The sequence below is a fragment of the Nonomuraea sp. SYSU D8015 genome, from assembly GCF_008065375.1.
Lineage (GTDB): Bacteria > Actinomycetota > Actinomycetes > Streptosporangiales > Streptosporangiaceae > Nonomuraea.
Genome location: NZ_VJYI01000030.1, coordinates 1 through 115343, shown reverse-complemented (window position 1 = coordinate 115343; position 115343 = coordinate 1). Strand labels below are relative to the sequence as shown.

Annotated in this window: 96 protein-coding genes and 8 pseudogenes; 52 read left to right on the top strand and 52 right to left on the bottom strand. The window is 70.5% G+C overall.

Annotation, left to right across the window (positions count from 1 at the left end; all coding sequences use genetic code 11):
- Window positions 1-107: 107 nt before the first annotated feature.
- The gene (locus ID574_RS52490) at window positions 108-395 is read right to left on the bottom strand and encodes a DUF4287 domain-containing protein (protein WP_188196602.1); all 288 of its coding nucleotides are present in this window, start codon (window positions 393-395) and stop codon (window positions 108-110) included.
- 91 nt (window positions 396-486) lie between these two features.
- Between ID574_RS52490 and ID574_RS52485 the strand changes: the two genes are divergently transcribed.
- Complete coding sequence (locus tag ID574_RS52485) at window positions 487-1134, top strand: winged helix-turn-helix transcriptional regulator (RefSeq protein WP_188196601.1); 648 nt, start codon at window positions 487-489, stop codon at window positions 1132-1134.
- Here ID574_RS52485 and ID574_RS52480 read toward each other — a convergent pair.
- A complete protein-coding gene (locus ID574_RS52480) occupies window positions 1112-1540 on the bottom strand; it encodes a hypothetical protein (RefSeq protein ID WP_188196600.1) in 429 nt (142 codons plus the stop codon). The two genes, ID574_RS52485 and ID574_RS52480, sit on opposite strands and share 23 nt — an antisense overlap.
- Before the next feature lie 582 nt (window positions 1541-2122).
- Window positions 2123-2329, bottom strand: a complete 207-nt coding sequence (locus tag ID574_RS52475) for a cold-shock protein (protein WP_188196599.1) — start codon at window positions 2327-2329, stop codon at window positions 2123-2125.
- A gap of 327 nt (window positions 2330-2656) precedes the next feature.
- Here ID574_RS52475 and ID574_RS52470 point away from each other — a divergent pair, with 327 nt between their 5' ends.
- Complete coding sequence (locus ID574_RS52470) at window positions 2657-3175, top strand: GNAT family N-acetyltransferase (RefSeq protein WP_223167992.1); 519 nt, start codon at window positions 2657-2659, stop codon at window positions 3173-3175.
- A gap of 473 nt (window positions 3176-3648) precedes the next feature.
- Complete coding sequence (gene speB, locus ID574_RS52465) at window positions 3649-4650, top strand: agmatinase (RefSeq protein WP_188196598.1); 1002 nt, start codon at window positions 3649-3651, stop codon at window positions 4648-4650.
- Between the two features lie 14 nt (window positions 4651-4664).
- Here speB and ID574_RS52460 read toward each other — a convergent pair whose 3' ends face one another.
- Complete coding sequence (locus ID574_RS52460) at window positions 4665-5297, bottom strand: hypothetical protein (protein WP_188196597.1); 633 nt, start codon at window positions 5295-5297, stop codon at window positions 4665-4667.
- A gap of 57 nt (window positions 5298-5354) precedes the next feature.
- On the bottom strand, window positions 5355-5693 hold the full coding sequence (locus ID574_RS52455; protein WP_188196596.1) for an STAS domain-containing protein: 339 nt from the start codon (window positions 5691-5693) through the stop codon (window positions 5355-5357).
- Window positions 5694-5919: 226 nt separating this feature from the next.
- On the opposite strand from ID574_RS52455, the gene ID574_RS52450 reads away from it, so the two are divergent.
- The 4 genes from ID574_RS52450 (at window position 5920) to ID574_RS52435 (ending at window position 11422) form a co-directional block, all read left to right on the top strand.
- On the top strand, window positions 5920-6357 hold the full coding sequence (locus ID574_RS52450; protein ID WP_223167991.1) for a J domain-containing protein: 438 nt from the start codon (window positions 5920-5922) through the stop codon (window positions 6355-6357).
- 53 nt (window positions 6358-6410) lie between these two features.
- Window positions 6411-8327, top strand: coding sequence for a molecular chaperone DnaK (dnaK, locus tag ID574_RS52445; RefSeq protein ID WP_188196595.1), 1917 nt, complete (start codon window positions 6411-6413; stop codon window positions 8325-8327).
- Window positions 8324-8905: a nucleotide exchange factor GrpE gene (grpE, locus tag ID574_RS52440; RefSeq protein ID WP_188196594.1), complete on the top strand. Its 582-nt coding sequence runs from the start codon at window positions 8324-8326 to the stop codon at window positions 8903-8905. Before dnaK ends, grpE begins: the two co-directional genes overlap by 4 nt.
- 255 nt (window positions 8906-9160) lie before the next feature.
- Window positions 9161-11422 carry an esterase-like activity of phytase family protein gene (locus ID574_RS52435; protein ID WP_223167990.1) on the top strand — a complete coding sequence of 754 codons (2262 nt, stop codon included), beginning with the start codon at window positions 9161-9163 and terminating at the stop codon, window positions 11420-11422.
- A 114-nt stretch (window positions 11423-11536) separates the two neighbouring features.
- On the opposite strand, the gene ID574_RS52430 is transcribed toward ID574_RS52435, so the two are convergent.
- The 4 genes from ID574_RS52430 to ID574_RS52415 form a co-directional block, all read right to left on the bottom strand.
- Window positions 11537-12310, bottom strand: a complete 774-nt coding sequence (locus tag ID574_RS52430) for an RAD23 family protein (protein WP_188196593.1) — start codon at window positions 12308-12310, stop codon at window positions 11537-11539.
- Window positions 12311-12749: 439 nt separating this feature from the next.
- Complete coding sequence (gene crcB, locus ID574_RS52425; RefSeq protein WP_188196592.1) at window positions 12750-13112, bottom strand: fluoride efflux transporter CrcB; 363 nt, start codon at window positions 13110-13112, stop codon at window positions 12750-12752.
- The gene (locus tag ID574_RS52420) at window positions 13109-13465 is read right to left on the bottom strand and encodes a DUF190 domain-containing protein (RefSeq protein ID WP_188196591.1); all 357 of its coding nucleotides are present in this window, start codon (window positions 13463-13465) and stop codon (window positions 13109-13111) included. The genes crcB and ID574_RS52420 overlap by 4 nt, the downstream gene beginning before the upstream one ends.
- Complete coding sequence (locus tag ID574_RS52415; RefSeq protein WP_188196590.1) at window positions 13462-13956, bottom strand: fluoride efflux transporter FluC; 495 nt, start codon at window positions 13954-13956, stop codon at window positions 13462-13464. Before ID574_RS52415 ends, ID574_RS52420 begins: the two co-directional genes overlap by 4 nt.
- Before the next feature lie 202 nt (window positions 13957-14158).
- On the opposite strand from ID574_RS52415, the gene ID574_RS52410 reads away from it, so the two are divergent.
- Complete coding sequence (locus tag ID574_RS52410) at window positions 14159-14983, top strand: LLM class flavin-dependent oxidoreductase (protein ID WP_188196589.1); 825 nt, start codon at window positions 14159-14161, stop codon at window positions 14981-14983.
- A gap of 22 nt (window positions 14984-15005) precedes the next feature.
- Here ID574_RS52410 and ID574_RS52405 read toward each other — a convergent pair whose 3' ends face one another.
- Window positions 15006-16037: a LacI family DNA-binding transcriptional regulator gene (locus ID574_RS52405; RefSeq protein WP_188196588.1), complete on the bottom strand. Its 1032-nt coding sequence runs from the start codon at window positions 16035-16037 to the stop codon at window positions 15006-15008.
- Between the two features lie 169 nt (window positions 16038-16206).
- Here ID574_RS52405 and ID574_RS52400 point away from each other — a divergent pair, with 169 nt between their 5' ends.
- The 7 genes from ID574_RS52400 to ID574_RS52370 all read left to right on the top strand — a co-directional run bounded on the left by ID574_RS52400 (window position 16207) and on the right by ID574_RS52370 (window position 23433).
- Entirely contained in the window at window positions 16207-17400 is a 1194-nt protein-coding gene (locus ID574_RS52400; protein ID WP_188196587.1) for a Gfo/Idh/MocA family protein, read from the top strand.
- A gap of 17 nt (window positions 17401-17417) precedes the next feature.
- Window positions 17418-18410 (top strand): sugar phosphate isomerase/epimerase family protein, encoded by a 993-nt coding sequence (locus tag ID574_RS52395; RefSeq protein WP_188196586.1) that lies wholly within the window; start codon window positions 17418-17420, stop codon window positions 18408-18410.
- A 256-nt stretch (window positions 18411-18666) separates the two neighbouring features.
- Window positions 18667-19740, top strand: coding sequence for a substrate-binding domain-containing protein (locus tag ID574_RS52390; RefSeq protein ID WP_188196585.1), 1074 nt, complete (start codon window positions 18667-18669; stop codon window positions 19738-19740).
- A gap of 94 nt (window positions 19741-19834) precedes the next feature.
- Complete coding sequence (locus ID574_RS52385) at window positions 19835-20887, top strand: ABC transporter permease (RefSeq protein ID WP_188196584.1); 1053 nt, start codon at window positions 19835-19837, stop codon at window positions 20885-20887.
- 2 nt (window positions 20888-20889) lie between these two features.
- Window positions 20890-21681, top strand: a complete 792-nt coding sequence (locus ID574_RS52380) for an ATP-binding cassette domain-containing protein (RefSeq protein WP_188196583.1) — start codon at window positions 20890-20892, stop codon at window positions 21679-21681.
- Window positions 21678-22544: a sugar phosphate isomerase/epimerase family protein gene (locus ID574_RS52375; RefSeq protein ID WP_188196582.1), complete on the top strand. Its 867-nt coding sequence runs from the start codon at window positions 21678-21680 to the stop codon at window positions 22542-22544. Before ID574_RS52380 ends, ID574_RS52375 begins: the two co-directional genes overlap by 4 nt.
- Before the next feature lie 100 nt (window positions 22545-22644).
- Window positions 22645-23433, top strand: coding sequence for a sulfite exporter TauE/SafE family protein (locus ID574_RS52370; RefSeq protein WP_223167989.1), 789 nt, complete (start codon window positions 22645-22647; stop codon window positions 23431-23433).
- 2 nt (window positions 23434-23435) lie between these two features.
- Here ID574_RS52370 and ID574_RS52365 read toward each other — a convergent pair whose 3' ends face one another.
- The 3 genes from ID574_RS52365 to ID574_RS52355 form a co-directional block, all read right to left on the bottom strand.
- Complete coding sequence (locus ID574_RS52365) at window positions 23436-25067, bottom strand: ABC transporter permease (protein WP_188196581.1); 1632 nt, start codon at window positions 25065-25067, stop codon at window positions 23436-23438.
- Window positions 25064-25957: an ABC transporter ATP-binding protein gene (locus ID574_RS52360; RefSeq protein ID WP_188196580.1), complete on the bottom strand. Its 894-nt coding sequence runs from the start codon at window positions 25955-25957 to the stop codon at window positions 25064-25066. The genes ID574_RS52365 and ID574_RS52360 overlap by 4 nt, the downstream gene beginning before the upstream one ends.
- A gap of 117 nt (window positions 25958-26074) precedes the next feature.
- Entirely contained in the window at window positions 26075-26899 is an 825-nt protein-coding gene (locus tag ID574_RS52355; protein WP_188196579.1) for an oxidoreductase, read from the bottom strand.
- Between the two features lie 238 nt (window positions 26900-27137).
- Between ID574_RS52355 and ID574_RS52350 the strand changes: the two genes are divergently transcribed.
- Window positions 27138-27848: a GbsR/MarR family transcriptional regulator gene (locus ID574_RS52350; RefSeq protein WP_188196578.1), complete on the top strand. Its 711-nt coding sequence runs from the start codon at window positions 27138-27140 to the stop codon at window positions 27846-27848.
- 27 nt (window positions 27849-27875) lie between these two features.
- Here ID574_RS52350 and ID574_RS52345 read toward each other — a convergent pair whose 3' ends face one another.
- Both ID574_RS52345 and ID574_RS52340 read right to left on the bottom strand, forming a co-directional pair.
- Window positions 27876-28409: a cysteine hydrolase family protein gene (locus ID574_RS52345; protein ID WP_223167996.1), complete on the bottom strand. Its 534-nt coding sequence runs from the start codon at window positions 28407-28409 to the stop codon at window positions 27876-27878.
- Window positions 28410-28694: 285 nt separating this feature from the next.
- On the bottom strand, window positions 28695-29621 hold the full coding sequence (locus tag ID574_RS52340) for an aminoglycoside phosphotransferase family protein (protein ID WP_188196576.1): 927 nt from the start codon (window positions 29619-29621) through the stop codon (window positions 28695-28697).
- Between the two features lie 469 nt (window positions 29622-30090).
- Here ID574_RS52340 and ID574_RS52335 point away from each other — a divergent pair, with 469 nt between their 5' ends.
- The 3 genes from ID574_RS52335 to ID574_RS52325 all read left to right on the top strand — a co-directional run bounded on the left by ID574_RS52335 (window position 30091) and on the right by ID574_RS52325 (window position 32973).
- Window positions 30091-31350: a cytochrome P450 gene (locus ID574_RS52335; protein ID WP_188196575.1), complete on the top strand. Its 1260-nt coding sequence runs from the start codon at window positions 30091-30093 to the stop codon at window positions 31348-31350.
- Between the two features lie 9 nt (window positions 31351-31359).
- Window positions 31360-31977 carry a TetR/AcrR family transcriptional regulator gene (locus ID574_RS52330; protein WP_188196574.1) on the top strand — a complete coding sequence of 206 codons (618 nt, stop codon included), beginning with the start codon at window positions 31360-31362 and terminating at the stop codon, window positions 31975-31977.
- 180 nt (window positions 31978-32157) lie between these two features.
- Entirely contained in the window at window positions 32158-32973 is an 816-nt protein-coding gene (locus ID574_RS52325) for an SAM-dependent methyltransferase (RefSeq protein ID WP_188196573.1), read from the top strand.
- Window positions 32974-32997: 24 nt separating this feature from the next.
- Here ID574_RS52325 and ID574_RS52320 read toward each other — a convergent pair whose 3' ends face one another.
- Both ID574_RS52320 and ID574_RS52315 read right to left on the bottom strand, forming a co-directional pair.
- Window positions 32998-33756 carry an SAM-dependent methyltransferase gene (locus ID574_RS52320; protein ID WP_188196572.1) on the bottom strand — a complete coding sequence of 253 codons (759 nt, stop codon included), beginning with the start codon at window positions 33754-33756 and terminating at the stop codon, window positions 32998-33000.
- Between the two features lie 197 nt (window positions 33757-33953).
- Window positions 33954-34595, bottom strand: coding sequence for a hypothetical protein (locus tag ID574_RS52315; RefSeq protein WP_188196571.1), 642 nt, complete (start codon window positions 34593-34595; stop codon window positions 33954-33956).
- A 100-nt stretch (window positions 34596-34695) separates the two neighbouring features.
- Between ID574_RS52315 and ID574_RS52310 the strand changes: the two genes are divergently transcribed.
- Window positions 34696-35280 (top strand): TetR/AcrR family transcriptional regulator, encoded by a 585-nt coding sequence (locus tag ID574_RS52310; RefSeq protein ID WP_188196570.1) that lies wholly within the window; start codon window positions 34696-34698, stop codon window positions 35278-35280.
- A gap of 1 nt (window position 35281) precedes the next feature.
- Here the strand turns inward: ID574_RS52310 and ID574_RS52305 are convergent, their stop codons facing one another.
- The 3 genes from ID574_RS52305 to ID574_RS52295 all read right to left on the bottom strand — a co-directional run bounded on the left by ID574_RS52305 (window position 35282) and on the right by ID574_RS52295 (window position 37461).
- On the bottom strand, window positions 35282-36082 hold the full coding sequence (locus ID574_RS52305) for an alpha/beta fold hydrolase (protein ID WP_188196569.1): 801 nt from the start codon (window positions 36080-36082) through the stop codon (window positions 35282-35284).
- A gap of 38 nt (window positions 36083-36120) precedes the next feature.
- Window positions 36121-36798 carry a DUF4386 domain-containing protein gene (locus ID574_RS52300; protein ID WP_188196568.1) on the bottom strand — a complete coding sequence of 226 codons (678 nt, stop codon included), beginning with the start codon at window positions 36796-36798 and terminating at the stop codon, window positions 36121-36123.
- Between the two features lie 117 nt (window positions 36799-36915).
- Window positions 36916-37461 (bottom strand): TetR/AcrR family transcriptional regulator, encoded by a 546-nt coding sequence (locus tag ID574_RS52295; protein WP_188196567.1) that lies wholly within the window; start codon window positions 37459-37461, stop codon window positions 36916-36918.
- Between the two features lie 120 nt (window positions 37462-37581).
- Here ID574_RS52295 and ID574_RS52290 point away from each other — a divergent pair, with 120 nt between their 5' ends.
- The 5 genes from ID574_RS52290 (at window position 37582) to ID574_RS52270 (ending at window position 47267) form a co-directional block, all read left to right on the top strand.
- Complete coding sequence (locus ID574_RS52290; RefSeq protein WP_188196566.1) at window positions 37582-39297, top strand: ABC transporter ATP-binding protein; 1716 nt, start codon at window positions 37582-37584, stop codon at window positions 39295-39297.
- A complete protein-coding gene (locus ID574_RS52285) occupies window positions 39294-41021 on the top strand; it encodes an ABC transporter ATP-binding protein (protein ID WP_188196565.1) in 1728 nt (575 codons plus the stop codon). Before ID574_RS52290 ends, ID574_RS52285 begins: the two co-directional genes overlap by 4 nt.
- Window positions 41018-42250: an MFS transporter gene (locus ID574_RS52280; RefSeq protein WP_188196564.1), complete on the top strand. Its 1233-nt coding sequence runs from the start codon at window positions 41018-41020 to the stop codon at window positions 42248-42250. The genes ID574_RS52285 and ID574_RS52280 overlap by 4 nt, the downstream gene beginning before the upstream one ends.
- Entirely contained in the window at window positions 42247-43695 is a 1449-nt protein-coding gene (locus ID574_RS52275; protein WP_188196563.1) for a DHA2 family efflux MFS transporter permease subunit, read from the top strand. The genes ID574_RS52280 and ID574_RS52275 overlap by 4 nt, the downstream gene beginning before the upstream one ends.
- 233 nt (window positions 43696-43928) lie before the next feature.
- Window positions 43929-47267, top strand: a complete 3339-nt coding sequence (locus ID574_RS52270; protein ID WP_223167988.1) for a S8 family serine peptidase — start codon at window positions 43929-43931, stop codon at window positions 47265-47267.
- Window positions 47268-47345: 78 nt separating this feature from the next.
- Here the strand turns inward: ID574_RS52270 and ID574_RS52265 are convergent, their stop codons facing one another.
- The 7 genes from ID574_RS52265 to ID574_RS52235 form a co-directional block, all read right to left on the bottom strand.
- Window positions 47346-50015 (bottom strand): endo-beta-N-acetylglucosaminidase, encoded by a 2670-nt coding sequence (locus ID574_RS52265; RefSeq protein WP_188196562.1) that lies wholly within the window; start codon window positions 50013-50015, stop codon window positions 47346-47348.
- Window positions 50016-50024: 9 nt separating this feature from the next.
- On the bottom strand, window positions 50025-52271 hold the full coding sequence (locus ID574_RS52260; protein ID WP_188196561.1) for a glycoside hydrolase family 3 protein: 2247 nt from the start codon (window positions 52269-52271) through the stop codon (window positions 50025-50027).
- Window positions 52258-53559 (bottom strand): glycoside hydrolase 5 family protein, encoded by a 1302-nt coding sequence (locus tag ID574_RS52255; RefSeq protein ID WP_223167987.1) that lies wholly within the window; start codon window positions 53557-53559, stop codon window positions 52258-52260. The genes ID574_RS52260 and ID574_RS52255 overlap by 14 nt, the downstream gene beginning before the upstream one ends.
- A 1-nt stretch (window position 53560) precedes the next feature.
- The gene (locus tag ID574_RS52250) at window positions 53561-54409 is read right to left on the bottom strand and encodes a carbohydrate ABC transporter permease (protein WP_188196560.1); all 849 of its coding nucleotides are present in this window, start codon (window positions 54407-54409) and stop codon (window positions 53561-53563) included.
- The gene (locus ID574_RS52245; RefSeq protein ID WP_188196559.1) at window positions 54409-55365 is read right to left on the bottom strand and encodes a carbohydrate ABC transporter permease; all 957 of its coding nucleotides are present in this window, start codon (window positions 55363-55365) and stop codon (window positions 54409-54411) included. The genes ID574_RS52250 and ID574_RS52245 overlap by 1 nt, the downstream gene beginning before the upstream one ends.
- Entirely contained in the window at window positions 55362-56654 is a 1293-nt protein-coding gene (locus tag ID574_RS52240) for an ABC transporter substrate-binding protein (protein ID WP_188196558.1), read from the bottom strand. The genes ID574_RS52245 and ID574_RS52240 overlap by 4 nt, the downstream gene beginning before the upstream one ends.
- Window positions 56655-56718: 64 nt before the next feature.
- The gene (locus tag ID574_RS52235) at window positions 56719-59871 is read right to left on the bottom strand and encodes an alpha-mannosidase (RefSeq protein WP_188196557.1); all 3153 of its coding nucleotides are present in this window, start codon (window positions 59869-59871) and stop codon (window positions 56719-56721) included.
- Window positions 59872-60033: 162 nt separating this feature from the next.
- Here ID574_RS52235 and ID574_RS52230 point away from each other — a divergent pair, with 162 nt between their 5' ends.
- Complete coding sequence (locus tag ID574_RS52230; RefSeq protein ID WP_188196556.1) at window positions 60034-61146, top strand: LacI family DNA-binding transcriptional regulator; 1113 nt, start codon at window positions 60034-60036, stop codon at window positions 61144-61146.
- Window positions 61143-63125, top strand: a complete 1983-nt coding sequence (locus tag ID574_RS52225) for a glycoside hydrolase family 84 protein (RefSeq protein ID WP_188196555.1) — start codon at window positions 61143-61145, stop codon at window positions 63123-63125. Before ID574_RS52230 ends, ID574_RS52225 begins: the two co-directional genes overlap by 4 nt.
- On the opposite strand, the gene ID574_RS52220 is transcribed toward ID574_RS52225, so the two are convergent.
- The gene (locus ID574_RS52220) at window positions 63118-64962 is read right to left on the bottom strand and encodes a glycoside hydrolase family 35 protein (protein ID WP_223167986.1); all 1845 of its coding nucleotides are present in this window, start codon (window positions 64960-64962) and stop codon (window positions 63118-63120) included. The two genes, ID574_RS52225 and ID574_RS52220, sit on opposite strands and share 8 nt — an antisense overlap.
- A gap of 77 nt (window positions 64963-65039) precedes the next feature.
- Between ID574_RS52220 and ID574_RS52215 the strand changes: the two genes are divergently transcribed.
- The 8 genes from ID574_RS52215 to ID574_RS52180 all read left to right on the top strand — a co-directional run bounded on the left by ID574_RS52215 (window position 65040) and on the right by ID574_RS52180 (window position 74368).
- Window positions 65040-66056, top strand: coding sequence for a LacI family DNA-binding transcriptional regulator (locus tag ID574_RS52215; RefSeq protein ID WP_188196554.1), 1017 nt, complete (start codon window positions 65040-65042; stop codon window positions 66054-66056).
- A gap of 134 nt (window positions 66057-66190) precedes the next feature.
- Window positions 66191-67519, top strand: coding sequence for a carbohydrate ABC transporter substrate-binding protein (locus ID574_RS52210; protein ID WP_188196553.1), 1329 nt, complete (start codon window positions 66191-66193; stop codon window positions 67517-67519).
- Window positions 67512-68504, top strand: a complete 993-nt coding sequence (locus ID574_RS52205; protein ID WP_223167985.1) for a carbohydrate ABC transporter permease — start codon at window positions 67512-67514, stop codon at window positions 68502-68504. The genes ID574_RS52210 and ID574_RS52205 overlap by 8 nt, the downstream gene beginning before the upstream one ends.
- 11 nt (window positions 68505-68515) lie before the next feature.
- The gene (locus ID574_RS52200) at window positions 68516-69379 is read left to right on the top strand and encodes a carbohydrate ABC transporter permease (protein ID WP_188196552.1); all 864 of its coding nucleotides are present in this window, start codon (window positions 68516-68518) and stop codon (window positions 69377-69379) included.
- Between the two features lie 12 nt (window positions 69380-69391).
- Window positions 69392-69571, top strand: a complete 180-nt coding sequence (locus ID574_RS52195) for a DUF6903 family protein (RefSeq protein WP_188196551.1) — start codon at window positions 69392-69394, stop codon at window positions 69569-69571.
- Complete coding sequence (locus ID574_RS52190; protein WP_223167984.1) at window positions 69568-71028, top strand: alpha-L-fucosidase; 1461 nt, start codon at window positions 69568-69570, stop codon at window positions 71026-71028. Before ID574_RS52195 ends, ID574_RS52190 begins: the two co-directional genes overlap by 4 nt.
- Window positions 71025-72017, top strand: a complete 993-nt coding sequence (locus ID574_RS52185; protein ID WP_188196550.1) for a peptidylprolyl isomerase — start codon at window positions 71025-71027, stop codon at window positions 72015-72017. The genes ID574_RS52190 and ID574_RS52185 overlap by 4 nt, the downstream gene beginning before the upstream one ends.
- A complete protein-coding gene (locus tag ID574_RS52180) occupies window positions 72014-74368 on the top strand; it encodes a discoidin domain-containing protein (RefSeq protein WP_188196549.1) in 2355 nt (784 codons plus the stop codon). Before ID574_RS52185 ends, ID574_RS52180 begins: the two co-directional genes overlap by 4 nt.
- A gap of 196 nt (window positions 74369-74564) precedes the next feature.
- On the opposite strand, the gene ID574_RS52175 is transcribed toward ID574_RS52180, so the two are convergent.
- Complete coding sequence (locus ID574_RS52175; RefSeq protein WP_223167983.1) at window positions 74565-76313, bottom strand: ABC transporter ATP-binding protein; 1749 nt, start codon at window positions 76311-76313, stop codon at window positions 74565-74567.
- A 229-nt stretch (window positions 76314-76542) separates the two neighbouring features.
- Here ID574_RS52175 and ID574_RS52170 point away from each other — a divergent pair, with 229 nt between their 5' ends.
- Window positions 76543-78441 (top strand): cellulase family glycosylhydrolase, encoded by a 1899-nt coding sequence (locus tag ID574_RS52170; RefSeq protein ID WP_188196547.1) that lies wholly within the window; start codon window positions 76543-76545, stop codon window positions 78439-78441.
- A 10-nt stretch (window positions 78442-78451) separates the two neighbouring features.
- Here ID574_RS52170 and ID574_RS52165 read toward each other — a convergent pair whose 3' ends face one another.
- The gene (locus ID574_RS52165) at window positions 78452-78604 is read right to left on the bottom strand and encodes a hypothetical protein (RefSeq protein WP_188196546.1); all 153 of its coding nucleotides are present in this window, start codon (window positions 78602-78604) and stop codon (window positions 78452-78454) included.
- A 128-nt stretch (window positions 78605-78732) separates the two neighbouring features.
- A complete protein-coding gene (locus tag ID574_RS52160; RefSeq protein ID WP_188196545.1) occupies window positions 78733-81951 on the bottom strand; it encodes a penicillin acylase family protein in 3219 nt (1072 codons plus the stop codon).
- A gap of 272 nt (window positions 81952-82223) precedes the next feature.
- Between ID574_RS52160 and ID574_RS52155 the strand changes: the two genes are divergently transcribed.
- Complete coding sequence (locus ID574_RS52155) at window positions 82224-83519, top strand: YncE family protein (protein WP_223167982.1); 1296 nt, start codon at window positions 82224-82226, stop codon at window positions 83517-83519.
- A 10-nt stretch (window positions 83520-83529) separates the two neighbouring features.
- The gene (locus tag ID574_RS52150; protein ID WP_188196544.1) at window positions 83530-84891 is read left to right on the top strand and encodes a jacalin-like lectin; all 1362 of its coding nucleotides are present in this window, start codon (window positions 83530-83532) and stop codon (window positions 84889-84891) included.
- 25 nt (window positions 84892-84916) lie between these two features.
- On the opposite strand, the gene ID574_RS52145 is transcribed toward ID574_RS52150, so the two are convergent.
- Window positions 84917-85549 carry a response regulator gene (locus ID574_RS52145; RefSeq protein WP_188196543.1) on the bottom strand — a complete coding sequence of 211 codons (633 nt, stop codon included), beginning with the start codon at window positions 85547-85549 and terminating at the stop codon, window positions 84917-84919.
- The gene (locus ID574_RS52140; RefSeq protein WP_223167981.1) at window positions 85546-86628 is read right to left on the bottom strand and encodes a sensor histidine kinase; all 1083 of its coding nucleotides are present in this window, start codon (window positions 86626-86628) and stop codon (window positions 85546-85548) included. The genes ID574_RS52145 and ID574_RS52140 overlap by 4 nt, the downstream gene beginning before the upstream one ends.
- Before the next feature lie 124 nt (window positions 86629-86752).
- On the opposite strand from ID574_RS52140, the gene ID574_RS52135 reads away from it, so the two are divergent.
- Window positions 86753-87535 carry a CPBP family intramembrane glutamic endopeptidase gene (locus ID574_RS52135; RefSeq protein ID WP_188196541.1) on the top strand — a complete coding sequence of 261 codons (783 nt, stop codon included), beginning with the start codon at window positions 86753-86755 and terminating at the stop codon, window positions 87533-87535.
- Window positions 87536-87539: 4 nt separating this feature from the next.
- A complete protein-coding gene (locus tag ID574_RS52130) occupies window positions 87540-88328 on the top strand; it encodes an SDR family oxidoreductase (RefSeq protein WP_188196540.1) in 789 nt (262 codons plus the stop codon).
- 14 nt (window positions 88329-88342) lie between these two features.
- Here the strand turns inward: ID574_RS52130 and qcrB are convergent, their stop codons facing one another.
- On the bottom strand, window positions 88343-89977 hold the full coding sequence (gene qcrB, locus ID574_RS52125) for a cytochrome bc1 complex cytochrome b subunit (RefSeq protein WP_188196539.1): 1635 nt from the start codon (window positions 89975-89977) through the stop codon (window positions 88343-88345).
- Window positions 89978-90276: 299 nt separating this feature from the next.
- On the opposite strand from qcrB, the gene ctaD reads away from it, so the two are divergent.
- A complete protein-coding gene (ctaD, locus tag ID574_RS52120; protein WP_188196538.1) occupies window positions 90277-91980 on the top strand; it encodes an aa3-type cytochrome oxidase subunit I in 1704 nt (567 codons plus the stop codon).
- A gap of 70 nt (window positions 91981-92050) precedes the next feature.
- Window positions 92051-92284, top strand: coding sequence for a DUF3040 domain-containing protein (locus ID574_RS52115; protein WP_188196537.1), 234 nt, complete (start codon window positions 92051-92053; stop codon window positions 92282-92284).
- Between the two features lie 18 nt (window positions 92285-92302).
- Here the strand turns inward: ID574_RS52115 and ID574_RS52110 are convergent, their stop codons facing one another.
- The 3 genes from ID574_RS52110 to ID574_RS52100 all read right to left on the bottom strand — a co-directional run bounded on the left by ID574_RS52110 (window position 92303) and on the right by ID574_RS52100 (window position 95075).
- Window positions 92303-93733, bottom strand: a complete 1431-nt coding sequence (locus ID574_RS52110) for a phytoene desaturase family protein (RefSeq protein ID WP_188196536.1) — start codon at window positions 93731-93733, stop codon at window positions 92303-92305.
- Between the two features lie 39 nt (window positions 93734-93772).
- A complete protein-coding gene (locus tag ID574_RS52105; RefSeq protein WP_223167980.1) occupies window positions 93773-94588 on the bottom strand; it encodes a YqjF family protein in 816 nt (271 codons plus the stop codon).
- 76 nt (window positions 94589-94664) lie between these two features.
- A complete protein-coding gene (locus ID574_RS52100; protein WP_188196535.1) occupies window positions 94665-95075 on the bottom strand; it encodes a nuclear transport factor 2 family protein in 411 nt (136 codons plus the stop codon).
- 89 nt (window positions 95076-95164) lie between these two features.
- On the opposite strand from ID574_RS52100, the gene ID574_RS52095 reads away from it, so the two are divergent.
- The 3 genes and pseudogenes from ID574_RS52095 to ID574_RS63230 form a co-directional block, all read left to right on the top strand.
- On the top strand, window positions 95165-95779 hold the full coding sequence (locus ID574_RS52095) for a TetR/AcrR family transcriptional regulator (RefSeq protein ID WP_188196534.1): 615 nt from the start codon (window positions 95165-95167) through the stop codon (window positions 95777-95779).
- Window positions 95780-95782: 3 nt separating this feature from the next.
- Window positions 95783-95929 (top strand): annotated as a pseudogene (locus ID574_RS63235) (response regulator); the annotation flags it as partial.
- Window positions 95930-96111: 182 nt separating this feature from the next.
- Window positions 96112-96168 (top strand): annotated as a pseudogene (locus ID574_RS63230) (hypothetical protein); the annotation flags it as partial.
- Between the two features lie 51 nt (window positions 96169-96219).
- On the opposite strand, the pseudogene ID574_RS52085 reads toward ID574_RS63230, so the two are convergent.
- From ID574_RS52085 to ID574_RS52060, 6 genes and pseudogenes are all read right to left on the bottom strand, one after another.
- Window positions 96220-96468: pseudogene (locus tag ID574_RS52085) on the bottom strand (cation transporter); the annotation flags it as partial.
- A gap of 96 nt (window positions 96469-96564) precedes the next feature.
- On the bottom strand, window positions 96565-96945 hold the full coding sequence (locus tag ID574_RS52080; protein WP_223167979.1) for a hypothetical protein: 381 nt from the start codon (window positions 96943-96945) through the stop codon (window positions 96565-96567).
- A 117-nt stretch (window positions 96946-97062) separates the two neighbouring features.
- On the bottom strand, window positions 97063-97275 hold the full coding sequence (locus ID574_RS52075) for a heavy-metal-associated domain-containing protein (protein WP_188195916.1): 213 nt from the start codon (window positions 97273-97275) through the stop codon (window positions 97063-97065).
- Between the two features lie 28 nt (window positions 97276-97303).
- Window positions 97304-97486, bottom strand: a pseudogene (locus tag ID574_RS52070) (metal-sensing transcriptional repressor); the annotation flags it as partial.
- A 5-nt stretch (window positions 97487-97491) separates the two neighbouring features.
- Entirely contained in the window at window positions 97492-98478 is a 987-nt protein-coding gene (locus ID574_RS52065; protein ID WP_188196533.1) for a saccharopine dehydrogenase family protein, read from the bottom strand.
- A complete protein-coding gene (locus tag ID574_RS52060; protein ID WP_223167978.1) occupies window positions 98475-99899 on the bottom strand; it encodes an MFS transporter in 1425 nt (474 codons plus the stop codon). Before ID574_RS52060 ends, ID574_RS52065 begins: the two co-directional genes overlap by 4 nt.
- A gap of 40 nt (window positions 99900-99939) precedes the next feature.
- Here ID574_RS52060 and ID574_RS52055 point away from each other — a divergent pair, with 40 nt between their 5' ends.
- Entirely contained in the window at window positions 99940-100590 is a 651-nt protein-coding gene (locus ID574_RS52055) for a TetR/AcrR family transcriptional regulator (protein ID WP_188196532.1), read from the top strand.
- A 280-nt stretch (window positions 100591-100870) separates the two neighbouring features.
- A complete protein-coding gene (locus ID574_RS52050; protein ID WP_223167977.1) occupies window positions 100871-101851 on the top strand; it encodes a glycoside hydrolase family protein in 981 nt (326 codons plus the stop codon).
- Window positions 101852-102233: 382 nt separating this feature from the next.
- On the opposite strand, the gene ID574_RS61115 is transcribed toward ID574_RS52050, so the two are convergent.
- The 3 genes and pseudogenes from ID574_RS61115 to ID574_RS52040 all read right to left on the bottom strand — a co-directional run bounded on the left by ID574_RS61115 (window position 102234) and on the right by ID574_RS52040 (window position 104630).
- On the bottom strand, window positions 102234-102905 hold the full coding sequence (locus ID574_RS61115) for an enolase C-terminal domain-like protein (RefSeq protein WP_262496165.1): 672 nt from the start codon (window positions 102903-102905) through the stop codon (window positions 102234-102236).
- 238 nt (window positions 102906-103143) lie between these two features.
- A pseudogene (locus ID574_RS62560) lies at window positions 103144-103374 on the bottom strand (galactonate dehydratase); the annotation flags it as partial.
- A gap of 26 nt (window positions 103375-103400) precedes the next feature.
- Window positions 103401-104630, bottom strand: coding sequence for an ROK family transcriptional regulator (locus ID574_RS52040; protein ID WP_188196531.1), 1230 nt, complete (start codon window positions 104628-104630; stop codon window positions 103401-103403).
- A gap of 287 nt (window positions 104631-104917) precedes the next feature.
- On the opposite strand from ID574_RS52040, the pseudogene ID574_RS63225 reads away from it, so the two are divergent.
- A pseudogene (locus ID574_RS63225) lies at window positions 104918-105094 on the top strand (NAD-dependent epimerase/dehydratase family protein); the annotation flags it as partial.
- 378 nt (window positions 105095-105472) lie between these two features.
- On the opposite strand, the gene ID574_RS52030 reads toward ID574_RS63225, so the two are convergent.
- Window positions 105473-107275, bottom strand: coding sequence for an asparagine synthase-related protein (locus ID574_RS52030; RefSeq protein WP_188196530.1), 1803 nt, complete (start codon window positions 107273-107275; stop codon window positions 105473-105475).
- Between ID574_RS52030 and ID574_RS52025 the strand changes: the two genes are divergently transcribed.
- Entirely contained in the window at window positions 107256-108449 is a 1194-nt protein-coding gene (locus ID574_RS52025) for a cupin domain-containing protein (RefSeq protein WP_336245638.1), read from the top strand. The two genes, ID574_RS52030 and ID574_RS52025, sit on opposite strands and share 20 nt — an antisense overlap.
- A 395-nt stretch (window positions 108450-108844) precedes the next feature.
- On the top strand, window positions 108845-110275 hold the full coding sequence (locus ID574_RS52020) for a serine hydrolase domain-containing protein (RefSeq protein WP_188196528.1): 1431 nt from the start codon (window positions 108845-108847) through the stop codon (window positions 110273-110275).
- A gap of 31 nt (window positions 110276-110306) precedes the next feature.
- Here ID574_RS52020 and ID574_RS52015 read toward each other — a convergent pair.
- Window positions 110307-111328, bottom strand: a pseudogene (locus ID574_RS52015) (IS630 family transposase); the annotation flags it as partial.
- Window positions 111325-111444 (bottom strand): helix-turn-helix domain-containing protein, encoded by a 120-nt coding sequence (locus ID574_RS63220; protein WP_442939444.1) that lies wholly within the window; start codon window positions 111442-111444, stop codon window positions 111325-111327. The gene ID574_RS63220 and the pseudogene ID574_RS52015, both read right to left, overlap by 4 nt.
- A gap of 209 nt (window positions 111445-111653) precedes the next feature.
- Here ID574_RS63220 and ID574_RS52005 point away from each other — a divergent pair.
- Window positions 111654-112082: pseudogene (locus ID574_RS52005) on the top strand (recombinase family protein); the annotation flags it as partial.
- Between the two features lie 26 nt (window positions 112083-112108).
- Here ID574_RS52005 and ID574_RS52000 read toward each other — a convergent pair.
- The gene (locus ID574_RS52000; RefSeq protein WP_188196525.1) at window positions 112109-112714 is read right to left on the bottom strand and encodes an HD domain-containing protein; all 606 of its coding nucleotides are present in this window, start codon (window positions 112712-112714) and stop codon (window positions 112109-112111) included.
- Window positions 112715-112968: 254 nt separating this feature from the next.
- Here ID574_RS52000 and ID574_RS51995 point away from each other — a divergent pair, with 254 nt between their 5' ends.
- On the top strand, window positions 112969-113922 hold the full coding sequence (locus tag ID574_RS51995; protein WP_188196524.1) for a GlxA family transcriptional regulator: 954 nt from the start codon (window positions 112969-112971) through the stop codon (window positions 113920-113922).
- A gap of 229 nt (window positions 113923-114151) precedes the next feature.
- On the opposite strand, the gene ID574_RS51990 is transcribed toward ID574_RS51995, so the two are convergent.
- Window positions 114152-114730 (bottom strand): sugar O-acetyltransferase, encoded by a 579-nt coding sequence (locus ID574_RS51990; RefSeq protein WP_223167975.1) that lies wholly within the window; start codon window positions 114728-114730, stop codon window positions 114152-114154.
- A 430-nt stretch (window positions 114731-115160) separates the two neighbouring features.
- On the bottom strand, window positions 115161-115343 hold a 183-nt coding region (locus tag ID574_RS61095; protein ID WP_223167974.1), incomplete at its 5' end, for a hypothetical protein.

The window sequence follows — 115343 nt, the reverse complement described above, 5'->3', positions numbered from 1 at the left end:
AGCGTCGTGGGCACCTTGACGGTGTCGATCCGGTCCATCGGGCCGGCGTGCGGGAGGTCGTGGCGGACCGCCCATTTGCAGAATGAACGGGTGGCCGGCTCAGCTCGTCAAGGCCGGTTGTTCTTGCCGTCCAGCCATAGCGTGTCGGACTCGTCGCGGTGAGAACCCGAGCTGCCGACGTGTCTGGCGTCGATCTTCGGCCCCTTCTTGATCACGTGGACCAACGCCATCGCGTGTCCACGTCCGAGGTCGTAGTCCTGCTTCAGCCAGTCGATGATCACTCCGGCCTTGACGGACGGGTCGTCAAAGCCGCGCTCCTTCGCCAGAGCGACGAATTCACGTGGTGTCAGTCCGGTCTTGTCCTCGATGTTGTCGAGGTATGCCTGGAACGACATGCGTTTCTCCATTCCGGGGGGCCCTGCGAGCAGAAAGCTTGTCTTTTGCAAGTGTGATTTGTCAACTGAAGCATGAGATAAGATCTGCATCATGGCGTCTCGGGAGTACGGACAGTTCTGCGGCCTGGCCCGCGCGATGGAGATGGTCGGCGAACGGTGGAGCATGCTGATCATCCGCAACCTGTTCGCCGGACCTCAGCGCTTCACAGACCTGCGCAAGGGCTTGCCCGCCATCCCGACCAACATCCTGTCGGCTCGTCTCAAACAGCTCGAAGAGACGGGAGTGGCCACGCGCCGCGCGCTGCCGCACCCCGAACGGGCAGTCGTCTACGAGCTCACCGACTACGGACGCGATCTCGAACCGGCGTTGATCGCGCTGGGCCGCTGGGGCGCCCGGACGCTGGCCGAGCCCCGCCCCGGCGAAGTCGTCACCGCCGAGTCGATCGCCATGTCCTTCCGCACCACCTACCGCCCCGAAGCAGCCCAGAACGTCACCGTCGGTTACGAGGTCCGCATGGGCGACTTCACGCTTCGCCTCCACATCGCCGACGGAGAGCTGACGATAGGCATCGGCCCGCACACCGCCCCCGACCTCGTCGTCGAACGGCTGACCGGTCAGCCGATCCGCGAACTGATGACCGGCAGCAAGACCGCGGACGAAGTACTCCACGACGGCAGCGTGCGCGTGGAAGGCGATCCCGCGCTTCTGGGCCGGTTCACCGAGATGTTCCGCTTCTGATCAACAGCCAGGCCGTGTCATTCGACTGCGCCCCTTGCCAAGGCTTCAGGATCACGTTCTGCTCCTGACATTCGGTGTCGCAGCCAGCCGGCCAAGACGCTGAACGGGCCTGGCACAGATCCACGCTCTCGACGGTGACCACGACCAAGCGATCATCACCTCCGAACGCGCCATCGCGATCGCCGCCGAGCTCGGCTCCCAAGACGAGGTCTCCACCCGGCTCGCCCTCCCCACCGCACGCATGCGCGGCGGCGACCTGACCGGCGCCCGGCACGACATCGACACCGCCGAACGAGCGGCCTGGGAGCGCGGCCAGCCCATGCTCGAGATCGACGCTCTCGGCTGTCTGGCCGAGTTGCATCGCCGCTCCGGCGACACCGAACGCTCCGAGCAAGAACTCGACCACATGGAGGCGATCGCCGCGACACATAGTCGCGGGTCAGTGCGAGACTTACCGAAAGTCCGCAGAAAGCCATCGGCCTTCAGGCCGTGAATGAATGCGGTCCCCGAAAGGGGATGGCCCGGCGGAGCCGGAACAGCCCGGAGCGCGAAGCGCGGACCTGGGATCTCAGCGAATCAATGGCGGCACGGCCGGAGAGGCGCTAAAGCGGGAATCGATCGAACGGTCGTGCGACAACCAATCCGTCGAGTGAGATCAATATGGCGCTACAGGCGGCCGGGCCGGTCGTCTCATGGCGTGGAGACTTCGGGATTGCCCGGTCCGTGAAGCGCCAAGCACCAGGGCCGCGCAGGCGGCTCCGGAATCCTCGCCTCTTTAGGGCGAGGAGCAGGTCAATGGTCAGCAGGCCGGTAAACCCAGACGATGATGAGCGCGCGGCCCCAGCCCCGGATCCAGCGGCTGCGCTCCGCCGGACCTTCAAGGGAAGGGTGACCGACCTCCGAGACCTATGCGTCTACGGTACGCGGGCAGAAAGCGGCCGGGCCCGCACCCCTCGAAGGGTGCGGGCCCGGCTCGTGGGGCTGCGCGTCAGGCGGGAACGATGTTCTCCGCCTGCGGGCCCTTCTGGCCCTGGACCACGTCGAAGGCCACCTTCTGGCCTTCGAAGAGCTCGCGGTAGCCGCCGTTCGCGACGATGTTGGAGTAGTGCGCGAAGACGTCGGCGCCGCCGCCGTCCTGCGCGATGAAGCCGAAGCCCTTTTCCGAGTTGAACCACTTCACGGTTCCGGTCGCCATATCGATCTCCCTTTGATAAAGGCTGGGACGGAATCCGCACCGCGCGGATCCCATGTCGCTGGCATGAGCCCATCCGGAGATGACCGGGAAAAAAGAAGCGCACCTGACGTTACATTCGGTCAGGTGCGCACAAGTCTTTATGGGTACCACAACTGCAACGCTTTGATCCTATCCCACGCACTTCACATCGTGCAAATCCCCTGGCGACGCCGGGCTTCAGCCCGTGAGCGCGGCCAGGCGCCTGGGCGCGGACGGCGGGCGCCGCCGTACTCAGCCGTATGAACCGGTACGACACCAGTCGTCCTGTCGCCTCCTAAGCTTGCCCGGGTGGAGATCCGTGACAGAACCCCCGAGGATCTGGCCGCCTGCGTCGAGGCCCTCGCCGAGGTCCAGGCCGTCGACCGCTACCCCGTGGACTGGCCAGACGACCCCGCCGGCTGGTTGACGCCGGACGGCCTGGTCAGGGCCTGGGTGGCGGCCGAGGCGGGGATCGTGCTCGGTCACGTGGCGCTCACCGGGGACCTGGAGATCACCCGCCTGTTCGTCACCCCGGCGGCCCGGGGACGCGGCGTGGCCGCCCTGCTCCTCCACACGGTCCGCGCCGCCGCCCGCACGCCGCTCAAGCTCCAGGTCTCCTCCGAGGGGACGGCCGCCATCAGGTTCTACGAACGCTCCGGTTGGCGCAGGGTCGGCAGCTCCCGGGCCACGTGGCTCAACGCGGCCGGTGAGCCGGCCCTGGTGCACCACTACGTGAGCCCGCCGCCCGGCGGTGCGGCCGCGGGCTCACCGCCGGTGCACGGCCGCCCCTCCCACTACGGTCAGGGCGACCTGCGCGTCGAGCAGTGACTCCACCCCCTCGGTGAGCGGAATGCGGCCTCCAGGGGAAGGGCGAAGCGCGGCACGTTGGGCGGCAGACCGCGCTCGACGCGTTCGTCGCCCAGCATCGCCCGCCCGTTGTCCTGGATGGCCAGGTCGGCGGGACGGGCTGGACGCCGCTACGCGGGCTGGCCCGCTTCACCCCCGGGTGAAGGACTCCGTTGCCCGATCACATGGATCATGCGGTCGACTCCAGGCCGCAGCGCGAAAGCGATGTTCGGGTGGTTCGCAGGCGTGCTCCGCGAGCCAGGCGTCCAGCCGGATGAGGTCTATTCGCGGTCGCGGCGAGTGCGTGGCCGAGGTGGGTCTTGTTCGAGCCGAGGCATCGGGTCCCTCAGGACGCAGATGCCGACGACCTGAGTCGCCGCACCACTATTTGACTTCTGTTTTCGTTTGCAGAATTCTTGCCCGCAACTGATTCCGCAATCGTCGAGGGGCGTTCCATGACCCGGTACGGATCACAGTTCGGGCCCGACATCACCTTCCTCGGCGTCGAGCGCTGTGACCTGGACGAGCCCGAGTCGTACGCCGGCGCCGACGTGGTGATCCTCGGCGCGCCCTTCGACGGCGGCACCTCCCACCGCCCCGGCACGCGGTTCGGGCCGATGGCCATCCGCCAGGCCTGCTATCTGCCGCACGACGGCTCCCGCCCGCACCTCGCGCTGCGCGTGGACGCGCTGCGGGACATCCGGGTGGTGGACGCGGGCGACGTGGAGATGTTCTCCGGCGACGTCGAAGGCGCGATCGGGGCGCTGGAGGATGCCGTTTTCCGGGTGGCCTCGTCCGGCGCCGTACCCCTCGTCCTGGGCGGCGACCACACGATCGCGCTGCCGGACGCGACGGGGGTGGCGCGGCACCTCGGCTTCGGCAACGTGTCGATGCTGCACTTCGACGCGCACGCCGACACCGGCGACATCGAGTTCGGCTCGCTCTACGGGCACGGGCAGCCGATGCGCCGGCTCATCGAGTCCGGCGCGCTCCGCGGGGACCGGTTCCTGCAGCTCGGCCTGCGCGGCTACTGGCCGGGGCCGGAGACGCTGGCGTGGATGGCCGCGCAGGACATGCGGTCGTTCGAGATGACCGAGATCGTCAAGCGCGGGCTGGACGACTGCCTGGACGAGGCGTTCGCGATCGCCACCGACGGGTGCGCGGGCGTGTTCCTGTCCGTCGACGTCGACGTCTGCGACCCCGGCCACGCTCCCGGCACCGGCACTCCGGAGCCCGGCGGCCTGTCCGCGCGCCAGCTCCTGGACTCCGTACGGCGGATCTGCCTGGAGCTGCCGGTCGTGGGCATCGACATCGTGGAGGTCGCCCCGCCCTACGACCACGCCGAGATCACCGCCTACCTCGCCAACCGCGTCGTGCTCGAGGCGCTGTCGGCGATCGCCGCCCGCAAGAAGGGCCTCCGCCACGACCCTGCGGGCCCTCTCCTCGAAGCCCGCTGACCCGCCTCGCCGGTTCACCGCCCAGGCGGGAGGAGGCCGAGCCGGAGCCGCAGCCCGGTGGTGCGCCTGTGCAGGGAGGCGCGCAGATCACGCAGCCATGCCGGAAGCTCGGCGGCGGCCTCCACGTCGAGCGCCTCCCGCAGCACGACGAGGTCGTCCGCGGCGCGGACCCGGTCGAGCAGCGACAGCAGGGCGAGTGTCGCTTGCGGCCACGTCATGTACGTCATCCACACCGCCCGCGCCGGCGACGACACGCCGGGCAACACGGTCGTCACGCGGGGCAGGCCGGGCACCGAGGAGGGCACGTCCGCGAGCTCGCCGGCGCGCAGGCGCAGACCGGCCAGGGCGGCGCCCCACAGCCGGGCCTGGGCCGGGGTCGGCTCCGCGGGCGTGATGCTCTCGCCGGGCGCGCCCTCCACCAGCATCACGTGGTAGTCGCCCAGGCAGCCGGTGCGTACGCTCTCCAGCGACCGGCCGCATCGGGACGGCACCGGCACGGCGACGCCCGCGCCGCCCTCCCGAGCTCGGCCGCGAGCCGGGCACGGACTCCACCGCCGCGAGATCGCGGTGCCAGGCGGCACGGCACGCAGGAAACGGGCCTGGTCGAAGGTCTTGCTGACGGCGTAGATCTCACTCAGCGGCGTCATCGGCGCCATTGGGAGCACCGCGATCATCCGGAGCACGCCGTTTTCGCCGGGCGGTCGCTAGGGTGGCCTCGTCCGGCGGCGCCACGGCGCGTCGAGCCGGCGGTCGAGGCCGGCGAGTTCCAGCAGCCGATCGACCCGGGACGAGCAGGCGACGATCGTGAGGCTCCCGCCCTGGCGGCGGAAACGTCGTTTGGCTCTGAGCAACTCGCGAATCCCGGAGCAGTCCATGAACGACACCTGTCCGAGATCGATCTCGACCTGGCGGCAGCCGTCGGAGCGCCGGAGGTTGTCCAGGACGCTCCCGAGCAGGCCGGCGGTCGCCATGTCGATCTCGCCGCGGGCCCGCACCACGGTGCGCCCGTTCGCGATCTCCACGTTGACGTCCAGCCGATCCATAGCCATCTCCAGACGGATCGAGCGTTATAGTTGAAATGCGGCTACCACGACGTCAGCACACCTCCGGGGGCTCCGTCTTCCATACCGGCGTAAATTCTGGGCCCAATCTTCCGCATGTCGAGTGTTGCCCTGAGTTGCTATACATTCGGAGATAAGGTTTCCGTTCATACCTGCAGGTCACAGCGCGTCCGATCAGCGACGCTCTCTGGTGCAGGAGGTGATTGCGGTGCCCGTGCGGCGCGACGGCGAGCGGCCCCGGCGGGACCACTACACGGTGCTCGGTGTGGAACCGTCGGCGTCCCCGGCACAGATCACCTCGGCCTACCGCCGGTTGCTACGCGTCCTGCATCCGGACGCCCGCCCCGCCGAGCCGGCGGCACACGAGCGGTTCGCCGAAGTGCTCGACGCCTATGCCACCTTGCGGGACCCCGCCCGGCGCGCGGCCTACGACGCCGGGCGCGCGAAGGCCGCTCCCGGCCCTTCCCGTGACCGGAGCGCATTCGCCGGCGCGGCCGGTCCCGAGGTGACCATCGTGGCGCCGCCGGATCCGGTACTGCTGCGGGTGGCCCCGGCCCGGTTCTCCCCGGGTCGCCGCCCCCCGCGTGACGTGCCCCTCATCGGCTACGACGACCCGTGGACGGGCGTACGCGTCTGGTGTGTGTGAAAGGCGGGTGCGCCGGGCTCGTGGCCAGGGGGGAGTGAGGAAGGAGGCCGTCGATGACCCGACCCGTCGGTATCGATCTGGGCACCACGAACTCGGTCGTCTGCGTGCTGGAAGGCGGTGAGCCGACCGTCGTCACCAACACCGAGGGATCGCGGACGACGCCTTCGGTGGTCGCCTTCGCCAAGACCGGCGAGGTGCTGGTCGGCGAGTTCGCCAAACGGCAGGCGGTGACCAACGTGGAGCGCACCGCGCGCTCGGTGAAACGCCACATGGGCGACGCGTCGTGGCGCTTCCCCGAAACGGGGAGCGTGGACGGCAAGAAGTACACGGCGCAGGAGATCTCCGCCCGGGTGCTGCAGAAGCTGAAGCGCGACGCCGAGGCCTACCTCGGCGAACGTGTCACGGAGGCCGTCATCACGGTGCCGGCGTACTTCGACGACGCACAGCGCACCGCGACCAAGGAGGCGGGCGAGATCGCCGGTCTCAAGGTGCTGCGGATCATCAACGAGCCCACGGCGGCCGCGCTCGCGTACGGCCTGGACAAGGAGAACGACCAGACCATCCTCGTCTTCGACCTGGGCGGCGGCACGTTCGACGTGTCGCTGCTGTCCATCGGCGAGGGCGTGGTCGAGGTGAAGGCCACCGCCGGCGACACCCACCTCGGCGGCGACGACTGGGACCAGCGGATCGTCGATCACCTGGTCACCCAGTTCAAGAACGGCTACGGGGTGGACCTGTCCAGGGACAAGATGGCGATGCAGCGGATGCGCGAGGCGTCCGAGCGGGCCAAGATCGAGCTGTCGTCCGTCACGGAGACCAACATCAACCTGCCCTACATCACCGCCTCCGCCGAGGGCCCACTGCACATGGACGAGAAGCTGACCCGGGTGCAGTTCCAGCGGCTCACCCACGACCTGCTGGAGCGCTGCAGGGGGCCCTTCCGCCAGGCGATCGGCGACGCCGGGCTGAAGGCCTCCGACATCGACCACGTCATCCTCGTCGGCGGCGCGACGCGCATGCCGGCCGTGGTCGACCTGGTACGGGAGCTGACCGGCGGCAAGGAGCCGCACAAGGGCGTCAACCCGGACGAGGTGGTGGCCGTCGGCGCCGCCCTGCAGGCGGGGGTGCTCAAGGGCGAGGTCAAGGACGTCCTGCTGCTGGACGTCACCCCGCTGTCCCTGGGCATCGAGACCAAGGGCGGCATCATGACAAAGCTGATCGAGCGCAACACCACGATCCCGACCAGACGCTCGGAGGTGTTCACCACGGCCGAGGACAACCAGCCGTCCGTGGCCATCCAGGTGTACCAGGGCGAGCGTGAGATCGCCGCGTACAACAAGAGGCTCGGCATGTTCGAGCTGACCGGTCTGCCGCCCGCGCCGCGAGGGGTCCCGCAGATCGAGGTCGCCTTCGACATCGACGCCAACGGCATCATGAACGTCTCCGCGAAGGATCTCGGCACGGGCCGGGAGCAGTCGATCGTGATCACCGGCGGCTCGGGACTGCCGAAGGACGACATCGACCGGATGGTGCGCGAGGCCGAGCGGCACGCCGACGAGGACCGCCGCAGGCGCGAGGCCGCCGAGACCCGCAACAACGCCGAGACGCTCGTCTACTCCACGGAGCGGCTGCTGCGGGACCACCCGGACAAGGTGCCGGCGGACGTCAGGTCCGAGATCGAGGCCGCGATCGCCGACCTGAAGGAGCAGCTGAAGGGCGAGGACGTCAACGCGATCCGACAGGCCACCGAGAAGGTGTCCGCCGCCGCCCAGAAGGCAGGCCAGGCGATCTACGCGCAGGCGCAGGGCGCCGGTGCGCAGGGCGCGGGAGCGCCGGGCGCGGGAGCGCCGGGCGCGGGAGCGCCGGGCGCGGGGGCGGGCGGTGCCGGTGATCAGCAGAGGGCCGGGGAAGAGGAGGTCGTGGACGCGGAGATCGTCGACGAGGACAAGCCTCCGGAGGGCGGCCGATGAGCCACCGCTCCGATGCCGCACTCGAAGGCGCCGTACGCGAAAGCGCCGTACGCGAAAGCGCCGTAGGGCAAAGCGCCGTACGCGAAGGCGCGCGGCGCGAACGTACCGGGCGCGAGGGTGCCGCGGGCGAAGGTCTTCCGCGGTCGCGGACGGCGCGGCTGCGGGCCGAGCTCGCCGAGCGCACCGCCGACCTGCAGCGCGTCAAGGCGGAGTACGACAACTACCGCAAGCGGGTCCGCCGCGACCAGGCGGCCATGCGCGACCTCGCCGTGGCGGACGCGCTCCGCGGCCTGCTGCCCGTCCTCGACGCCATCACGCGGGCCCGCGAGCTCGGCGACGTCTACGGCGGCTTCCAGCTGGTCGCCGAGGCGCTGGAGGCCGAGCTCGCGGCGCTCGGCCTGCAGGCCTTCGGCGAGTACGGCGAGCCCTTCGACCCCAACCGCCACGAGGCGGTGAGTCATGTGAGCTCCGCCGAGGTCGACCGGGCGACCTGCACGGAGATCGTGGCCCGCGGCTACCGGCTCGGCGACCATCTCCTGCGCCCGGCCAAGGTGACGGTCACCGAGCCGCCCTCGTAGGCGTCCGGCCAAGGTGACGGTCACCCAGCCGCCCTCGTAGGCGTCCGGCCAAGGTGACGGTCACCCAGCCGCCCTCGTAGGCGTCCGGGCGGGGCCGCGCCGGGTCCGCGGGCCCCTGGGACAGCGCCCGCGCGTGGGATACGCCGTCTGTTCACGAGGTGTTCCACGTCCGGTTATGCGGCGGCGGGCTGCGGGCACTTCGATCATCCCGAAGTGGGGCTTTCGCCCCGCACCATCACTTTCCCGGAGGTACTTGTGCGCAGCACACGGCGGCCCGCGCAGGCCATCGCGGCTGTGGCGGCCATCGCCATGCTCGGCGTGGCCGCCCCAGCGGCCGGCGCGGCGACGTCAGGCCGTTCCGCCCCCGAACCCGGCGCCCGCTGTTCGGCCGATGTGTCCCTGCTCGGCTTCACCGACGCCCTGGACAAGACCACGTTCGAGGGCACGGCCGTCGCGGGCCTGTCCGCCCTCGCGCCGGCCCGCCGGTCGCGGCTGCTGGCGCTCAGCGACAACATCGGCACCACCCCCGCCCGCCTCTACGACCTCGCCCTCACCAGCGGACGGGGGAAGGCGCTCTCGGCCGAGGTACGCGGCATGACCACGCTGCGGCGGCCGGACGGCGCCCCGTACACCGGCGCGGACTTCGACGGCGAGGGCCTCGTCGCCGAGCACGGCGGCAGGACCGTGCTGGCAAGTTCGGAGACCGAGCCGTCCATCCGCCGGTTCCGGCTCTCCGACGGCCGGCAGGTCGCCGCCCTCGACGTGCCGGCCAGGTTCCGGGTGTCCCCGGCCGGCCAGGCGGCGGTCAACCAGACCTTCGAGGCGCTGGCCGCCACGCCCGACGGCCGCGTGCTGTACGCCGGGATGGAAGGGCCGCTGTCCGCCGACGGCCGCGACACCGCGGGCCGGGGCCTGCAGCGGATCCTGCGGTACGACGGCGGTCCCGGCGCCACCTACTCCCCCGCCGCGCAGTACGCCTACCGCACCGACCCCGGCCTCGGGCTCGTCGAACTGGTGGCGCTCGGCGACGGCCAATTGCTGGCCCTCGAACGCGGTTTCACCGCCGGGGTGGGCAACACCGTGCGGGTGTACCGCGTCTCCGCCACCGGCGTGCCGGACGTCTCCGGCGTCGAGTCGCTCGCCACCCTGACCGACCCGCGGGCCTGGCTCGGCAAGCAACTCCTGGCCGACCTCGTCGACTGCCCGCCGTCGGGGGCGACCGCGAAGCAGCCGCAGCCGAACCCGCTGCTGGACAACATCGAGGGCATGGCGCTGGGCGGGCGGCTCCCCGGTGACCGCCGGACGCTCTACCTCGTCTCCGACGACAACAACAACGCCGTGCAGACCACCCGCCTGTACGCGCTGAGCGTGCGGCTGCCGGACGAGGCGCGGCTGACCGGCCGCGCGCTGCTGTCCGCGACCGCCTACCGGCCCGGGCCCGTGTCGGGGACGCGGCTGGCGCCGACCCCCGTCAACGGGGTCACCCCGCCGTTCCCGGGCCAGCCGATCCCGGGCTTCTCCGCGGTGATCCCGGCCGTTCCCGGCTCCCGGTCCGCCGACCGCCTGCTCGCGATGCCGGACAACGGGTTCGGGTCGAAGGACAACTCACCGGACTTCCTGCTGCGGGCGTACGTCATCGAGCCGGACTACCGCAGCGGTGAGATAGGCGTGCGCCGCCACATCGGCTTCCGCGACCCGGACCGCAAGGTTCCGTTCCGGATCGTCAACCAGGACACGGCCGACCGGCTGCTGACCGGGGCCGACTTCGACATCGAGTCGCTGGCCTGGGACGCGCGCGGCGACCTGTGGATCGGCGAGGAGTTCGGGCCGTACCTGATCCGCACCGACCGCACCGGCAAGGTGCTGCAGGCGCCGATCCCGCTGCCGGACGGCACGAAGTCTCCCCAGTCGCCCGACCTGAAGCCCGGCGAAAGCCCCACCCTGCCCGCCAGCCGGGGGTTCGAGGCCATGGCCGCGAGCGAGGACGGCTGGACGCTGTACCCGATCCTGGAGGGCGCCAAGGTCGGTGACTCCGACCAGCGGCGGCGCGTGATCTACGAGTTCGACGTGCGGGCCGGCGCCTACACCGGCCGGACCTGGTCGTTCCGGGTCGACGACCCGGGCCTGGTCGTCGGCGACGCGGCGGTGCTCGACGACCGGCGGCTGCTGCTGATCGAGCGGGACAACGAGATGGGGCCGAGCGCGCGGATCAAGCGGCTGGTCGTCACGGACCTCGACGCCGCGGCGCCGGACGGCCTGCTGCCCCGCCGGACCGCCGTGGACCTGCTGCGCGTCGCCGACCCGAAGGGCGTCTCCACGCCGGCCCGACCGGGCGAGTACGGGGTCGGGCCGCTGTTCTCGTTCCCGCTGCAGTCGGTCGAGTCGGTGCTGCCGCTGGGCGGAGACCGGGTCGTGGTGGCCAACGACAACAATTTCCCCGGGAACGACGGCCGCATCCCGGGGCGGGCCGACGACACCGAGGTGATCGTCCTCGACGTGCCGGGCCTGCGCGACTGACCAGCGGCGACGCGGCTCGCGGGAGGCTTCCCCCGCGAGCCGCGCAGCGGTCCCCGATCGTGGACCGGTCGTGCGGCCCCGCACCACACCGTCCACGCGGACGCCGCGTACGGGCTAGCTGGTGAAGGTCCTGTCGCGCAGGAAGAAGTAGCTGAGGGAGTCGGCCTGCAGGGCCACCTGGAACTTGGTGGCCTTGGCCTTGGCCGAATTGTCCGCGGTGACGATGGTGGCGACCACGTAGTTCTTGGCCACGTTCGTCAGGATCTTCCCGTAGGCGAAGGTGTCCAGGGTCATGTCCCTGCGGATGTTCACGGCGTTCGAGGTGAGTTTCGCCAGTCGCGTGGCGGTGGCCTTGGCGGCCTTGTCCGTCGGGAACGCCATGATGACCTGCACCGCCTTGAGGTGCCCGCGGTACGCCGAGTAGGCGACCTGGACGGCGCGCTCGCAGTTGTTCTTGGCCAGCACGCCCTCGCCGTCGACCGGGTCGCACGTGTCGTACGTCCAGCCGCCGACCTTGTTGGCCTCGAACTTGACCCCGCTCAGGTCGAACTTCCAGTCGTCGAACTCGGTGTGCGCGATCGGCGAGCCCGGCGTGGCCCGTCTCGAGGCGGGCGGGCTGCCGGTGGGCTCTGCGGTCGGTTCGGTGGCCGGCTCGGTCGGCTCGTCCGATGGCGCGGCCGACGGGGACTCCGACGGCCAGGGCGCCGTGGTGGGCGCCGACGTCGCCGTGCTCGGCAGGGCGGCCGCGGGCTTGGAGGCGTTGACGTAGGAGACCGCGGTGACCGTGCCGCCACCCAGGAGGAGCACGCCGAGGCCGATGGCCAGCCCGATGAACAGGGTGTTGTTGCGCTTGGGAGGCAGCCCGTAGTCGTACTGGCCCAAGGTCATGCCGTACGGGTCGCCCTGGCGGCCGTACTGGTCCGGCGGAGCGCCGTACTGCTCCGGTGGAGCGTACGGGTCCTGGGGGACGTATCGGCCGGGGTGCTCGCCGAAGCCGGGCGGCGGGCCCCCTTGACGGGGCTGTGGACCGTGCGCCTGCCGGCCGGAGCCGTGGAGCGGGCCTTGGCCGGCGCCTCGCGGCCCGTAGCCGGGCGGCGGGCTCGATTGACCGGACGACGGCCGGCCGTATAAGGGCCGGCCGGGTCCCTGCGGTTCTCCCTGTGCCTGCGAACCCCACGGTTCTTGGGGGTGAGGATGTGGAGGGTAAGCCATTGCCCCATTGTGGGATGGCCTATCGCCGTTACTCCGCGTACACCGCCAAACGGCATGAGTGTGAACCCGGCGTTCGCGGTCGTACGTACAAGACAAGGCCCCGCCGGCAGGCAGGTCAGCCGGTGAGGGCCTCGGCCACCAGCAGCCCCGCCATTCCGGCGCCGAGCCCGGCCACGACGCTCGCGATGACGTTGGCCAGCGCGTAGAAGCGCGAGCCGTCGCGGGTCAGGCGCAGCGTCTCGTAGCTGAAGGTGGAGTAGGTGGTCAGCGCGCCGCAGAACCCCGTGCCGAGCACCGCCGACCAGGCCGCGTCGGCGGGCAGGCCTGCGAGCAGGCCCAGAACGAACGACCCGGTCACGTTGACGGCCAGGGTGCCCCAGGGGAACACCGAGTCGTGCCGGGACTGCACCAGGCGGTCGGTCAGGTAGCGCAGCGGAGCTCCGATCGCGGCGCCGAGAGCCACGAGCAGGACCGTCATCGGCCGCCCGCCTGACCGGCCGGGCGGCCCACGTAGCGGATCACCTCGACCTCGTCCAGGATGACCAGCCCCTCGCCGATCAGCTCGTCCAGCTGGGGCAGGAAGCCGCGGATCTTCTCGGCGGCGTCGACGATGACGACGGTCACCGGCAGGTCCTCCGACAGCGACAGGATCCGCGTGGTGTGGATGTGGTTGGAGGCGCCGTAGCCCTCGATCCCGCGCAGCACCGAGGCGCCGGCCAGGCCGGCCGCATGCGCCCGGCGCACGATCTCGTGATAGAGCGGCCGGTGATGCCACTGGTCGCTCTCACCGATGAACACGCTCAGCCGCAGCGCGGGTCCCTGCAGTTTCACCGCCGCCTCCTTCGTTCCCGCCGGCGCCGGGCCGACTCCAGCGCCTGGCCGGTGGCCACCGTACCCACCCAGACCGCCAGCAGGGCGGCGACGAGCGTGGCGGCCAGGTAGGCCAGGGCCACGCCGGGCGCGCCTGCCCGCATCGCCTGGTGGATGTCGATGATGTACGTCGAGAAGGTGGTGTAGCCGCCCAGCACCCCCACCCCCCAGAACGGGCGCAGCAGCCGCCGTCCCGTCCACACCTGGTCGATCAGCGTCATGAACACGCCGATCAGCAGGCAGCCGGAGACGTTGATCAGGAACGTCGACCACGGGAAGCCGGTCGGGGCGTGCGGCAGCGCGGCGGCGATCCCGTAACGCGCCAGCGCGCCCAGCACGCCGCCGGCGGAGACGGCGGCCAGCACCGGCCACGCCCGGGGACTCAGCTCCGCACGCATGGCCGAGACGTGGACGTCGACGTCGGAGTCGACGGGTGCGACAGGCTCCTGCATGCGATCCTCCCTACCAGAACATGGCTCACTTCCTCTGGTAGGGACCGTTGGCGGCGTAGAGCCGCGGTTTTCCGTCGGGCGGGCGCGGCGGGCCCCACCGCCGCAGACCTCCCTTTCCGGGCAGGTCTTGGCGCTCACTGTACCGGTAGCGCCAGGCCGTCGGTGACTCCGGACTGTCGGTGCCGCGTGCTTGGCTGGGTTCATGCGGTACGGCATCGACATCGCGATCCTCGGCGACCTCGCCGAGCCCTCACGCTTCGTCTCCCTGGCGCGGGAGGCCGAGTCGGCCGGGTGGGACGCCGTGGTGGTGTGGGATCATCTCGCCTTCGCCTGGGGGGCTCCGTCGGCCGACCCGTGGGTGGTGCTGGCCGCCGCGGCCCAGGAAACCTCGCGGATCTTGCTGGGCACGGCGGTGACGGCCGTGGCCCGGCACCGTCCGGAGGTGCTGGCTCAGACCGTGGCCACGTTCGACCGGTTGAGCGGCGGCAGGGCGATCCTGGGCGCCGGGCTGGGCGGGGTGACCGCCGAGTTCACCGCCTTCGGCTCGCCTCGCCCCGGCGGGAGCGTGCTCGACGAGGCGCTGGAGGTCATCTCCTCGCTGTGGTCCGGCGACGAGGTGCGTCACCGGGGCGCCCACTACACGGTCGACGGCGTGCGGCTGTCGCCCCTGCCCCTCCAGCGGCCCCGGGTTCCGGTGTGGGTGGGCGGCACGGCTCCGGCCGCTCTTCGCCGTGCCGCCCGCTGGGACGGCTGGATCGTCGCCGGCGACGACCAGGAGTGCCGCATGACGCTGTCACCCGGCTCCCTCGCCGCCCAGATCGGCGAGGTGCGCCGGCACCGCACGCCGGGCGCGGATTTCGAGGTGACGCTCATCGGGGTGAGCGAGCCCAGCTCCTCGGTGAGCGCCTACGCCGATGCGGGCGCCACCTGGTGGCTGGAGCACCTTCACGGCTACCGGGGCTCCTTCGAACAGCTCGTGGAGCGCGTCGCGGCCGGTCCCCCGCGTGAGGCCGAAGGCCCCGGATAGATCCGGTCACACGTCAGGCGGCTCACGGGGAGACGGGGGCGGCGCCCGTGCTGCCCCGGATCACGAGACGCGTGGGCAGCACGATCTCGCGGCGTTCCCCGTCGTCGCCGCTCAGCCGGTCGATGGCCGCCTGGACGGCGAGCCGGGCCTGTTCGATCGGCGACTGGTTGACGGTGGTGAGCGCCATGCGAGGGTGCCGGGCCATGAGGCTGTCGTCGAAGCCGGCCACGGACATGCCGGCCGGCACGTTCACGCCCCGGCTTTCCAGCGCCTCGATCAGACCCACCGCCGTGCGGTCGTTGTAGGCGACGATGGCCGTGACACCCGCGTCGGCTCGCAGGCGCTTGAGGGCCGCCGCGCCCTGGTGCTCGGTCAAGCCTCCGGAGAGCACGGTGGCATCGAGCCCGTGCCGCCGCATGGCGGCCCGGTAGGCGCGCCGCCGGACGGCGGCGATGTGTCCCGTTCCCCCGTCGACGTGCACGATGCCCCGGTGGCCGAGCGCGACCAGATGGTCGACCACGTCGGCGATGCCCTGCTTGTCGTCGGCCCGGACGACGTCCACGCCCGGCAGGTTGAGCGGGCGTCCCACGCAGACGGTCGGGATGCCCTCGACGAGCGGGGCCAGCTCGGCTTCGGGCATCGTCGGTCCCAGCAGCAGGAGCGCCTCGCATCGGAAGTCGATGAGCGTCTCGATGGCACGTCGTTCGTCGTGGGTGGCGGTCATGGCACCCAGGACGGTCTCGTACCCCGCGGTGTCGACCATGGACTGGATCTCCTCGGCGAGTTCCCCGTGATACAGGTTGCTGGGAATGATCGTCACGCCGATGAGCCGCGTTCTCCTCTGGGCGAGAAGCGTGGCCGTCCTGTCCTTGCGGTACCCCATGCGCTCGGCGACGGCCAGCACGCGCTGGGTCGTGGCCGCGCTCGGTCCCGCCGACCCGTTGAGCACCTTGGAGACCAGCCCCTTGGACACGCCGGCAGCGGCCGCGACGTCGAGGATCGTCGGGCGCCGGCGTCCTTGCCGGGGCGACGCCGGAGGGGTGTGGTCGGGCATGCGCTCACGATAGGGCCGGAGGGTTTGTCAGCACAAACCCTTGACATATGCCCGTAACACGACGCATGCTCGGCGCAACCTTTTAAACCGGTTTCCAAACCGAATGTGAAGGCGGTCCGCGCAATGCGGACGCCGCTATCCAGTAATGCCTGGAATTGAAGGAGCCCGCATGTCCGACGACCACATCGGCGTCGCCGTCATCGGCGCCGGGATGGCCGGCAGGTCGCACGCCGCCAGCTATCGCAGCGCCACGACGACGTACGGCTCAGGCCTGCCTGACGTGCGGCTCGTCGCGATCGCCGACGTCAACGAGCACTTCGCGCAGGAGGCCGCGCGCCGGTTCGGGTACGCCCGGGCGGAGACGTCCTGGCAGGCCGTCGCACAGGCCTCTGACATCGACGTGGTGAGCGTCGTGGTCGCCAACCATCTGCACCGGGAAATCGTCGAGGGGCTCCTGGAGGCCGGCAAGCACGTCCTGTGCGAGAAGCCATTTGCGCCGACCATTCCGGAAGCGGAGGCGATGGTCGCCGCGGCGCGCGCCCGGCCCGATCTGCAGGCGGGAGTCGGCTTCACCTTCCGTCGTTCGCCCGCGGTCGCGGCGGTGAAGCGGCTCGTCGACGACGGGTCGATGGGGCGGCCCATCCATTTCAACGGCCACTACTGGTGCGACTACGGCGTCGACGCCTCGGGGCCGATGAGCTGGCGGTACAAGGGCGGCCCTGGATCGGGCGCGCTGGCCGACATCGGCAGCCATCTGGTGGACCTCGCCGAGTTCCTGTGCGGTCCGATCCGATGCGTACGCGGCTCGACCCTGTCGACGTTCATCACCGAGCGCGCGTTGCCCCTCGGCGCTGCCGTCGGACACGCCGCGGCGGCGCTGAGCGACGAGCGCGAGCCGGTCGAGAACGAGGACCTGGTCACCTTCACCGCGACCTTCGAATCCGGTGCCACGGCGACCATGTCCGCCTCCCGCGTGGCGCTCGGCCTGGCCAACTCCCTCGGCTTCGAGCTGTTCGCCGAGAACGCCGCGGCGACCTTCGACCTGGTTCGGGCGGGCGAGTTCGGCTACATGGACCGTGCGGTGGACGGGACCACGAAGGGCTACCGGCAGGTGGTCGTCGGCCCGGACCACCCGTACCTCACCGGCGGCCTGGCCATGGACTTCCCGGGCGTCGGATACGGCCAGAACGACCTGTTCGTCTTCCAGGCCCGCGCGTTCCTGGAGCAGGTGGCCGGTCTCGACCGGCTGCCCCGGGTGCCTTCGTTCGAGCATGGGCTGCGCAACCTGCGACTGCTCGCCGCCATCACCGAGTCGGCGCTCAACGGCGGCGCCGAGGTCAAGGTCCCCTCGCACACTCCCTGATCAGAAAGCCACCCCCCATGAAACTCGGCGCCTACACCGCCTGCCTGCACGACAAGCCGCTGTCCGAGGCCTTGGCCATTCTCAAGGGAATGGGCCTGGAAAGCGCAGAGATCAACTCCGGTGGATTCATCCCGGAGCCGCACCTGCCGGTCGACGACATTCTCGCGAGCGAGCAGGCTCGCCAGGACTACCTCGGGCTCTTCGACGAGCACGGGATCACGCTCACCGCGCTCAACTGCAACGGCAACCCTCTGCACCCGAACCCCGCGGTGCGGGAGAAGCACGCGGGCGACGTCCTGCGGTCGCTGGAGCTGGCCGCGCTCCTGGGCGTCAAGCGCGTCGTCACGATGTCGGGCACGCCGGCCGCGAGCGCCACCGGCACCAATCCGGCGTGGAACGTCCTGCCCTGGGACAGCGCCTACCTCGACGTCCAGGACTACCAGTGGAACGACGTCGCGATCCCGTTCTGGAAGACGGTCCAGGAACGCGCGGCCCACTTCGACGTCAAGGTGGCGATCGAGATGCACCCGCACAACGTCGTCTACAACCCGGCGACGCTGGAGCGACTCGTCGAGAAGATCGACGCGACGCACGTCGGCGCCGAGATGGACCCCAGTCACCTGTTCTGGCAGGGCATCGACCCCGTGGCGGCGGTCGGTCACCTCGGCTCCCTGGTGTACAACGCGGCGGCCAAGGACACCCGGATCAATGCCGCGGCGCTGGTGAACGGCGTCCTCGACGACCGTTTCTGCCGGGTTCACCCGGACGCGCCCGGGGCCGTGGGTCTCGGCGGGCCGTACACCTTGTCCCGCTGGCCGGAAAACTCCTCCTGGGACTTCGTCGCGGTCGGCCGTGGCCATGACGTGGCCTGGTGGGCCGCCTTCCTGCAGGCGCTGGAGCAGGTGGACCCGGACATGCCTGTGAACATCGAGCACGAAGACCAGGAGCTCGACCAGCTCGAAGGACTGGCCGCCGCGGCCAAGACCCTTCTCGAGGCCGCCGGTCGATGAAAGCCCGGGCTCTCGTGGAATGCTTCGAGCGCCTCTGCCTCGCTCCGTCGCATTCAGGGCCATGAGAGCCCGTCCAACCGCTTCGCGTGAATCGGCGCCAATCCGCTGTGAGCGCGAGCGCGCACCCAGGCTCGCCCTCGGCCCCGTTGACCGACCGGCCGGGGCGGCCGCCGCAACACCCCCCACCCGATCCACCGCGCGCTCCGACCGAGTCATCTGTGGCGCCGGCGCATCACACGAAGGAGTACCGAGAAAAATGCAAGGCACACGAATCAGGCGGCGTCCACTCGGCCTGGCGGCGATCAGCCTCCTCGCCGCCGTCGCCCTGACCGCCTGCGCCAGCGGCAAGGCCACCAGCGGCACCGCGACCGGCGACGCGAGCCAGCCCGCCGGCGCCGCCTCCAGCGCGCCCGCGAACACCGGCAGCGAGAAGGTCTCCATCTTCGTCATCGGCGGCAAGGCCGACGACCCGTTCTGGTCCGCGGTCAAGCGTGGCGCAGACGACGCCGCCAAGGTCGTCGAGGCGGGCGGCGGCAAGGTGACGTGGCTCGGCCCGCAGAACTACGACAACCTCGGCCCGGACGCCGCCAAACTCATCCTGAGCGCGAAGAGCCAGGGCGCCACCGCCATCATCGGCGCCGACTGGGTGCCCGAGGCGCAGAACGACGCCTTCAAGACCGCCTCCAGCGGCGGCGTGCCGGTCTTCCTGTTCAACTCCGGTGGCCCCGAGCAGGCCAAGAACGTCGGCGCGCTCTCCTACACCGGCTCCGAAGAGCAGACAGCCGGCAAGGCCGGCGGCGAGTTCTTCGCCAAGAACGGCGCGAAGAACGTCCTGTGCGTCAACACCCTTCCCGGCGCCGTGAACACCGAGGCCCGGTGCAAAGGGGTCGCCGAGGGCATGAGCAGCGGCGGCGGCAAGTCCACCCAGCTGCCGCTGCCCTCGTCCAACTTCGGCAACCCCACGGCGGTGACCCAGGCGATCAAGGCGGCCCTGCTCAAGGACGGCACCATCGACGGCCTGATCACCATCAGCACCCAGGACGCCGACAGCGCGGCCGCCGCCATCGACCAGGCCAACGCCGCGGGCAAGGTCAAGCTCGGCACGTTCGACATGAACGAGGCCCAGCTCGAGCGCATCAAGGCCGGCAAGCAGCTGTTCTGCATCGACCAGCAGCCCTACCTGCAGGGCTACCTCGCCGTGTCCCAGGCCTACGCCTACAACGCCTACGGGCTCCGCATCGCGCAGGACGCGGTGATGACCGGGCCCGCCATCGTCGAGGCCGGCAACGTGGACGCCGCGATCGCCGGTGTCAAGGCAGGCGTCCGCTGATTCCGCCGGGAGGCGCCGGGTCCCGGCCGCAGCGCGGCGGACCCGGCGACGACCTTCACCCCTCCGGACGACTCCACTTGAGGTGATACGAGCAATGACCGTCCAGATCTCCGGCGCGGCCCGCCCCGCGGCGGCCGGGACGTCCCCGGCGCGTTCCCTGCGCAATCTGACCTACCGCCCCGAGGCCGGCGCTCTCATCGGGACCTTGGGCGTCTTCGTCTTCTTCGCCGTCTTCGGCGGCGCCAACTTCGTCGCGGCCTCCGGCACCGCGGCCTGGCTGAACGTCGCCGCGGAACTCGGCATCATCGCCGTTCCCGTCGGCCTCCTCATGATCGCCGGCGAGCTCGACCTGTCCGTCGGCTCCGTGCTGGCGGCGAGCTCGATGACCCTGGCCATCGTGTCGGGCTATTGGGGCGGCCCGGTGATCCTCGGCATCGTGCTCGCCCTCGGCGTCGGCGTGGCGGTAGGGCTGCTCAACGGTCTCATCGTGACACGGACCAACGTGCCGTCGTTCGTCGTCACTTTGGCGACCCTCTTCGGGACGGCCGGCCTGACCCTGGGCCTGTCGCGAGTGATCACCGGCACCACCAGTGTCGCCATCAAGCCCGACCCGGCTTCCAAGGCGGTCTTCGGCACGCTCGTCGCCGGGCAGTTCGAGGTGGCGATCTTCTGGTGGCTCGCGGTCGCGCTGGTCGTCGGCTGGATGCTCACGATGACGAAGTACGGCAACTGGATCCTGGCCGTGGGCGGCGACAAGGAGAGCGCCCGCGCCGCCGGCATCCCGACCGACCGGCTCAAGATCGCGCTGTACATCGGGAGCGGGTTCGGCGCCGCCCTGGTCGGCGTGATCCAGACCATCCTTTACAACGGCGCCCAAGTCGCCAACGGGCAGTCGTTCGTCTTCAACTCCATCATCGCGGTCGTCGTCGGGGGCGTCCTGCTGACCGGCGGCTACGGATCCGTCGTCGGGGTCGTCCTCGGCACCCTCACCTTCGCGATCGTCAACCAGGGCATCTACTACACGGGCTGGAACTCCGACTGGGCGAGTTTCATCCTCGGTGTCCTCATCCTCGCCGCCGTCCTCATGAACAACACGTTCCGCCGGCTGGCGCTGTCGTACGCGCCCCGCACCGGGAAGAAGGCCTGATCATGACCGAGCCGATCCTTCGTCTCAACGACGTGAGCAAGTCGTTCGTCGGCACGAACGCGCTGCAGGACATCTCCCTGGAGGTGCATCCGGGAAAGGTGCTGTGCCTGCTAGGCGACAACGGCGCCGGCAAGTCCACGCTGATCAAGATCCTTTCCGGTTTCCACGCCCCCACGGGCGGCACCATCGAGGTGAAGGGGCGGCCCGTCGTCTTCAGGAGCCCGCGGGACGCGTCCGCGTACGGAATCGCCACCGTTCACCAGTTCGGCGGCACCTTCCCGCTGATGAGCGTCGGCCGGTCCTTCTTCGTCGGGGTCGAGCCGACCAAGGGCTGGGGTCCGTTCAAGCGCTTCGACAAGCGCCTGGCCGGTGAGATCGCGGTACGGGAGATGCAGTCGCTCGGCATCACCCGGGTGACCGACGGCAAGCGGCTGGTCGGCAGCCTGTCCGGCGGCGAGCGGCAGGCCCTGGCCATCGCCCGCGCCGTCTACTTCGGCGCCAACGTGCTCATCCTCGACGAGCCGACCGCCGCGCTCGGCGTCAAGGAGGCCTCGCACGTCCTGCGGATCATCATGCAGGCGCGGGCCAAGGGCGTCGCGGTCATCTTCGTCACCCACAACGTCCTGCACGCCATGATGGTCGGCGATCACTTCGCCGTGCTGATCCACGGCCGCAAGGCCGACGACTTCCGCAAGGGCGAGCGGACCCGCGAGCAGATCACGGACCTGATGGCGGGCGGCGAGGCCATGGCGGACCTCGAGGCGGAGCTCGCGGAATTGGAGGCGTCGGCGTGAAGATCGCCCTCGACCCGTACATGCTGCGGTCCATCCCGCTGCTGGAGCTGCCGGGCGTCGTCGCCGAGCTCGGTTACGAGTACATCGAGTTGTCACCGCGCGAGGACTTCATGCCGTTCTTCCTGCACCCGCGGGCGGACGACGCGAAGGTCAGGGCCTTCAAGCGGGCCCTCGACGGGGCCGGCGTGAAGATCTCCTCGGTGCTGCCGCTCTACCGGTGGTCCGGTCCGGACGAGGAGGAGCGCGAGGCCGCCGTCCGCTACTGGAAGCGCGCCATCCAGATCACCGTCGACCTCGGCTGCACCGTCATGAACAGCGAGTTCAACGGCCGCCCCGAGCAGGCGAGCCGGTCGGAGGCGAAGTTCTGGAAGTCCATGGAGGAGTTGCTGCCGGTCTTCGAGCGCGAGGGCGTGCGGCTGCGCCTCGAACCGCACCCGGACGACTTCGTCGAGGACGGCAAGGTCGCCGTGGACATGGTGCGCGGGATCAACTCCCCACTCGTGTCGTTCCTGTACTGCGCCCCGCACACCTTCCACATGGGCGGCGACATGGTCGGCATCATGGAGTACGCCGGGCCGCTGATGACCCACCTGCACCTGGCCGACGCCTTCGACCACACCGCCTCCTCAGGGCTGCGTTACATCGTCAACCCGCCGGGCTCCACGGCCCGGGTGCACCAGCACCTGGACATCGGGCAGGGAGAGGTGGACTGGGAGACCTTCTTCGCCACCCTGAACCGGCTCGGGTTCGGCGACGGCGCGGATGACATCATGACCTCGTGCGCGTTCGCCTGGGAGGAGCGCGCGCGTGAGTCCGCGGTCTTCATGCGCGAGACCATCGGCACATACGTCGGCTCCTGGTGACACCCGCCTGCGGCGCCTCGACGGGCCTGCAGTACGTTCTGCCTCATGAGCTACAAGGCCGGACCACGGTGATCCGCCCGCTGCGGACCTGCCAGGGCGCGTGTTGACCGTTCTCGACTGGATCCTGCTCGCCGTCGCGGCCTCCCTGATCGGCTTCGCGAAGACCGCCGTCGGCGGGGTGGCCGGCCTCGCGATCGCGGTCTTCGCCGTCGTCCTCCCCGCTCGCGAGTCGACCGGGGCCGTGCTGACGCTACTGCTGGTGGGCGACCTCATCGCGGTCCGGCTCTACCGGCACCATGCCGACTGGTCGATGCTGCTCCGGCTCCTTCCGTCCGTGCTCCCGGGGTTGGCGCTCGGGGCCTGGTTCGTGGCCGTGGCGGACCAGTCGCTCATGCGGGGCGGCATCGGCGCGGCGCTGCTGGCGATGGCGCTGCTGCAGCTGTGGTCACGCCGGCGCGCCCGCGTGCGGGACCGGCAGGAACCGCGGGAACCGCAGGGACCGCGGGAACGGCCGCGGGGCCGGATCCGCGCCCTGGCGGGGACGGCCGCCCCGTTCTCCGTGGGCGTCATCGCGGGGTTCGCGACGATGACGGCCAACGCCGCGGGCCCGGTGATGACGATGTACCTGCTGATGGCGGGCATGCCGGTCCTCGGGCTGCTGGGCACGGGCGCATGGTTCTTCTTCCTGGTGAATCTGGCCAAGGTGCCGTTCAGCGCGGGACTGCAGCTGATCGACGGCGCCACGCTGCTGCTCGATCTCGCGCTCGTGCCGCCGCTGCTCGCCGGCGCCGTGGTCGGCGCCCGTGTGGCGAGCAGGATCCCGCGGCGGAGATTCGAGGACATCACCCTGGTGCTGACCGCGCTGGCCGCCGGGGCGCTCCTGGTCTGAGGCTAGCCGGAGGCGAGATCGCGGCGGCGCAGGCCGTACAGGCCGAGGATGGCCAGCGCCGCCGCCAGTGCGGTCAGCACCACGGTGGCCACCGGGGCGAAGGCTCCCAGCGGACGCCAGGGGAGGTGGGACAGCACCGACGTGTTCTGCAGCCATCCCGGCACGCCCGCGTAGGGCCCCAGGACCTGCACGAACCCGCCGTAGACGAGCACGGCCCAGCCCACGCCGACGGCGGCGCGCGGGGCGAGGCCGAGCAACGCGGCGGGGACGGCGAGCAGGACCAGCCCCTCGGGGATACGGAGCAGGCTCGCCCCGATGACCTCTCCGACCAGGCCGCGATCGCCGGTGGACGCGGCGGCGCCGACGCCGAGCGCGGCGCCGTACACCGTGAGCAGCGCGATCACGGCGAGCGCGGAGACCAGCAGGGACGACCCGAGCCACGCCGACCTGCCGGTCGGCCCGGCCAGCACGGGACCGACGCGCCCGCGCACCTCCTCCGCCCTGAGCCGGAGGACCGACAGGACCGCGAAGACGCCCGTGTAGAGGGAGCCGGTGAACACCATGAGGCTGATCCAGGCCCGCCCGAGGTCCGCCCCGGGGAAGATGGGGAGATCGGTGGTCGCCATGCCACCGGTCATGCCGCCCAGGGTGAGGCCGACGGCGAGGAAGGCGGCCGCCCACCAGCCGATGGCCGCCTGCTGGAGCCGCAGCGCCAGCGTGAACGGCGAGCGCAGCCAGGCAGGCGCCCCGGCCCTGCCGGGACGAGGGGCCACCACGGCGGCGCCGAGATCCCTGCGGCTCGCCAGCGTGTAGGCGCCCGCGAACAGGAGCCCGGCGAGGAGGGCCGAAAGGGCGAGCGGCCACCAGCGCTCACCGGCCAGCACCCGGGTCTGCTGCGACCAGCCGATCGGGGACAGCCAGAACACCGGACCGCCCTCCAGGCTCTGCATCGCCCCCACGCCCCGGAGGAGCCATGCCACGACGAGGGCCACGCCCGCGAACCCGCCGGCGCCCCTGGGATGCTCGGTGAGCTGGACGGTGACCGCGGCGACCGCGGCGAACACCAGCCCGGCGGCGGCGAGTGAGGCGCCGAACAGCAGCGCGCTGGCGGCGGGGAACCCGATGCCGATCGCCGCGGCGGCCACGAGGACCGCGAGCACGGCGTTGCCGATCAAGGAGACGATCAGCGCCGCGGTGAGCTGGGCGTGCCGCCCCACCACGGCCGCCCGGATGAGCTCGGCCCGGCCGGTCTGCTCTTCGGCCCGGGTGTGCCGGGTGATGAGCAGGATGTTCATCAGCGCGGCGGCCAGCAGGAACTCGACCCAGTACGCGGCCAGGAAGTATTGCTGCGAGGTGACGGCTCCGTCGCCGAAGACCGGCCCGGCGAGCACCCTCATGAACGAACCCCGGATCAGCTGCGCGGCTTCGGCCCTGGCCTCCGGCGTCGGGGCCACGACGGTCGAGGCCGCGGAATAGAAGCGTGGGACCAGGACCGCGATGGCGATCACCCAGAGAGGGAGCCTGATCCGGTCGCGGCGCAGCGCCAGCCGCACCATGGCGCCGGTGCCGGTGAAAGCGCTGCCCGCGGCCCTGGATCCGGTACGGATGTCCGCCGGGGAGAGCGTGGCGGTCATGCCGCCTCCTTGATCCCGTAGTGCCGGAGCATGAGCTCCTCGAGCGTCGGCGGGTGGCTGACCAGCGAGCGGACGCCGAAGCCCGCGAGGTGCCTGACGGCGGCGTCGAGGTGTTCGGTGTCCACGCTGAACCGCACGCCGCCGTCGTCGATCGTCGCGTCGTGGATGCCGGGCAGCCGGTCGAGGCCGGTGACGGGGGCGGCGGTGGCGGCGGCGATCGTCGTCCGGGTCAGGTGCCGCATCTGCGCGAGCGTGCCCGACTCCACGGCCTTCCCCTCCCGGATGATGGTGATCCGGTCGGCGAGGTTCTCGACCTGGGCGAGGATGTGGCTGGACAGCAGGACGGTGCGGCCGGCGGCCTTGTCTTCGGCGACGACCTGCTGGAAGACGGCCTCCATCAGCGGGTCCAGGCCGCTCGTGGGCTCGTCCAGGATCAGGAGTTCCACGTCGGCGGCGAAGGCGGAGACGAGGGCGACCTTCTGGCGGTTGCCCTTGGAATAGGTGCGCGCCTTCTTCGCCGGATCGAGCTCGAACCGCTCGATCAGCTCCTTGCGGCGCGTCGGGTCGAGCCCGCCGCGCAGGCGGCCGAGCACGTCGATGGCCTCGCCTCCGGTGAGGTTGGGCCACAGCTCGACCTCGCCCGGCACGTACGCCAGCCGCCGGTGCAACGCGACGGCGTCGGCCCAGGGGTCGCCGCCCAACAGCCTGGCGCTGCCGGAGGTGGCCCGGATCAGGCCCAGCAGGATGCGGATCGTGGTGCTCTTCCCGGCTCCGTTCGGGCCGAGGAAGCCGTGCACCTCTCCGGCGCCCACGGTGAGGTCGAGCCCGTCGAGGGCGCGGACCTTCCCGTAGGCCTTGACGAGCCCGGAGACGGCGATGGCAGGAATCATGGGTTTCTCCGATGGCGGGTCTCATGAAGTGGGGCGAGGAGGCGACCCTCGATCTCCTCGCCGGCGAAGGGGCCGGAGCGAGTCAGGACGTGGACGGCGATCGCGGGAGGGAGCCGATCATTTGAGCGGGACGGTCACCGCGGCGTCGAATTCCCGGTCGGAGAGTGACCTGTTGAGGTTGAGGAGCGCCTCGGCCTGCCAGCCCACGACGTAGCGGGTCTCCGGGCGGGCCGCCTCGACGGCCTGCCGGATCGTGGTCGCGACCTCTCCGGGGTCGGAGGCCGGGTTGTCCCCGCCCAGCTGCGTCTCGGCCGCGCGTGCCATGGCCTCAGCCATCTGCCGGTAGGCGCCGTTCCCGGAGATCTCCCGCAGCTGCCGCGCGGTCCCGGCCTCGAAGTCGGTCCTGATGACGCCGGGCTGGATGACGACGACGTCGACGCCGAAGGGGCCGGCCTCCATGCGCAGGGTGTCGGAGAAGGCCTCCAGGGCGTGCTTGGAGGCGTAGTACCAGGCGCCGAGCGGCAGGGCGATCTCGCCGCCGACCGAGGACACGTTGACGATCGTGCCCGAGCCCCGTGCCCGCATGTGCGGCAGGACGAGCTGGGTCAGCCGGGCCGGCGCGAACACGTTGACCTCGAACTCGGCTCGCGCCATCTCCAGTGGCGTGTCCTCGACCGCGCCGTGGACGACGGCGCCCGCGTTGTTCACCAGGACGTCGATCCGCCCGTGTGCGTCCAGGATCGCGCGGACGGCTCGCTGGAGGTCTTCTTCCTTGGTCACGTCCATCGGCAGGGCGTGACCTCCCGCTTCGCTGATCGCCTCCATCCTGTGCACCCGCCGCGCCGCGCCGTAGACGACGTGGCCGCCGCGCAGGAGCTCGAGCGCGGTCGCGTGGCCGATGCCGGAGGAGGCGCCGGTGACGAGGCATGTCTTGGCAGCCATTTCAGGCCTCTCGTGGAGATTCCCTCGGATGTGAACGGCCATCGTTCACACCCGCGGAAGCTACGGGTGCGTTTGCGGATTCGCCAAGTCGTGAACCTCGTCATCCCAGCTCAGCTGGGGGGTGATTGGCGAAACGACGTGTCGGCGAATGCAACAACCGCCGTGCGGCGGCTCGCCATCGCGTGCGTACGAGGGGCATACTCGCGGCATCCGCGACGAGGACGTGCCGGGAGGGCGCATGCCGGGAGGCCACCTGACGTACGAGGACCGCCGCAAGATCGCCGAAGGGCTGGCGGAAGGGCTCACCTATGCGGAGATCGCCCGCCGCTTGGGACGGCCGAGGTCGACCATCGGCCGCGAGATCGCACGCAACGGGGGCCCGCACAGGTACCACGCGGCCCGGGCGCAGCAGGCGACCCGCTGGCGCGCCCGGCGTCAGCCGAACCCGCCACCGGATCCACCGGCCACCGTGGACGCCGAGCGGCGCGACCCCGAGGCGGTGCGGCAGTTCGAGCAGACGCTCACGACGCGGCTGGGCGGGATGCCGACGATGGCGTCCAGGGTGCTGGCCTGCCTGTTCACGAGCGACACCGGCGACATGACCGTCGCCGACCTCACCAAGCGGCTGCGGGTCAGCCCGGCCTCGATCTCCAAGGGCGTCCGCTATCTCGAGGAAATCGGGCTGGTCAAACGCGAGCGTGACAACCGGCGCGAGCGGTACGTCATTGACGACGAGGTCTGGTACCACGCCTGGTCGGTGGGCACCCGCTCGATGAGGCTGTGGGCCGAGACGATCCGGCAGGGTGTCGACGTCCTGGGCGCCGACACCCCGGCCGGCATCCGGCTCCAGACCGCGAGCCGGTTCTTCCAGCTCCTCAGCTCCGACATGGCCGCGGCGGCCGAACACTACCGGCAAACCTTCTCCGGCGCCGGGGAGGCCGCCCGTTGAGCGTGTCCATCGCAGTCCGGGGCGGTTTCACAGCAGTTCGAGTGCGTCGTCGAGGTCCACGACCCGCCCGAAGTAGCGGTTGACGTCCTCGAGGCTCGCCTCGGCGAGGTGCGGATAATTGGAATTCGTCGCCTGCCGGGGCAGGACGACCTCATATCCCGCGGCGAATGCGTCCTGAATGGACGCGCGCACGCACACGTTCGTTTTGACCCCCGCCACCACGAGCCTCTCGACGTCCTGTTCACGCAGCAGCAGATCCAGGTCGGTGGCGTAGAACGCGGAGTACCTGCGCTTACCGATCTCCACCTCGTGGTGCGCGCCCGACGGGCCGAATCCCGCGGCGTATTCGGCGTCGGAGGACCCCGTCGCACAGTGCCGGGGCAGTTTCTTGTATTCGAAGTCGGCCAGCCCGGGGCGATGGCGCTCCACCGCGTGGACGATGAGCCGCTGACGCTCCCGAGCGGTCCGCAGGAGCCGGCGGAGGGGATCGAGCACGTCGGCCGAACGGGGATAGTAATGAGGCTCATCCGGCGAGAAAAAGGAATTGATCACGTCAATCATGAGCAGCGCCGTATTACTCATTCATCCTCGTTTCACCCGCCGGCCCCCTGAGGAAAAGGTAGCCCGCCGCCGTGGTCGTCGGTGCCGTCGGCGGCCAACGCCGCCGACGGCACCGACGGCACGCGGGTGACCGGCGGCAACGAGTGGTCTCAGACCGACGGGACCCGCGTGACCACCGTCAACAGCGGAACCCTCACATGAGCGACCCCATCACGGGGTTGAGAGCACGGCCGTAGCGGTGCGGGGCCGTTCGCACGGTCCCGCACCGCGGGCCTCTCCTCGTGATCAGGACGGCTGGCGCAGCAGCGCCTGGGCGATGGCGACCTGTGCGGGCTCCAGTGTGGCCTTGCCGTCTTCGATGTCCCACAGCGCGTTCTGCAGCACGCGGCCGAGCGTCCAGCCGACCGCGCGCTCCCGGTCCAGGCCGACGGCCTCGGTCAGCAGGTCGAAGCGGCGCAGCACCACGCGCGCGGCGTCGCCGGTGGCCGCCACCTCGTCCCACCGGTTGTCCATCGCCGGCAGCAGCTCGAACCCCGGGTCGCCGGCCAGCGGTTCGGGGTCGATGGCCAGCCAGGGTTCCCGTTCTCCGGCCAGGACGTTGTCATAGTGCAGGTCCCAGTGCAGCAGGCGGTCGCCGGCCTCGCCGATCAGCTCGGCCACGGCGGAGGCGCAGGTGCGCACGAGCCGCTGTTCTTCTGGGACGCGCAGCGCCGGCACGGCCCGCGGGACCTGCTCCAGCATGGCCCCCGCTATATCGGACAGGCGCCGCAGACCGTCAGGGGCGGGCACCGCGGTCAGGCGGGCCATCAGGCCGGCCAAAATCCGCATGGCCGCGTCGTCGTCGGCCACCGCGGACAGGGGCCGGCTCGCGTCCAGGCGTTCCAGCAGCTGGGTGCCGCTTTCCTCGTCGTGGTCCAGCAGGAGGACGATGCCCTCGCCTTTCCACGCCCGCAGTCCGGTGGCGGCGCCGGCGGTCTCCTCCCGGAGCTGCTGGAGCTTGAGCACGGCGGGTGTGCCGTCGGCCCGGAGCACGGGCAGGACCAGCGAGGCCATACCGTGCGCGGGCGGGCCGTCGGGCCGCAGTCCCCAGCGCTCCAGGAGGTCACCGCCCAGCCGGGGCAGGTCGGCGATCCAGGCGCGCTCTTCGGGGCCGTGGGCGCCATAGGACACGGCGAACGAGTGGGGTACGTCGATGGATGTCGACGTGTTCATGGAAACATCCCCTTCGAGGTCGAAAGCCGGAGTGCGACGAACGAAGGAGATCTCGGAGGTGCCCGGCTGCCGGGCAGGCGTCAAAGCATGCCCCCACCCTAGCCGGACGCCAACGCGTCCGCGTGATCAAAGCGCGCCCGCGGTCCCGCTGGTCAGTGGTCCCCAGCGTCGGCGTGGCCGGGTCGGATCAGGAGCAGCACCTGCTCCCGGTCCCCTGAGCGGTCCATGACGCGGCACACCGGCCAGCCCTCACTCCCTCAACTCGGGTTCGGGCAGGGAGCGGGCCGGCTCGATCGCCCACGTGAGATCGCCGTCCCGGGCATGGGGACACCTTGGGCGAACAGCTGATCGAGCGCCCGATGGAGGGGCTTCAGAAGCGCCGCACCACTCCCCCACCTCACGGTTGACATATTGACCTCAGGTCAATATTAATGACCTAAGGTCAATAGCGTCGCCCCAAGGAGTGCAGATGACTCAGGCAATCGACAGCGAGACGTCCGGTCTCCACCTGATCGGCAAGCTTCTCGACCCGGCCTCGAGACCCGACCCGTACCCGATCTACGCCGAGCTCCGCGCCCTCGGCCCAGTGTGGCTCGAGGAGATGTCCTCGTTAGTGGTGACGGGTTACCGCGACTGCGAGACGCTGCTGCGCGACCCGCGGCTCAGCGCCGAGCGGGACCGGTTCTTCAACGCCGACGGATCAGCCGACCCGTATCCCCCGGACGCCCCCTCCTCCGTCCGGCAGCCATGGTTCCTCTCCCTTGACCCTCCGGACCACACCCGGCTGCGGCGCCTGGTCAGCAGCGCGTTCACCGCCCGCGCCGTCGCCCGGATGGAGGGCTCTGTCGTGCGCCTGGTCGACGAATACCTCGACCGCGCGGCCGAGCAGGGGACGTTCGACGTGCTCTCCGGACTCGCCTACCCGCTGCCGGTGACGGTCATCTGCCACATGCTCGGCGTCCCACGGGCCGACGAGCGGCTCTTCCACCGGTGGTCCGCCCAGCTCACCCGGAGGCTCGACGGCTTCTCCAACCACTACGACGGAAACGGCGAGACCCCCGAGTGGGTGCATGGCGAGGTCGAGTTGCACCGGTACGTCAACGACCTCGTCGCCCAGCGGCGCAGGAGCCCGCGACGAGACGACCTGCTCTCCGAGCTGCTCGCCGCGGAGGACGGCGGCAACGCGCTCAGCCATGACGAGCTGGTCTCCACGATCGTGCTGCTGCTGGTGGCCGGGCACGAGACGACGGTCAACCTGATCGCCAACGGCGTGCTCGCCCTGCTGCGGCACCCCGACCACCTTGCCGCCCTGCGCGCCGACCCGGGCACGGCGTCCGCGGTCGTCGAGGAGACCCTGCGCTACGACCCGCCCGTGCAGCTCACCGTCCGGGTCGCCACCCAGGACGTGCGCGTCGGGAAGGCGGAGGCGCCCGCGGGCAACCTGGTCATCCTGCTGCTGGCCGCGGCTCACCGGGACCCGGCGGGGAACCCGGACCCGGACCGGTTCGACCCGGCCCGCGCGCAGGTGCAGCATCTGGGCTTCGGTTTCGGCGCACACTTCTGCCTGGGCGCGCCGCTGGCCAGGCTCCAAGGCCGGCTGGCGCTGGCCGCGTTCGCCCGGCGCGTCCGGGAGCCCGAGCTCGTCGCCGACCCGCCGCCGTACCGGGAGCACATCAACCTCCGCGGCGTCAGCGAGCTCCTCGTCTCCCACGCAGGGCTGGTCGGCTAGCCTGATGCGGTGGTCACCTCCAGGAGCCGCCGGCGTCTCTCCCCCGAGGCCAGGCGCAGTGAACTGATCGACGCCGCCATCCGGCTCCTGGAGTCCGGGCAGGACGTGACCAACTGGGTTCAAGCCGTCACCGCCGAGGCCGACGCCGCCAAAGGCACGTTCTACGTCTACTTCTCCTCCTGGGAGGAGATGCTCACCGCGGTACGGGAACGCGTGCTGCGGGACTACGTGGACCGCTTCCACCGACTGGCCGAAACCACCGAGCCGATCGACTGGTGGGCCACCCTCGACGCCGAATGCGCAGCGGCCATCGAGGCCATCGCCCGGCCCGGAGGGCTCCACGCCGCGGTCTTCCACTCCCACTCCGCGCTCGCGCCCGCGGGCGAAGGGCCGCAGGACACCATCGCCGCCATCGCCAAGGCGCTGCGCCGCGGCATGGACGAGGGCGCGTTCCGGCCGGTCGACCCGCATGTCGCCGCCACGATCCTGTTCACCGTCATCCACGGCGCCGCAGACGCGATCGCCGCCGGCGATCAATCGCAACGCTGGCTGGAGGCGGTCCGCGACCTCACCCGCCACTGGCTCGCACCACCACCCGGGGAGCGTGGAAACCGTTCAGTCGTCTAGGGCGGCGTGGATCAGGTCGCGGAGATCGTCGTCGGTGATGCCGGCGGCGTCGGGATACGCCTCCACGAATCGTCCATCTCCCCATCATGTCCCTTCGACGAAGATCATCCCCCTTGACCGCCGCTGATCGTCTAGGTTTGAGTCCTGGCCGTAGGTCATGGACGCCGATGCGGAGGCTTGATGCGTGAGGAACCCCTGGAGATCGACAGGGCGGCGATGACAGGGCGGATCGACACCTCGATCCCGCACCCCGCCCGGGTGTGGGACTACTGGTTGGGCGGCAAGGACAATTTCGCCCCCGACCGTGCGGTCGGGGACGAGATCGTGAAGGTCATGCCGGACCTGCCGGTCAACGCGCGCGCCGAGCGCGAGTTCATCGGCCGCGTCGTTCGCCACCTGGCCGGCGAGTGCGGCGTCGACCAGTTCCTGGACGTCGGCACCGGCATCCCGACGGCGGACAACACGCACGAGGTGGCTCAGCGGGTCAACCCCAAGGCGCGGATCGTGTACGTCGACAACGACCCGATCGTGCTGATCCACGCCCGGGCCCTGCTGGTCGGCACCGCGGAGGGGGCCACCGACTACCTCGACGCCGACCTGCGTGAGCCCGCGTCCATCCTGCGCCAAGCGGCGCGCACACTGGACTTCTCCCGCCCGATCGCGTTGATGCTGATGGGAGTGCTGGAGTTCCTCCCCGACGCCGACCAGGCGCATGCTTCGGTGAGCACGCTGGTGGACGCGCTGCCGTCAGGCAGCTATCTGGCGATCGCGCACAGCGTCAACAGCCCTTCGATGGACGAGGCCGCCGCCCAGTGGAACGCCAGCGGCGCCACCCGCCTCACGCTGCGCACCGCGGATCAGTTGAAGGCCTTCTTCGAAGGCCTGGACCTGGTGGAGCCGGGCATGGTGTCGCTACCGCAGTGGCGGCCCGAAGCTGACACCAGCTACCGCGACCGCGAGGTCTTCCAGTACGGCGGCCTGGGTCGCAAGCCGTAGTGCCATCATGCCCGGCTCCGGTGCTCACGCCTTCCGGCCGACCCCGCCGTAGGCGTCGAGCTCGCGGCCGTTCGCACGCCAGTGGTTGACCGTCACCACGCCCGGCTCGACCAGCTCCAGGCCGTCGAAGAAACGGGCGATCTCCTCGGGGGTGCGCTGGATGTACGCCATCGCGCCGCTCTGGTTGTACTGCTCCTGCGCCTCCGCCCCGGCGGCGCTGTGGACGTTGGTGCCGTCGTTGAGCGCGAGGTAGCTGCCCGGCGCCAGGGCGCCCATCAGCCGGGCGACGATCGACAGCGCCTCGTCCAGGTCGGCGATGTGGCCCATGATGCCGCTGAGGTTGAGCGCCACGGGCTTGCTGAAGTCGAGCGTCTTCGCGGCGGCCGCCACGATGGTCTCGGTGTCGCGCACGTCCGCGTCGATGTAGTCGGTGGCGCCCTCCGGCGTGCCGGCCAGCAGCGCTCGGGCGTGGACGAGCACCAGCGGGTCGTTGTCGACGTAGACGATCCGCGACTCGGGGGCGATCCGCTGGGCGATCTCGTGGGTGTTGTCCACCGTGGGCAGGCCCGTGCCGACGTCCAGGAATTGCCTGATGCCCGCATCCTGGGCCAGGTACGTGATGGTGCGGGCGAGGAACGCCCTGGAGGCGCGGGCCAGCTCGACGACCTCGGGAAAGATCTTCTTGTACTCGTCCCCGGCGATGCGGTCGACCTCGTAGTTGTCCTTGCCGCCCAGCCAGTAGTTCCAGATGCGGGCCGAATGCGGCACGGTGGTGTCGATCATGGAGTTCTCCTTCCGGGGAGAGCTGCCGTCCAGGCATCGTCGATCGTGCCCCGGGCCCGGCTCGCCGCCCTGTTCCTCAGATCTGCGATCCGCTCAGATTCTCGCTCGGAACCATCCGCTCAAGGAATCGGTGCGCCTCTTCGAGACGAGATGGAGACGGCACGGTGATCACGCGCGGACGCGGAGGGCGGTGACGCCTATTCGCTCGGCGTGGAATCCGGCCAGTACGGAACGGAGCGCTGGGCGGCGGCCGCGATGGCCGATCCGTCGAGTTCGACGATGCTCAACCCGACGCCGCCCGCGGGCCACTCCACGGCGAGTTCGAAGGTCTCCGGAGGCGGCAACGGCCACAGCCACAGCCCCACGACGGTGACACCGGCGTCCTCGTCACCGCTGCGCATCGACATGCCGCCGAACAGCCAGGAAAGCCGAGGACCCGACGGCGGATCCTGCGGGATCTGTGGCCTGTCGAGCCGCTGTCCGACGGTGGTGGCCTTGGTGCCGTCGGCGAAGCGCACGCCGAACCGCAGCAGGTTGTCCGGTAATCCGCCGGCGCGCACCCCGGCGACCATGTGCGGGTACACCGACAGTGAGAGGGCCTGGAAGTCATCGGGTGACATGGTCAGCCGCCTCATGACGATCTCCACGTCCATCAGGCAGCCGGTCTTGAACGCCCGGATCGTCGGGACGGTGATGACGACGTTCGGGACACGGGCCAGCACCAGACCGCTGACCATCAGCGCGCCCATCTCTTCCGCCGGCGGAGCGGACCAAGCCGGCAGCCCCGGCTTCGGCGGGCTCGCCGCTTCTTCGTGTGGTGGCGGGGGCTCGAAGAACATACTCCCACCGTACGGAAATCCCCCGCCCTGCGCGGTTCCGAACGGCGGCCTGGATATCCTCGCCACCTATCCAAAGGGTCTGGTTGTGAGGGCAGGTCGCATGGCTCGTGCGGGGATCACCGTCGAACGGCTGGTGCAGACGGCAGCCGACATGGCTGACGAGATCGGCTTCGACAACGTGACGATGTCGGCGCTGGCACGCAGCTTCGGGGTGAAGGACGCCAGCCTCTACTCGCACGTCAAGAACCTCACCGAGCTGCGGGCCCGCGTCGCGTTGCTGGCGGCGCGCGAGCAGGCCGACCGGGTCGTGACGGCCGTGGCGGGACGGGCGGGCAAGGATGCCCTGGTGGCCTTCGCCGACGCCTACCGGCAGTACGCGCACGAGCATCCCGGACGGTATGCCGCGACCCAGATCCAGGTCGATCCCGCGCTCGCCGCAGAGGCGCCCGGGAGTACACGTGGCGGCGAGCTGGTCTACGCGATGTTGCAGGGCTACGGGCTGTCGGAGCCGGACGTGACCGACGCGGTCCGGCTGCTCCGGAGCACGTTCCACGGCTTCATCCTGCTGGAGTCCGGTGGCGGCTTCGGGCATCCGCGCAGCGTCCAGGCCTCCTGGGAGCGCGCCGTGGAAGCACTCCACATCCTCCTGCGGAACTGGCCGCCGGAGCGCGGCCACGGCGCCTGAGTCAGCGGGCGATCACCTTCTCCAGCGCGGCCGCGAACTCCGCCGGATGGGTGGTCGATCCGGTGTGCCCGCCGGGCAGCTCGGCGAGCTCCACCCCCAGCCGCGCGGCCAGCAGTTCGGCGGGACGGGCGAGCGCCTGCCCGCGCGACTCGCGTCCGACGGCCGGGACCGCCTTGTCGGCGGGGATCGCGGAGACGCCCGGGATGTGGCCGGTGAACTGGCGAAGTTCGTGTTCGAGGAAGAACGGCATGTTCCGGAGGGTCCGCTCGAACCGGGCGGCGAGCGGGCCCGGCAGTTCGTCCAGGGGCGGGGGCGGGGTGCCGCCGGACATCACCGTGATCGCGGCGACCACACCCTCGCGGTGGAAGGCGTCCACGACGGAGGCGAAGAACGCGTGGTGCGGCTCCGGGTCGGGCAACAGCCCGACCAGCGGCGGCTCGTGGGCGATCACCCGGGTGACCTGCTCGGGGTGGCGGGTGGCCAGGTCGAGGCCGACGATGGCGCCCGCGCTGGAGCCGAAGACGTACGCCGGCTCGCCCGGCCGGGCCACGTGGTCCAGCAACCGGTGCGCGTCCTCGCGCTGCACCTCCACCCGCTGGCCGACCGCCGGGCCGTCCAGGCGGCTGCGGGACTTGCCGCGAGGGTCGTAGACGACCGCGGTGAACCGGCCGCCGAGAGCGTCGATCACCGCGTCGAACGCGCTCCCGTCCGCACCGCCGCCGGGGATGAACAGCAGCACGGGACCGTCGCCCTCGCGCACCTCGTAGTACAGCGTCGCACCGGGGACCTTCAACTCGAACATGGCGCCTCCTAGGGATATTAGGCTTTTACCTAGGGAGCCTAGCCGATGGTCTTGCCCAGGGCGATCCCCCTGCCCTTGACGAGGAGCCAGATCATGAGCGCGACCTCGCCGACGAAGGTGAACATCGCGACTTCCAGCGAGTAGCCCGAGAAGGCGAAGGCGCCGAAGTGGTCCACGAGATAGCCGAGCCCCGCGATGGCGAGCAGGACACCCAGGAGCTTGGGCGCATAGTCCGACGCGTAGGCCAGATATCCGAGCAGCAGCAGGTGGAGCCCGAAGAGCGTGAGACCGGCGTCCCAGATGTCATGGAAGGTGTCGATCTTGAGGAGCGCCTCGGCGGATGACCCCTGGGCGGCGAGGGACGGCGCTCCCGCGAGCTGGGCGATGGCGACGACGAACACGCCCGCGTACACCGCCCTCAGCCAGGCCGCGAGCGTCGCGACACCTTCGCGCGCCGGCTTGAAGACGACCATGAGCGCCCACGCCACGACCACGTCGAGTACGGCCGCCAGGAGCAGACCGGCCACGCCGTAGCGGAACAAGGCCTCGGAGTCGCGTATGGCCTGCGCCGTCTTCTCCGCGTCGCCTGCGGTGACAAGGTTCTCGACGACCCCGAAATTGGCCAGACCCGCGAGGACGGCCAGCGCTAGCAACGCGATCCCGGCGACTAAGGCGGCCCTGCGAACAGGCTGATGAGCTGCTTCCGAAACGACCACGATTCCTCCTGATGTACAGAATCTTTGACATGAGCAATGTAACGAATGCTTGACCCCATGTCTAGAATCTTTTACATCACCGGGCATGCGGCGGCCCTGAGAGCGAAGGAGTGGCGGTCAGCCGCCGATCAGCGCGCGGCAGAGGCGGGCGACCTCGTCCAGCAAGCGCCGGCGGTCTTCCGGCACGTGCAGGATGTGGTCGGCGCTTCCGTGCATGGCGTGATAAAGCACGATGGCGGTCGCCTCCGGGTCGGGGACGGTCGTCTCGTCCTCCAGGAGTCGCTTCAACGCGTCCACGGCCAGATTGGGGCCGGGCTTGTGCGACGTCCGGGATCCGTGCCGGAACAGGACGTCGTGCAGCCGGGTGTCGGACAGATAGGCGGTGATGCCGGCCAGCAGCCACGCCTCCACCCGGGCGAGGCCGGCCTTGGCGTCGGCGGCCTGGCGCTGGTGGGCGACGAACCGTTCGACATAGCGGTCGCGCAGCGCCGCGATCAGGTCGTCCTTGCTGGCGAAGTGCAGGTAGAAGGTCCCTTTGGCGACGCCGGCGCCGACGACCACGTCATCGATCTTGAGCGTGTCGACGCCGTCGGCCAGAACCAGCCGCTCGGCGGCGTCGAGCAGGTCACCGCGCCGCTGCTCGCTGGATTTCGTCCGGGCCACCACGCCTCCCCCTGACTTGTCGCCGAAGACGACCCTAGTGGATGGCCGACGATCCCCTCTTGCGACCGATAATCATTTCTCCTATGTTCTGACTGACCGTCAGTCAGTTTGGAGGGACGTATGAGCATGATCGATGAGGTCGCACGGGCCGTGCGCGTGCCGCTGATGGGCAGCGTCGCGCTGGGAAGCGGCGTCGTGGTCAGCCGCCTGGTGCAGGCATGGGCGCTCGCCGCCCTGGTCGCGGCGCCGCTGGCCGGGAGCCCCTGGGATTCCGCGGTGTGGGCGGCGGCGGTGGCGGCCGCCATGGTGGTGGTCCGCTCGCTCCTGCTGTGGGCGAGTGAGTCGCTCGCGGAGTCCATCGGGCACCGGGTCGCGGTGACGGCGCGCCGCCGCCTGCTCGACCACCTGCTGACCCTCGGTCCCGCGTACACGGCGACGCGGCGGACCGGCGATGTGGCGGCCACGCTCGTGGAGAGCGCCGCGGCGATCGAGACGCTGATGGCCAGGGCCCGGCCCGCCCGGCTGTTGTCCTGGATCGGACCGCTGCTCGCCGCGGCCGCCGTGGCGGTCGTCGACCCGCTCGGCGGGGTCCTGATCGCGATGGCTCTGGTGGTCATGCAGGTCGCGGGGCCGATCTGGAACGCGATCGGCCGCAAGGGCCACGAACGGGTGTTCACGGACCTGCATGCCATGGACGCGGGCTTCGTCGAGGCCGTCCAGGGGATGGCCACGGCCAAGTCCTTCGCCGCCGCGCCGACGCTGCGGCGACGTCTGGCGGAGCAGGCGGAGACCGTGCGCGTCGCGAGCATGCGGACCCTCGCCGTCCTGTTCACGCAGATCCTGGCCGGCCGCTGGGCGAGCGCCGGCGCGGGAGCGGTGGCGGTGGTGCGTGCCGGATACCTCGCCGCGGACGGGCGCATCTCCGGGCAGGCGGCGCTGGCCGTGCTGCTCGTCGTGCTGGTCGCGTTCGTGCCGGTCGAGGAGGCCGGCGCGTACCTGCACGCGACGTTCGCCGCCCGGGCGGCGGTGGCCAAGCTGGACGCCTTCCTCGCCGAAGAGCCGGCGGTCCGCGACGGCGATCGCCGGCCGGTTCCCCTCGGCCCGGCGCCCGTGGTGGCACTGGAGGACGTCTCCTTCCGCTACCCGGGCCGCGACGAGGACGCCGTCTCCGGTGTCGGGCTCGTGCTCGAGCCGGGGCGGACGGTCGCGCTCGTCGGGCCGTCCGGCTCCGGCAAGAGCACGGTGGTCTCACTGCTGGCCAGGCTGGTCGACCCGACCGCGGGACGGGTGACCGTCGACGGGCGGGACCTGCGCGAGCTGCCGCTGGAGCAGTGGTGGCGCACCATCGCCGTCGTCAGCCAGGACACGCACCTGTTCCCCGGCACCATCCGCGAGAACATCGCCCTGGCCCGCCCCGACGCCACGCGGGAACAGATCGAGTCCGCCGCCGAGGCCGCCGGGCTGGCCGCCGACCTCGCCGCCATGCCCGACGGTTACGACACCGAGGTGTCCGAGCGCGGCGCCCGCCTCTCCGGAGGCCAGCGGCAACGCGTGGCGATCGCGCGGGCCCTGCTGCAGGACGCACCGGTCCTGATCCTCGACGAGGCCACCGCGGCGCTCGACGGACGGACCGAGACAGCCGTGCACGCCGCCGTCGAGCGGCTCTGCAGGGACCGGGCCGTCCTGATCGTGGCCCATCGCCTGGCCACCGTGCGTGACGCCGACGAGATCGTCGTCCTGGAGCAGGGGCGGGTCGTCGAACGCGGGTCGCACGAGCGGCTGCTCGGCCGTACCGGCACCTACCACCGTCTCGTCGAGGCAGGAGCCGCGCTGTGACGACACCTCCGACGTCCGTCGACCGGCCTCTGTGGCGCCTGCTGCCCACCATGGCCTCCCGCCCGCTCGTCTTCGCCCTGGTCATCGCGTCCGGGCTGGTCAGCTACGGCATGGTGGTGCTGGTGCCCGCCCTGACCGCGTACCAGCTCGGCGGGCTGCTCACCGGCCGGGCAGAGTCCCTGACCCTCCAGATCGCCGTCGCGGTCCTGGTCGCGGGGGTCGCCGCCTGGTGGCAGACGCACATCGGACATGACTGGGCCTACCGGCTGCTCAAGGTGCTGCGGCTGCGCCTGTTCGACGGCCTCGAACGGGCCACCCCCGGCAGGCTGCTCGGCCGCAGGACCGGGGAGCTGGCCGACATCGCCAAGAACGACGTGTCGGCCACCGAGACGTTCTTCGCCCACACGGCCGGCGACTACGTGGGCGCCGTCGCGGTCTCGCTGGCCTCGGTCGCCGTGGTCGCGTCGGTCGACGTGGCCGCCGCGGCCGTGATCGCGGCCGTGATGCTGCTCATCGCCGTGGTGCCGGCCGCGCTGTCGCGGCGCGCGGGCGAGCAGGGGCGTGCCGTGCGCGCCGCGGCCGGAGCCGTCGCCGGTGAGACCGTCGAGGTCATCCAGGGGCTGCGGGAGCTGGCGCTCGCGCGCCGCGGACACGACGTCGTCGCGCGGGTCCTCGCCCGTACCGAGGAGCTGCGCGCGCACCACCGTGCGTACGCCCGGCGCGCCGGCCTCGAGCTGGTCGCCACCGAGCTGCTGCTGGGGCTGGGACTGCTCGCGCTCGCCCTCCGGGCGGTCGCGGGGGCTGTGGAGCCGCGCTGGATCCCCGTCCTGATCGTCCTCGGCGTGTCCGCGCCTGCGCCCATCGCGACCGTCTCCGCCACCGCCCGAACGCTCGGCGACGTCCGCGCCGCCGCGGGCCGGGTCCTGGCCGTCATCGGCTACCCGCCCCACGTGCGGGAGCCGGATGAGCCCGAGCCGGTACGGGACGCGCTCCCGGGCGTGGCGTTCGGCCACGTCCGCTTCGGCTACCCGGGGAGTGATCAGGAGGTGCTCCGCGGCGTCTCGTTCCAGATCCGCGCCGGTGAGACCGTGGCGCTGGCCGGCCCCTCGGGCGCGGGCAAGACGACCCTCGCCAATATGCTGCTCCGCTTCTGGGACGTCTCCGCGGGAGCCGTCACCATCGGCGGCGTCGATGTGCGCCGCCTGTCCACGGGCGAGCTGCGCAGGACCGTCAGCGTCGTCCCCCAGGACGTCTACCTCTTCCACGACACGATTGCGGGCAACATCAGACTGGGCCGCCCGGGCGCCACGGACGCCGAGGTCGAGCAGGCCGCCCGCCTCGCCGGCGCCCATGACTTCATCACCGCGCTGCCGGACGGCTACCGGACGCTCTGCGGCGAGCGGGGAGCGTCCCTGTCCGGCGGGCAGCGTCAGCGCATCGCCATCGCCCGGGCCCTCCTGACGGGCGCCCCCGTCCTCGTCCTGGACGAGGCGGTCTCCGGCCTCGACACCGAGGCCGAGCGCGCGCTGCACGACGGCCTGTCGGCCGCCCGCGGAACCCGTACCACGCTCATCATCGCCCATCGGATCTCGACCCTCCGGCGTGCCGACCGCGTCGTCCTGCTCGACGGGGGCGTCGTCGTGGCCAGTGGCACCCACGACGAGCTGGTCGCGGGCTCGGCGGCCTACCGCCGGCTCACGGCCGGCCGCCTGGACGCATCATGATCGTCGAAGGCGTCCCCCTGCGGCGCCGGCTCACGGTGATCGGCTCGCTGTTCCTGGTGTCCGACATCGGCTACTCCTTCTTCTTCGCCGCACTCGGCACGATCCTGCTCGGCAAGGGGGTGTCCCTGCAGGACGTCGCGCTGATCAACCTGCTCGGCGTGATCTACTTCGGGCGTTTCCTCGTCGGGCCCGTCGTGGATCGCTACGGGGTCGCCGGGTGGGGTCACTACCGGAGCTGGCTGATCGGCACGCAGCTCGCCCTGATCGTCTGCCTGCTCGCCCTGGCCACGCTGGACCCGGTGGCGGATCTGCCCGCCGTCCTGAGCGTGACCGCGGCGGTGCTGGTCGTCTCCGCGTTCCACGACACCGCCGTCAACGGGCTGTCGGTCCGTCTGCTGTCGGCTGCCGAGCGCGGCGTCGCGAACGGGATCCAGGTCGGCGCGGCCAGTCTGTCCATCCTCATCGGCTCGGGCGGCGCCCTGCTGCTGTACGCGTCCGCGGGCTGGGCCGTGACACTGGCCGCGATGGCCGCGCTGTTCGGCGTCCCTCTGGCCGTGCTCGCCCGCTTCACCGAACCGCCGTCACACCGTGCGCCCGTCTCCTGGCGCGCGCTGGCCGGGCCGTTCCGGTCACGCCGGACGACGGCATGGATCCTGCTGGTCCTCCCCTTCCTGGCCCTCGGCCTGTATCTGGCCACCGCGGTGCAGCCGGCGATGCTCCTGGCGGCCGGATGGGGGATGGAGGACATCGCCCTCGTCCAGTACACGCTGGCCCCGCTCGCCGGGATCGCCGCCGGCCTCGCGACCGGGACGCTGATCACCCGGTGGGGCCGGCGCCGTCCCGTGATCGTCATCGGGGGCTGGTCCGCGCTCTCGCTGGCGGGCCTGCTGCCGCTCTCCACCGGAACCGGGCATCCGGCGCCGGCCGGCACGGTCGTCGTGGCGGTCGCGATCGCCTACTCGGCGATGGCCACGTGGATCTCCACGATCGCGATGGACCTGGCCCGTCCCGCGAGCGCCGCCACCGACGTCACCGTGCAGATCTCCGTTCTCGGCGTCCTGCGCATGCTGGCCAGTGCCGGCGGACTCACGCTCGCCGGAATCGCCGGATACCCACCGCTCATCGGCGTCTCGGTGCTCCTCTCGCTCGCCGGGACCGCCGTCGCCGCGGCCTGGGCCAGGCGGCACTCCCCCGCCGCACCTCCGAACCTCGCCACGCAGAAGGGATGACCGTGACCGCCTCGGCCCGACGGCGGGGAGCGCTGACCGCCGCGTTCTCCGCCACCTTCATCGCCCTGCTCGACCTCACCATCGTCGCCGTGGCCCTTCCCGCCATGCAGGCGGATCTCGGCACGACCATCACCGGCAGCCAATGGGTCGTGGACGCCTTCTCCATCTGCCTGGCGGCGTGCATGCTCTCCGGCGGCTCGCTGGGAGACCGCTACGGCAGGAAACGCTGGTTCCTCATCGGCATGGCGCTCTTCCTGACCGGATCCCTCATCTGCGCGGCGGCGCCGACGCTCGCCGTCCTGATCGCGGGGCGCGGTGCGCAAGGAGTGGCCGCCGCCCTCCTCGTGCCGGGCGCGCTGTCGATCATCGGACAGGCCGAGCCCGACCCCGCCCGGCGGGCCCGCCTGCTCGGCTACTGGGGCATGTGCGCCAGCGCCGCCGTCCTGACCGGGCCGATCATCGGCGGCCTCCTGGTGGACGGCTTCGGCTGGCCGGCGATCTTCTTGATCAACCTGCCCATCGGAGCGGCCGCCATCCTGCTCGGCGGCCGGACGATCACCGAGAGCGCCGACCCCGGGCATGCCTCGCTGGATCCGGCGGGTCAGGTGCTGGGCATCGTCACCCTGGCGACCCTTGTCTACGCCATCATCGAGACCCGCACGAACGGCTGGGGCTCGCCGGTGACGATCACCTTGCTGGGCGCGGCCGCACTCTCGGGCGTCGCCTTCGCAGTGGTCGAATGGCGGCAGGCCAAGCCGATGCTGCCGGTCAGGCTCTTCGCCGACGTCCGCTTCGCGACGGTGAACGCCGCCTCCGTCCTGCTGGGCTTCGGCGCCAACGGCGCCTTCATCCTGCTGTCGCTCTACCTCCAGCAGGCGCAGGGGCACACCGCGCTGGTCACAGGGCTCCTGCTGGCCCCCATGACCATCGCCATCATGCCGGCCTCCGCCCTGGCCGGACGCCTGACGGCCGCCCGCGGCCCGCTCCCGCCCATGCTGATCGGGTACGCCCTCACCGGAGCGAGCCTGCTGGCACTGGCCACCGTCGGCGGCGATGCTCCGTACCTCCTGACGGCGGCCCTCTTCTTGATCAACGGGGTGGGCCAGGGGCTTGCGATCACCCCGGCCGTCGCCGCCGCTCTCCACCTGGTGCCACGCCAGAGGTCCGGCGTCGCCTCCGCCACGGTGAACACGGCACGCCAAGCGGGCAGCGCCCTGGGCATAGCCGTGCTCGGCACGATCCTCTCCCAGCACCTCGCCGGCGCGGAGGGCGCGGCCTTCCTGGCGTCGTACGGAACGGGCATGCGCGACGTGATGGTCACCGCGGGCGCCGCCGTCCTGGTCGGGGCGCTGCTGCTGGCCCTCCAGACGGCACGGCGTCCCGGCGGCCGGCGTCCGCGCCTCCCGGCCGCCGAGGAGCAGAATCAGCTCAGGCCCACGCCTTGATCGCCGGCATCTCGGAGACCAAGGTCGATGAAGATTGAATTGGCGGCTTCTCGGCCGCGTTCTCGCTGGTTACACTCCAGTCCGGAGCCCAGCCGTCCTATCGGACGGCCGTTCACGTTCGTCACCCGCCGGGGAGGGTCAGCGCTCTTTCCGGCGTGCCTGCGGACAGGGTGACCGATGCCTCCCGGGCGGCCTGGCGACGTCCACGCAGCCCCTCGACGAGGAGGTTCTTCGTGTCATCCAGCGCCCTCTTATCCCACGCCCGGCGGCTGGCCGCGGTCGCCGCGAGCCTGAGCGTCGTCGTGGCCCTGAGCCCGGCGGCCTCCGCCAGCCCGACCCCGTCCCCGCCGCCGTCGAAGTGGAAGGCCATCCCCCTCACCGGCGCCGAGATCGTCGACGGCGCCAAGTCCCCGACGGGCAAACTCGCCAAGAGCGACCAGGCCGTGCTGCGCAACAGGTCATCGGCGCCGGTCAACGTCATGGTCAAGCTCGACTACGACTCGCTCGCCGCCTACCAGGGCGGCCTGCCGGGACTGCCCGGCACCAGCCCCACCGTCACCGGCCGGCCCCTCGACACCAGGACCGCCGAGGCCAGGAAGTACACCGGCCACATCGAGGACGTCGAGAACGCCTTCCTGGCCGAGCTGGCCGAGAAGGTCCCCGGGGCCGTGGTCGGCCAGAAGATCCGGACCGTGTACGGCGGTATCGCGCTGCGGATTCCCGGTGACAAGGCGGCCGAGGTGCTGAAGCTGCCCGGCGCGGTCGCCGTCCAGGAGGACAAGCCGCAGCAACTGCTCACCGATTCCAGCCCCGAGTTCATCGGCGCCCCCACCATTTACAACAAACTGGGCGGCAGCGACACGGCCGGCAAGGGCGTGATCGTGGGCGTGCTGGACAGCGGCGCCTGGCCCGAGCATCCGTCCTTCGCCGGCCGCCCGGGCCTGCCCGACCCGGGCCCGACCAAGGACGGCACGCCCCGGGCGTGCAACTTCGGCGACAACCCGCTGACTCCCGCCAACGACCCGTTCACCTGCAACAACAAGCTGGTCGGCGGGCAGCCGTTCCTGGAGACCTACAACGCGGTCATCGGCGGCGATGTCTATCCGGAAAGCGCCCGCGACTCGAACGGGCACGGCACCCACACCGCCAGCACGTCGGCCGGCAACCCGGTGGCCGACGCGAACCCGCTCGGCATCAGCCGCGGGCCGATCAAGGGCATCGCGCCCGGCGCGGCGGTCTCGGTCTACAAGGTCTGCGGCGCGGAGGGCTGCTTCCAGTCCGACTCGGCGGCGGCGGTGGCCAGGGCCATCCTGGACGGCGTCCGGGTCATCAACTTCTCGATCTCCGGTGGCGACGACCCGTACAGCGACCCGGTCGAGCTGGCGTTCCTGGACGCGTACGCGGCCGGCGTGCTGGTCTCGGCGTCAGCGGGCAACTCCGGCCCGGACGCGAACACCACCGACCACCGGAGCCCATGGGTGACCACGGTGGCGGCATCCACGCAGACCAGGACGTTCCAGTCGACGATCACGCTGACCGGCGGCGGCGCGACGGCGACGATCAAGGGCGCCTCGATCACCAAGGGGATCTCCTCGCCGCTGCCCGTGGTGCTCGCGTCGGCGCCGCCGTACTCGCGGCCGCTGTGTGACGCCCCGGCGCCCGCCGGGCTGTTCACCGGGAAGATCGTGGCCTGCGAGCGCGGCCCGAACCGGGTGCTGAAGAGCTACAACGTCATGCAGGGCGGCGCGGCCGGGATGATCCTGTACAACAGCTTCCCGTTCGACGTCTTCACCGACGCCCACTGGATCCCGTCGGTGCACCTCATGAAGGCCGAGTCGGACACGCTGCTGAGCTTCCTGTCGGCGCACCCGGACGCCGCCGCGTCGTACACGCAGGGCGAGAAGGCCGCGTGGCAGGGCGACCGGATGACGTTCTTCTCCTCGCGCGGCCCCGGCGGGGACTTCCTCAAGCCGGACGTCACCGCGCCCGGCAACCACATCCTGGCGGGCATGACCCCGACGCCCGAATCGCCGCTGGAGGGGCCGCCCGGCAACTACTACCAGGTCATCTCGGGCACCTCGATGTCGGCGCCGCACGTGGCGGGCGCGGCCGCGCTGGTGTTCGCGCTGCACCCGGACTGGACGCCGGGACAGGTGAAGTCGGCGCTGGAGACCACCGGCAAGACCTCGGTGTTCAAGCAGGACGGCACCACTCCCGCGGACCCGTTCGACATGGGCGGCGGGCGCATCGACCTGACCAAGGCCGGCGACCCCGGCCTGACGCTGGACGAGACCGCCGCGAACTTCGTCGCCTCGGCCGCCGACCCGCTCAACCGCATCGACCTCAACCTGCCGTCGGTGAACGCCCCGACCATGCCGGGCGTCGTCACCGCCAAGCGTACGGTCAAGAACGTGACAAACCGGACGCTCACCTTCACCGCCTCCGGCAAGACGGTCGACGGCGCCGCCATCACCGTGCTGCCGCCGCGCTTCTCCGTCGCGCCCGGCAAGACCGCGAAGCTGAGTGTGGTGGTCACCGCGCCCGAACTGCCCGACGGGCAGTACTTCGGGCAGGTGGAGCTCAAGCAGGCGGGCGGCTCGCGGGCGCTGCGCCTGCCGGTGGCGTTCTTCCGCCAGGAGGGCATCGTGCCGGTCGAGCAGACCTGCGCGCCGGCCACCATCCCGAGGAACACCGGCGAGTCGACCTGCACGGTCACCGTGCAGAACAACAGCCTGCAGAGTGCCGAGGTCACCGCGCTCAGCACGCTCGACGCCCGGCTGCGGCTGAACAGCGTGACGGGCGCCACCAAGGTCGGCACCCAGATCGCCACGACGAAGACGACGCTGGCCGCCAGGCAGCCCGACCGGCCGACGATCGCGCCCGGCGCGGGGCCCGCCGGATACCTGCCGCTGGACGCGTTCGGGGTCACGCCGGTGGCGGTGGGCGACGAGCAGGCGGTCAACTTCACCGTGCCGGCGTACACGTTCGCCGGGAAGACCTACACCAGGCTGGGCGTGACCTCCAACGGCTACAGCGTGGCGGGCGGCACCAGCGGGGGCGACGACATCGCGTTCCAGCCGCAGTCGCTGCCGGACCCGGCGCGGCCCAACGGAGTGCTCGCCTCCTACTGGACCGACCTCGACGGCACCGGCGCCCCCGGCGTCTACGCCACCGTGCTGACCGACGGAGTCAACGACTGGATCGTGGTCGAGTGGCGGCTGAACATCTTCGGCACCACCGACACCAAGGTGTTCCAGCAGTGGATCGGGGTCAACGGCGTCGAGGACATCAGCTACGCCTACGACCCGGACAACCTGCCCGGATCGCCTCCCGCGAGTGCGGGGCTGACCGTGGGCGCCGAGAACGACGAGGGCACAGCGGGCGACCAGATCTCCGGGCCGCCCACCCAGGACCTCGTCGTGAAGAGCACTCCCGGCGCTCCCGGGGGGAGCCTGACCTACTCGATGAAGGTCAAGGGCGTCAGCCCGGGCGCCGGGAGGGTGACGACCGCCACCTCGACACCGCAGGTGAAGGGCATCACCGTCGAAGTGGACAGGATAACCGTCCAGTGAGCACGTAGCTGCGCGGTCACGATCGCGCCGGACGGGGCGCCGCGGCACGGCTGCCGCGGCGCCCCCGCGCGTTCGCGGTCAGTCGCCTCGCAGCACGGTCGTGGCCTTGTTGCCGGCGTAGTCCTCCAGGACGGCGACCACCTCGCTGGTGGCGCTGGACATGGTCACCGTTTCGGCTGCACGTGTGGTGCGGCCACGGATGATGTACGGCTTGGTGCCGTAGTTGTAGGTCACCGCGAACGACTTCGGCCGGCCGTCCTCGAGGATGGTCAAGGTGTGCCAGTCAGGAAGCGTCGGGCGGGAGAACGTGAACGTGTTGCCGTCGATCTTCACCGCCGCGGCCGGGTAGGGGCTGATCTCGGTGTCGGCGAACGTCCCGCGTATCCCGGTGGTCGTGCCCTCGCCTGCCCGAACGGTGAGCAGGTAGGCGTCGCCGTTGACGGGCACGCCGGTCACCGTGGTGCCCGTGCTCGTTGCGGGAAGCCGGACCTCCTTGGTGTACGGGCGGGCGGTGTCGAGGCTTTGGACCTTCAGCGTGACGGGCCCGCCGCCCGCCGGTGGCGTCCAGCTCGCCGTCAGCGTGCCGTCCGGCTTCGCCGCCGCCTTCACCTGGCCCGGCGCCGTGGCGAGGTCGAACGACGTGGTGGCCGCCGGGCTTTCCGACCCGTCGTGGCCGACCGCCACCAGCTTGATCGTCCCCGACGTGGCCGTGAAGCGCTTGACGTAGTAGACGTCGTCGTAGATGCCGCCGAGATAGGTGTCGTCCAGGTAGACGTCGTAGCGGCGTACCTGGCTGTAGGGGGCCCGCTTCCACGACAGGAACAGCTCGCCGGTGGCGGGGAGCAGCTGGGTGACGCGCAGGTCCTTCGGCGCGGGAGGGGTGTGATCCTTGCCGTCGCGCAGCACCAGGGCGCCCAGGTTTACCTGGTATCCGGAAATGGGCCGGGCGCCGGCGGCGACGACCAGGCCGAGCGCGGCGACGCGCTGACCGGCGTACGCCGACAGGTCGGCCGTCCGGGTCGTCCAGCCCGTGGTGCGCTCGCCCGAGCCGGCCAGCGGCACCTGGATCACCTTGCCGGGGTCGGAGGCCAGGACGAGGCCGAGCCGGAGTTCGGAGTCGTCGCTGGCCGAGGGCTTGTTGTAGGTGAGGTCGATGGTCGAGCGCTTGGTGAGCTTCAGGTCCGTCTTGTAGAGCCGCACGGTGTTGTCGCTGTCGAGGGTGCCGCTGAGGACGAGCGAGCTGCCGCCGTTGTACGCGCCGATCTTCTGGTACGAGAACCGGCTCGCCGGCGTGTACGCGGGGCCGTAGTCGAAGTCGGCGCTGAGGGGTGTCCCGGCCGCGTCGACCCACCACTGCCAGGTCACCGGTGTGTCCTGGAGGTTGATGTTGCCCCACTCCTTCGGGTTGGACAGCCGGCCCTTGGTCCAGGTGGACAGGCCGTGGCCGGTGTTGAAGGAGGTGGCGAACGTGGTGCCGCTGATCACCGAGCGTTCGGCGATGTACTTGGAGATGCCCTTCCAGGTGCCCTCCGGTGTGGTTCCGCCGGTCGAGGAGCCGGTCCACCAGCGGCGTTCCCGGTCGAAGACGTCGCGCTGGGCGGCGTCGTTCGTCTTGTCGGCGTAGTCGGAGGAGACGAAGTCGGCGCCGAGCGTGGCGAGGGCGTTCATCGGCGCACCGCTCGCGTCGAGGTTGTCCTCGAGGTCGTACGGCTGGTTGAACTGATCTTTCCCGGCCTCCACGCCGGCGAAGACGCTCTTGCGGGAGTCGAGGCCGAGGCTCGCGGCGTAGCTCTTGGAGTCGGTGAGCTTCGTCCTGTTCCACCAGTAGTTGAGGAAGATGGAGTCGGACACGTCGCCGAGCTGCGGGTCGCGCACGAACGGGCCGTTCACCGCGTTGAACTCGTTCTGGTACGAGATCGCGCCGGTCGAGTTGTGAATGGAGTCGTACCACTGCACGTAGAGGCCGCCCTCGCGCAGTGCCCGCAGGAATTGCTTGTAGACCGGGATGTCCGCCGGCGCGACCCGCGACTCCTGGTTGATGAAGTAGCCGTCGAAGCCGTAGAACTTGGCGATCTGGATGAGTTTGTCCGCCACGGGGAAGCCGCCGTCGGCGTCGCGGACCAGGAGTTCGGTGTAGGTCTGGTCACCGCGGTCGTGGTCGGAGAAGAAGATGCAGCCCAGCGAGCGCACCCCGTTCGCGTGGGCCGCGTTGGTGTAGCCGGGGTTGGGCAGGTTGAGCATCCCGAACTCGAACCACTTCTCCCGCCAGTCCTTGGTCGGGTCGTAGTAGCTCACGGGCACGCCTTCGGTCGGCTGGCCGTGCCAGGAGGCGTAGAAGTCGGCGTACTGCCAGAAGGTGAAGAGGTACTGGCTGAACTCGTTGGTGTAGGAGTGGCTCTCGAAGAAGGCGTTGCCGTAGTCGCCGGCCAGGGTCAGCAGCTGGGTGTCGGCGGGCAGGGCCGGATTGCGCTGCGTGGCGGCGTTGGCGGCGTTGCGCTTCTGGAGCGGCACCTTGGCGCGTAAGAACTCGGCGTGGGTGTCGTCGGCGGGGTTCCAGCGCAGCAGGTCGGTGGCGGAGTAACCGTGCTGGTAGGGCTGGTTGGCGCCGACCGCGCTCTCGCCCGTCCAGGGCAGCGTGTCGCTGGCCGCGGCGCCGCCGGCGGCGAGCACGACGGTGAGCATCGCGGCGACGGCGGCGGTGCCCGCGCGGATCGCCGCCCGTCTTCCGGTGCGATGTGATCGGGCCATCACAACTCCTCACTGTGGGGCACGACTGATGGGTTCGTGCAGGTCTTCGACGTAAAGGTCGGTGAGTGCCCGGTCCGTCGCGCCTTCGGCGAAGCAGCGCGCGGCGGGCAGGTTCCAGACGACGGTGGTGCGGGCGCCCGGCGGGACGGTGATCCTGCGGAAGGCGAGCAGCTCGCGCAGGCGGGGCAGCACGACACCTCCGGTACGGCGCCCGAACAGCGGCACGATGACCTCGGCGCCGGTGCCGCCGGGGTTGACCACGTCGACGCTCACCCGGACCGTGTCCGCCTCCGCCTCCGCGGTCAGGCGTTCGTACAGAACGGGCCGGTAGCGCAGGCCGGAGCCGAAGGGGAAGAGCACCGGGTCCGGCGCGTCCTGGTAGACGTCGGCGGCCGGGTGCCGGTCGTTGTAGCGGACGGGCACGGCGCCCGGGTGGCGTGGGGCGGTGAACGGCAGGCGGCCGACCGGCTCGTGGGCGCCGAGCAGCGCGTCGACGATCACGCGGGCTCCGTGCGGGCCGGGGTAGCCCGCCCACAGCAGCGCGTCGGTGCAGGCGAGCACGCGGGTGAGCACATGCGGGCGGCCGGCGATGACGACGGCCGCCACGGGGCAGGTCGCCTGCGCGCGGACGGCGGCCACCAGGTCGTCCTGAGCGCCGGGCAGGGAGACGTCGGCCAGGTCGACGCCTTCCCCGGCGGTCGCGACGGCCGCCGGGCCGGTGATCGCCCCGTTGGCGGCGAAGTCCTCGGCGTAGGTGCGGTGGCTCGTCCCCCCGAGCGCCAGGATCACGACGTCGGCGCCCTGCAGGTCGGCCGCCGTGGGCGTGCCGGGCGGGCACACGACCTCGGCGTCCGGCAGGGCCCGGCGCAGGGCGAGGTCCAGGCCGGCGGCCGACTGTGCGGGCAGGGGCGGTACGTAGTCCCCCAGCAGGGCCGTGACGTCGCGGGCGTTGGGGCCGGCGAGGACGATCTTGGTCAGCGCCTTCGGTTCGAGGGGCAGGAGCCCGCCGGTGTTGTGCAGCAGGACCAGGGACTGGTGAGCGAGGCGATGCGAAAGACGGCCGGTGGCCCGGGTGGCGGCCTCGAGCCTCTCGTCATCGGCGGACGCGACCTGCCGTGGCACGCTGCTCGCCCCAGCGTGCGCGCCCCGCCCGAGCGGGCTCTCCGCGAGCAGGCCGGCGCGCTGCTTCAGCGTGAGCACCCGGCGGCAGGCGGCGTCGACCAGTTCCGCCACCCGCGGGTCCGCCGCGGCGGCCTGCTCCAGGAGGGCGAAGGACTCGTCCCACAGGGACAGGTCCACGCCGGCCTCGAGCGCGGTCACGGCGGCGGCCGTCGCGTCGCCCGTCATCGCGGTGAGCCGGTCCACGGCCAGGCCGTCGGCCATGACGATGCCGTCGAAGCCGCATTCGGCCCGCAGGAAGCCGGTCAGGAGGTCGCGGTTGGCACAGCAGGGCACCCCGTCGACGTCGTTGTAGGCCGCCATGAATCCCCGGGCCCCGGCCTCCACCGCGGCCCGTACGGCAGGGAGGTGCAGCTCGCGCAGGTCGCGGGGGCCGATGACGGCGGACTGGCCATTGCGCCCGCCGACGGCCTCCCCCTGCGCGGCCAGATGCTTGAGCACGATCGCGACGCCGTCGCGGCCCACCGCGCCGTGGTCGCCGCCCTGCATGCCGATCACCAGCGCCCTGGTGAGCTCGGCAGCGAGCAGCGGATCTTCTCCGAAGCACTCCTCCGCCCGGCCCCAGCGCGGGTCCCGCAGCAGGTCGAGCGCCGACACCAGGGCCAGGTGGACCCCGCTCGCCGCGAGCTCGGCCGCGACGGCGGCCGCGGCCTCGGCCAGCAGCGCCGGATCCCAGCCCGCGGCCACCGCGAGGTTGGTCGGCAGCGGCGTCCCGCCGAGCGCCTGGTGCCCGTGCGGCGCCTCTTCGGACAGCAGCACCCCGATGCCGTGCCGTCCGGCCCGCGACACCTCGTCCTGGACGAGGGCGGCGACCTCGGCGCGTTCCTCCGGCCGGATCCCGTCGGCCCAGGAGCGGCCCGACCAGGCGTCGGCGCGGAAGACCCCGTACAGCGCGCCGAGCCCGCCCCACCGGTCGAGCTCGGCGCGGGCGAGGCCGGTGAGCCGGAAGCCGCCCCGGGGAGCCCGCTCGACGGCCTGCCAGCCGAAGAGGCGCTGGTTGAGCTGGCCGACCTTCTCCCTCAGGGAGAGCTCGGCCAGCAGGCGCTCCACGACCGGCTCGTGCTCAGCGTTCGGCATGCGCGGCCATCCGCTCGAGTACTTCCGCGTCGGCGACCGAGCTGTAGAAGGTGCGGCCCGTCGGCTCGGCGTGGACGAGGTGTTCGACGCCGCGGGCGCGCAGCGCCGCCGGGTCCCCCGCGGTCGTGGAGGTGACCAGGGCGGGGCGGGCGCCGGCGCGCGAGCGGCTCATCCAGGTCTCGAAGACGCCGCCGCCGGGAGACAGCTCCGCCCGGGACACGGGAAGGTCTTCGGAGTCGACCGGGACGACGACGGCCTCCCGCCGCGGGGAGGGGCGCGGCCGGTCCCGCAGCTCCACGGCCAGCTCGGCGAATCGCCGGCCGATCGCCTTGACCGCGCCGTCGGCTCCGATCAGGCCGAGGCTGTGCTCCAGGTCCGGGAAGTCGGCCAGCCTGCGCTCCACGTCGTGCGAGCACCACCACGTGATGCCCCACAGGGCGTCGCTGTCGGCCGCCGCCCGCACGGTTCCCTCGCAGAAGCCGGGCGCCTGCTCCTCGGTGAGGTGGTTGAGGGGCGCGCCGACCTCCTGCAGCCACACCGGGCGTGCCGGGTCGAGCGCGAAGGCCCGTGACAGCTCGATGAGGTAGAGGGCGTGGCTGACGCTTTCGTGCGACATCGGACCGTACCCCTGCGCCGTGCCGTTGAAGATCCACGAGTGGATCACGCTCATGTCGCCGTGCCGGGAGGAGTGCGCGGGGGTGAAGGGGTGGCCGTCGGCGTACCAGACGGCGTCGTACTCGGCGTTGAGCCGGAAGTGGCGCCGGTCGCGCGGGCCTTCGCCGTGCAAGGCGCGGAGCCAGGACGTCACCTGCTCGGCCGTGGCCGCCATCGGGGCCGGATGGAGGTCGGAGGTGAACTGGTTGAGCTCGTTGCCCAGGGTCAGCCCGAGGAAGTTGGGCAGGTCGTGCAGGTGCTCGTCGAGCGACTCCACCAGAGCGGCCTGCGCGGCGACCGCGTCGGGGTCGGTGAACATGCTGCGCCGGTGCCAGTCCGTCAGCCAGCTCGGCACGAAGTCGAAGCCCGACAGGTGCCCCTGCAGGACGTCGACGCAGGCGTCGAGGCCGGCCTCGCCGGCGATCTCGACGACGTGACGCACGTCGTCGAGGGCGCGGCGGCGGATCAGCGTCCGGTTCGGCTGCAGGACCGGCCACAGCGGCATGACGCGGACGTGATCCAGGCCGAGCCCGGCCAGGGCCTTCATGTCGCGCCGGGTGACCGCCCAGTCCGGGTCCAGCCAGGAGTAGAACCAGTCGCGGGAAGGCGTGTAGTTGACCCCGAATCTCAGCATTTCACCCTTTCAAGCCTCCCGCTTCGAGGCCGCGGAAGAAGTAGCGCTGCAAGATGGCGAAGAACGTGACGATGGGAATCAAGGCGATGATCGTGCCGGCCGCGATGAGGCGCGGGTCGTCGTAGAAGGTGCCGTGCAGGCGGTTGAGCCCGATGGTGAGGGTGTAGTTGTCCTCGTCGGACAGCACGATGAGGGGCCACAGGAAGTCGTTCCACGAGCCGACGAACGCGAAGATCGCCACGACGGTGATGACGCCCTTGACCTGGGGGACGGAGACGCGGATGAACCGCTGCCAGGCGTTGGCGCCGTCGACGATGGCCGCCTCCTCGAACTCGGCGGGCAGGTTGCGGAACGCGTTGCGCATGAGCAGCACGTTCAGCGCGGCCACGATCGTCGGCAGGACGACGCCCAGCAGCGTGTTGGCCAGACCTGCCGCCCTGACCAGCAGGAACTGCGAGATCAGCACGGTCTCGGCCGGGACGAGCAGGGCCGCGACGCAGATCCCCGCCGCCACCCCGCGACCGCGGAAACGCAGCTTGCCCAGCGCGTAGCCGGCGCAGGTGGCGCCCACCACGTTGCCGGTGACGGCCATGGCGGCCACGATCAGGGAGTTGAGCAGGTAGTCGGGCACGGGAACGCGCTCGAGCACCGTGGCGAAGTTGCCCAGCGTGGGATGACCGGGGATCAGCTCGGGAGGGCGCGTGTACAACGGGTCGCCGGCGCCCTTGAGCGACAGCGAGACCTGCCACAGCAGGGGGCCCGCGAGCAGCACCGCCATCAGCAGCAGGACGAGGTAGCGCACGACGAGGCCGGACGAGAAGCCTCGGCGGCGGGTCCGTGCCCGGGACATCAGGACGTCCTCTGCTTGCGTTGCAGGACGAGCTGCGCGATCAGCAGCCCCCCGAGGATGACGAACATGACCAGGCTGATCGCGCCCGCGTATCCGGTACGCGCCTGCAGGCCGGTGCCCTCGCGCTGAATGAGCATGGTCATCGTGATATCGCCGCCGCCCACGCCTCCCGTGCCGTTCGTGAGCACGTAGATCTCACCGAACACCCGGAAGGCCGCCACCGAGGAAAGGACGCCGATGAGCCCCATCGTCGAGCGCACCCCGGGGACGGTGACGTTGAGGAAGGTCCGCACGGGGCCGGCGCCGTCCATCGCCGCCGCGTCGTACAGGCTCGGGTCGATGTTCGCCAGCGCGGCCAGGTAGATGACCATGTAGTAGCCCAGGCCCATCCACACGGTGACGAACATGGCGCTGAACAGCAGCAGCCAGCGGTCGGTGAGGAAGGGGACGGGCTCGGCGACCGCTTTCAGCGTGGCGAGCAGTTCGTTCACCAGGCCCCGCTTGTCGAGCATGTTCGTCCAGATCAGCCCGACGACGACCGGCGACATGATCACCGGCAGGTACATCGTGGTGCGGAAGAGCCCCATCAGCCGCCCCGTGCCGGCCAGCAGCGAGGCGAGCACGAGCGGCAGCGCCACCATGAGCGGCACCACGCACACGGTGTAGAGGGTGGAGTTGAGCAGCGCGGTGCCGAACCGCTCGTCGGCGAACATCCGCCGGAAGTTCTCCCACCCGGTGAACTCCCCGCTCCTCAGCAGGGTGGAGTCCGTGAAGGCCAGCCGCAGCGTGTTGAGGAACGGCAGGAGGACCAGGACCACGATGACGACCAGCGCCGGCAGCAGGAACAGCCACGGGGTCACGCGCCAGCGATGGGTGGCCGGCGCCGCTTCCTCCTCCCGGTGGAGCCGGCGCCGGCCCCACCGCAAGGAGATCTTGTGCTGGGCGGAGACCGTCATCCGTGCTGGGCCAGCCGCTCGTTGGAGTACTTGACCGACTCGTCCAGCGCCTGCTGCACCGTTTTCTTGCCCAGCAGCGCCTGGGCGATCTGCTCGCGCAGCGTCTCGGCGTCGGCCGAGCCGGAGAACGCCGGCGGCCACCACACGATCGCCTTCTTGACCTGGGCGGCGCTTTCCAGCCGCACCTTCGTGGCGGGGTCGCCGTCGTCCTTGGTGAAGTACTCGTCGTCCATCGACCCGGCCGACGAGGGGAACACGGAGGCCTTCTTGGCGAAGGCGAGCTGGTTGGCGGCGTTGGTCACGTACTTGGCGAAGGCCATGGCCAGCGGCTGGTTCTCGCTGGTGGCGTTCACGACGAGCGACTCGATGTACATGTTGGGAGCGGCCGTGCTGATGCGCGGCCCGATGCCCAGCGACTTGTAGATGTCGGGCGCGGTCTCCTTCAGGTCGTTCAGTGTGTAGGAGCTGCCCGACAGGTAGGCCAGCCGGCCGGCCTTGAACTCCTCCACCTCCTTGGTCTGGAGGTTGTTCAGCGCCTCTTCGGTCAGGCCCTTGCTGGCGTAGAGCTTCTTGAAGCGCTCGACGAACTCCACGCCCTTGGGGTCGTTGTAGGTGAACTTCTTGCCGGCGGCGTCCATGAGGGGCACGCCGTACTCACCGAAGTTCTCGATGGCGGGCATCCGGGCGATCATGTACGCGTCCGAGCAGTTCTTGGCCATGGTCTCGGCCTGGTCGAAGAGCTCGTCGTAGGTGGCGGGCAGCTTGTCCGGGTCCAGGCCGCACTTCTCGAACAGCGCCTTGTTGAAGAACGAGGGCCCGGTGTTCAGGTACCACGGGTAGCCGTACGTCCCGCCGCCGAGGCCGCTGAACGTCATCGCCTGCCACGCCTTGTCCAGGTAGAGGCCCTTGGCCTGGGGGTCGGCCTTGGCGACGTCGAGCAGGACCCCCGCCTGGGCCAGGGTGTAGGCGGCCTCGGGCCCCATGTCCACGACGTCGGGGAGCGCCCCGGCGGCGGCGTCGGCCGACAGCTTGTCCTGGTAGCCCTCGGCGGGCTGGTCCACCCAGGTGATCTTGGTGCCCGGGTTCTCCTTCTCGAAGGCCGCGATCAGCTCGTTGAAGTAGGGCGTGAACTTCTCGTTCTTCAGGTTCCACGTCTGGAACTTGATCGTTCCCGACAGCGATCCGCCCGCGGCCTGCGGCGTCGTGTCGCCACCGCACCCGGACAACAGCAGCGATCCCAGGGCCAGGCCCGCTATCAGGGCCCGGCCTCTCCTTCCGGCAGTGGTCATCGGATGTCCTCCTTGATGCGTTGGGCCTTGATGCGTTGGGCCTTGATGCGTTGGGCAGGGCAGGTCACGGGGCGATCCGCAGCGTCGCCACCTGGAAGGGGCCGAGCTCCAGACGGGCCTCGCCCACGGGCCGGCGCGCGCCCGCCGGCCGCACGGCCGCGGGCAGGTCGTCGTCGCCGCCGATCTCCAGTTCGAGCAGGTCGGTCTCCCACAGGACGGCTCCCGCGCCGAGTTCCCCGCGGCAGTGCAGCCGTGCGCTCGCCCGTCCGCCTTGCGTCTCGTACACCCGTACGACGAGGTCCCCGGAGCCGTCGTCGGCCAGCTTCACCCAGTCGACGAGCGCGTGCCCGGTCAGGACCTCCAGCCGCACCAGCGGCGCGACCCGCGGGAGGCCGGCGAGGCCGGGGGTGTTGAACGCGTAGGCCGCCTCGGCCGCGGCGGGCACGTCAGCGCCGGGCAGCACCGCCCAGCGGAAGACGTGCTCGCCCGCGTCGGCGCGGGGATCGGGGAAGCGCGCGCCGCGGAGCAGGGACAGCCGGACGACGGTGGAGTCGCCGTCGGCGCGGGCGTCGGCCCCGTACATCGTGTCGTTGACGATCGCGAGGCCGAAATCGCCGTCGGCCACCTGCACGTAGCGGTGCATCGCGGCTTCGAACATGGCCTCCTCGGCCGCGGTGTTCGCGAGCAGCGGCCGTTCGACGTAGCCGTACTGGGTCTCGAACCGCGCCGTGCGCGCCATGATCCGCACCGGGAGGGCGGCCTTCAGCAGGCGTTCGCGTTCCCGCCAGTCGACGGCGCACTCGGTCTCGAACCGGCCGGTGCCGGCTCGCAGCCACATCGTCAGCGTGATCGTGGACGCGCCGGCCCGCCGGACCACCTCGACGCCGGCGTCGGGGCCGTCGCGGACCGCCCTCCGGCTCGTGAGGTCGTCGATCGCCTGGGGGTGGCGGAGCACGTGCCGGTCCACGTCCCAGGCGTCCCAGCGCACGGGCTCGTCGCGGAAGAGCTGGAGCTCGTTGAGCCGCCTGCCGGGCGGGACGACCTCCCGGCCGCTTCGCAGGTCGAGGAGCGAGGTGACGTGGCCGTCGGCGCCGATCACGACGCGGAGCAGGCCGTCGTCCAGTACCGTGCCGCCGTCCTCGCCGTCGGCGGCCTCGACGACGGCCGCCGCGGCGGTCCGCCCGCTCGCGAACGGCGGCAGCAGGCCCGCGGGCTCGGCCGGCTCGGCGCCCAGCGCCGCGCCGGCCCTTTTGATCAGTTCGTGCAGCCTTTCCTCGACGGCCCGATAGGTGTCGCGGGCCTCGCGGTGCACCCAGGCGATCGAGGTTCCGGGAAGGATGTCGTGGAACTGGTGCAGCAGCACGGTGCGCCAGATCTCGTCGAGCTCGTCGTGCGGGTAGGGCGCGCCGTGCAACGTGCTCGCCGCCGCGCAGAGGTATTCCGCCGCCCGCAGCAGCGACTCGCAGCGCCGGTTGTGCCGCTTCATGGCCGCCTGTGAAGTCAGCGTGCCCCGGTGCAGCTCCAGGTAGAGCTCGCCGCGGTGGACCGGTTGCAGGGGTCCGGCCTCCCGCAGTTCGGCCTCGGCCTCGCGGAAGAACTCCGCCGGTGGCCTGGAGGTCACGCGGGGCGCGCCTTCCAGGTCGGCGAAGCGGCGCAGCCGCTCGGCCATCTCCCTGGTGGGCCCGCCGCCTCCGTCGCCGTACCCGTAGGGCAGCAGCGAATGGGACGCGATCGCCTTGTCCTTGAAGGTGACGACGGCATGACGGAGTTCGCGGGCGGTCACCTCGGCGGCGTACGTCTCCGCGGGCGGGAAGTGGGTGAAGATCCGCGTGCCGTCGATGCCCTCCCACCAGAAGGAGTGGTGCGGGAAGACCGTGGTGTCGTTCCAGGAGATCTTCTGCGTCAGGAACCAGCGGGACCCCGCCCGGCGGGCCAGCTGCGGCAGGGCGCCCGAGTAGCCGAAGGAGTCGGGCAGCCACATCTCGCGCGGTTCCCGGCCGAAGCGGCTGATGAAGTACCTCTTGCCGTAGGTCAGCTGGCGCACCATCGACTCGCCGGTGGGGATGACGCCGTCCGCCTCGACCCACATGCCGCCGACCGGTATGAACCGGCCCTGCTCGACGTGGCGCCGCACCCGGGCGAACAGCTCCGGATAGTGCTCTTCGAGCCAGCTGAAGTGCTGGGCCGACGACATCGTGTACACCAGTTCGGGGTCGGCGTCGAGCAGGACGAGCGCGTTGGAGACCGTGCGGGCGAGCTTGCGCACCGTCTCGCGCAGCGGCCACAGCCAGGCCGTGTCCATGTGCGCGTGCCCGACGGCGGTGATCCGGTGCGCGCTGGCGTGCGCGGGCGCGGCCAGGAGGGGGGCGAGGATCGCACGTGCCCGCCGGGCGGTGGCCTCGGCGTCCGCCTCGTCGTAGACGTCCAGCGCCTCCTCGATCGCGCGCAGCAGCCGCCAGTGACGCGGCTCGTCCGCGCTCAGCTCGGCGGCCAGCCCGCCGAGGACGTCAAGGTCGCAGCACAGGGCGTGGAGCTCCGGCGAGAACGCGGCGATCTCCGCGCGGCGCAGCCTGAACTGCTCGAACGGCTCCTCCGCCCCCTTCTCACCGTGCTCGGTGACGACGAACGGCGGCAACCCGAGCAGCAGCGGGTTCGCCGCGGCCTCGACGTGGAGCACGAAAGCGCCGTCGGCGTCGAGCAGGCCGGGGACGGCGCCGTCGCCCCGTAACCGGACGTCGGACTGGCGGGGATGCAGGCCCTTGACGATCGTGCCGTCCTGGGTGAAGACCAGGCCCTCGCAGTGACCGCCCACGGAGTGGTCGAACCAGCCCAGGTCGAGCACCAGGTCGACCGGGCCGGCCTGCTGTGGGGCGACCGTGCCGCGGATCCTGAACCAGGTCGTGGACCAGGCCTCCCCCCAGGTGGCGCCCAGGGGGAAGGGCCGGTAGGCGGGAGGCGTGCGGCCGGGGTCGCGGGCGAGCCCGAGGGCGTGGCGGGGGCTCACCGGCTCCCCGTCGTCCACGACCGTGCCGAATGTCGCCGAGTCCGCGACCGTGCCGAATGTCGCCGAGTCCGCGACCGTGCCGAATGTCGCCGAGTCCGCGACCGTCCAGGCCTCGACCTCGACGTCTCCCAGCCGGGTGTGAATCCGGGGCGCGATCCGTTCTCGTTTGACGCGGGCGAGCCGTTCGAGCGTCCGGCTGAGGTGGTTGTGCATCTCGTACCTCTCCGTGGCGGAGGTATGACAATATGCCTGATACGTTTTAGTTGCCCTACGGTGATCGCAGACTAATACGTTTGAGTTCTCAGGGTCACGCGGGAAGCTTGTCTCGTTTGCATAACGACGGCCGTCCGCGGGCCAGACGCCGATGGAGGAGCGATGCCGCCGAACGATGAGGTTCCGCCCCAGGACTCCGCCGCTTCACCCGACTCCCCCGAGCGCCCCGAGCCCCCCGAGCCCACGCCGGGCCGGCTGAGGAGCACCGACATCGCGCGGCTGGCGGGCGTCTCCGTCTCGGCGGTGTCGCTCGCCTTCAACGCCCGCCCCGGCATCAGCGACTCGACGCGCAAGCGCATCCTCGACATCGCCGAGGAGCTCAACTGGCGCCCGCACCGGGCCGCACGCGCACTCAAAGGGGCCGGCAACGACGTGGTCGGCATCGTCATCGCCCGTCCGGCCCGCACGCTGGGCGTCGAGCCGTTCTTCGCCCATGTCCTGTCCGGCCTGCAGTCCCGCATGTCCATCGAGGGCATCGCCACCCAGCTCCTCATCGTCGAGGACACCGAGGCGGAGGTGGCGGTCTACCGCCGCTGGGCCGCCGAGAACCGGGTCGACGGGCTCGTGCTGTTCGACCTCGCGGTCGACGACGTCCGCCCGCAACTCGTCGCCGACCTCCGCATCCCCGCCGTCATCCTGGGAGGCCACGGGGCGCCCTCCCCGCTGACCAGCGTCTGGGCCGACGACCACGCGGCGATGACCCGCATCCTGGACTACCTCTCTTCGCTCGGCCACCGGTTCATCGGCCACGTCAGCGGCGTCCCCTCCTACCAGCACACCCGGCGCCGGCTGCGGGCCGTGGCCGACGCGAGGGAAACGCTCGGCGTCGACATCGTGACCGTGGAGACCGACTACTCCGACACTCAAGGCGCATCGGCCACACGCCGGCTGCTGGAGGCGAGCCCCCGGTGCACGGCGATCATCTACGACAGCGACGTCATGGCGGTGGCGGGGCTGGGCGTGGCCACCGAGATGGGCGTGCGGGTGCCTGATGACGTCTCCATCGTGTCCTTCGACGACTCCGTCCTCACCCGTCTGCCGCATCCCCCGATCACCGCGCTGACCCGCGACACGTACGCGCTCGGCACGCTCACCGCGACCGAGCTCCTCCACGTGATGGCCGAGCGTCCGGAGCCCCGCGCGGTGCAGGCCCCCACCCCCGAGCTCGTGCCCCGTGGCAGCACCGCCCCTCCACCCGAACGGAGAGTTCCGTGAGAAGACCCGCGATCACCCCCACGGCCTGCCTCGCGCTGGCCGCCGCCCTCGGTCTCGGCGCACTCCTGCCCATTCCCGCGGCCCATGCCGCTCCCGCCCCGGACTTACCGTCGGTGTCACCCACTCCGCAGTCGCTGAGCGGCGTCGGCGCCGCCGCCGTCGTCACCGGCCGGGTGCTCGTGGTGGCCGACGCCGGGACCGACCGCGCCGCCCGGGACCGCCTCGTACGGGAGCTCAAGGCGCACGGCGCCGACCGGGTGGACGTCGTCGCCCCCGACCGGATCCCCGCGGCCGCGTCCCGCCTGCTCACGGTGCGCCTCGGCCCCGCGGCACGGCCGGACGTCGCCGAGGCGCTCGGCGACACGGTCGTGCCCGACAAGGCCGAGGGGTACGCGGTGCGGGTCTCGGGCGGCGACCGGCGTCAGATCGCCCTGGGCGGCAGGGACGCCGCGGGCCAGTTCTACGCCGTGCAGACGTTGCGCCAGTTGTTCGTCCGGTCCAGCGCCGGCTGGAGGGTGGCGGGGGTCCAGGTGAGCGACTTCCCGTCCATGCCGCTGCGCGGCACCATCGAGGGCTTCTACGGCGCGCCGTGGACGCACGCCGAGCGCCTCGACCAGATGGACTTCTACGGCGACGTCAAGGCCAACACCTACATCTACGCCCCCAAGGACGACCCCTACCACCGCGACAAGTGGCGCGACCCCTACCCGGCGGACAAGCTCGCCGAGCTGGGCGAGCTGGTGGCACGGGCCGACGCCAACCACGTCCGCTTCACCTTCGCCCTCTCCCCCGGCGTGTCGATCTGCTATTCCGACCAGACGGACCGCGCCGTGCTGAAGCAGAAGCTGCAGGCGCTCTACGACCTGGGCGCCAGGGCCTTCTCCATCCCGCTGGACGACATCAGCTACACCCGCTGGAACTGCGCGGCGGACGAGGCCGCCTACGGCCCCGCCGGACGCACCGCCGCGGCGAAGGCCCAGGTCGATCTGCTCAACGACGTGCAGCGGACCTTCATCGCCACGCACGAGGGCGCCCGGCCGCTGCAGATGGTGCCCACCGAGTACGGCGACCTGACCGACACCGCGTACAAGCAGACCATGCGGCAATCCCTCGACGGCGCGATCGAGGTGATGTGGACCGGCACCGACACCGTGCCGCCGGAGATCACGAACGCGCAGGCCCGGAAGGCGGCGGAGCTGTTCGGCCGCAAGGTCTTCGTCTGGGACAACTACCCGGTCAACGACTACGGCGAGACCAGCGGCCGGCTGCTGCTGGCGCCGTACGACAAGCGTGAGGGCGGCCTGTCGGCGCACCTGTCCGGCATCGTGGCCAACCCGATGAACCAGCCGTACGCGAGCAAGGTCGCGGTCTTCGGGGCCGCGGACTTCACCTGGAACGACCGTGCGTACGACGCGAAGAGGAGCTGGCCGCGCGCGATGGCCTACCTCGCAGGCGGCGACCGGGCGGCCACCGAGGCCCTGCTGGTCTTCGGCGACCTGGAGCACCTGGCGCCGACCTTCGGCGGCACCGCCTGGCAGCCCCAGGCGCCCGTGCTCGCCGCACGCACGGCCGCGTTCTGGCGGGCGTGGGACGCCGGGCGCCGCGCCGAGGCGATCACCGCGCTGCGCCCGTACGCGCAGGCCATCGCCGCCGCGCCGGCCACCATCCGCGGCGGATCGGTGCAGAAGGGCTTCACCGTCGACGCCGCGTCCTGGCTGGACGCCACCGAGCTGTGGGGCAGGGCGATGGTGGCCATGCTCGGCGCGCTGCATGCCCGGGAGGCTGGGGACGAGGCCACGGCAGGCGCCCTGCTCGCCGAGTCGCGGGAGCTGCAGCGGCAGGCCCGCGCCATCCGGGTCAGCCCGCCGCGCAACCGCTGGGGCTCGGCCGAGCCCCGGATAGGCGACGGGGTGCTCGACGTCTTCCTGACCGAGGCCGAAGCCAGGCTCCAACGGTGGGAGGCGGCTCGGGTCAGCTGAACTCCTCGACGTACTCCTCAGGAGGTCCCAGCTCGGGGCGGTCGCGCAGCTCCAGGATCCCGCCGAGGCGTTCCAGCTCGAGGACTGACACGACGTTCTCCCCCGCGTGGAGCAGCGGGGCCGGGCAGTACAGCGTGACCTGCGGCCCGATCTCCCAGTAGCGGCCGAGCAGGAACCCGTTGACCCAGACCAGGCCCCGGCTCGATCCCGGCAGGGCGAGGAAGGTGTCGGCGGGCGTCTCGACGTGCACCGTCGCCACGGCGAAGCCGGCGTGCGCGGTGGCGGGGCCGGCCGCGACCGCGCGGGCCAGCTCGGCGGCGGACCACTCCTGCAGCGCGACCGGCGTGCTGTCCCAGCCCTGCACGGTGCGCCGGTCGACGAGCACGGGGCCGAGCAGGCCCTTGTGCCCGCCGATGCCGGGCCCGTAGTTGACCCGGCCGAGGTTCTCGACCAGGACCTCCAGGCGGACGACGGCGCCGGTTCCGCGTACCGGGAGCTCCGGGTGGTCGGGATCGGCGACGCCGAGGACGGCGCCGTCGCAGAAGACCAGGGCCCGGTCGCGCACGTCGGTGAGGACGAGCCGGTGCTCGCCCGCCGGGATGCGCGGGCGCGCGGTGTGCAGGACCATTCCGGCGTCGAGCCCGAGCCGCTCGAACGAGGCCGGGCGCGGCCCCGTCGAGGTGGGCGCCGGCCCGGTACTGAGACCCGCGCGAAGGCCGGCGAGCAGGTCGGCGCGGTGGGCGAGCGGGAGGCGCGCCGGCGGGAGCGTCGGCATCCGCACGGGCATCCGCACGGGTGCGCGGGCGCCGAGCGCCTCCCGCACGGCGAAGAACTTGGCGGTGAGCGTGCCGTCCTCGGCGACCGGCGCGTCGGAGTCGTAGCTGGTCACGGTGGGCTGCAGCCGGCCCTCGTGCTCGTTGGCGCCCGCCCAGAGCCCGAAGTTGGTCCCGCCGTGCGCCATGTAGATGCTCACGCTGCCGCCGTCGGCGACGATCCTCCCGAGTGCGCGCACGACGCTGTCCGGCGCGCGGACGTGGTGCCGCTCGCCCCAGTGGTCGAACCAGCCGTTCCAGAACTCGGCGACGACGAACGGCTCGTCCGGCCGCCGCGCCGCGAGGAGCCGCCGGGCGGCGTCGGGGTCGGAGCCCAGCGTGACGGCGGTCAGGGTTCCCGGCAGGGTGCCGCCGTCCAGCATCAGCTCGGTGGGGCCGTCGGCGGTGAACAGCAGCTCGCGGACGCCGCGCGCGATCAGGGCCTCGCGGTTCCAGCGCAGGTAGGCCTGGTCGTCGCCGAAGCTGCCGAACTCGTTCTCCACCTGCACCGCCACGATCGGCCCGCCCTCGGCGGCCTGGAGCGCGGCCAGGCGCGGGATCAACTCGTCGAACCAGCGGCCGACCGCGGAGGTGAACGCCGGGTCGGAGCTGCGGACGGCGACGTCGCGGCCGGTGAGCCAGCTCGGCAGGCCGCCGTTCGACCACTCCGCGCAGATGTACGGGCCGGGCCGGACGACGACGTCGAGGCCCTCCTCCCCCACCGTGCGGATGAACCGCTCGACGTCGCGCCAGCCGTCGAAGCGCGGCGGCTCGTCCTCGCGGGGCTGGTGGAAGTTCCAGGCCACGTAGGTGTCGACCGTGTTGAGCCCGAGGTCGGCGAGCCGGCGGATCCGGTCCCGCCAGAGCTCGGGGTGGACGCGGAAGTAGTGGAGTCCCCCGGACAGGATGCGATGGGGGACGCCGTGCCGGTAGAGGCGGCGCCCGCGCCAGGTCAGCGCGCTCGTGGCGTCGGTCGTGGTCGTCGTCGGGGCCGGAGAGGTGTCCGGCGCAGGCAGCTCGATCACCACGCGAGACTATGTTATCGATGCCATACGTAACAAGGACGCAATGATTCAGATCACGGCAGGGTGAGAGGAGCGCCATGACCAAGGCCACCGCGCGGCCCAGGAGGCAGCCGAGCATGGCTGACGTGGCCAGGACCGCCGGGGTTTCGGCACAGACGGTCTCACGCGCGCTCCGCGACTCGCCGAACGTCAACCCGGAGACCAGGAAGCGCGTGCTGGCCGCGGTGGAGCAGCTCGGCTACCGCTTCAACAACGCCGCCCGGGTGCTCTCCTCCGGGCAGAGCCACACCATCGGGCTGGTGCTGCTGCAGTCCGGCGGCTACTACTCGCGCTCGGCGGTGACCGCCGGCGTCGAGGCGGCCGCCGGCGAGGCCGGCTACGCGGTGAGCATCGCGACCATCGCCAGGCTCGACACCGGCCTGATGGAGCGTTCCCTGTCCAAGCTCGCCGACCAGGGGGTCGACGGCATCGTCATCGCCGTGCCGCTCATCTCCGTCACCCAGAAGATGGAGGACATCACCCGCGACATCCCCACTGTCACGCTCGACGGCTCCCGCACCGCGAGCGCCCGGGTGCTCGGGATCGACCAGAAGGAGGCGGGCCGCATCGCCACCCAGCACCTGCTCGACCTCGGGCACCGCCAGGTGTGGCACGTGTCGGGCCCGGACGAGTGGATCGAGGCGCGTCAGCGGCGGGAGGGCTGGCAGGAGTGCCTGGCCGCGGCCGGGATCGAGGCGCCTCCCCCGCTGGAGGGCGACTGGTCGCCCGGCTCGGGATACCGGCAGGGGCAGGTCCTCGCGATGATCCCGGACGTGACCGCCGTCTTCGCCGCCAGCGACGAGATGGCCTTCGGGGTGATCCGCGCGCTGCGCGAGCGCGGCCGGTCGGTGCCCGGGGACGTGTCCATCGTGGGCGTCGACGACATCGCCCTGGCGGCCTACTGCCACCCGCCGCTCACCACCGTGCGGCAGGACTTCTACCGCTCCGGCGCGGCCGCCGTCGCCCTGCTGCTGCGCGGTGCCGGCGCCGGCGACTCCCTCGTGACGGCGTCGCTGTCGATCCGCGAGTCCACGGCGCCGCCGCGTCGTTCCTGAGCCGCGCGCCGGCCGTTTCTGAAGTGCCTCTTGCGCCGTCCATGTTATCGATGCCACTGTAACAACGTCCGGACCCGGACTCCGTTCCTCCACCCCCCAGGTGGGCAGCTGTCCACGGGAAGGATCCCAGAACCATGAGGAGATCACTCGTCCTGGCGGGCGCCGCCGTAACGGCGCTCGGACTGCTCACCGGCTGCTCGGCCGCCGACGGGGACGGCTCGGCCTCCGGCGGCAAGACCACCCTGAGCGTCGCCGCCCTCGAAGGCGGCTACGGCCGGGACATGTACGCCGAGGTCATCCAGGCGTACGAGGCCGCGAACCCCGACGTCGACGTGCAGTTGCAGATCTCGAAGAGCATCGAGGACGAGATCACCCCGAACATGAAGGCCGGGCGCTTCCCCGACGTCGTGGTGCTCGGTCAGGGCCGCAAGGCCGCGCTCACCGAGACCCTCGTGAAGGACAAGGCCCTCGAGGACCTCACGCCCGTGCTGAAGGCGAAGGTCCCCGGCGAGGACAAGACCGTCGGGGACAAGCTCATCAACGGCATCGTCGGAAACCTCAACACCAACCCCTACGGCACGGACCAGACGTACCTGATGCCGATGTACTACGCGCCGACCGGGCTCGTCTACAACAAGGGCCTGTTCGCCCAGAAGGGGTGGAAGGTCCCGGCCACCTGGGACGAGATGTTCGCGCTCGGGGAGACGGCCAAGAAGGAGAAGATCGCGCTGTTCACGTACCCGACCGCCGGGTACCTCGACTCGTTCTTCTTCGCGCTGCTCGCCGACGTCGGCGGGGAGCAGTTCTACACCGACGTCATGACGTACAAGCAGGGCGTCTGGCAGACCCCGCAGGCCCGGCAGGTCCTCGACCTCACCACCCGGCTGCTGAAGTACGCCGCGCCGACCACGGTCGGGTACGCCAACGAGCAGGACTTCACCAAGAACCAGCAGGCGGTCCTCGACAACAAGGCGCTGTTCATGCCGAACGGCACCTGGGTCGTCGGCGAGATGGCCGACGCCCCGCGCGCCGACGGCTTCCAGTGGGGCCTGACGCCGCTGCCGGCCGTCACCCCGGGCGGCAAGCGCTACATCACCACGTCGGTCGAGTCGGTCTGGATCCCCGCCGCGGCCAAGAACAAGGACGCGGCGAAGGAGTTCATCGCCTACCTGTACTCCGACGCGGCGGCGAAGATCTTCGCCAAGTCGGACGCGATCCAGCCGATCCAGGGCATCACGAGCAGCCTGTCCGGGGAGAACGCCGAGTTCTACAAGGTCTACGAGGACCCGTCGGTCGCCGCGCTCGTCGGCGGGTTCGCGGGCACCGCGCCCGTCGCGGGCGTCGACATCAAGGCCACGCTCTTCGACACCGCCAACAGCATCATCAGCGGCGACAAGACCGAGGACCAGTGGCAGGCCGCGCTCAACGACGCCAGCGAGAAGCTGCGTCAGGCGGGTGGCTGACGTGCCCGTCGGCGGGACGGCCGTCTCCACCCCCTCGGGCTCGGCGGGCCGCGCGCCCGTCGCGGCGCCCTCCGGCGGGCGTCCCCGGGCCGGTGGCGGCCGCCGGCGCGGCGACGGCGTCTTCGTGCTCGCCTGCCTCCTGCCCGCGCTCGTCCTGTTCGCGGTCTTCATGGTCGTGCCGACCGTGAACGTGTTCCGGATGTCGTTCTACACCTGGAGCGGCTTCTCCCCGGACATGCGCTTCACGGGGCTGGACAACTTCGCCCGGCTCCTCGACGACGAGCAGTTCGTCCGGGCGTTCCAGAACACCGTCGCGCTCCTGGTCGTCGTGACCGTCGTGACGATGGGCCTGGGCCTGTTCCTCGCCGCGATCATGACCCGGCAACGCCTGCGGGGGCGTACCCTCTACCGGTTCATCCTCTACGTCCCGAGCGTGTTGTCCGTGGTCGTGATCGCGGCGATCTTCTCCGCCGTCCTGGACCAGGAGAACGGCCTGCTCAACGGCGCCCTGCGGCTGCTCTCGCTCGACGCGCTGCGGCAGGTCTGGCTCGGCGACCAGCAGCTCGTGCTCTGGTCCGTCGCGATCGCGATGGTGTGGCAGTCGCTCGGCTACTACATGGTCCTCTACATGTCCGGCATGGCGAGCATCCCGGAGGAGCTCTACGAGGCCTCCGCGCTCGACGGCGCCTCCGCCGGCCGGCAGTTCTTCGCCATCACGCTGCCGCTCATCTGGCAGAACCTCCGCACGACGCTGACGTTCTTCGTCATGAGCGCGGTCAACCTCAGCTTCGTCCTGGTCCGCGCGCTCACCGGCGGCGGGCCCGACGGCTCCTCCGAGGTCCTGCTGAGTTACATGTACAAGCAGGCCTACACGAACTCCTCCTACGGCTACGGCATGGCCATAGGCGTCGTCATCTTCGCGTTCTCGTTCCTGGTCACGCTCCTGGTGAGCCGCGCGACGCGGCGCGAGCCCCTCCAGTTCTGAGGACGGCCACCATGACCACGATCAACTGGCGCCGGACGCTGACCTACGTCCTCGTCACCGCGATCGCGCTGGCCATCGCGGTGCCGCTCGCCTGGGTGCTGTTCGCCTCACTCAAGCGCAAGAGCGAGTTCTTCGGCACGCCCTGGGCGCTGCCGGAGGGCCCGCACCTGCAGAACTACGCCGACGCGTTCGTCACCGCCCGCATGGGACAGTACTTCCTCACCTCGGTGCTCGTCACGCTGCTCGGGCTGGTGTTCGTCCTGGCGGTCTCCGTGCCGGCGGCCTATGTCGTCGCCCGGTACGAGTTCCGCGGCCGCGGCCTCGTGGAGGTCGCGCTCCTGGCCGGGTTGTTCGTCAACGTCAACTACATCGTCGTGCCGATCTTCCTCATGCTCGTCGGCTGGGACCGCGCCCTCGCCGACGTGCTGCCCGGCGGCTTCTTCATCGACAACCCCGGGATCCTGTCGCTCGTCTACGCGGCCACGTCGATCCCGTTCACCATCTATCTGCTCACCGCGTATTTCCGGTCGATACCGGCCGAGTACGAGGAGGCGGCCGCCCTGGACGGCGCGTCCCGCGTCCGGATCATGACCAGGGTCATGCTGCCGATGGCGCGCCCGGCGCTCACCACCGTGATCCTGTTCAACTTCCTGGCCTACTGGAACGACTTCATCATCGCGCTCACCCTGCTCCCCGGCGAGGGCAAGACGCTGCAGGTGGGCCTGCTCAACCTGATGACCGCCCAGAAGGCTGCGGCCGACTACGGGCGTCTCTACGCCGGCATGGTCATCGTCATCGTCCCCGTCCTCATCTTCTACGCGCTCATCCAACGCCGGCTCATCGAAGGCATGGCCTCCGGCGGTGTGAAGGGCTGAAGGAGCCTGATCATGAAGGAATCGACGCGCAGCGTGCTGCTCGTCACCGCCAGGACGCTCGCCGTGGCCGGCTGCGTCGCCGTCGTCGTCGCCGCGCGGACGACGACCGGGTGGGGCAGCCTGGCGATCATGCTGGCCGCGCTGGGCGGGCTGCTGGCCGTGCTCGCCTCGTACAACCGGCGGTTCCGGTGATCGCGGGGGCGTCGGCCGGACGCGCGCTGGCCGCGGTCCGGCCGAGCAAGCGCCAGCTCGCGTGGCAGGCGATGGAGTTCTACGGGTTCATCCACTTCGGCATGAACACGATGACGGACCGGGAGTGGGGCGACGGGCGCGACGACCCGGCCGTCTTCGACCCGGCCGGGCTCGACGCCGACCAGTGGATCACGGCGCTCAAGGCCGCCGGGATGACCGGCGTGATCCTCACCTGCAAGCACCACGACGGCTTCTGCCTGTGGCCCAGCGACGTCACGACGTACACGGTGGCCTCGTCGCCCTGGCGCGGCGGGAAGGGCGACGTGGTCGCGGAGGTCGCCGGCGCGGCCCGGCGGCACGGTCTGCGGTTCGGGATCTACCTGTCGCCCTGGGACCGCGCCGAGGCGTCCTACGGCAGCGGCACGGCGTACGACGACTTCTACGTGGCCCAGCTCACCGAGCTGCTCACCCGGTACGGGCCGGTGTTCTCGGTGTGGCTGGACGGCGCGAACGGCGAGGGCCCGGACGGAAAGCGCCAGGTGTACGACTGGGAGCGGTACTACGCGGTGGTGCGCGAGCTGCAGCCGGACGCGGTCATCAGCGTGTGCGGACCCGACGTCCGCTGGTGCGGCAACGAGGCCGGGGACACCCGCCCCGACGAGTGGAGCGTGGTCCCGCGGGCCCTGCGGGACGCCGAGCGGATCGCGGAGCGCTCGCAGCAGGCGGACGACGGCGCCTTCGCCCGGCTCGTCCGCAGCGACGACCGCGACCTCGGCAGCCGCGCCGCCCTGGCAGGGCACTTCGAAGGGAGCGGGGCTCCCGAGCCGATAAGAGCAGACGACCTCATCTGGTACCCGGCCGAGGTGAACACCTCGATCCGGCCCGGATGGTTCCACCACCCGGGCGAGGACGCCTCGGTCCGCTCCGCGGACGAGCTGTTCGCCATCTATCTGCGTGCCGTCGGCGGCAACTCCTGCTTCCTGCTCAACGTCCCGCCGGCCCGTGACGGGCGGCTGCGGGACGCCGACGTGGCGGTGCTGGAGCGGCTCGGGCGGCGCATCGAGGACTTCCGCGCGCGGCGCGTCGAGGCCACCGCGACGGTGTCGTCCGGGGCCCCGGGCGACGTCGCGACCGCGTGGCCCGGCACGGGCCGCACGCCGTGGCGGCCGGACGACGCCGACCCCCTGCCCGCCGTGACCCTCGCGTTCGCCCGGCCGCGCCGGGTCGAGGCGGTCGCCGTGGGTGAGGACATCACGCAGGGGCAGCGCATCGAGCACGTGGTCGTCCGGGGCCGCAGGGACGGCCGGTGGACGACCCTCGCCGAGGCGAACGCGGTGGGATACCAGCGCATCCTGACGTTCCCGCCGGCCGAGGTGGACGCCGTGCTGGTCGAGGTGCCCGAGGCCAGGGACACGCCCGTCGTCGCCCGCGTGGCCGCGATCGGGGCGGCCTCATGAAGATCCTGTTCGCCGGCGTGCTGACCGCCTTGGCCGCTCTGGTGGTCACCGGCGTGGCGCTCACCCACCGCACCGACGCTGTCGCCTCCATCGACGGGCACGCCGTGACCCGCGACGAGCTTCTCTTCCACATGCGGCGGCTCGAGCCCCGCATCCAGAACGAGTTACGCAACCAGCAGGGCCCCGTCGCCCGGACCGGTCGAACCGCGCTCCAGCGGCTCGCGGGACGCGCGCTCGACGAGATCCGGCGGGACAAGACCACGCTCGTCCTCGCCGAGGAGGAGGGCCTGATCGACTCCGCCGACCACGCGGACTTCCTCGCCGACCTGGCCGGCGAGAACGAGCGGCGCGCCGCCGCCATCGCCAGGGGCGAGGTCGTCTACGGCCTGAAGGAGTTCTCCCCCGAGGAGTACTACTCGCACCGGCTCACCGCGCTCACCACGGCGCTGAAGCAGCGGCTCAGCCAGGACGGCAGGCTCCGGGTCACCGACGCCGACGTCCGGCGGGCGTTCGACGCCGACCGCGACGCCTGGAGCGCCAACGCGACCACATACACGTACTCCAAGCTCGTGGTGCCGGTGCCCGACGGCGCCTCCGCGGACTACGCGGCCGGGCTCCAGCGGCGGGTGGCCGCGGCTGACCGGCTGGCGGAGGTCGCGGACCGGGAACCGGGCGCCAAGCTGACGACTGCCACGCACCACGGCGGCGGCGCGGCCGCCCACGACCAGGACCTCATGGCGGTGCTCGGCACGCTCTCGCCGGGCCGGATCTCCGCCCCGGTGCCGGGCACCGGCCAGATCACCTTCTACGAGCTCAACGGCAAGACCGTCGACGAGGACGCGGCGTTCGCCGAGTACTCCCGACGCATCCGGCAGTCGCTCATCGAGGAGAAGTTCAACCAGTTCCTCCAGCGCCGAGTGGCCGGCAGCGACATCGAGGTCGACACGGCGGCGGTGGACGCCATCAACGCAGAGGATGTGCACCAGTGAAACCTGTCGGTACCGCACCCCCCATAGCACCGGCCCGCCGACGACCTTCGGTGCGGGCGCTGCGCACGGGCCTGACCGCCCTGCTCGCGGCCCTGCTCACCGCGCTGCTCACCGCGCTGCTCGCACCGGCCGCACCCGCCGTCGCGGCCACGGAGCGCGCCTCCGCCGCCGCCAAGCCGGACCTGCCCGGCAACACGCCGAACCCGACGGGCGGCAGGGACTACTTCATCGACGCCACGAACGGCCGCGACAACGCGCCCGGCACCTCGCCGAGGAACGCCTGGCGCAGCCTGGCCAAGGCGAACGCGACGACGTTCAGGCCCGGCGACCGCATCCTGCTCAAGACCGGCGAGCAGTGGCACGACCAGCAGCTGTGGCCGAAGGGCTCGGGCAGCGCGGGCAAGCCGATCACCATCTCGGCGTACGGCGACCCGCGCGCCCGCAAGCCCTACATCGCGACGAACGGCAAGGTGCCGAGCCCGTTCCGGGCGGACGGCACGAAGAACCCCGACACGGTCGGCCTGACCGGGGCCATCGTGCTGCGCAACCAGCAGCACTTCGAGATCAACAACGTCGAGCTGTCGAACGACGACGACTTCGCGACCGACATCACCACCGGGCGCTACGTTCGCGACGGCATCATGGTCTCGATCAACGCCGACCTGCTGCCGGCGGGCGCGGACAGCATCATGGACCACTTCCGCATCTCCGACGTGTACGTCCACGACCTCGACGGCCCGAGCAACTGGCAGCGGATCCACTACGGCGGCGTCAACTTCCAGGTCTTCGGCAGCCGCAACTACAAGGAGTACGGCACCGGCGGCTACTACTTCAAGGACGTCCGGATCGAGGACAACACCTTCATGAAGGTCGAGCTGCACGCCGTGCAGTTCGCCTTCAACTGGTTCGGCGCCGACGGAGCGTCCTCCGGCCAGTACGACGAGAGCGGGAAGTTCCACGAGGGCTGGGAACAGCTCTGGGTGCGCACCCGCGACCTGTACAGCCGTGACGTCTACATCGGCCACAACTACGCGGAAAGCGTCGGCCAGGGCGCGATCCAGCTGGCCAACACCAAGAACATGACGGTCGAGTACAACGAGGTCAACGGATTCCTCGAGCGCTATGGCTCGGTGTCGGTCGCGCTCTATCTGTGGGCGGGCGCCGACTCGGTGATGCAGTACAACGAGGTTTACGGCGGCCCGTACAACGAGTTCGACGGCACTCCATGGGACCTGGAGTACACGAACTTCAACGTCACCTACCAGTTCAACTACTCGCACGACAATCCGGCCGGCTGGATGTCGTACATGGGCAACAGCTCCAACTCGGTCGCCCGCTACAACCTGAGCGTCAACGACAACGGCGTGCTCGTGAAGAACATGCTGTCGACGAACTACTCGCCGACCTACTTCGTGAACAACACCTTCGTCTACGACGGCGCGGAGCTCGACTACTTCCACGACGAGACGTTCCTGAGCACCGTCTACTTCCTGAACAACATCTTCTACAACACCTCCACCGCGAAATCGACGCCGTGGTATCGCCGCACCGGAGCCCTGCGCAACGCGGTGTTCTCCAACAACGACTTCTACGAGGCGAGCGGCACCCCCTCCAGCCAGGAACCGGCCGACCGGCGCAAGCTGCGGGCCGATCCCAAGTTCGTCGGCGACCCCGCGAAGTACCCCACCGGGCTGGGCGTGAAGCAGGTCCGGACGGCCGCGGCGCACTTCAAGCTGCGCGACGACTCGCCGCTCATCGACGCCGGCCGGTACAACCCCCGCCTGGGCACCGAGGACTTCCTCGGCACGCACATCTACTACGGCGCCGCGCCGGACCTCGGCATCGCGGAGAGCCCGATCGGTGAGAAGGTCGACAACCCGGTCGATGACGACCCCATCGAGGAGGAGGGCGACGACCGGGTCAACCTGGCCCTCGGCAAACCGGTCACCGCGAGCTCGACCCACCCGGGCGCGGGCGGCACGCTCACCGCGGACAAGCTGACCGACGGCGACCGGGCGACCCGCTGGGCGGCGGCCGACGACGCGAGCTATCCGATCACGCTCGACGTCGGCTTCGGCGCGGACACGACCTTCGACGAGGTGTACCTCGACGAGTACACCGACTCGGGCACCAACCCGCGGGTCCGCTCGTTCGAGCTGCAGCGATGGGATGCGGGGACCGGCGCCTGGGTGACGTTCGCGAGCCGCTCCGACGGCATCGGCCACGACCTGTCCGTGACCGGCTTCGGCAGCGTCACGACGTCACGGCTCCGGGTGGCGCTCACCGGGCAGCTGCCGACCGAGGTGTACACCCCGACCATGACCGAGATCGCCGTTTACCGCACGGCCTAGCCTGGTCTTCCACACGTCGCCACGGCTCACCCGTTCTTTTCCGCCGCGCCCGGTCCCTTCCGGAGATGACGCCGAAGGGCACCGGGCGCGCTGAGCGCGACGAAATGGCGCCTGCGGAAAACGGGCCTGGCAGGCCGGGCCGGATGCAGGCGACGGCCACCGGCGGGGGCGGGCGCCACGGCGTCCACCCGCGCCGTCAGCGGTGCAGCACGTCCGGGGCGTCGTCGACGGTGTCGTCGTCGACCAGGAAGCCGCCGGACTGGTGGCGCCAGAGCCGGGCGTAGGGGCCTTCGGCCCGGAGCAGCTCGCCGTGGGTGCCCTGCTCCACGATGCGCCCCCGGTTGAGCACGACGAGGCGGTCCATGCGGACGACGGTGCTCAGGCGGTGGGCGACCACGAGGGCGGTGCGGTCCTGCATCAGCCGCCACAACGCTTCCTGGACGAGGATCTCGCTTTCGGAGTCGAGGGCGCTGGTCGCCTCATCCAGCAGCAGGATCGGGGCGTCGCGCAGGATGGCGCGGGCGAGGGCGATGCGTTGCCGCTGTCCGCCGGAGAGCTTGACGCCGCGTTCGCCCACCAAGGTGTCGAATCCGTCCGGCAGGGACTCGGCGAACTCCGTGACGTGCGCCGCCCGCGCCGCCTGGAGGATCTCGGCGTCCGTGGCGCCCGGCCGGGCGAAGGCGATGTTGTCGCGTACGGACCGGTGGAACATGGCGGGTTCCTGCGGGACGTAGGCGATGAGGCTGCGCAGGTCGGCCTGGCACAGCCGGCTGATGTCCTGGCCGCCGATCAGGATCCGGCCCCCGTCGATGTCCATGAGGCGCAGCAGCAGCCGGGTGAGGGTGCTCTTGCCGCCGCCGGACTGGCCGACCAGGCCGATCTTGGTGCCGCTGGGGATGTCGAGGTCGAGGCCCTCGAACAGGGGCGGGCCGTCGGCGTAGGCGAACCTCACCCGCTCGAAGCGCACGCCGGCGTCGGCCGGGCGCAGCGGCTGAGGGTCGGGAGGATCGACCACGGTCGGCGGCACGAGGAGCAACTCGGTGAACTGGGCGGCCTCGGTGAGCACGCTCTCCATGCGCCGGTATATCTGGTTGAACTCGAACATGATGCTGATCGTGTTCGAGTAGTAGGTGAAGGTGACCACGATGGCCTCCACGCCCAGACCGCCTCGCAGCGCCACGGCGAGGAGCAGGCCCACGGCACTGGTCAGGACCGACATCGGGGCGACGACGGTGTCCACCCGGAGGTTGCCGTAGTCCCACGACCGCAGGGACAGCCTGCTCTGCTCGGCGACCCTCGCCCGGTGCTCGGCGGCTTCGCGGTCCTCGGCGGCGAAGGCGCGGACCGTGTCCATGTTGGACAGCACGTCGGCGACGTGGCCCGACACCAGCACCTTCGCGGCCTCGCGTTCGTCGACCAGCGCCTGGCGACGGCGGATGAGCGGGGCGACGAGCACGCCGGTGACCACGATGAGGCCCAGGAGGACGAGGACCAGCAACGGGTCGTAGCGCCACAGCACCACCGAGGCGAAGGCCAGCGGCACCAGCTTGGCCATGATCGAGAAGGTGAGGGTGTCGAAGAACTCCTCGAACCTGCCGGAGAATCCCAGCACCCGTTTGGTCAGCGAACCGGCGAAGTTGTCATGGAAGAACGCGGCGTCCTTGGTCAGCAGCTCGTCCATGCCCACCACGCCGAGCCGCTCGATGCCCCGGGCGTCCGTGCGGTTGAGGAAGTGGAGCCCGATCCGCCACAGCGCCTCGCCCGCCAGCAGCAACGCCCCGAAGCCGAGCACGTAGGGCAGGAGCGCGGTGAGGGAGCCGTCACCGCCGCCGGCCAGATGTCCCACGAGCCCGGCCACCGCCAGCGGCGCCAGGTAGAACAGGCAGATGTTGCCCAGCGCCGGCATCGTCAGCGCCGGCACCGCGACCCGCCATTGGCGCCTCACCTCGCCGCAGTAGTAGCGCAGTGCGAGCAGAACCGCCGATTTTCGTACAGATGAACCGTCTCCGGAGTTTTCCCGTGACAGAAGCACGACCACCCGCCTTCCCGGATGCCGACACCCACCGTGACCATGCTGCCGCAAGGGGTACGGACGAGCGAGCGATTTTCCGGCCCCGGCGATCTTGGCCGTCCTTGCCACTTGCAAAACATGAGCCGGGCTCTATTCTCCGGTTATGCGAGCAGTGTCGTCCCGTGCGGCGCGCCTGGCCGCCCCCGCTCTGGCAACCGTCCTGGCGCTCTGCCTGGTCTCCGGCAACGCCCATGACGCCGCGGCCGCGCCCACGGCCCCGACCCCGCTGACCGTCACGGCCAAGCAGCGGAGCTGGGTCTTCCGCGACGGCCACGGCAGGGAGGTGACGCTGCGCGGGTTCAACGTCTCCGGAAGCACCAAGCTGTACGAGAACTCCCTGCTGCCGTTCCGCAGCAGCACCGACGCCGCGCGCTCGGCCCAGGCCATGCGCGACCTCACCGGCGCGAACGTGATCCGGTTCCTCATCAGCTGGGAGGGCGTCCAGCCGTCCCCGTCGACCGTCGACCACGCCTACCTCGACAGGGCGGTCGAGCAGATCCGCGCGTTCACCAGCCGGGGCATCCGCGTCCTGGTGGACTATCACCAGGACCTGTACTCCTCGTACCTGTTCCACCAGGACAGCTGGTACACCGGGGACGGCGCCCCGGAATGGGTGGTCAAAGCCGGGAACTACCCCAGGGAGTCGTGCGGCATCTGCTTCCTGTGGGGGCAGAACATGCAGACCAACGAGGCGGTCCGCCGGGCCGCCTACGACTTCTGGCGCAACCGGCGCATCAGCACGGCCGCGGGCGAGGTCGGCGTCCAGGACGCGTTCCTGCAGCAGGCGACGGCCGCCATGAGGCATATCAAGCAGCGGCTGTCGGCGGAGGAGTTCGCCTCCGTCATCGGCTTCGACCCCTTCAACGAACCTTTCGACGGCGGCCTTTCCGGACAGAGCGGCCTGGAGTGGGAGAAGACCTACCTGATGCCCTTCTACCAGCGCTTCCGTGCGGCCATGGACGCCGCCGGGTGGGCGTCCAAGCCGGCCTTCGTGGAGCCTTTGGTTTTCTGGAACACCGGCTTCTTCGAGGAGGGCGGCCTCGCCACGGTCGGCGCCCTCGGCACCCGGTACGTCTTCAACAGCCACTTCTACGACGGCGCCCGCATGACCATCGACCCGTCACCGGCCTCGGACGGCGTGTACGACGCGGCGATGAACGAGATCCGCGACCGGGCCCGCGCCCTGGCCACCGCGCCCTTCGTCTCGGAGTTCGGCCACAAGCTGTCGGGGAACGGCAGCGACCGCACGCCGTGGATGGTGCGCGCCATGTACCAGGCCATGGACTCCGGGGTGCCCGGGAAGAACTGGTGGCAGGACGCCGCCGCCGGCGGAGACGTGCTGTCCTCCACCCAGTGGCACTGGGACGTCTACAGCGGCCGGCACCACGAGCTGATGAACCGCAACCCCGCCAAGGTGCGCACCGAGGGTGACGCCTGGAACGACGAGGACTTCTCCGTGGTCGCCGCCGACGCGTCGGGCGTCGTGAGCACCCGCCTGGACCGGTCGGTGCTGGACCGCCTCTACCCGTCCGCGGTCGCCGGCGACCTGCTGGCCTTCGCCTACGAGGACCTCGCCCGGTCCGGCTACGGCGGCGTCGGGCAGCAGCAGGCCTGGCTGACCGTCCCGTCCTCCATGCCGAACCTCGCCTCCCTCGTCAAGGACCGGCGCTTCGGCGTCGTGGTCTGGCGTGAACCCGCCACGGCCCCGAGCGCCCCGACCGAGCTGCACCTGCCGGCGTCCTTCACCGCCGCCGGCACCGTCGTGGCCGGCGACGTGGCCACGCGCGTGGGCCTGCCCTCCTCCGGACCCGCGGCGATCGCGACGGAGACCGGCTCGACCTCGGCCCGCCGCCTGCTGCTGAACCCCTCCGGCGCCGCGCCGGGCACCGTCCACGTCACCCTGGTGGTCGACGCGGCCACCGGCCCCGCCGTCACCCCCGCCCAGCTGACGGCGGCCGCCGGCGAACTCGCCGCCTGGAAGAGCCGGCTCTTCCCCGCCTGATCGCCGGTGGTCAGCGGGGCAGGAAGCCGCGGTAGACGACGCGGCGGCGCCGGAGCACCGGCCACTGCCGGTCCCTGATGCCGCTCAGCACGAGGAAGGCCGTCGCACCGGTGAGGATGCTGCCGACGAGGAGGCTCATGACGAGCATGAAGGCGATTTCCATGACGATCCCTTTCGCCAGAAGTTCGAATTTGAACTTGATGGCGTGAACAGCGCTTTCCCGCGCTCTATTCCGGGCCCCTCCATGCCGGCGCCCGCCCTCGAGAGGGAGGGCGCCCGCGTCGTCCGGCGTCAGTGGCCGTACACCCCGAACTCCCACAGCGAGTAGCCCCATTGGGTGCCACGCTGGACGCCGCTCATCCTGACGTGGCGGGCGTTGACCGCCGGGAAGGTGACGTTGTCGACGCCTCCGTCCCCCGCCGTGGCGGTGTGCACGGTCGACCAGGATGCGCCGTCGTTCGACACCTCGATCCGGTAGCCCTTGCCGTAGGCCGCCTCCCAACGCAGGATCACCCTGCCGACGCGCCGCACGGAGCCCAGGTCCACACGGATCCACTGGTTGTCGCCGTGCGCGCTGCCCCAGCGGGTGCTCAGGTCGCCGTCGACGGCCCGGGCGCCCGACAGCGAGCCCTCGGTGCTCGACGCGGTCACCGTACGGCCGCGCGCCAGGTTCGCCACGTCGTCGCCGCGCCGTGCGGGGAACGAGACGACCTGGTGGTAGGTCGGCCGGTTCTGCCAGGAGATCAACGCGTGCTTGATCCCGCCGAGCGGGGCCTGCCGGATCGTGTCGGCGCACCACTGGTCGCCCGCCGCGCACACGTCGTCGCCCGGGTACGTGGTCGCCGCCGGCTCGGCCAGCGCCTCGGCGAGGCTGGCGAGCAGCACCTGCCGGCACCCGGCGACGGTCCCGTCACCGCAGTAGCGTCGCGGGAGCGCCCCGGCCACCGGGTCGCCGAGCACCGCGCGCAGGTCCTTGTCCACCCAGCCCCACCAGCCGTACTGCAGGGCGGATCCCTTGTGCGGCTGGGCGCCGTTGGCGGAGGCCGGGTAGGAGGACACGTCGCCCGCCTGGTGTCCGGAGGGCGACTCGTTGATCTGCAGGGCGCTCACCAGGGCCTGGTAGAGCTGGGCGCCGAGGCCGGGGCGGAACTGGGCGCGGACCAGCTTGGGCCACCAGGCGTCCATGACGCGGATGGCGTCGGCGTGGGCGTACGCCTTGCCGCCCGGCGTGGTCTCCTTGCGCAGCGCGCCCGCCTGACGCCAGGCCGACAGCTTGGCGACGGCGGACGACAGCGCCGGGTCGTCCCCCGTACCGTTCACTGGGCCGAGCACGCGGAGCAGCTCTGGCAGGACCTCCTTGCCGCGCAGGTCGGTCACCGCCGCCTCGGCGACGATCTTCACCGTGCCCGCGCGGTCCAGCTTGCCGCCGCCGGACAGCGCCGCCTTGACCGGCTTGTCCAGCAGGTCGCCCCGGTGAACCGCGGAGAAGCTGAAGTTGCCGTCCGCCGCGCCGAAGTCCTTGACCTGCTTGTTGTTCCAGCTCACGTAGTAGTCCTGGTTCACGGACTTGGGACGCTGGGCCACCGGCAGGTACGCGGCGACGTTCGTCGCCGGGTCCCAGCCCTGCCACTCGTGCGCCTGATCGGCCGTCATCGGCAGGTTCGGGTCGGAGGCAGCCGTGCGCGACGGCACGTCCCCGGACAGGAAGTAGGCGGCGTCGGCCGAGTTGACGTAGAACCAGTTGAAGTTGAACGCGATGTTCGACGCGGAGGTCATGAAGTCGGCCGCGGTGCCCATCTGCGCGGGTTCGTTGAACATCATGAAGCCGATCGCGGAGTCCGCCTCGCGCATGTAGGTCGAGCGCAGGGTGGCGAACGCGGCGGGCGTGCCGTTCACGGTGCCGCGCCAGGTGACCAGGCCGTACTTGGTGCGGTGGATGACCAGCTTGTACGAGCCGGCGGGGGTGTTGTCGGCGGTGGTGGGCTTCCAGGAGTTGGTGCGTTCCAGCTTCTCCATCGCGACGCACTGCCCGCGGAACAGGTAGTGCGCGGAGTCGGGGGTCGGGGCGCCGCCTCCGGGCTCGCACAGCGTGAGCGCGTAGGTGTCGGAGATGTCCTGGTTGCTGGACGTGGCGCTCCACGCGTAGTCGGGACCCCGGCCGAGCAGGACGTACATGTTGAGCCCCGCGAACGCGGCGCCGCGGGCCTTGATGCCGGGCGCCTCGATCTCCTGGAGCATCAGCAGCTGGGGCGCGAAATAGCCGGTCTGCGGGCCGAAGACGCCGATCGGACGCCCGGTGGCCGACTTGGCCGCCGAGACGACCACGGCGTTGGACATGGACGCCTGCCCCGGCTCCACGCGCAGCCCGGGCAGCACGCCCTCGGCCTCGGTCTCCGGTGTGACCGCCGAGCCGGTCGCCGCCTCGACCACGCTCACCGGCCGGGTCGTCGCGGGGTCGGGCAGCACGACGCCGGTGGCGCCGGCGGGCGGGTTCCCCCAGGGGAAGCTCTGCCCGTCGTGCAGGGTCAGCACGGTCTCGGGGTCGTTGCGGCCGCGGAACGCCTCCCACACCTGGTCGCCGGCGGCGGTGCCGTATCTGGCGCGCGCGGCCGCCCGTACCAGCGCCGACTGCATCTCCATGCCGCCACCGCCGCCGAACAGGCCGCCGATGACGCCGGCGATGGCGATGAGGTCGGTGATCACGAAGTGCTTGGGGCCGCCGGCGTTGGTGACGGAGTCCAGGTGGCCGGTGAGCACGTACTCGCCGGGGCAGTCACGCCGGGACATGCACCGGTCGATGTAGGCGTTCACGCCCGCGACGTAGTTCTGGACGTCGGCGTAGAGCTGGGCGCCGCGCGGGCCGCTCGCGCGCAGGCGGTCGAGCTGGGCCCGGAAGTCGGCCTCGGTGTAGGGAGAGTTGCGCCAGACGCTCTGCTCCAGCTCGCGGTTGCCCTGGGCGCCGCCGGCGAAGGTGGTCAGGTCGCCGCGGCCGACGTGGCGCATGAGGTCCATCAGGAACAGCCGGTCCCAGGCGCCGGCGAAACCGGCCCCGTACATCGCGCCGTCCCTGGTCGTGCCCTTGATATGCGGCACGCCGGTCGCCTTGTCGCGGGTGATCGTGACGTCCGCGCGGGGTGTGATCGTGCTCTCCACCTGGCCGGCGGGGACGCCGAAAGAGGCGTCGTTGAAGAAGTTCTCGATCTGGTCGTCCGTGAGGCCGGTGTAGGCGTTGATCAGGCCGGCGTACTTGCCGAGCTGGTCGCCGCTGTGCGGGGGCAGCGTGCCGAACGCCTGGTTGCCGAGGACCTCGACCAGGGTGGCGTTGCCGTTCTGACCGGGCGGGAGGACGTCGGAGCACTGCCCGAGGCAGTAGTCGTCCCAGATCTCGGCGAGCGCGGCGGTGGTGGCGGGGGCGGAGGTCGTGCTGGAGGCGGAGGTGGGGGGTGCGGTGAGGACCGCTGTGAGGGTGGCGAGGGCGGTGGCCGTCGCGACCGCAGGTAAGACGCGCATGGCATCCTCTCCGGGCCGAAGGTCGAGTCCACGAGAACACGAGCCCTGCTCAGGTTTCGCTGCCTGCAAGTTACGCTCCAGTAGCCCGTCGGTCAACGGCCCGTCTCCGTGAGCGCCGGCGGCCCGCCCTCGCGTCGGGTCTTGCCGGAGGGAGAAGCAATCCCTACTCTCGAGTAGCCAGTCCGGATAGAACACGTTCCAGGCGGTGGACCACGCGCTGCTCCGCGCGTTACCGCAGGCGATGACCGACCCGTGCGAAAGGCAGGGCGACGATGTTCTCTGGCAGGAACAGGTACTCGCGCCGCTCGATGGGACACTCCAGGCGGCCGATCCTCGGCGGGATGGCGGCCGTGCTGGCGATGGCCCTGGCGGGCTCCGGGACGGCGGACGCGGCCACACGGCAGGCGGACGCCTCGGCCTTACGGGAGGTGCTGTTCGTCGGCAACAACTGGGAGGGCACGGCCGACGTCATCGCCTCCACGGGCGACTTCGCCAAGATCGGCCGCGTCGACGTCGTCCCCGACAAGGACCAGCGGCTGAGCGAGATCTACCTCGACCCCGTCAAGCTGGCCTACTTCCTCGCCATCCGGGAGACCGTCGGCGAAGGGCACGACCAGTTCGTGGACGACATGTACACCACGCCCGACGGCACGGCCGTGGTCGTCTCGCGGCCGAGCTTCGCCGACGTCGTCTCGATCGACCTGGCCACCGGCAGGATCAACTGGCGGTTCCGGGTGTCGGGTTACCGGGCTGACCACATGGCGGTCTCGCCGGACGGCCGGCGCGTCGCGGTGTCGGCCTCGACGTCCAACACCGTCCACGTCCTCGACATCCGGACCGGCAGGGAGGCCGGGTCGTTCAGGACCGGCGACAAGCCGCACGAGAACGTGTTCACCCGCGACGGCCGGTACCTGTGGAACATGTCGATCGGCGAGGTGAACACCGACCTGGACGACCCGTGGCTGGACTGGACGAAGGGCGACCGGCGCATCACCGTCGTCGACACCTCCACGTTCCAGCAGGTCAAGGTCATCGACATGCGGCAGCGGCTGGACGCCTTCGGGCACAGGAACGTCTCGGACGCCGTCCGGCCCGCCGTGTTCGCCCCCGACGAGTCCAAGCTGTACTTCCAGGTGTCGTTCTTCAACGGCCTCTACGAGTACGACGTGGCCGCCGACCGGATCACCCGGGTCAAGACCCTGCCGGGTAACCCTGCGACCAGCACGAACCGCACCGACTGGATCAACGACTCACGCCACCACGGCCTGTCGGTCAACCCCGGCGGCGACAAACTGTGCGTCGCGGGGACCATGGACGACTACGCGACCGTCGTCGACCGTGCGACCCTGCGGGAGGGGCCGCTCGTCACCGCGTCCAAGCCCTACTGGGCGACGGTGAGCGGCGACGGCAGGGCGTGCGTCGTCTCCGAGAGCGGCGCCGACCAGGTCACCGCGATCGACTTCGCCACGGGCCGGAAGCTGACGTCCGTCCCGGTCGGGGACCATCCGCAGCGGGTCCGCCTCGGCCACGTCCCCGCCGGCTGGACCGGCCCTCAAACCGCTACCTGAGGGGGCCGAAATGTCTGTCACCGCGGCTGTCCGGCGGCCGGTCGTCCCGCTCGTCCTCGCCCTCCTGCTGCTCCTGACGGCGGTCCCCGCCGGTGCGGCCGCGGCGGCGGGATCGGGCGCGAACGGCGCCTTCTCCGTCCTCACCTACAACGTCGCCGGGCTCCCCGAGCCGCTGTCCAGCGGCGACCCCGCGACCAACACCCCGCTGATCGGCGCCCGCCTGGGCCCCTACGACATCGTGCACGTGCAGGAGGACTTCAACTACCACGCGGCCCTCTACGCGTCCGACACCCACCCGCATCGCACCCCGACGAGCGGCGGCGTGCCGTTCGGCGACGGGCTCAACACGCTGTCCGGCCTGCCCTACAGCGACTTCCGGCGCGTCAGGTGGAACCAGTGCAACGGCACCGACTGCCTGACGCCCAAGGGCTTCACGTACTCCCGCATCCGGATCGCCGAGGGCGTGTACGTCGACTTCTACAACGTGCACGCCAACGCCGGCGTCGAGCCCGCCGACCTGGCGGCGCGACGGGCGAACATCACCCAGCTGTCGCAGTTCATCCGGACCCACTCGGCGGACCAGGCCGTCGTGGTCATGGGCGACACCAACACCCGCTACACCCGCGCCGGCGACAACATCCGCACGCTGCTCGACGACAACGGGCTGAAGGACGCGTGGGTGCAGGCCGTACGCGGAGGCGTGCCCCCGGCGGCGGGCGACCCCGCGCTGGTGTGCGACCCGGCGAACGTCACCGACGACTGCGAGGTCGTCGACAAGATCCTCTATCGAGGCAACCGGTTCGTCCGGCTCGACCTGCTCGGCTACCACAACGAGAACGGGAGGTTCCTCGACGACGCGGGCGCGCCGCTGTCCGACCACTACCCCCACCTGGCCAGGTTCTCCTGGTCCCTGGATCCCGGCATCCGGATGAGCGAGCAGTTCGGGGGCCCGCACGGCACGCCGTTCACCGACGTGGCCGCCCTGCCGGCCGGCGCCGAGGTGCGTCGCCTGCTCCTCCGGGCCGGCTCGCGCATCGACCAGGTCGGCCTCGAGTACGGCACCGGCCTGACGCTGACGCACGGCGGCACGAGCGGCACGGCGCACTCGCTCGTCCTTGGTGCGGGGGAACACCTCACCCAGCTCACCCTGTGGTCGGGGCAGCGGAACGGCCACACCCGGATCTTCGCCCTCAGCGCCCGCACCACCCTGGGCCGCACCCTCAGCGCAGGCACCCGGACCAGCGCCCAGACCACCTTCACCGCACCGCCGGGCTGGAGGATCAGCGGCTTCCACGGCCGCTCCGGCGATGAGGTCGACAAACTCGGCGTGATCTGCACCCCGATCTCGCCGGGCTCCGGCACGGGCGCCTGAGCCGCCCCGATCGGCTCGCGGCCCGCTAGCGCTCCGTCAGGTGCAGCGCGAGCTGGGTGCGGTCGCGCAGGCCGAGCTTGCGCAGGACGCTGGAGACGTGGTTCTTCACCGTGCCCTCGGTGATGAACAGCCGGGCCGCGATCTCCCGGTTGCTGGCGCCGGCCGCCACCATCCGCGCCACCTCGAGCTCCCGGGCCGACAGCAGGTCCTGCCCGCGAAAGCCGCGGAACTCGACGGGAGCCTGGCGCAGGTGGGCCACCAGGCGGGCGGCGGCGGGACTCCCCAGCACGGTCTCGCCGCGGCTCGCCCGCCGGATGGCCGCGACCAGCTCGTCGGGCGAACAGTCCTTGAGCAGGTAGCCCACGGCGCCGCCGCGCAGGGCGCCGAAGATGTACTCGTCCTCGTCGAAGGTGCTGAGCACGATCGCCGCCACCGAAGGGTGCTCGGCCGACAGGCGGGCGATCAGTTCCACGCCGTCCATCCGCGGCATCCGGGCGTCCACGAGCGCCACGTCGGGTCGCGCCTCGGGGATCATCGCCAGCGCGGCCGACCCGTCGCCGGCCTCGCCCACGACTTCGACGCCCTCCTCGATCTCCAGCAGCTTGCGCAGCCCCTGCCGCATCAGCTCCTGGTCGTCCACGAGCAGCACGCGGATCATGCGGGCAGCTCCGCGCGCAGCTCGAAGCCCTTGGCCGCGTTGCCGCTGGTCAGCGTGCCGCCGAGGGCCTTGACTCGCTCGGCCAGCGAGCTCAGCCCGAATCCGAAGCCCTGGTCATGGCCCTTGCCGTCATCGGTGACCACGAGCACGACCCTTCCCTTCTCGAACGCCAGCCGGCCGCGCACGGACTCGGCCTCGGCATGGCGGAGCGCGTTGGTGAGCCCTTCCTGCAACACACGGTAGAGGACCAGCTCGGTGTCGGGTTCCAGCAACCGCTCGGTGCCCGTCACGTGGAAGTCGACCGCGACCCCTGTGCCGGCGAAGGAGTCGGCGAGCCGTTTGAGCGCCGCGCTCCCGAGGTGGCCGTCGAGCGCGAGCGGGCGCAGGGCACGCACCCATCGGCGGGCGTCGGCGAGGGCCGCCACCGTGAGCTCCTTGGCCTGACGCACCTCGTCCCAGGCGGCCTCCGGGCGGCGATGACGGTAGCGTTCGGCGTTCTCCAGCCCCACCTTGATGACGGTGAGGTGGTGGCCGATCGAGTCGTGCATCTCGGCGGCCATCCGCCCGCGCTCCTCGGCGACGGTCAGCTCCCTGACGCGCTCGGCGAGCCGCCGGGCACGCAGGACCGCCGACGCCATGCCCAGGACGAATGCGGCGAGCACCGCGAGGACCACCACCTCAGCCAGCACGCCGAGCAGCGGTTTGCCCATGGCCAGGGGGACCGCGAACATCAACGCCCCCGAGCCGGCGAGGATGGCGGTTGCGACGCGCATGCCGTAGACGAACGCCACGTTGGCGATGGCGAGCAGCGTCAGGGGCAGGTGCGTGACCGCCGAGCCCGTGATACCCAAGGCGACGGTGGCCATCAGGTACGCGGGGGCGGCCAGGTGGGGACGGCGCGCGGGGCTCCACGGCAGCACCACCCAGAGGCCGACGACGAGCGCGACGTTCAGGGCGAACTCGCCGCGCCGGGGAGCGAAGCCCGGTTCCTGGAGGTTGATGGCCACCACGGCCGCGAGCACCAGCCAGAAGACCACGCTGAACAGGAGAGGGCGATCGGGGTCACGCAGCCACGGCATGCGACAGACCCTACGATTCCCATGCGGCGTTGTGATCCCCCCAGAGGCACCATGACCTTGGTCATGGCCGGATCTATCCCGCGCTCGATGTGCGGACGACCATGGCGTTCCTACCGTTCGTGGCATGAAACCGATCTGGTCCGTCCTCCTCGTCGTGGTGACCATGTTCGCCCAGGCCCTGGCCGGCAGCCTTCCGGCATCTCTGCTCCTGGGCCGGGACAACGTCCTGCGGCAACCGCTCGGCGCCCTCGGCATCACTGTCGCCGGGCTTCTGTTCGTCTACCTCATCCGCCGCTTCCTCGACCGCCGGCCGTGGTCGGCGCTGGGCTGGCACAAGCCGTCCGGCATCCTGCTCGGTGTGGTCGCGGGCCTGGTGCCGGTGCTGGTCGCCGGCGTGCTCTCGCTCGCCGCAGGCGCGGCGACCCGGATGCCGATGGACGCCTCCGCCCTGGCCTGGTTGCCGCTGGCCGCCCTCGTCCTCCTACTCAACCAGGCCTTCCCTGAGGAGCTGCTGTGGCGCGGTCACCTGGTCGACACCCTGTCGGCGCGGCTGTCGATGCGGACCGTCGTGATCGTCTCCTCCGTGGTCTTCGGCGCGATGCACATCATTTCCCAGAGCGCGGCGGTCACGGTTCTGGAGAAGGTGCTCTACGTGGTCATGGCCGTGGCGCTCGGGTTCGCGTGCACGGCGGCGCGAGTGCGCGGCGGCGGGCTCTGGATGGCGGTCGGCGTGCACTGGGGCTTCCACATCGGCCTGCGGCTGCTGCCTCTTCAGCCGGTGAACTTCGGCGTTCAGCTCGTGCTGATGACGGTCACGCTCACGCTGGCGGGAGCCGTGCTGCTGAAGGGACATCGGACAAAGTCCGAGCAGCCGATTGAAACACGTTCCAGCCAGCCCCTAGGCTGAGTCCATGATCCTGGACCGCTTCCAGATAACCGGCGCGGCCGCGATCGTCACCGGCGCGGGCCGGGGCATCGGCGCCGCCACCGCCGTCGCGCTCGCCCAGGCGGGGGCGGACGTGGTCCTATGCGCCCGCACCGAGGAGCAGCTGGGCGCGGTCGCGGACCAGGTGGAGAAGGCCGGTCGGCGGGCCCTGGTCGTCCCCGGCGACCTGGCCGCGCCGGGCGCCGCCGAGGCGCTCGCGGAGCGGGCCGCGGACGCCTTCGGGCGGCTGGACATCGTCGTGAACAACGTCGGCGGCGCGCTGCCCCGCGCGTTCCTCGACACCAAGCGCCAGCATCTCGAGAACGCGTTTCAGTTCAACGTCGGGGTCGCGCACGAACTCACCAGGGCCGCCGTCCCCCACCTGCTCGACGGCGGCGGAGCGGTCGTGAACGTCTCCTCCGCCGTGGGCCGCGTCGCCGGCCGCGGTTACCTCGCGTACGGAACCGCCAAGGCGGCGCTCGCGCACTACACCCGGCTGGCCGCTCTCGACCTCGCCCCCGCCGTGCGGGTCAACGCGGTCGCCGTCGGCGCGGTCGCCACCTCCGCGCTCGACATCGTCATGAACGACGAGGCCATGCGCACCCAGATGGAGCAGGCCACGCCGCTGCGGCGGATAGGCGAGCCGGAGGACGTGGCGGCCGCGGTGCTCTACCTGGTCTCCCCGGCCGCCCGCTACCTGACCGGCAAGGTGCTGGAGGTCGACGGCGGCATCGACCGGCCCAACCTGGACCTCGGGCTGCCCGACCTGTCATGACGGGGTGGTGACGATCAGTCTCGTGGCGTCCCTTCGTACCGGTCTGTTATGGCCGGTCGCTCCTCGTGGTCGTGGCCGGTGTCGAGCGGGATCTTCTCGCCGCCGTAGGCGCGGCTCATCCTGATCCTGAGCCGGCCGAGCGGGCCGCGGGCGGCCTTGGGCGGGACGACCTTCCCGTCGTGGAGGGCCGCCGGGAGCATGGGAACAGGAGTCTTGCCGCGGACGTGGGCCTCGATGTCGGCCGCGGGCGGCGCGTGGACTTCGACGTACTCCCCGTGCGGCAGGCGCTTGATGACGCCGGCCTCCACCCCGTGGCTGATGGTGGCGGCGTCCGCCCGCTGCAGGCCCAGGCATATGCGATACGTGATCACGTACGCCAGCACCGGCCCCGCGAGGACCAGCACCCGGCCGCCGTAGGTGGTCCAGTTGAGGCTGATGTGGAAGTTGGCCGCGATCACGTCGTTGGCGCCGAGCAGCCACAGCACGCCGTAGAACGTGATGGCCGACATGCCGATCGAGGTGCGGTGCGGGTTGTTGCGCGGGCGGTCGGCGATGTGGTGCTCGCGCCGGTCGCCGGTGATCCACCGTTCCAGGAACGGATAGAGCGCCAGGCCGGTGATGATCAGCCCGAGCGGGAGCAGCGCGGGTATCAGCACGCTCAGCGGCAGCGTGCCCCCGGCCGTGCCGAAGAGGTTGATCTCCCATGCGGGCATGAGGCGCAGGGAGCCTTCCAGGAAGCCCATGTACCAGTCCGGCTGGGATCCGGCGGAGATGTCGGCCGGAGTGTACGGACCGAACAACCAGATCGGATTGATCTGCGTGAAGGTCGCCAGACCCGTCAGGACGGCGGCGGTGAACAGCATGTACGCGCCTGACTTGCCCATGAAGGCGGGCAGGAGCGGAGCGCCGACCACGTTGCGCTCGGTGCGGCCTTTGCCCGGCATCTGCGTGTGCTTCTGCACCCACATCAGCATCAGGTGGGCGGTGATGAGTGCGAGCAGGATGCCCGGGATCAGCAGGATGTGCAGCGAGTAGAAGCGCGGGATGACGACGTCGCCGGGATACTCCCCGCCGAACAGGAAGAACGACAGGTACGTGCCGACCAGCGGGATCGACAGCAGCACACCCTGGGTGATCCGCAGCCCCGCCCCGGAGAGCAGATCGTCGGGCAGGGAGTATCCGGTGAGCCCTTCGAAGAGGGCGAGCGTGAGCAGCCCGATTCCGATCAGCCAGTTCAGCTCACGGGGTTTGCGGTAGGCGCCGGTGAAGAACACCCGCAGCATGTGGATCATCAAGCTGGCCACGAACAGCAGGGCGGCCCAGTGGTGGATCTGCCGGAGCAGCAGTCCGCCGCGCACTTCGAAGCTGATCTCCAACGTCGAGGCGTACGCCTCGGACATCCCCACACCCTTGAGCGGCGTGTAGGAGCCGTCGTAGATGACGTGCTGCATGCTGGGCTTGAACCAGAACGTCAGGAACGTTCCGGTCAGCAGCAGGATGATGAACGAATACAGCGCGATCTCGCCCAGCAGGAACGACCAGTGGTCCGGGAAGATCTTGCGCAGGTTGCGCTTGAGAAACTTCGCCGCCCCCAGGCGATCGTCAAGATATCCACTGGGCCCGGTAATGAATTTCGGCGCTGTTTGCATGCGTGGCCTCCCCCAAGCCGACCGCAGGAGCAACCGGTAAGCCGCATGACCAGATTTTATCTCGCGGCCGTCAGCCGCCGAGAGGCAGCCCCCATAGGCAGAGAAACGGGAACTTGGTTCGCGCCTATAGCTCCCCTCAATGGCAACCGGTATGCACGTGACCGGCACTCTTCTGCCTGCCGGGGCGCCGATCACCAGGCAGTCGCAACAGATTTCCCTATTGCCGGTAATGCGGAGATTCTCAGCGATATGCCCGGGTAGTTGCGCTGCTGTTTTCGCTGGAGACGACGGAGAGTGATATGACCACTTTCAAGCCCGGCAGCGAGCCCCTGACGTCGCCGCTCGCCCCGGCCCGCGCCCACCGTAAGGGAGAGGTGCTCGCAGCCTGGCTGTCGACGACCGACCACAAAGTCATCGGCTACATGTACCTGATCGCCTCCTTCGTCTTCTTCGCCCTGGCCGGCGTCATGGCACTGATCATCCGGGCCGAACTGATCCAGCCGGGCCTGCAGCTCACCAGCAACGAGCAGTACAACCAGCTGTTCACCATGCACGGCACGATCATGATGCTGTTGTTCGCCACCCCGCTGTTCGCGGGGTTCGCCAACGTCGTCATGCCCTTGCAGATCGGCGCGCCCGACGTGGCCTTCCCCCGGCTGAACGCGGTCAGCTTCTGGCTGTTCCTGTTCGGCGGGCTCATCGTCGTCAGCGGCTTCTTCATACCTGAAGGCGCGGCCGACTTCGGCTGGTTCGCCTACACCCCGCTGTCGGAGGGCACGTTCAGCCCCAGCATGGGCGGCGACCTGTGGATCATGGGACTGGCGCTGTCCGGGCTGGGCACCATCCTCGGCGCGGTCAACTTCTTCACCACCATCGTGTGCATGCGCGCCCCCGGCATGACCATGTTCCGCATGCCGATCTTCACCTGGAACGTGCTGCTGACCAGCATGCTCGTGCTCATGGCCTTCCCCGTGCTGGCCGCCGCGCTGCTCGTGCTCGAGTCGGACCGCAAGCTCGGCACCCAGGTCTACGACCCCGTCAACGGCGGGCCCATGCTGTGGCAGCACCTGTTCTGGTTCTTCGGCCACCCCGAGGTGTACATCATCGCGCTGCCGTTCTTCGGCATCATCACCGAGGTCATCCCGGTGTTCAGCCGCAAGCCGATCTTCGGCTACGTCGGCCTGGTCGGCGCGACCATCTCCATCGCCGGGCTGTCGATGGCCGTATGGGCGCACCACATGTTCCCGACCGGTCAGGTGCTGCTGCCGTTCTTCGCGTTCATGACGTTCCTGATCGCGGTGCCGACCGGGGTGAAATTCTTCAACTGGACCGGCACCATGTGGCGGGGGCACCTGACGTTCGAGACGCCGATGCTGTTCGCGGTCGGCTTCCTCGTCACCTTCCTTCTGGGCGGCCTGACCGGAATGATTCTGGGGTCGCCGCCGCTGGACTTCCACGTCACCGACACCTACTTCGTCGTGGCCCATTTCCACTACGTCGTCTTCGGCACCGTCGTCTTCGCCATGTTCGCCGGGTTCTACTTCTGGTGGCCGAAGATGACCGGAAGAATGCTGAACGAAACCCTCGGCAAGTGGCACTTCTGGACGTTGTTCATCGGCTTCCACACGACGTTCCTGGTGCAGCACTGGCTGGGCGTGGCGGGCATGCCCCGCAGGTACGCCGACTACAGCGCCGCCGACGGCTTCACCGACCTGCACCTGGTCTCATCCATCGGCGCGTTCCTCCTGGGCGCCTCGACTCTGCCGTTCCTGTACAACGTCTGGTACACCGCCCGCCACGCGCCCCGCGTCACCCTGGACGACCCGTGGGGGTTCGGCAACTCGCTCGAATGGGCCACCTCCTGCCCGCCGCCGCGCCACAACTTCACCTCCATCCCGCAAATCCGCTCGGAGCGGCCCGCTTTCGACCTCCACTACCCGCGCACCTCCCATCGCCCGGCCCTCGGCCACGACACATCCGTGCAGGAGGAGGAGAAGCCATGACAGGTCCTTTCGACAACGTCTCCATGCCATCCCGCGAACTGCTCGCCCGGGCGCATGCGCGGTGACGACCATGAGTCTTTCCGATCAAGAGCTCCGGCTGCTGGCCGAGATCGAGCAGAATCTTCGCTGGCGGGATCCCGCCTTCGCCCGCCGCATCGACGCGCTCAACGCCGTCCCGTCCCGGGACGGCCCGCAACGCTACGCCTGCCATGTCAGCGGACTGGAGATCATCTGCATCCTGCTCGTCGTGACGATTCTGGCCGTGGTGCTGGTGTTCGCCACACTCGCGGCGGGCACCGGCTGAGGAACGGCGAGGCGTGGATCACGCCGGCCCGAACACGCGGCGCGCCGCCAGCCGCGCCGCGTGATATCCGCACATGCCGTGCACCCCGGGGCCCGGAGGAGTGGCGGAGGAGCACAGGTAGACGCCCGGGTCCGGGGTGGCGTACGGCACCCTGGACGCCGTCGGCCGGAACAGCAGGCGCAGGCGGTCGCAGGCGCCACCGGTGATGTCGCCTCCGGCGTTGTTGGGGTTGCGCGCCGCGATCTGCGCGGGGCCGGCGGTGCCGCGGTCCAGAACGAGATCGCGGAAGCCGGGGGCGAACCGCTCGATCTGCCGCTCGATCTGCGCCGTCAGGTCGCCACGCCATCCGTTGGGGACATGACCGTAGACCCACAGCACCTGCGCGTCACCGGGTGCCCTGGAGGGATCGAACAGGCTGGGCTGGGAGACGATGAGGAAGGGCACGGCAGGCGCGTCGCCGCGGCAGGCGGAGCGCAGAGCCGTGTCGATCTCGGCGAACGACGGGCCGAGATGTACGGTCCCGGCGACCGTGCAGGGCTCGGCGGTCCAGGGGACCGGCGCCGACAGGGCGTAGTCGATCTTGAAAGCGCCAGGGCCGTGGCGGTAGCGGCGCAGGCGCTCCGCGTACCGGCGTGGGAGCCTCCCCTCCGCCAGGTCCGCCAGCCGCTCCGGCATCACGTCCAGCAGGTAGACGCGAGCCGGCGGCAGGTCGTCCAGGCGGGCGACCGGGTGCCCGGTCTCGATGTGGCCGCCGAGATGACGCAGGTAGGCGGCCAACGCATGCGACAGAGTCTGCGCGCCGCCGTGCGGGAACGGCCAGCCCACCTCGTGCGCGGCCAGGGCGAGCAGCAACGCGACCCCGCCGGTGCCGGGCGAGCCGAGCGGCGCGACGGCATGGGCGGCGAGCCCGGCCAGCAGCCCGCGGGCGCGTTCTCCGCGGAACAGGCGGGCCAGCAGCGCGGCCGGCGCGGCGGCCCGCGTACCGAAGCGCGCCAGCAGGGCGGGATGGCGGGGCCAGGAGGCGATCGGGGCGCGCAGCACGTCCTCCGCGAGGTCGTGCCATCGCCCGAGGAAGGGCCTGATCACGCGGTGATAGCGCCGGCCGTCCCCGTCCAGCGAAGCCGCCGTCTCCTCGGGAGAGCGGGCCAGCACCGCGGCCGACCCGTCAGGGAACGGGTGGGCGAGCGGAAGCGGCGGCTGCACCCACGCAAGCCCGTACCGCTGCAACGGCATCGCCGTCAACGCCGGGGAGCCCACGCCCAGCGGATGCACGGCCGAGCAGACGTCGTGGCGGAAGCCCGGCAGCGTCACCTCGCGCGTCGTGGCGCCGCCGCCGACCTCCGCGGCCGCCTCGTACACCCGTACCGACACGCCGGCGCGCGCGAGCGTGATCGCCGCGACGAGCCCGTTGGGCCCCGCGCCGACCACCACCGCATCGACCTCGGCCATTTCCGCCCTCTCTGCCCGATGGCCACCGGTCGTGACGTGTCACCAGCTCCACATCCCCACCCGGACCGCCACGCCGGGCGAGGCGTGCAGGATCGGGGCGCCGTCCGGGGCCGGAAGGCCGGCGGCCTGGAGCACGTTCTGGTGCAGGCTGATCAGCTGAGCGTGCCGCAACGGCCAGGGCGGATGCTCGGTTTCGGCCGCGGCCAGGCGTCCTGTCACCATGGTGAACAGGCGGTACCGGGCGGTCAGGAAGTGCGCCAGCTCGTCGTACTCCTCCTCGGTCAGCGCCGCGCCCACCGCCACGTCCACGTCGCACCGCGCCCCGTCCGGATCCGGCAGCCGTCTACGGCACCGGTAGTACCGGCGGTCGCCCTCTGTGCGCACCGACATGTCCGACCAGAAGTACGGCAGCCAGTAGGCGGCGCGCCCGCCGATCGCGGCGGCCAGCCGCCCGGCGTCCAGCGACAGGAACCAGATGCCGGAGCGTCCGCGGCCGTCACGTACGTAGGTGCGGCAGTTCGTCTCCGGAAAGCTCGACAACCACGGCAGTGCCGGCATGCCCGGCATCCGCGCATCCTCCATGCGGAACGGCGTCAGCCCCACCCATGCGGTCCCGTCGAACGTTTCGACCGTCAACGGGCCCGGCACCAGCTCTCTCACCGCCTCGACGGGATATCGCCAGTGCAGGAACGTCATCTGCGACCAGCGGTGATACATCACCGGCCGGGCGACGCGCGGAGACGTCGGGGCCTTCATGCGGGCGCCCCGGCAGGCGCGGTCGTCGGCGATGACGGACTCGATGGCGGCTGCAACACTGCGCTCCTTCGCGCTGGACGGATCGTGCCGGCATGGCACGCCACCTGCACGCTCTACCCGAGGCCCCCGAGTCCAATCGCTGACCGTCCGGCCGCACGACCCTCCCATGGCCGCACTAGATCGCCACGGCTCCTGGCTCCTGGTGGGGAACGCTGCGGGTCAGCAGGTGCGCCTGGCGCATCCGCCCGTCAGGGGCGAACCGGCCGAAGAAGTAGACCTCGATGCCGAAGGCCTTGCCGCGCTGCGACACGTGCAGGGTGTAGCGGGCCGCGATCGTGTCGCCGTCGGCGACCGCCTCATGCACCTCGATCCGGCTGCTGGGCCGGTTCTTGCGGACCGGGCGGGTGTGCGCGATGAGTTTGTCGCGGTCTATCCGGTGTCCGTCGGCTACCTGGACGATGTCCACGGTGTGATAGCGATCGACGATCAGCGCCGCGTCCTCGTCGCTCCGCAGCAGCTCGTCGGTGAAGGAGGTGAAGAAGTCGGCGATGAACCGATGGGGATCGGTGTCGTTGACTGGACGCATGGGCACTCCCGCCGTGCTGGACACTCACGTACGATCTTTTACGCGCTGTAAGATATACAGGTCCCGATAACTTTGACAAGGTGTAAGAGATGACCGCTGTCCCGGCCCGCAATCGCCGTGCCGATGCACGTCGCAGCAGGGCCGCCATCCTCGATGCGGCGGCCCGGGTTCTCAACGCCGAGCCCGACGCCAGCCTGGAGACGATCGCCGCCGCCGCGGGTGTGACCCGCCAGACCGTTCACGCCCATTTCCCTTCCCGGGAGAAATTGCTGCTGGCGGTCGTCGGCCGGCTCACCGAGGAGACCATCGCCGCCATGGACGCCGCGGATCTCGATGCCGGACCCGCCAAGGACGCCCTGATCCGGCTGCTCGACGCCGGAGAGCAGGTGGCGCGGCGCTACCCCGGACTGCTGCAGAAGATCAGCACACTGCTCCTCAGTCCGCAGGAGGACCACGACCTGCACACGTCCGTCGGCGACCGGATCGAACGGGTCATCCGACGTGGCCGGCGGACCGGCGAATTCGACGATCGGCTCCCGATCGGCTGGCTGGTCGCGGCCGTCGTCAAGCTCGCCCACGCCGCCGGCGAGGAGTCGGCGACCGCCCGGATGACCAGCGAGGAGGCACGGGATGCGCTGCACACCAGCGTGCTCCGCATGCTCGGTGCGGCCGCCGACGCGGGCCGCTCGCCTGGGCCTCGATGAGCCGTGTCCATCCGGTGGTCGCCATCCGCCCCTTGGCCGGCGACCGGGTGGGAGGTGGTCGAGCGGACGTGCCGGCCGACGCCCGACGTCGTGCTCATGGACGTCCGCATGCCCGACCTCGACGGCATCGCGGCCACCCGCGAACTCTCGCGGGCCGCGCCGGGGTGCGGGTGCTCATCCCGACCACTTCGACAAGACGGCGACTCGCTGCTGTCACCGTCGGTCACCCGGCGCGTGATCGACCGGATGGCCCGCCAGCCCCGGCCCCCCGACCTCGCCGACCAGTCCAAGCCGGACGGGCTGACACCGCGTGAGCGGGAGGACTCGCCCTCATCGACCGAGGGCTGTCCAACCGGGAGATCGCCGCCGCGCTCGTCGTCGAGGAATCAACGATCAGGACGCACGTCAAGCGGCTCCTCATGAAGCTCGGCGTACGCGACCGCCGCACCCGGCTCGGCCGGCGCGGCGGGCAGCGCGGCGGTGTAGCCCGCCTTCTCCACCTCGGCGATCAACGCCTGCGGGTCAACGCCGTCGGGAAAGGTGACCTTCGCCTTCTCCGTGGCATAGTTGACCGCCGCCGTGACACCCTCAAGCTTGTTCAGCTTGCGCTCGAGCCGGTTCGCGCAGGACGCACACGTCATGCCGCCGATCGTCAGCTCGACGGCCCTGCCTTCGGTGACAAAGGACATTCCACCTCTCCCCTCAGCTGTTCGCTCTCCGCGTCCTGCGGTCAGTGCGTGTGGTCCCCATGCGACGACGGGCCGGCACTCGGCTCGGCCGCCGGCTCAGGGCGCGCCGGTCCCGGCCAGGGCGGTGAAGTCCACGGTGCGGACCTTACCGCCGTGCTGGAGCGTCAGCTTGCTGGACCGGCCCGGCACCAGATCACCGCTCAGCGTCACCGTATGGCCGTCCACCGTCGCCGTGCGGCTCACCCCGGCCGGCGCCCGCGGCGCGTAGTCACCGGCGACCAGCAGATCCGCCCCCAGCGTCAGCTTCACCGACCACACCCCATCGGCGGCCATCTCCGGATGCAGGTGCTGAAAGCTCGCCAGATCCCGCGAGACCACGATGAAATGCATCTTCTTCTCGTGCTCGACCTCATACCCGGTCACCGGCTCGCCGTCCGGCCCGGTCACCGTGAACCGGAAGTCCGTGGGCCGTCCCATGCTCCCTCTTCACCGGGGCGGTGGGACCGACCTGGCCCACCGCGTTCCCGACACCCAGGGCGCCGCCGAAGACGGCGGTCAGCCCCACGACATAGGCGCCCAGCCTGGTTACGGTGTTCATGCCGAAGACGCCACCTCATAGCCGGCCTCCTCGACCGCGGCCACGATCTCCGCCGCGTCGACGGGCCCGTCGCTGCCGACCGTCAGCAGGCCGCTGGCCAGGTCCACCTCCACCGAGGTGACCCCCGCCACCTCACCGACCTCCTCCTTCACCGAGCTCACGCAGTGGCCGCAGGTCATGCCCTTGACGGTGTAGGTAGCGGTAGCCATGTCAATCAACCCGTTCCAGTGATGTTCGTCAGGAACGGACGAGCCGCGCGATCGCGTCGGAAGCCTCTTTGACCTTGGCCTGCGCCTCAGGGCCGCCATTGGCGGCGGCTTCGGCCACGCAGTGCGTCAGGTGGTCTCCGAACAGGGAGAGGGCGACGGACTGCAGGGCGCTCGTGGCCGCCGACACCTGCGTGAGGATGTCGATGCGGTACCCCCCTATGGTATCTCAAGCCGCTCGAGAATGAAGCCGCCGGCGGCCAGCTCGTGCAGGAAGGTCGTGGGGTCCACCCGTTGCTCGATGTGCCCGACTCCCGGCGCGAACTCGGGCAGATGGCGAATGAGCAGGGCGGCGGTCAGGCCGGTGGCGCGGCTCTGCAGGCGGCCGCTGAAGGTGGCCTGGACGGTTCCCGCGCGGGCGGTGACGGCGAAGGCGTCACCGCCCAGGTGGACCTTCTCCAGCGCGGCGAGCATCAGGCCACGGACGCGCGGGCGGCGCAACAGCCGTGCGACGGCGGGACGGCCCGCCGCCGCCAGCAGCGCGGTGGTCAGGCGGGAGTCCAGGCACAGGCCGGTGGCGACGCTCGGGATGCCGAGGGTGGCGGGCAGGGTGTACTGGTCGGAGAAGGGGAAGCGGTGGACGGTGCGCCGGCCGTACGGCTCGGGAAAACGCATGGTCCAGGTGCCGGCGAGCCGGCCGAGTCCGTCCAGGGTCCAGGCCAGGGCCGCGGGTCCGTGCTGCTCGCCGGAGCCGAGCAGGACTCCGATGCGCACCTCCTCGCCGGGTGCGCGTTCGGCGACGTCGCGGGCCAGCAGGTTGGTGATGCCGGGCACGAGGCCGACGCTGAGCACCGCCGTGGCCCGGTGGCGCTTCGCCAGGTCGTCGAGGTCCTCGATCGCGGCGAGCACGGGGTGGGAGGCGGAGACGTCCAGGTAGTGGATCCCGCGTTCGAGGCAGGCTCTGGCCACCCGGGCGTTGTCGAGTTCGGCGCACATGAGCACCACGTCGACGCCGTCCAAGGCCCTTGCCAGGTCGGCGGGGTCGGCGGCGTCCACGCGCATGGAGGGGGCGCCGGGGACGGGCTCGGCACGGTCCGGGTTACGCCCGGCCACGATCACGGTCGCGCCGGGGAGGTGATCGACGAGTGCCGTGGCGGCGTGACGGCCCACGGCGCCGTAGCCGCCCAGGATGAGGATGGTGTTCATCGGGTGGCTCCTTCGGGCCGGCGGGCGAACAGCGACACTGCGCAGCCGACGCCCAGCACGGCCAGCGCGGCCGCGCCGCCGAAGCCGAGGCGCAGTCCGTCGGCGAGAGCCTGCGGGTCGCCGGTGCCTCCGCGGGCGGCGGTCCACGCCGAGGCGGCCAGGAGGAGGCCGGTGACGCCGAGCGCGGCGCCCAGTCGTTGGGCGGTGTTGAGCAGGCCGGAGGCGGCTCCCGTGTGCTCCTTGGGCGCGGCCCTGACCGCCGAGGCGGTGGATCCGACGAAGACGGCGGGCAGCCCCGCCGCGAACACCAGGCTGGGCGGCAGCACGGCCGTCAGGTAGCCGGCTCCGGGGTGCAGGAGGAGGGCGTACCCGGTGAGGCCTGCGGCGAGCAGGCCCATGCCGGCGGTGAGGACGGCGCGGTGCCCGAATCGCCCCATGGCCCAGGGCAGGGCCGTACGGGCGATCACCATGTTGACCACGGCGACGGGCAGGACGGCGAACCCCGCGGCGATCGCCGAATAGCCCAGGACCTCCTGCATCATCATCGACAGCAGCACGAACGCCGGCACGTGGGAGGCGCCCACCAGGGCGTTGGCCACGGCCCCCGCCCTGATCTCGCGCGTCCGCAGGAGGGAGGGCGGCAGGATCGGCTGGGGGTGGCGCCGCTGGCTGGCCGTGAAGGCGGCCCCGAGCAGGACCAGTGCGGCGGCCGCCGTACCGGTGAGGGGGTCCCAGCCGCGGCCGGGAAGCTCGGATGCCAGGAGGACCAGCGCGAGGAGGCAGCCCGTTCCGGTGAGCGCGCCGGGCAGGTCCAGCCGTGCCCGCAGGCCGCCGCGGTTCAGTGGCGGATCGGCGGGCAGCAGCCGCGGAGCCGCCAGGAGCGCCGCCACGCCGATGGGGACGTTGATCAGGAAGATCCACGGCCAGCCCAGGGTCTGGGTGAGGATGCCGCCCAGTGCCACCCCTGAGCCCGCGCCGGCGGCGGCCATGGCGCTCCAGATGCCGAACGCTCGGCGGTAGGCGGCGGGCTCGGTGAAGACGGCGGCCAGCAGGGCCAGCTCGGCGGGGACCACGACGGCGGCGCCGAGGCCCTGCAGCGCCCGCCCCGCGAGGAGAGTGGCGGCGTCCGGGGCCAGGCCGGCCAGCAGCGAGGCGCCGGTGAACAGCGCGAGGCCGGTCTGGAACATGCGGCGGCGGCCGAGCAGGTCCGCGGCCGGCCCGGCGACGAGCTGGAAGCCACCGAAGGTGAGCTGGTAGGCGTTGACGACCCACGCGAGCGCGGCCGAGGTGAGGGCCAGTGCCGTGCCCATCGTGGGCAGGGCGACGTTGACGATCGACACTTCGAGGAACACCACGAGCTCGACCGAGGTCAGCAGCAACAGAGCCGGGAGGCCACCCCGGCTCAAGGTTTTTGTAGTCACACTAAGAGAATGTTTTTGTAGTGCTGCTATAGTCAAGTGCGTGAGTGATAGATCACAACAGCCGGCGAGGCGCGACGGCCGCGCCGCACGCGCCGAGGCCACCCGCGCCCGCATCGTCGCGGCGGCCACCGAGCTGTTCACCACCACCGGCTACACGACCACGAGCATCGGCGCGATCGCGGCCAAGGCCGGAGTGAGCGAACAGACCGTCTACTACGCCTTCGGCACCAAGAAGGCCGTCCTCGCCGCCGCCCTCGACGTGGCCGTGGCGGGCGACGATCAACCCATCCCGACCCTGGAGCGAGGCTGGGCGAAGGACGCGCTGGCCGATCCCGATCCGCGCGGGCAGCTCCGCCGTCAGGTCGCCGGGGCCGCCGACATCTACCTGCGCGCCGCTCCCCTGCTCGACGTCGTACGCAGTGCCGCCCCCACCGACCCCGACCTGGCCGAGCTGTGGTCCGCCAACATCGAACAGCGGCTGACGGTCCAGCGGGTCTTCACCGAGGCCCTGGCCCGCAAGACCACGCTGCGCGACGGGATCACTCCGGAGACCGCCGCCGACGTCGCGCTGACGATCCTCGCGCCCGAGACCTACAACCTGCTGGTGAAGGAGCGGAAATGGCCGCACGCCACCTGGCAGGCCTGGGCCGAGACCGCCCTCGCCACCCTGCTCACCACGGCGCCGGAGTGACAGCACGGACCGGCAGCCGACTGCTCGCGGCGGCATCAGCCTCCCGGGCCCACCCGGGAGCGCCCCGTAACGGTTGAATCACGCATGTTGCCGTTGCGCCCTCCAGCCGTTTTAATTTCTCAACGTTAGTTATCAAATACGCCGCTGGAGGGAGAACGTCGACCCCTTCCCGGAGCGAGTGTCCGACGGGATCCGGGACGCGGTCCGGGTGGAGCGCCGGTCGCCCGGCAGCGCCGCCGTCACGCCGGACCGCTTTGCCCACAACGCTTGAGGAGTTTCCTTGAATCGGGTTCACATGCCCCTCCCGCCGTTCGATCCGACGGCCGGCACGGTGGTGCTCAGCCCGGAGAAGAACGAACCCGGCTACTGGGCCGGATGCGCCGGCGTGCTGGGCGACGGCGACCGGTACTGGCTCACCTACCGGCAGCGCCGTCCGCGCGGGGCCGAGGCCGAGCGGGGCTGGAGGTGCGCGGTGGCCGTCAGCGACGACGGCATCGGCTTCACCGACGTCTGGGCGGTGCACAAGGACGAGCTGGGCAGCTCATCGATGGAGCGTTTCTGCCTCACCCCTGCCGGCGACGGCGGGTTCCGGCTGTTCATCTCGTACGTGGACCCGGCCGACAACAGGTGGCGCATCGACGCCCTCACCGCGAAGGACCCGTCCGCGTTCGACCTCGCCACCCGCCGCCCCGTGCTGACCGCGGCGTCGACCGGCACCGAGGGCGTCAAAGACCCGTACGTCATGAGCGTGGGACCGGTGACGTACTTGTTCGCCAGCTTCGCCGCGGCGCTGAGCGGCCCGGCCCCCGAGGCGCACGCGACCGGCGACATCTACAACGTCGGCGCCACCACGCACCCCACCGGCCTGGCCACCAGCCTGGACGGCGAGAGCTTCACCTGGCACGGCACGGTCCTGCCGGTGGGCGCGGGCTGGAACCGCTACCAGACGCGCCTTAACAGCGTCGTACACGTCGAAGGCGGATATGTCGGCTTTTACGATGGCTCGGCCTCGCACGAGGAGAACTACGAGGAGCGGTGCGGGATCGCCGTCTCGGCCGACCTGTTCACCTGGCACCGGCTCTCGGACGACGGCCCGTGGGTCACCGCCCCGCACGGCACCGGCTCGGTGCGGTATGTAGAGGCGCTGATCGTCGATGGCGAGTGGCGGCTGTACTACGAGATGACACGGGCCGACGGGGCGCACGAGCTGCGCCTGATCCGCGTACCCGCGAGGCGATCGGGCACAGGACCAAGGCCATGACGTCCACCGCATCCGTGCGCGCTCAGCCCGCCCGACGCCCCACCCTCGCGGAGGGCGCGCGGCGAGCGCGGGGGAGCTGATCGCGGACGTGAATCGCGGGTGCGCAATCACACTCTCGCAGGGTTACTCCCTCAGCAGGTGACCTGGCTCGTCATGCTGCTGGGAAGCGCGTCCCAGCTGGCCTCCGTGTCGAGCTCCTGCAGCTCGAGAACGTTTGTCAGCTCCATCGCCTACTCCTTTCTTCAGCCATATTCTCGCCTTTCGGCTGACGCTAATGATCGCTGCGGAAGGCTGCAACGACGTGGGCCGATGCTTCCGCGCAGACCCGTCCCGCCGGCGAGACGGGTCTGCGCGAAGAATGGCGCGATATGCGCGCCACGCATCACTCTCCCCGTCGGCGGAAATTCGCGAGAACCAGGCGCAGGAATTCGGCGGATCGCCGACGTTCGCGTGTCATGCGGAGGCAGCGGATAAACGATTTGGCGCAGCACCGCAGAATGACCTCACGGATCGCTGATCGGCTGCTGAATGCTGTCACGAGCCGCCTGGAACACCGATGTCCACGTGCGGGCGCCGGATCACGACCGGCCCGCCGCCCGCATCGCGTTCGACGTGATGACCCCCGGCGGGAGTTGAGGAAATTCGGTGTCGCCAGGTCGATCTGCAGGCTCGCGGCCAGGGTGATCGGGCCGAGCGGGCAGTGCGGCGCCATCACCACGTCGTAGGCCTCGGCCATCGCCGCGATCCGCCGCACCTCCGAGATGCCGCCCGCGTGCGAAGCGTCCGGTTGCGCGACCGCGATGCCGGTGGGGAGGACGTCGCGGAAGTCCCACCGGGAGTAGAGCCGTTCGCCGGTGGCGATCGGGATGCTGGTCGCGTCGGTGATCCGGCGCATGTCCCGGGCGAACTCCGGCAGCACCGGCTCCTCGACGAACAACGGGAGCAGCGGCTCGAGCAGCGGCAGGATCCGGCGGGCCGCCGCGGTGCTGAACCGGCCGTGGAAGTCCAGCGCGATGTCGACGGCGTCGCCGAGCGCGTCGCGCAGGATCTCCACGCGGCGCACCATCGCCCGGATCTCGGCCGCGCTCGGCACGGGCGGCAGGGCTTTCGGAGACGTTGAGCTTGACGGCCGTGAACCCGCTCGCGACCTTGGCCGACGCGTCGTCCACGAGTTCGGCGGGGTCCGTGCCGCTCACCCACGTGTACATCCGCACCCGGTCGCGGACCGGGCCGCCGAGCAGCTCGTGGACGGGGGCGTCGTGACAGCGGCCCTTGATGTCCCACAGGGCCTGGTCGATCCCGGCCAGCGCACTCGACAGCACCGGCCCGCCGCGGTAGAAGCCGCCCTTGGCCAGCACCTGCCAGTGCCTCTCGACGGTCAGCGGGTCAGCGCCGACGAGGTGCTCCATGAGTGTGGTGACGGCGCCGTGGACGGCCTCGGCGCGGCCCTCGACGATCGGTTCGCCCCAGCCGCTGAGGCCTTCGTCGGTGTCGATCCGCAGGAACTGCCAGCGCGGCGCCACCAGGAACAACTCATATCCAATGATCTTCAAACTGCCTCATTCGGTCGGGGTTCGGCACCGGCCAGCAGCGCGCTGACGAGCTGGTCGGTCTCTCGGAGGACCAGGGCGGCCGCGCCGGAGGCCGCGGCTCGCTCTCCCAGGCCGAGGGCCGCGGCGACGACGTCGGCGTCGCGGTTGAGCACCATGGCGGAACGGCGCAGCGTGGCCCGGATCGGCTCCAGCAGGACGTCACCGGCGCGCGCCAGCTCGCCGCCGACGATGATCCGCTCCGGGTTCAGCAGGTTGCAGACGTTCGCGAGCACCCGGCCGACGACCTCGCCGGTCTCCTGGAACACGCGGCGGCAGCCGGGATCGCCGGCCGCCGTCGCGGCGAGGACGTCGTCGATGCCGGCGTCCGGGCCCAGCGTGGGCCTCAGCGCGGCGAGCACGGCGGGAATCGACGCGTACTGGACGAGGCAGCCGCGGTTCCCGCACGGGCATGCCTCACCGGAGAAGTCCGCCGAGACGTGCCCGATCGCACCGCCGCCGCCGCGGGCGCCGCCCTGATGCAGCCTGCCCTCGATCTGGAGGACGGCGCCGAGGCCGGTCGACAGCCCGATGTAGAGCACGTCGCGGACGCCGCGGCCGGCCCCCCAGGTGAACTCGGCAATCGCCTCCAGCCGGGTGTTGACCTCGGCCAGCACCGGACAGGACAGGTGCCGGCCGAACTCCTGTGCCACGTTCACGCCCACCCAGGCCTGGCCCGGCAGCGACGGTCCGACCACGCCGGTGCGCAGGTCGATCGGGCCCGGGACGCCGACGGCGAGGCCGAGCAGCGCCGAGCGGTCCTGGCCCGCCGCGGCGAGCAGGTCGTCGAGCAGGCCGAGGCCCGCGGCCAGCCGCTCCTGCCAGGGCGTGTCCGGCGCCACGGTCGCGCCTTCGCTGGCGAGCGTCGTGCCGGCGAGGTCGGTGACATGGCACCAGATGCGTTCGAGGGTGAAGTCGAGCCCGGCCGCGGTGCCCGCGGCGGGGTTGGCGCGGAGGAACGCACGTGCTCGCCCGTCCACGTCCGAGGTGTCGGCGTCGCCGGCGGACTCGATCACCACACCGCTCGCGATCAGCTCACCGACGATGGTCGACACCGTGGTGCGCGAAAGTCCTGACAGTCGCGCGAGCTCCGCGCGGTGCAGCACGCCGTGCTCCATCAGCGCGGAGAGCAGGCGCTCCGAGTTCGTCCGCCGGAGCGCTCTCAGGGATCCGGTGTCCTTTGTAGCCACGTGGTCGAGTATCGGCGCGCCACCGTTCCAGCGTCAACGGACTTTCGACATTCTGCGGCAACACTCTTGACACAAACCCAACAGTGCTCGAACAATTTCCGGCAAGTTCGGGTATCGGTCCCGGCCGGTTGACCTGGATGGCGACATGGACGCACCGCGGAACGATCGTGACAAGCAGCTAGTAGTGATCACCGGCGGTCTCGGCCGGGTCGGCACCGTCCTACGGCCGTACCTCCGGCGACACCACAAGCTCCGTCTCGTCGACACGGCTCCGAGAGCCGACGCACGTGCGGCCGACGGCCGCGCTCCTGCAGGCGGCCGCCGCCCACGCCGTGCCGAAGATCGTGCTGGCCAGTTCGCTGCATGCCGCCGGCGAGCGCAACCGGCCGGAGTTCTGGCCGGTCAGCCCGCGGCTGGATCCCCGGCCGTGCTGCGCGTACGGGCTCAGCAAGGTCGTCGTCGAGGCACTCGGCCGTTCCCACGCGGAGCGCACCGGCGCCTCGGTCACCTGCCTGCGGCTCGGCCTGACCGGCTGGCCACTGACAGAACGGCACTACCTCGGCATGGCAACCGCCTGGTCGGCATCCTCCATGGATGCTGAAAACCCACACCGCCTACGACCGGGCAACCGCCTGGTCACACCGGCAACACGACCTCGCCGCTTGACAATCCAAATCCAGGGATGTCTGACCCGCCACAAGACCACCCGCCGCGGCGACGGCGTCATCCCGCTCCCGGCTGGAGACGCTGTTCATCGTCGACCGGCACGCCCTGCGCGAACGCGGAGCCATCTTGTGGATCCGAAGCCTTCCCCATCTGAAGATCTGAAGTCGGTACAGGCCCTAGATCTGCGGGATCTCGATGCGTACGGGTTCTGTGATCGCCGGGGGTTCTCCGGGATAGGCTCCGGTGAGCAGGGCGGCGACCGTGTAGAGATTCCACGCCAGCGCGGGCTGTTTGATGACAGGTTCGGAGAAGAAAGCCTTCAATTCGTCGCCTCGCACGAGGGAGGCCAGAGCATCGGCTCGTTCGAGTACGAACTCTCCGAGAAGCGCGGACAGGTGCGGGCCTGGGCTGGTACGCCAGTTCCAGCTGCTTCCACGCTTCGCGACCGGTGGTACAGGAGTCCTCATGGAGGGCTTCCGCTGCCACCATCTGCCGGGTGACTCCGCTTTCCCGGCTTGGAAACGCCAGGGTTTTCCCTCAAGCTCGATCTTCTGCAGACCGGGAGCCAGCCGACGGGTCAGCTCGTAGACAACTTCTTCCGAATGGCGCCACCGCTGATCGAGCGACAGCGCCTCGGTCACCACGCGATTGTCGAGAAACGGCTGAATCGGATCTCCACGCCGCAGCGAACCGGTCCTTGCTGCAGCATGCCAACGTCCTACTCGGTATGTGACATACAGGTGGTCGAGCACTTCCCACGGATTCTCACCGGCTCGTCGCAGCCATGGCGCCGCCAACTCGCGCGCGTGCTCATTCGCCTCGTCGGTGAAGAGCGGCTCGTTCTTGAGGAAAAGGTCATCAACCCTGCGACGCATTGCCTTATCAGTGGTCTGCCCCTGGCTGTACAGGAAACCGCCCCTGAGGATCTCACCGCTCTGCCCGGACATGGTGGGCATGGTGGAGTACGGCCGGTAGTCCACGATGCTCTCGTACGCGGAGGTCATGCCTTCGCAGGCGCGGATCACCTCATAGGCGCGCACGCTCGGGTGCGGGACTAGTACGGCGTCCTTCGCCTCGTTCTGCACCGGCGGGATGACCGTATGGTCGATACGCAGGTGAGCGGCGATCGCTCTGGCGATGATCACGTCCGGGTGAGTGTCAAGCCCGTTGGTGGTCGCGCGGAAAGGGACACGGGCCGCGTGCAGAAGCGCGGCCATCAGACGGCTGTCACGCCCACCCGTCAGCGCCAGATTCACCGATGCGGAGACGGTGCGCAGTGGCTCGACGGCGGCGACGAGAGCATCACCTAACTGGCTGATCGCCCTGCGTTTGGCTCTCGCTGAGGCCGGCATCGGTTCGGCCGGTGGCAGCGAACGCGTGACAATACTCCGGCGACCGCCCTTCACCGTGACGATGGAGGATGGCCCGAGTGCCGTCACCCCTCGATAAGGGGTCTCGTCGGAGAGAAAGTATCCCTGGCGGATCATGGTTTGAAGGGCGACCTCGTTCCAGGCGACTTTTCCGTTGTTCGCCACGAGGTGCACGTGCAGAGCACGGGTTCCCACCAGGTGCAGATCCTCATTCTCGGCGTAGAAGACGGACAGGGCCCTCGTGCTTGCGGTGGCGGCCTGAATCTCCTCTTCGGCCACCCGGATGACGGAGAAGCATCCGGAGAGGTCCGCGGTCACATCGCGTAAGACGGGCGCTTGAGTGAGGCGCCGCACATCCCGCTGCGAGGCGACCGTGCCGCTTATCCCCAAGCCGTCACGGTTCTCCCGCACGATCAACGGTGGGCGCCCATCGGCGCCTTCCTCGTTGGACCAGGCAAGCAACGCACTGTCCGCACTCACCCACTCGGCGGCGTCGACGGTTTCCAACGGCACGGGAAAGACGTCCCTGAGAAGCGAGCGAGCCAGAGAGAGATGTCGGCTGAGATCCACCCCTGGGCGCTTTGCGACCATGGCCAGGTATACGCGCATGCAGATTTCCTCTCTAGCTGGGCTTCAAGCTGGGCCAGGGGGGCGGCGTGGGCGAACCGGACGGAGAGCCCCAACACCTGCGCGACGGCGAACGGAGGACGCCGCCACCCGGATCGCCTCGCGCGAAGAAGGCACCGCCTCCTGGGCAGGCTCCGCTTTCCTGCTGCACGAAGGCAACGGCGGGCGCCGTCATGGGAGGACTCCTTTGCGGGTCTGCCGGATTCGCGGACGCGAGGCCGGGTTCTTGGTGTCTGAACTGCGAGGCGTTACCCGCCCGGGAGTGGCGGGCGGGCACGGCCTCAGCGGTGTCTTGTCGTCAGCCCCGGAAAGGGTTCACGCCACCGCGGGTCCCGGCGACCGAGGTGCTCCTCTGGCAGCGGGGCAGGTCCCAGTCCAGGAGGGTGTCAGCGCAGTCACCCGGAGAAAACCGGCCATGAGTCTCGCCGACAGCCCCGCTACGGAACTGGAAGATGTCCCTCTCCTGCGAGGGGACGAATTCCGGCTCGAACCGCAGACGGTCTCGCTGGGACCCTCCGGTCGGCCGGTCTCCGCCGTGACACTGAGCGGAATGTTCCCCGTCGACGACAAGCGCTGCCGTCCGATCATCAACGACCTGCCCGACATCATTCACCTTCCGGCCCAGCTGGGACACCAGTCGCCGTTGCGTAACGTGATCGACCTCCTGAACGGGGAGCTGCACAAGCCAGACATCGGAACGGAGTCGGCGATCGGCTCATTGCTCGACACCCTGCTGCTTTTCGCGCTACGCGCCTGGTACGCGACCCATGGCGCCGGACTCGGCTGGGGCCCGGCCTTGAACGACCGCGTGATCAGCCACGTGCTATGCCGCATCAACAACGACCCCGGCCGGCCATGGACGGTCCATGACCTCGGCGCGGAGGCGGGGTTGTCGCGATCCGCGTTCGCCCGCCGCTTCACTGCGCTCGTCGGCCGGCCGCCGCTCGGCTATCTCACCTGGGTACGGATGAACGTGGCTGCTCAGACGCTCCGCGAGTCCACTGGAGGCAGTGGCGAGGAAGGTCGGCTACGGCTCGGAGTACGCGTTCGCCACCGCCTTCAAACGGCACTTCGGCACCCTCCCGGCGCTTACCGCCGACAGAACTCGGCGATCTCCAAAACGCCGCCACGCCCACTTTCCGATCGGCAGCCCTGACACCTCCCACCCTCCAGGTGAGCGCTGGAGCGGCCATGGGCGTAGTGGTCGCGCTGGTCGTAGCAGCCCTCAGTATGACTGAAGCCCGCCTGTTCGGCTTCCCGCCCGCCCAGAGAGCCATATCGACAAACGGGCGACCGGCAAGCTCGGCTCAAGGTCGCGGTTCGCTATGCCGACAGCGCCAGAGCAGTCCTGAAGACCGCCGCCGAGGAGCACCTCCCTTGGGTTCACGCGAACTCGACGCATGGAATGGTCCATAAACAGCGGACGACCTCGAGTTCCTCCTGAACGGCGCACTGGCGTCACCTCAGGTTAATAGCCCGGCTTGACGGCGGTCGTCTCGTCGCGCAGGAAATTCGGAGGAATCAGGCAGTCCGCCTTGTTAGGGTGCCCGCATGCGTTCTCAGCCGGCCTTGCTATCGCGCTCGACACCGGCGGCTTCGGGCGTCTCGTCCCGTTCGATCGCCGCGTTGCTGGACCGGCTCGAAGCACAATCCGTCGAGCTCCACTCCATCATGGTCGTACGCCACGGTCACGTCGTGGCTGAAGGATGGTGGGCGCCGTACTCGGCCGAACGCCCGCACCTTCTCTACTCGCTGACCAAGTCGTTCACCTCGATCGCGGTGGGGCTCGCGATCGCAGACAGGCGACTCTCGATGGACGACCGGGTGGTCGACGTGTTACCCGACCACGTTCCGGCCGACATCTCGGAGCAGGGACGCCGCCTCACCGTTCACCACCTGCTGTCCATGACGGCCGGGCACAGCACGGACAGCCTCGCCGAGGCCTGGCAGCTGGAACCGGACGACCTGGTGAAGGGCTTCCTGCGCGTACCGTTCTCCGAGCCTGAGGGGACCCGGCACACCTACGACAATGCAACCACCTTCCTCCTGGCCCGGATGGTGGAACGGGTCACCGGCCGCAGCCTCCCGGAACTGCTCGACGACCGCCTCTTCAAGCCCATGGGCGTCGACCACGCCGAATGGGACCGGGTGGCGAGCGGTGCCGCCTTCGGATTCCACGGACTCCACCTCACGACCGAGGCCGTCGCCGCCTTCGGCGAACTGCTGCTGCGCGGAGGTGTCTGGGGCGACCGCCAGCTCGTCCCGCGCGAATGGGTGGAGCTCGCCACCAAACGACACATCGAGACCCGGCAACTTGAAGACAACTCGGCTAACCCAGACTTTCTTTGCGGGTACGGCTACCAGTTCTGGATGTCGCGTCACGGTTACCACGGGCACGGCTCCTTCGGCCAGCAATGCGTGGTCGTCCCTTCCCACGATCTCGTGGTCGCCGTGACCGGCGGCAATACGCAGGCACAGGCAATGCTCGACGCAATATGGGAGTGCCTGCTGCCCGGCCTGGATGGCGCGGGAAGCGCCCGGGACGACGAGATCCTCGCCGATCGGCTGCGGCGGCTGTCACTCGCTCCGGTGCCGGGTTCGGCTGCCCCTTCCCGTTCCGGTGCGGCGAGGATCGACGCCTCCGCCGAGGATTCGGCCCTGCCCGACGGAACCACGGTGGCCGTCGAGCCGGTGGACGGCGGATGGCACCTGCAACTGGGGGCGTCCCTCAAGGTCGCCGTCGGCCACGGTGAGTGGCGGGAAAGCTCGCCGCTCGGCCGCCCGGTCGTCGCCGCCGGCGCCTGGCAGGGCAACACGTTCGTCGCTGACCTCTACGTCATCACCACCCCGCACCGGGTCCGGCTGGTGCTCGACGCCGACGCGGGGACAGCGGTGGCGACATGGGGCACCGTGCCCCTGACCGGCTCCAGCCTGCAGTTGCATCTGCGGTCGCCGCTGATGACCCGGCCCGACGTCGCCTAGTGTTCCTCGCCTTAATGCGACGCAGAAGTAACTCTAGGGATTCGAGGATCTCTTCGGCTGTCTTGATCCAGACGAACGGCTTGGGGTCCTCGTTCCAGATGTCCACCCACGCCAGGATGTCCTTCTCCAGCGCGGTGACGCTGGTGTGGACGCCCCGCCGGATCAGTTTGTCGGTGATCAGGGCGAACCAGCGTTCCACCTGGTTCAGCCAGCAGGCGCTGGTCGGCGTGAAGTGCACGTGGAAACGGGGATGGGCGGCCAGCCACGTCTGAACGGCCGGGGTCTTGTGAGTGCCGTAGTTGTCACACACGATGTGCAGCTGCAGGTGAGCCAGCACCCCGCGATCGATCTTCTTGAGGAACTTCAGCCATTCCACCGACCGGTGCCGCCGGTGCATCGAGGCGATCGCCTTCCCGTCGGCGATGTCGAACGCCGCGAACAGACTGCTGGTGCCGTGACGCACGTAGTCATGGGTGCGCCGCTCGGGCATCCCGGGCATCATCGGCAGCACCGACTGCGACCGGTCCAGAGCTTGGACCGGGACTTCTCATCAGCGCACAGGACCACGGCATGCTCAGGCGGATTCAGATACAGTCCGACGACATCATGGACCTTCTCGATGAACAGCGGTCCTTCGACAGCTTGAACGTCTCGGCCCGATGCGGCTTGAGCCGGAACGCCTTCCAGATCCGCCCACCGTCGAAGGCGACAGCCCCGACTGCTTGGCCATCGAGGCGCGCGACCAGTGCGTCGCACCCTTCGGGGTCGACTCCAAGGTGTCGATAATGACCTGTTCGACCTGCTCATCCCTGATCGTCGGGGGACGACCCGGCCGCGGCTCATCGACCAGTCCCTCCAGTCGGAACTCGATGAAGCGCCGCCGCCACTTGGCCACCATGTGCGCGCCCACCCCAACCGGGCAGCCACGTCGGCGTTGCTCGCACCGTCCGCGCAAGCCAGCACGATCTTGGAGCGCTGAGCCAACTCCTGGGCGCTGCTGGCCCGCCGCGCCCAGCGCGTCAACGTGGCACGCTCATCATCGCTGAGGGTCAATGCGGCCTTGGCCGACCCGACCTCGCCTCGTCGGCGAGCCCCGCCAGTCGCGACCTCGCGAACCGGCTCCGCCACTTGCGCACCGTATCCGGCGTGGCACCCATCGCGGCGGCCACCCCCGCGTTGCTGCTGCCCGGCTCCGCGCAGGCCAGCACCAACCGCGCCCGCCAGGCCGGCTTCGAGGAGCCCGCCGCCAACTGCGTGAGCTGATCACGCTCGCCGTCGGACAGGACGATCTGAACTGCCTGAGGACCAGAGCGCGCCATCAGAGCAACATAGGACTTATGGCGCAAATTAAGGGTGAAGAGCATTAGCCGACCACCTCACCGCGCACGGCCTGGTCCTGGAGATGCTCGCCGGGCCGCTCGCCGGAACCTATGACCCCGCCGGGCCAGGCCGGATGCTGTTCGCGTTCTTCGCCGCCATGGCCGAGACCGAGCGAGAAGCCATTCGCGAGGCCACGCTGGAAGGGCTGGACGCCGCGGCCCGCAAGGGCAACCATGGCGGCCGCCCCGCCGTCATCACCGACGACATGATCCACACCCTGCTGCGACGCCGCGCAGCCGGCGAACGCGTCGAGGAGATCCGCAAGGACCTGATCATCCCCACCGGCAAACCCAAAGGCCAAAACCCCTCCCCGGCCAGCCTTTACCGTGCCGTGGCCGCCCACCACAAGGCCCAGCGCCATCCCGACGCCGTCGCGGCAGCGCACGCCGAGTACGCCACCCTCACCGCTCCCGGGGAGTCCACATGAACACGCGCCGTTGAGCCCACCTGGCGTCAGCTTTGATCGAGCGGATTGCGCACAGTCCGTTTCGCCCACTCCCCCGCTACCAGCTGCGCCGCTGCGCACTCTGGCTTACGCTCCGCCTGGTCTTGGAACAGGCGTACGAAGGACTTGGCGAAGCCCAGCCGGGGATACGCTGCGACGAGTGCTTTCCTGAAAGAGGGGTTGAATGCCTCCAGGCCTGACCCGGATACATCCGCGCTGGTCCCCACCTGCAACAGTCGGCTCTCCACGTCCACTTCCGGCGCAACGTCGTCGCGCATATGGAGCACAATCACTTCAGCTGCCCGGTCGCGTCGCTCAGTCGGCCAGCCGAGACCGGCCGTGAAGACCCGGGCCAGGTGGCCACCAGCCTCTTCGAACGGGAGCGTGTGACTGTCGAAGGGCGCAACCAGAGCCAAGTCATGGAGCAACGCCGAAACGAAGAACAGCTCCCGGTCGAAGTCCAGGCCACGCGCCTGCGCCCAGGCCGCGCCGAAGAAGTATGACCGCACACAGTGGTGGTACAGCGCGTCGTCGGCGTACTCCTCACAGACCTGCTGCGCGGCTTCTGCCGCCCGCCCGCCAGGTACGTGCACCCCTGCAACCTCGATCAGCATCCGCCTGGTCTCCTTACGATCGAACACGATTCCGCTATGTGCGGCTTGATCAACATCGGCTCACCATGCCGTCGGTCCGGAAGCCGGGTCGAACGAGTCGCGGCTCAGAGAAAAGGCCTCTTCGGTGGTGATGGCTGCCCCCTGCCCGGTGCCTCGTCTCCCATGCCAGCCGCGTCTCTCATGAGCGTCATCATCACCCGCGGCACATCGAGCGCCCAAGTGGCAATACTGACAATGATTGCTTAAATAGTGACATGACCTCCCGTGTCGTCGCCGTCGCCGTCACCAACGGCGCGCCGAACTTCGAAGTCGCCATCCCGTGCGAGGTGTTCGGCTACCGGCGCCCGGATCTGACCGACTCCTGGTACGACTTCCGGGTATGCGTGCCGGCCGGCGAACGACCCCGCACCACCGCCGGCTTCGCCCCGGAGACCGCCTATGGCCTGGACGCCCTGGTCGAGGCCGACACCGTCGTGATTCCTGCCTGCCGTGACGTCCACGACGACCAGCCGGCCGAACTCGTCGCAGCCGTTCGCGCCGCCCATGGCAACGGGGCCCGGATCGTCTCCTTGTGCTCCGGCGCGTTCGTGCTGGCGGCCGCCGGCATCTTGGACGGGCGGCCGGCCACCACTCACTGGATGTATGCCGACCTGCTCGCCCGTCGCTACCCCAAGGTCCTGGTCGACGCGTCCGTGCTCTACATCGACGATGGCAACGTCCTCACCAGCGCGGGAACCGCCGCCGGACTCGATCTGTGCCTGCACATCGTCCGTACCGACTACGGCGCCGCCATCGCCAACGCCCTCGCCAAGCGCCTGGTCATGCCCGCGCACCGGCCCGGAGGCCAAGCCCAGTACTTTGACACCGGCACTGTCATCGATGACATGGACCAACTAGCTCCCCTGCTGGACTGGGCACGTCGACGGCTGGACCAACCCCTGACGATCTCGACCCTCGTGCAACAGGCGAACGTCACCACCCGCACTCTCAACCGCCGCTTCCACACCGTGACCGGCACAACGCCGATGAACTGGCTGCGCAACATCCGGATCGAGCACGCCCGCGAACTCCTGGAAACCACCAACCTGCCCATCGACCGAATCGCCGAACGCTCAGGGCTCGGCAGCCCCGCCAACCTCCGCCACCATTTCACTCGAACCGTCGGCGTCCCCCCAAGCACCTACCGCAGGACCTTCTCCGCAGGCTGACAGCGGGCGAGGCGGGCGATTCTCCGCCTTCGCACGATGTCAGCGGCGCCCGGCCGCACTTCCAGTACCCTGTCCGGCCGCGTGCAGGAGTTCGAACCGCTTGTGGTCGCCGGACTTGGCGTAGGTGATCTAGACCTCGCCAAGGAGGCTGCTGAGGCGATGCCCAGCGCTGGCGACGATCGGCTTCGGGGTTGGGCGGAGAAGCGACACGCGGCCAGGCCACTACTAGCTAGCCGACGACCGCGGCCCGGGTTGTCAGATCGTCATCTGTGATGGGTCGGAGCACCCGGCAGGGCGTCCCGACGGCGACCACCATCGGAGGGATATCGCGACTGACGACGCTGCCCGCGCCGATGACGGATCCGTAGCCGATACGGACGCCCGGCAGGACGACGGCGTTGCTGCCGATCCAGACCTTGTCTTCGATCACAATTGGTTCCGAGAACCGCCCGTAGTCGACCCGGCGCGCGGGATGCACCGGGTGCCCCGTTGTCGTGAGCGTCACACTTGGCGCGATCATGACGCCGTCACCGATGCGGATGTCCACGTCGTCGACGAAGGTGAGATTGACGTTACCGAAGAAGTCATCACCGATATGGACGTTGCTTCCAAATCCGGCATGGAAGGGCGGGAGCAGTACGGCGCGCTCTCCGACCGACCCGAGGATCGCGCCGAGTAGCGACTTCCGCCTGTCAGTTTCTCTGGGGGGTGTGTGGTTGTACTCGAAGATGAGATCGGTACGTCGCTGAGAATCCTTGAACGATGCTTCCGACTCGGTGTAGACGAGACCCTGACGGATCCGGTCCAAGACCGCTTGCTCGTCACTCTGAGGCACGCTGCTGTTCTCCCCTCAAACCTGTACGCCGAGCTTCGGGAACGACGCTCGCGGCGCCGGACAGACGCTTCGCCGCTACCCGCAAGCCGTTGGGGTCCGGTGAGGGTGACGCTCTCGCCATCTACCCGCGCGCCGAGGATGCCGCCGCCACCAAAACCCCGCCGCGTCGCTAAATGGATCACGAGTGACCGGCACCCTACGCAAGGCCGAGGACCCACGCAAGCCCGACGCCATCCGGCGCAGCAGCGCGCCGCCTGGACGACGCTGAGCTGGCCCAGCACCAGATGGACCCGCTCCTCCCTCTCGCCTCCTGGCCGCGTGCGAGGCGACCGTCGTGGACAGCAGCGGCGCAGGACAGGACAGGACGTGGAGCTGATCACCGGCCACCTACGACGAGTACCACTCATTCATGCTCTTTCCGGACAGCTCGCAAGATTACCAATGGGGACTGTACGGTCTTCGGCTCTGGCCCGTAATCGGTGGTGGCACTGAGTGATCCCTGCCAGGCTGGGCCGTGCTGAAGATCGACGATCTTGTGGGTGTGGTATTTGCGGGACTGTCTTCCCTGGTCATCGAGGCAGTACAG

Excerpts from the sequence above, each read along its gene's own strand:
- ID574_RS52490 (WP_188196602.1), bottom strand. The coding sequence starts at position 395 with ATGTCGTTCCAGGCATACCTCGACAACATCGAGGACAAGACCGGACTG.
- ID574_RS52485 (WP_188196601.1), top strand. The coding sequence starts at position 487 with ATGGCGTCTCGGGAGTACGGACAGTTCTGCGGCCTGGCCCGCGCGATG.
- ID574_RS52475 (WP_188196599.1), bottom strand. The coding sequence starts at position 2,329 with ATGGCGACCGGAACCGTGAAGTGGTTCAACTCGGAAAAGGGCTTCGGC.
- speB (WP_188196598.1), top strand. The coding sequence starts at position 3,649 with ATGACCCGGTACGGATCACAGTTCGGGCCCGACATCACCTTCCTCGGC.
- ID574_RS52460 (WP_188196597.1), bottom strand. The coding sequence starts at position 5,297 with ATGACGCCGCTGAGTGAGATCTACGCCGTCAGCAAGACCTTCGACCAG.
- ID574_RS52455 (WP_188196596.1), bottom strand. The coding sequence starts at position 5,693 with ATGGATCGGCTGGACGTCAACGTGGAGATCGCGAACGGGCGCACCGTG.
- dnaK (WP_188196595.1), top strand. The coding sequence starts at position 6,411 with ATGACCCGACCCGTCGGTATCGATCTGGGCACCACGAACTCGGTCGTC.
- grpE (WP_188196594.1), top strand. The coding sequence starts at position 8,324 with ATGAGCCACCGCTCCGATGCCGCACTCGAAGGCGCCGTACGCGAAAGC.
- ID574_RS52430 (WP_188196593.1), bottom strand. The coding sequence starts at position 12,310 with ATGACCTTGGGCCAGTACGACTACGGGCTGCCTCCCAAGCGCAACAAC.
- crcB (WP_188196592.1), bottom strand. The coding sequence starts at position 13,112 with ATGACGGTCCTGCTCGTGGCTCTCGGCGCCGCGATCGGAGCTCCGCTG.
- ID574_RS52415 (WP_188196590.1), bottom strand. The coding sequence starts at position 13,956 with ATGCAGGAGCCTGTCGCACCCGTCGACTCCGACGTCGACGTCCACGTC.
- ID574_RS52410 (WP_188196589.1), top strand. The coding sequence starts at position 14,159 with ATGCGGTACGGCATCGACATCGCGATCCTCGGCGACCTCGCCGAGCCC.
- ID574_RS52405 (WP_188196588.1), bottom strand. The coding sequence starts at position 16,037 with ATGCCCGACCACACCCCTCCGGCGTCGCCCCGGCAAGGACGCCGGCGC.
- ID574_RS52400 (WP_188196587.1), top strand. The coding sequence starts at position 16,207 with ATGTCCGACGACCACATCGGCGTCGCCGTCATCGGCGCCGGGATGGCC.
- ID574_RS52395 (WP_188196586.1), top strand. The coding sequence starts at position 17,418 with ATGAAACTCGGCGCCTACACCGCCTGCCTGCACGACAAGCCGCTGTCC.
- ID574_RS52390 (WP_188196585.1), top strand. The coding sequence starts at position 18,667 with ATGCAAGGCACACGAATCAGGCGGCGTCCACTCGGCCTGGCGGCGATC.
- ID574_RS52385 (WP_188196584.1), top strand. The coding sequence starts at position 19,835 with ATGACCGTCCAGATCTCCGGCGCGGCCCGCCCCGCGGCGGCCGGGACG.
- ID574_RS52380 (WP_188196583.1), top strand. The coding sequence starts at position 20,890 with ATGACCGAGCCGATCCTTCGTCTCAACGACGTGAGCAAGTCGTTCGTC.
- ID574_RS52365 (WP_188196581.1), bottom strand. The coding sequence starts at position 25,067 with ATGACCGCCACGCTCTCCCCGGCGGACATCCGTACCGGATCCAGGGCC.
- ID574_RS52360 (WP_188196580.1), bottom strand. The coding sequence starts at position 25,957 with ATGATTCCTGCCATCGCCGTCTCCGGGCTCGTCAAGGCCTACGGGAAG.
- ID574_RS52355 (WP_188196579.1), bottom strand. The coding sequence starts at position 26,899 with ATGGCTGCCAAGACATGCCTCGTCACCGGCGCCTCCTCCGGCATCGGC.
- ID574_RS52350 (WP_188196578.1), top strand. The coding sequence starts at position 27,138 with ATGCCGGGAGGCCACCTGACGTACGAGGACCGCCGCAAGATCGCCGAA.
- ID574_RS52345 (WP_223167996.1), bottom strand. The coding sequence starts at position 28,409 with ATGATTGACGTGATCAATTCCTTTTTCTCGCCGGATGAGCCTCATTAC.
- ID574_RS52340 (WP_188196576.1), bottom strand. The coding sequence starts at position 29,621 with ATGAACACGTCGACATCCATCGACGTACCCCACTCGTTCGCCGTGTCC.
- ID574_RS52335 (WP_188196575.1), top strand. The coding sequence starts at position 30,091 with ATGACTCAGGCAATCGACAGCGAGACGTCCGGTCTCCACCTGATCGGC.
- ID574_RS52325 (WP_188196573.1), top strand. The coding sequence starts at position 32,158 with ATGCGTGAGGAACCCCTGGAGATCGACAGGGCGGCGATGACAGGGCGG.
- ID574_RS52320 (WP_188196572.1), bottom strand. The coding sequence starts at position 33,756 with ATGATCGACACCACCGTGCCGCATTCGGCCCGCATCTGGAACTACTGG.
- ID574_RS52315 (WP_188196571.1), bottom strand. The coding sequence starts at position 34,595 with ATGTTCTTCGAGCCCCCGCCACCACACGAAGAAGCGGCGAGCCCGCCG.
- ID574_RS52310 (WP_188196570.1), top strand. The coding sequence starts at position 34,696 with ATGGCTCGTGCGGGGATCACCGTCGAACGGCTGGTGCAGACGGCAGCC.
- ID574_RS52305 (WP_188196569.1), bottom strand. The coding sequence starts at position 36,082 with ATGTTCGAGTTGAAGGTCCCCGGTGCGACGCTGTACTACGAGGTGCGC.
- ID574_RS52290 (WP_188196566.1), top strand. The coding sequence starts at position 37,582 with ATGAGCATGATCGATGAGGTCGCACGGGCCGTGCGCGTGCCGCTGATG.
- ID574_RS52280 (WP_188196564.1), top strand. The coding sequence starts at position 41,018 with ATGATCGTCGAAGGCGTCCCCCTGCGGCGCCGGCTCACGGTGATCGGC.
- ID574_RS52275 (WP_188196563.1), top strand. The coding sequence starts at position 42,247 with ATGACCGTGACCGCCTCGGCCCGACGGCGGGGAGCGCTGACCGCCGCG.
- ID574_RS52265 (WP_188196562.1), bottom strand. The coding sequence starts at position 50,015 with ATGGCCCGATCACATCGCACCGGAAGACGGGCGGCGATCCGCGCGGGC.
- ID574_RS52260 (WP_188196561.1), bottom strand. The coding sequence starts at position 52,271 with ATGCCGAACGCTGAGCACGAGCCGGTCGTGGAGCGCCTGCTGGCCGAG.
- ID574_RS52255 (WP_223167987.1), bottom strand. The coding sequence starts at position 53,559 with ATGCTGAGATTCGGGGTCAACTACACGCCTTCCCGCGACTGGTTCTAC.
- ID574_RS52250 (WP_188196560.1), bottom strand. The coding sequence starts at position 54,409 with ATGTCCCGGGCACGGACCCGCCGCCGAGGCTTCTCGTCCGGCCTCGTC.
- ID574_RS52245 (WP_188196559.1), bottom strand. The coding sequence starts at position 55,365 with ATGACGGTCTCCGCCCAGCACAAGATCTCCTTGCGGTGGGGCCGGCGC.
- ID574_RS52240 (WP_188196558.1), bottom strand. The coding sequence starts at position 56,654 with ATGACCACTGCCGGAAGGAGAGGCCGGGCCCTGATAGCGGGCCTGGCC.
- ID574_RS52235 (WP_188196557.1), bottom strand. The coding sequence starts at position 59,871 with ATGCACAACCACCTCAGCCGGACGCTCGAACGGCTCGCCCGCGTCAAA.
- ID574_RS52230 (WP_188196556.1), top strand. The coding sequence starts at position 60,034 with ATGCCGCCGAACGATGAGGTTCCGCCCCAGGACTCCGCCGCTTCACCC.
- ID574_RS52215 (WP_188196554.1), top strand. The coding sequence starts at position 65,040 with ATGACCAAGGCCACCGCGCGGCCCAGGAGGCAGCCGAGCATGGCTGAC.
- ID574_RS52210 (WP_188196553.1), top strand. The coding sequence starts at position 66,191 with ATGAGGAGATCACTCGTCCTGGCGGGCGCCGCCGTAACGGCGCTCGGA.
- ID574_RS52200 (WP_188196552.1), top strand. The coding sequence starts at position 68,516 with ATGACCACGATCAACTGGCGCCGGACGCTGACCTACGTCCTCGTCACC.
- ID574_RS52195 (WP_188196551.1), top strand. The coding sequence starts at position 69,392 with ATGAAGGAATCGACGCGCAGCGTGCTGCTCGTCACCGCCAGGACGCTC.
- ID574_RS52185 (WP_188196550.1), top strand. The coding sequence starts at position 71,025 with ATGAAGATCCTGTTCGCCGGCGTGCTGACCGCCTTGGCCGCTCTGGTG.
- ID574_RS52170 (WP_188196547.1), top strand. The coding sequence starts at position 76,543 with ATGCGAGCAGTGTCGTCCCGTGCGGCGCGCCTGGCCGCCCCCGCTCTG.
- ID574_RS52165 (WP_188196546.1), bottom strand. The coding sequence starts at position 78,604 with ATGGAAATCGCCTTCATGCTCGTCATGAGCCTCCTCGTCGGCAGCATC.
- ID574_RS52160 (WP_188196545.1), bottom strand. The coding sequence starts at position 81,951 with ATGCGCGTCTTACCTGCGGTCGCGACGGCCACCGCCCTCGCCACCCTC.
- ID574_RS52155 (WP_223167982.1), top strand. The coding sequence starts at position 82,224 with ATGTTCTCTGGCAGGAACAGGTACTCGCGCCGCTCGATGGGACACTCC.
- ID574_RS52150 (WP_188196544.1), top strand. The coding sequence starts at position 83,530 with ATGTCTGTCACCGCGGCTGTCCGGCGGCCGGTCGTCCCGCTCGTCCTC.
- ID574_RS52145 (WP_188196543.1), bottom strand. The coding sequence starts at position 85,549 with ATGATCCGCGTGCTGCTCGTGGACGACCAGGAGCTGATGCGGCAGGGG.
- ID574_RS52140 (WP_223167981.1), bottom strand. The coding sequence starts at position 86,628 with ATGCCGTGGCTGCGTGACCCCGATCGCCCTCTCCTGTTCAGCGTGGTC.
- ID574_RS52135 (WP_188196541.1), top strand. The coding sequence starts at position 86,753 with ATGAAACCGATCTGGTCCGTCCTCCTCGTCGTGGTGACCATGTTCGCC.
- ID574_RS52130 (WP_188196540.1), top strand. The coding sequence starts at position 87,540 with ATGATCCTGGACCGCTTCCAGATAACCGGCGCGGCCGCGATCGTCACC.
- qcrB (WP_188196539.1), bottom strand. The coding sequence starts at position 89,977 with ATGCAAACAGCGCCGAAATTCATTACCGGGCCCAGTGGATATCTTGAC.
- ctaD (WP_188196538.1), top strand. The coding sequence starts at position 90,277 with ATGACCACTTTCAAGCCCGGCAGCGAGCCCCTGACGTCGCCGCTCGCC.
- ID574_RS52115 (WP_188196537.1), top strand. The coding sequence starts at position 92,051 with ATGAGTCTTTCCGATCAAGAGCTCCGGCTGCTGGCCGAGATCGAGCAG.
- ID574_RS52110 (WP_188196536.1), bottom strand. The coding sequence starts at position 93,733 with ATGGCCGAGGTCGATGCGGTGGTGGTCGGCGCGGGGCCCAACGGGCTC.
- ID574_RS52100 (WP_188196535.1), bottom strand. The coding sequence starts at position 95,075 with ATGCGTCCAGTCAACGACACCGATCCCCATCGGTTCATCGCCGACTTC.
- ID574_RS52095 (WP_188196534.1), top strand. The coding sequence starts at position 95,165 with ATGACCGCTGTCCCGGCCCGCAATCGCCGTGCCGATGCACGTCGCAGC.
- ID574_RS52080 (WP_223167979.1), bottom strand. The coding sequence starts at position 96,945 with ATGGGACGGCCCACGGACTTCCGGTTCACGGTGACCGGGCCGGACGGC.
- ID574_RS52075 (WP_188195916.1), bottom strand. The coding sequence starts at position 97,275 with ATGGCTACCGCTACCTACACCGTCAAGGGCATGACCTGCGGCCACTGC.
- ID574_RS52065 (WP_188196533.1), bottom strand. The coding sequence starts at position 98,478 with ATGAACACCATCCTCATCCTGGGCGGCTACGGCGCCGTGGGCCGTCAC.
- ID574_RS52025 (WP_336245638.1), top strand. The coding sequence starts at position 107,256 with ATGGCCAGGTATACGCGCATGCAGATTTCCTCTCTAGCTGGGCTTCAA.
- ID574_RS52030 (WP_188196530.1), bottom strand. The coding sequence starts at position 107,275 with ATGCGCGTATACCTGGCCATGGTCGCAAAGCGCCCAGGGGTGGATCTC.
- ID574_RS52020 (WP_188196528.1), top strand. The coding sequence starts at position 108,845 with ATGCGTTCTCAGCCGGCCTTGCTATCGCGCTCGACACCGGCGGCTTCG.
- ID574_RS52000 (WP_188196525.1), bottom strand. The coding sequence starts at position 112,714 with ATGCTGATCGAGGTTGCAGGGGTGCACGTACCTGGCGGGCGGGCGGCA.
- ID574_RS51995 (WP_188196524.1), top strand. The coding sequence starts at position 112,969 with ATGACCTCCCGTGTCGTCGCCGTCGCCGTCACCAACGGCGCGCCGAAC.